Source organism: Paenibacillus sp. p3-SID1389 (assembly GCF_025151705.1).
GTDB classification, from domain to species: domain Bacteria; phylum Bacillota; class Bacilli; order Paenibacillales; family Paenibacillaceae; genus Fontibacillus; species Fontibacillus phoenicis.
On the sequence record NZ_JALXVO010000005.1, the window covers coordinates 1 to 115,343 of the forward strand.

77 protein-coding genes, 5 pseudogenes, 2 CRISPR repeat arrays and 1 riboswitch (1 of these 85 running past the window's edge) are annotated in these 115,343 nt (G+C 53.8%); of the genes and pseudogenes, 24 read left to right on the forward strand and 58 right to left on the reverse strand.

Annotated elements, in window-relative coordinates:
* Window positions 1-216: 216 nt before the first annotated feature.
* From M3G15_RS03415 to M3G15_RS03455, 9 genes are all read right to left on the reverse strand, one after another.
* On the reverse strand, window positions 217-1,071 hold the full coding sequence (locus tag M3G15_RS03415) for a DsbA family protein (RefSeq protein ID WP_260070073.1): 855 nt from the start codon (window positions 1,069-1,071) through the stop codon (window positions 217-219).
* A gap of 166 nt (window positions 1,072-1,237) precedes the next feature.
* Entirely contained in the window at window positions 1,238-3,430 is a 2,193-nt protein-coding gene (locus tag M3G15_RS03420) for an alpha-galactosidase (RefSeq protein WP_260070074.1), read from the reverse strand.
* 36 nt (window positions 3,431-3,466) lie between these two features.
* Window positions 3,467-4,285: a carbohydrate ABC transporter permease gene (locus M3G15_RS03425; RefSeq protein ID WP_260070075.1), complete on the reverse strand. Its 819-nt coding sequence runs from the start codon at window positions 4,283-4,285 to the stop codon at window positions 3,467-3,469.
* Window positions 4,285-5,163, reverse strand: a complete 879-nt coding sequence (locus M3G15_RS03430; protein ID WP_260070076.1) for a carbohydrate ABC transporter permease — start codon at window positions 5,161-5,163, stop codon at window positions 4,285-4,287. Before M3G15_RS03430 ends, M3G15_RS03425 begins: the two co-directional genes overlap by 1 nt.
* Window positions 5,164-5,229: 66 nt before the next feature.
* Complete coding sequence (locus M3G15_RS03435; protein ID WP_009223850.1) at window positions 5,230-6,564, reverse strand: ABC transporter substrate-binding protein; 1,335 nt, start codon at window positions 6,562-6,564, stop codon at window positions 5,230-5,232.
* 147 nt (window positions 6,565-6,711) lie between these two features.
* Window positions 6,712-8,352 (reverse strand): response regulator, encoded by a 1,641-nt coding sequence (locus tag M3G15_RS03440; protein WP_260070077.1) that lies wholly within the window; start codon window positions 8,350-8,352, stop codon window positions 6,712-6,714.
* A complete protein-coding gene (locus M3G15_RS03445; RefSeq protein WP_260070078.1) occupies window positions 8,349-10,157 on the reverse strand; it encodes a sensor histidine kinase in 1,809 nt (602 codons plus the stop codon). Before M3G15_RS03445 ends, M3G15_RS03440 begins: the two co-directional genes overlap by 4 nt.
* 45 nt (window positions 10,158-10,202) lie before the next feature.
* Window positions 10,203-11,144, reverse strand: a complete 942-nt coding sequence (locus M3G15_RS03450) for an aldose epimerase family protein (protein ID WP_260070079.1) — start codon at window positions 11,142-11,144, stop codon at window positions 10,203-10,205.
* 703 nt (window positions 11,145-11,847) lie between these two features.
* Window positions 11,848-15,216 (reverse strand): DUF5107 domain-containing protein, encoded by a 3,369-nt coding sequence (locus M3G15_RS03455; RefSeq protein WP_260070080.1) that lies wholly within the window; start codon window positions 15,214-15,216, stop codon window positions 11,848-11,850.
* A gap of 121 nt (window positions 15,217-15,337) precedes the next feature.
* Here M3G15_RS03455 and M3G15_RS03460 point away from each other — a divergent pair, with 121 nt between their 5' ends.
* On the forward strand, window positions 15,338-16,285 hold the full coding sequence (locus M3G15_RS03460; RefSeq protein WP_260070081.1) for an AraC family transcriptional regulator: 948 nt from the start codon (window positions 15,338-15,340) through the stop codon (window positions 16,283-16,285).
* 34 nt (window positions 16,286-16,319) lie between these two features.
* Here M3G15_RS03460 and M3G15_RS03465 read toward each other — a convergent pair whose 3' ends face one another.
* The 6 genes and pseudogenes from M3G15_RS03465 to M3G15_RS03490 all read right to left on the reverse strand — a co-directional run bounded on the left by M3G15_RS03465 (window position 16,320) and on the right by M3G15_RS03490 (window position 26,436).
* Window positions 16,320-16,688 carry an MmcQ/YjbR family DNA-binding protein gene (locus M3G15_RS03465; RefSeq protein ID WP_009223843.1) on the reverse strand — a complete coding sequence of 123 codons (369 nt, stop codon included), beginning with the start codon at window positions 16,686-16,688 and terminating at the stop codon, window positions 16,320-16,322.
* Window positions 16,689-16,799: 111 nt separating this feature from the next.
* Window positions 16,800-19,181: a glycoside hydrolase family 95 protein gene (locus M3G15_RS03470; RefSeq protein ID WP_260070082.1), complete on the reverse strand. Its 2,382-nt coding sequence runs from the start codon at window positions 19,179-19,181 to the stop codon at window positions 16,800-16,802.
* Entirely contained in the window at window positions 19,178-21,631 is a 2,454-nt protein-coding gene (locus tag M3G15_RS03475) for a glycoside hydrolase family 95 protein (RefSeq protein ID WP_260070083.1), read from the reverse strand. The genes M3G15_RS03470 and M3G15_RS03475 overlap by 4 nt, the downstream gene beginning before the upstream one ends.
* Before the next feature lie 14 nt (window positions 21,632-21,645).
* Window positions 21,646-23,361 carry a right-handed parallel beta-helix repeat-containing protein gene (locus M3G15_RS03480; protein WP_198136165.1) on the reverse strand — a complete coding sequence of 572 codons (1,716 nt, stop codon included), beginning with the start codon at window positions 23,359-23,361 and terminating at the stop codon, window positions 21,646-21,648.
* A 156-nt stretch (window positions 23,362-23,517) separates the two neighbouring features.
* Window positions 23,518-23,943 (reverse strand): annotated as a pseudogene (locus M3G15_RS21495) (hypothetical protein); the annotation flags it as partial.
* A 201-nt stretch (window positions 23,944-24,144) separates the two neighbouring features.
* Window positions 24,145-26,436: a helix-turn-helix domain-containing protein gene (locus tag M3G15_RS03490; RefSeq protein WP_260070084.1), complete on the reverse strand. Its 2,292-nt coding sequence runs from the start codon at window positions 26,434-26,436 to the stop codon at window positions 24,145-24,147.
* Between the two features lie 352 nt (window positions 26,437-26,788).
* On the opposite strand from M3G15_RS03490, the gene M3G15_RS03495 reads away from it, so the two are divergent.
* The 7 genes and pseudogenes from M3G15_RS03495 to M3G15_RS03525 all read left to right on the forward strand — a co-directional run bounded on the left by M3G15_RS03495 (window position 26,789) and on the right by M3G15_RS03525 (window position 36,796).
* Window positions 26,789-29,005, forward strand: coding sequence for a helix-turn-helix domain-containing protein (locus M3G15_RS03495; protein WP_260070085.1), 2,217 nt, complete (start codon window positions 26,789-26,791; stop codon window positions 29,003-29,005).
* A gap of 42 nt (window positions 29,006-29,047) precedes the next feature.
* The gene (locus M3G15_RS03500) at window positions 29,048-30,655 is read left to right on the forward strand and encodes an extracellular solute-binding protein (RefSeq protein WP_260070086.1); all 1,608 of its coding nucleotides are present in this window, start codon (window positions 29,048-29,050) and stop codon (window positions 30,653-30,655) included.
* Window positions 30,656-30,901: 246 nt separating this feature from the next.
* Window positions 30,902-31,849, forward strand: coding sequence for an ABC transporter permease (locus tag M3G15_RS03505; protein WP_009223835.1), 948 nt, complete (start codon window positions 30,902-30,904; stop codon window positions 31,847-31,849).
* 17 nt (window positions 31,850-31,866) lie between these two features.
* Window positions 31,867-32,739, forward strand: coding sequence for a carbohydrate ABC transporter permease (locus M3G15_RS03510; protein WP_009223834.1), 873 nt, complete (start codon window positions 31,867-31,869; stop codon window positions 32,737-32,739).
* A gap of 100 nt (window positions 32,740-32,839) precedes the next feature.
* Window positions 32,840-34,465: an extracellular solute-binding protein gene (locus M3G15_RS03515; RefSeq protein WP_260070087.1), complete on the forward strand. Its 1,626-nt coding sequence runs from the start codon at window positions 32,840-32,842 to the stop codon at window positions 34,463-34,465.
* A 76-nt stretch (window positions 34,466-34,541) separates the two neighbouring features.
* Window positions 34,542-35,693, forward strand: a complete 1,152-nt coding sequence (locus M3G15_RS03520; protein WP_009223832.1) for a Gfo/Idh/MocA family protein — start codon at window positions 34,542-34,544, stop codon at window positions 35,691-35,693.
* Window positions 35,694-35,714: 21 nt separating this feature from the next.
* Window positions 35,715-36,796 (forward strand): annotated as a pseudogene (locus M3G15_RS03525) (Gfo/Idh/MocA family protein).
* 91 nt (window positions 36,797-36,887) lie between these two features.
* Here the strand turns inward: M3G15_RS03525 and M3G15_RS03530 are convergent.
* The gene (locus M3G15_RS03530) at window positions 36,888-37,589 is read right to left on the reverse strand and encodes an SDR family NAD(P)-dependent oxidoreductase (RefSeq protein WP_260070088.1); all 702 of its coding nucleotides are present in this window, start codon (window positions 37,587-37,589) and stop codon (window positions 36,888-36,890) included.
* 203 nt (window positions 37,590-37,792) lie between these two features.
* On the opposite strand from M3G15_RS03530, the gene M3G15_RS03535 reads away from it, so the two are divergent.
* The gene (locus M3G15_RS03535; RefSeq protein ID WP_260070089.1) at window positions 37,793-38,173 is read left to right on the forward strand and encodes a hypothetical protein; all 381 of its coding nucleotides are present in this window, start codon (window positions 37,793-37,795) and stop codon (window positions 38,171-38,173) included.
* 56 nt (window positions 38,174-38,229) lie between these two features.
* Here M3G15_RS03535 and M3G15_RS03540 read toward each other — a convergent pair whose 3' ends face one another.
* Window positions 38,230-39,048, reverse strand: a complete 819-nt coding sequence (locus tag M3G15_RS03540; protein WP_009223828.1) for a protein-glutamine gamma-glutamyltransferase — start codon at window positions 39,046-39,048, stop codon at window positions 38,230-38,232.
* A gap of 142 nt (window positions 39,049-39,190) precedes the next feature.
* On the opposite strand from M3G15_RS03540, the gene M3G15_RS03545 reads away from it, so the two are divergent.
* Both M3G15_RS03545 and M3G15_RS03550 read left to right on the forward strand, forming a co-directional pair.
* Entirely contained in the window at window positions 39,191-41,143 is a 1,953-nt protein-coding gene (locus M3G15_RS03545) for a BglG family transcription antiterminator (RefSeq protein WP_260070090.1), read from the forward strand.
* Between the two features lie 118 nt (window positions 41,144-41,261).
* Window positions 41,262-43,229 (forward strand): fructose-specific PTS transporter subunit EIIC, encoded by a 1,968-nt coding sequence (locus M3G15_RS03550; protein ID WP_009223826.1) that lies wholly within the window; start codon window positions 41,262-41,264, stop codon window positions 43,227-43,229.
* Window positions 43,230-43,277: 48 nt separating this feature from the next.
* Here M3G15_RS03550 and M3G15_RS03555 read toward each other — a convergent pair whose 3' ends face one another.
* From M3G15_RS03555 to M3G15_RS03565, 3 genes are all read right to left on the reverse strand, one after another.
* The gene (locus tag M3G15_RS03555) at window positions 43,278-45,095 is read right to left on the reverse strand and encodes an APC family permease (protein WP_260070091.1); all 1,818 of its coding nucleotides are present in this window, start codon (window positions 45,093-45,095) and stop codon (window positions 43,278-43,280) included.
* Between the two features lie 157 nt (window positions 45,096-45,252).
* Window positions 45,253-45,433: riboswitch (cyclic di-AMP (ydaO/yuaA leader) on the reverse strand.
* A gap of 239 nt (window positions 45,434-45,672) precedes the next feature.
* Window positions 45,673-46,788, reverse strand: a complete 1,116-nt coding sequence (locus tag M3G15_RS03560) for a threonine aldolase family protein (protein WP_260070092.1) — start codon at window positions 46,786-46,788, stop codon at window positions 45,673-45,675.
* Between the two features lie 213 nt (window positions 46,789-47,001).
* The gene (locus M3G15_RS03565) at window positions 47,002-48,282 is read right to left on the reverse strand and encodes a methyl-accepting chemotaxis protein (RefSeq protein WP_260070093.1); all 1,281 of its coding nucleotides are present in this window, start codon (window positions 48,280-48,282) and stop codon (window positions 47,002-47,004) included.
* Between the two features lie 268 nt (window positions 48,283-48,550).
* Between M3G15_RS03565 and M3G15_RS03570 the strand changes: the two genes are divergently transcribed.
* Window positions 48,551-49,303 (forward strand): SDR family NAD(P)-dependent oxidoreductase, encoded by a 753-nt coding sequence (locus tag M3G15_RS03570; RefSeq protein ID WP_260070094.1) that lies wholly within the window; start codon window positions 48,551-48,553, stop codon window positions 49,301-49,303.
* 86 nt (window positions 49,304-49,389) lie between these two features.
* On the opposite strand, the gene M3G15_RS03575 is transcribed toward M3G15_RS03570, so the two are convergent.
* Both M3G15_RS03575 and M3G15_RS03580 read right to left on the reverse strand, forming a co-directional pair.
* Window positions 49,390-51,123 carry a methyl-accepting chemotaxis protein gene (locus M3G15_RS03575; RefSeq protein ID WP_260070095.1) on the reverse strand — a complete coding sequence of 578 codons (1,734 nt, stop codon included), beginning with the start codon at window positions 51,121-51,123 and terminating at the stop codon, window positions 49,390-49,392.
* A gap of 172 nt (window positions 51,124-51,295) precedes the next feature.
* Window positions 51,296-53,929 carry a calcium-translocating P-type ATPase, PMCA-type gene (locus M3G15_RS03580; RefSeq protein WP_009223818.1) on the reverse strand — a complete coding sequence of 878 codons (2,634 nt, stop codon included), beginning with the start codon at window positions 53,927-53,929 and terminating at the stop codon, window positions 51,296-51,298.
* 246 nt (window positions 53,930-54,175) lie between these two features.
* Here M3G15_RS03580 and udk point away from each other — a divergent pair, with 246 nt between their 5' ends.
* Window positions 54,176-54,799, forward strand: coding sequence for a uridine kinase (gene udk / locus M3G15_RS03585; RefSeq protein WP_009223817.1), 624 nt, complete (start codon window positions 54,176-54,178; stop codon window positions 54,797-54,799).
* A 237-nt stretch (window positions 54,800-55,036) separates the two neighbouring features.
* Here the strand turns inward: udk and M3G15_RS21590 are convergent, their stop codons facing one another.
* Window positions 55,037-55,423, reverse strand: coding sequence for a sensor histidine kinase (locus M3G15_RS21590; protein ID WP_397376582.1), 387 nt, complete (start codon window positions 55,421-55,423; stop codon window positions 55,037-55,039).
* The gene (locus M3G15_RS21595; RefSeq protein ID WP_397376583.1) at window positions 55,350-55,553 is read right to left on the reverse strand and encodes a HAMP domain-containing protein; all 204 of its coding nucleotides are present in this window, start codon (window positions 55,551-55,553) and stop codon (window positions 55,350-55,352) included. Before M3G15_RS21595 ends, M3G15_RS21590 begins: the two co-directional genes overlap by 74 nt.
* Before the next feature lie 1,260 nt (window positions 55,554-56,813).
* Between M3G15_RS21595 and M3G15_RS03595 the strand changes: the two genes are divergently transcribed.
* The 3 genes from M3G15_RS03595 (at window position 56,814) to M3G15_RS03605 (ending at window position 61,191) form a co-directional block, all read left to right on the forward strand.
* Window positions 56,814-58,568, forward strand: a complete 1,755-nt coding sequence (locus M3G15_RS03595) for an ABC transporter ATP-binding protein (RefSeq protein ID WP_260070097.1) — start codon at window positions 56,814-56,816, stop codon at window positions 58,566-58,568.
* A complete protein-coding gene (locus M3G15_RS03600) occupies window positions 58,558-60,393 on the forward strand; it encodes an ABC transporter ATP-binding protein (protein WP_260070098.1) in 1,836 nt (611 codons plus the stop codon). The genes M3G15_RS03595 and M3G15_RS03600 overlap by 11 nt, the downstream gene beginning before the upstream one ends.
* A 129-nt stretch (window positions 60,394-60,522) precedes the next feature.
* Complete coding sequence (locus M3G15_RS03605; RefSeq protein ID WP_260070099.1) at window positions 60,523-61,191, forward strand: SGNH/GDSL hydrolase family protein; 669 nt, start codon at window positions 60,523-60,525, stop codon at window positions 61,189-61,191.
* Window positions 61,192-61,244: 53 nt separating this feature from the next.
* On the opposite strand, the gene M3G15_RS03610 is transcribed toward M3G15_RS03605, so the two are convergent.
* Window positions 61,245-61,457: a DUF378 domain-containing protein gene (locus M3G15_RS03610; RefSeq protein ID WP_260070100.1), complete on the reverse strand. Its 213-nt coding sequence runs from the start codon at window positions 61,455-61,457 to the stop codon at window positions 61,245-61,247.
* A gap of 198 nt (window positions 61,458-61,655) precedes the next feature.
* On the opposite strand from M3G15_RS03610, the gene M3G15_RS03615 reads away from it, so the two are divergent.
* The gene (locus M3G15_RS03615; protein WP_260070101.1) at window positions 61,656-62,354 is read left to right on the forward strand and encodes a hypothetical protein; all 699 of its coding nucleotides are present in this window, start codon (window positions 61,656-61,658) and stop codon (window positions 62,352-62,354) included.
* Between the two features lie 57 nt (window positions 62,355-62,411).
* Here the strand turns inward: M3G15_RS03615 and M3G15_RS03620 are convergent, their stop codons facing one another.
* On the reverse strand, window positions 62,412-62,600 hold the full coding sequence (locus M3G15_RS03620) for a hypothetical protein (RefSeq protein WP_036644358.1): 189 nt from the start codon (window positions 62,598-62,600) through the stop codon (window positions 62,412-62,414).
* A 190-nt stretch (window positions 62,601-62,790) separates the two neighbouring features.
* Between M3G15_RS03620 and M3G15_RS03625 the strand changes: the two genes are divergently transcribed.
* Both M3G15_RS03625 and mscL read left to right on the forward strand, forming a co-directional pair.
* Window positions 62,791-63,699 (forward strand): DMT family transporter, encoded by a 909-nt coding sequence (locus tag M3G15_RS03625; RefSeq protein WP_260070102.1) that lies wholly within the window; start codon window positions 62,791-62,793, stop codon window positions 63,697-63,699.
* A gap of 383 nt (window positions 63,700-64,082) precedes the next feature.
* Entirely contained in the window at window positions 64,083-64,478 is a 396-nt protein-coding gene (gene mscL / locus M3G15_RS03630; protein WP_009223803.1) for a large conductance mechanosensitive channel protein MscL, read from the forward strand.
* A gap of 63 nt (window positions 64,479-64,541) precedes the next feature.
* Here the strand turns inward: mscL and M3G15_RS03635 are convergent, their stop codons facing one another.
* The 20 genes from M3G15_RS03635 to M3G15_RS03730 form a co-directional block, all read right to left on the reverse strand.
* On the reverse strand, window positions 64,542-65,576 hold the full coding sequence (locus M3G15_RS03635; protein WP_260070103.1) for an SPFH domain-containing protein: 1,035 nt from the start codon (window positions 65,574-65,576) through the stop codon (window positions 64,542-64,544).
* A gap of 21 nt (window positions 65,577-65,597) precedes the next feature.
* A complete protein-coding gene (locus M3G15_RS03640; protein ID WP_085169381.1) occupies window positions 65,598-66,401 on the reverse strand; it encodes a TPM domain-containing protein in 804 nt (267 codons plus the stop codon).
* Window positions 66,398-67,429, reverse strand: a complete 1,032-nt coding sequence (locus M3G15_RS03645; protein ID WP_260070133.1) for a TFIIB-type zinc ribbon-containing protein — start codon at window positions 67,427-67,429, stop codon at window positions 66,398-66,400. The genes M3G15_RS03640 and M3G15_RS03645 overlap by 4 nt, the downstream gene beginning before the upstream one ends.
* Window positions 67,430-67,469: 40 nt before the next feature.
* Entirely contained in the window at window positions 67,470-68,159 is a 690-nt protein-coding gene (locus M3G15_RS03650; protein ID WP_260070104.1) for a PspA/IM30 family protein, read from the reverse strand.
* Between the two features lie 183 nt (window positions 68,160-68,342).
* A complete protein-coding gene (locus tag M3G15_RS03655; protein ID WP_009223798.1) occupies window positions 68,343-68,492 on the reverse strand; it encodes a hypothetical protein in 150 nt (49 codons plus the stop codon).
* Window positions 68,493-68,569: 77 nt separating this feature from the next.
* Entirely contained in the window at window positions 68,570-69,589 is a 1,020-nt protein-coding gene (locus tag M3G15_RS03660) for a PHP domain-containing protein (RefSeq protein ID WP_260070105.1), read from the reverse strand.
* Between the two features lie 17 nt (window positions 69,590-69,606).
* On the reverse strand, window positions 69,607-70,443 hold the full coding sequence (locus tag M3G15_RS03665; RefSeq protein ID WP_009223796.1) for an alkaline phosphatase family protein: 837 nt from the start codon (window positions 70,441-70,443) through the stop codon (window positions 69,607-69,609).
* Window positions 70,444-70,459: 16 nt separating this feature from the next.
* Window positions 70,460-71,248: a DeoR/GlpR family DNA-binding transcription regulator gene (locus M3G15_RS03670; RefSeq protein WP_260070106.1), complete on the reverse strand. Its 789-nt coding sequence runs from the start codon at window positions 71,246-71,248 to the stop codon at window positions 70,460-70,462.
* A 5-nt stretch (window positions 71,249-71,253) separates the two neighbouring features.
* Window positions 71,254-72,297, reverse strand: a complete 1,044-nt coding sequence (locus M3G15_RS03675; protein WP_260070107.1) for an ABC transporter ATP-binding protein — start codon at window positions 72,295-72,297, stop codon at window positions 71,254-71,256.
* Window positions 72,294-73,103, reverse strand: coding sequence for an ABC transporter permease (locus tag M3G15_RS03680; protein WP_260070108.1), 810 nt, complete (start codon window positions 73,101-73,103; stop codon window positions 72,294-72,296). The genes M3G15_RS03675 and M3G15_RS03680 overlap by 4 nt, the downstream gene beginning before the upstream one ends.
* Window positions 73,103-74,023 (reverse strand): ABC transporter permease, encoded by a 921-nt coding sequence (locus M3G15_RS03685; protein WP_028538575.1) that lies wholly within the window; start codon window positions 74,021-74,023, stop codon window positions 73,103-73,105. Before M3G15_RS03685 ends, M3G15_RS03680 begins: the two co-directional genes overlap by 1 nt.
* A 95-nt stretch (window positions 74,024-74,118) precedes the next feature.
* The gene (locus M3G15_RS03690) at window positions 74,119-75,255 is read right to left on the reverse strand and encodes an ABC transporter substrate-binding protein (RefSeq protein WP_260070109.1); all 1,137 of its coding nucleotides are present in this window, start codon (window positions 75,253-75,255) and stop codon (window positions 74,119-74,121) included.
* 442 nt (window positions 75,256-75,697) lie between these two features.
* Window positions 75,698-76,639: a carbohydrate ABC transporter permease gene (locus M3G15_RS03695; protein ID WP_232228317.1), complete on the reverse strand. Its 942-nt coding sequence runs from the start codon at window positions 76,637-76,639 to the stop codon at window positions 75,698-75,700.
* Between the two features lie 29 nt (window positions 76,640-76,668).
* On the reverse strand, window positions 76,669-77,580 hold the full coding sequence (locus M3G15_RS03700; RefSeq protein ID WP_009223789.1) for an ABC transporter permease: 912 nt from the start codon (window positions 77,578-77,580) through the stop codon (window positions 76,669-76,671).
* A gap of 15 nt (window positions 77,581-77,595) precedes the next feature.
* On the reverse strand, window positions 77,596-79,233 hold the full coding sequence (locus tag M3G15_RS03705; RefSeq protein WP_260070110.1) for an ABC transporter substrate-binding protein: 1,638 nt from the start codon (window positions 79,231-79,233) through the stop codon (window positions 77,596-77,598).
* A gap of 309 nt (window positions 79,234-79,542) precedes the next feature.
* Window positions 79,543-81,849, reverse strand: coding sequence for an AraC family transcriptional regulator (locus M3G15_RS03710; protein ID WP_260070111.1), 2,307 nt, complete (start codon window positions 81,847-81,849; stop codon window positions 79,543-79,545).
* Window positions 81,850-82,139: 290 nt separating this feature from the next.
* Window positions 82,140-83,576: a TIGR02679 domain-containing protein gene (locus M3G15_RS03715; protein WP_164744097.1), complete on the reverse strand. Its 1,437-nt coding sequence runs from the start codon at window positions 83,574-83,576 to the stop codon at window positions 82,140-82,142.
* A gap of 11 nt (window positions 83,577-83,587) precedes the next feature.
* Window positions 83,588-87,793, reverse strand: a complete 4,206-nt coding sequence (locus M3G15_RS03720) for a TIGR02680 family protein (protein ID WP_260070112.1) — start codon at window positions 87,791-87,793, stop codon at window positions 83,588-83,590.
* Between the two features lie 38 nt (window positions 87,794-87,831).
* Window positions 87,832-89,040: a TIGR02678 family protein gene (locus M3G15_RS03725; RefSeq protein WP_260070113.1), complete on the reverse strand. Its 1,209-nt coding sequence runs from the start codon at window positions 89,038-89,040 to the stop codon at window positions 87,832-87,834.
* Window positions 89,041-90,717 (reverse strand): TIGR02677 family protein, encoded by a 1,677-nt coding sequence (locus tag M3G15_RS03730; protein ID WP_260070114.1) that lies wholly within the window; start codon window positions 90,715-90,717, stop codon window positions 89,041-89,043. It lies immediately after the preceding gene.
* 430 nt (window positions 90,718-91,147) lie between these two features.
* On the opposite strand from M3G15_RS03730, the pseudogene M3G15_RS03735 reads away from it, so the two are divergent.
* Window positions 91,148-92,445 (forward strand): annotated as a pseudogene (locus M3G15_RS03735) (arsenic transporter).
* A gap of 23 nt (window positions 92,446-92,468) precedes the next feature.
* Here the strand turns inward: M3G15_RS03735 and M3G15_RS21600 are convergent.
* Window positions 92,469-92,774, reverse strand: a pseudogene (locus tag M3G15_RS21600) (DUF6809 family protein).
* 94 nt (window positions 92,775-92,868) lie between these two features.
* Between M3G15_RS21600 and mntA the strand changes: the two are divergent.
* Both mntA and hepT read left to right on the forward strand, forming a co-directional pair.
* Window positions 92,869-93,282, forward strand: coding sequence for a type VII toxin-antitoxin system MntA family adenylyltransferase antitoxin (gene mntA / locus M3G15_RS03740; RefSeq protein WP_260070115.1), 414 nt, complete (start codon window positions 92,869-92,871; stop codon window positions 93,280-93,282).
* A pseudogene (gene hepT, locus M3G15_RS03745) lies at window positions 93,279-93,690 on the forward strand (type VII toxin-antitoxin system HepT family RNase toxin). Before mntA ends, hepT begins: the two are co-directional and overlap by 4 nt.
* 295 nt (window positions 93,691-93,985) lie before the next feature.
* A CRISPR array of direct repeats spans window positions 93,986-98,776; the repeat unit is 32 nt; unit sequence ATTTCAATCCACGCACTCACAAGGAGTGCGAC.
* A gap of 170 nt (window positions 98,777-98,946) precedes the next feature.
* On the opposite strand, the gene cas2 reads toward hepT, so the two are convergent.
* The 7 genes from cas2 to cas3 all read right to left on the reverse strand — a co-directional run bounded on the left by cas2 (window position 98,947) and on the right by cas3 (window position 107,269).
* The gene (gene cas2 / locus M3G15_RS03750; protein ID WP_009223774.1) at window positions 98,947-99,237 is read right to left on the reverse strand and encodes a CRISPR-associated endonuclease Cas2; all 291 of its coding nucleotides are present in this window, start codon (window positions 99,235-99,237) and stop codon (window positions 98,947-98,949) included.
* 10 nt (window positions 99,238-99,247) lie between these two features.
* Window positions 99,248-100,279 (reverse strand): type I-C CRISPR-associated endonuclease Cas1c, encoded by a 1,032-nt coding sequence (gene cas1c, locus M3G15_RS03755; protein ID WP_009223773.1) that lies wholly within the window; start codon window positions 100,277-100,279, stop codon window positions 99,248-99,250.
* Window positions 100,276-100,935 (reverse strand): CRISPR-associated protein Cas4, encoded by a 660-nt coding sequence (cas4, locus tag M3G15_RS03760; protein WP_260070134.1) that lies wholly within the window; start codon window positions 100,933-100,935, stop codon window positions 100,276-100,278. Before cas4 ends, cas1c begins: the two co-directional genes overlap by 4 nt.
* Complete coding sequence (cas7c, locus tag M3G15_RS03765; RefSeq protein ID WP_260070116.1) at window positions 100,925-101,776, reverse strand: type I-C CRISPR-associated protein Cas7/Csd2; 852 nt, start codon at window positions 101,774-101,776, stop codon at window positions 100,925-100,927. The genes cas4 and cas7c overlap by 11 nt, the downstream gene beginning before the upstream one ends.
* Window positions 101,773-103,653, reverse strand: coding sequence for a type I-C CRISPR-associated protein Cas8c/Csd1 (gene cas8c / locus M3G15_RS03770; RefSeq protein ID WP_260070117.1), 1,881 nt, complete (start codon window positions 103,651-103,653; stop codon window positions 101,773-101,775). The genes cas7c and cas8c overlap by 4 nt, the downstream gene beginning before the upstream one ends.
* A 1-nt stretch (window position 103,654) precedes the next feature.
* Window positions 103,655-104,368 (reverse strand): type I-C CRISPR-associated protein Cas5c, encoded by a 714-nt coding sequence (cas5c, locus tag M3G15_RS03775; RefSeq protein ID WP_260070118.1) that lies wholly within the window; start codon window positions 104,366-104,368, stop codon window positions 103,655-103,657.
* A 483-nt stretch (window positions 104,369-104,851) separates the two neighbouring features.
* Entirely contained in the window at window positions 104,852-107,269 is a 2,418-nt protein-coding gene (cas3, locus tag M3G15_RS03780; protein ID WP_260070119.1) for a CRISPR-associated helicase Cas3', read from the reverse strand.
* A 490-nt stretch (window positions 107,270-107,759) separates the two neighbouring features.
* A CRISPR array of direct repeats spans window positions 107,760-109,199; the repeat unit is 32 nt; unit sequence ATTTCAATCCACGCACTCATATAGAGTGCGAC.
* A gap of 558 nt (window positions 109,200-109,757) precedes the next feature.
* Here cas3 and M3G15_RS03785 point away from each other — a divergent pair.
* Both M3G15_RS03785 and M3G15_RS03790 read left to right on the forward strand, forming a co-directional pair.
* On the forward strand, window positions 109,758-109,907 hold the full coding sequence (locus M3G15_RS03785) for a hypothetical protein (protein WP_164744094.1): 150 nt from the start codon (window positions 109,758-109,760) through the stop codon (window positions 109,905-109,907).
* 151 nt (window positions 109,908-110,058) lie between these two features.
* Window positions 110,059-111,186 carry an ROK family transcriptional regulator gene (locus M3G15_RS03790; RefSeq protein ID WP_260070120.1) on the forward strand — a complete coding sequence of 376 codons (1,128 nt, stop codon included), beginning with the start codon at window positions 110,059-110,061 and terminating at the stop codon, window positions 111,184-111,186.
* An 85-nt stretch (window positions 111,187-111,271) separates the two neighbouring features.
* Here M3G15_RS03790 and M3G15_RS03795 read toward each other — a convergent pair whose 3' ends face one another.
* The 4 genes in view from M3G15_RS03795 to M3G15_RS03810 are tightly spaced (at most 43 nt apart) and all read right to left on the reverse strand, a layout consistent with a single transcriptional unit that may run on beyond the window.
* Entirely contained in the window at window positions 111,272-112,309 is a 1,038-nt protein-coding gene (locus tag M3G15_RS03795; RefSeq protein WP_260070121.1) for an NAD(P)-dependent alcohol dehydrogenase, read from the reverse strand.
* A 35-nt stretch (window positions 112,310-112,344) separates the two neighbouring features.
* Entirely contained in the window at window positions 112,345-113,349 is a 1,005-nt protein-coding gene (locus tag M3G15_RS03800) for a sugar ABC transporter substrate-binding protein (RefSeq protein WP_260070122.1), read from the reverse strand.
* Between the two features lie 43 nt (window positions 113,350-113,392).
* On the reverse strand, window positions 113,393-114,412 hold the full coding sequence (locus M3G15_RS03805) for an ABC transporter permease (protein WP_260070123.1): 1,020 nt from the start codon (window positions 114,410-114,412) through the stop codon (window positions 113,393-113,395).
* A protein-coding gene (locus M3G15_RS03810) for a sugar ABC transporter ATP-binding protein (RefSeq protein ID WP_260070124.1) crosses the window boundary here: on the reverse strand, window positions 114,413-115,343 show its 3' portion. 578 nt of this gene lie beyond the right edge of the window; 931 of the gene's 1,509 nt are visible here — the last part of the coding sequence; its start codon lies beyond the right edge, outside the window; the stop codon is at window positions 114,413-114,415. It lies immediately after the preceding gene.

Genomic DNA, 115,343 nt, shown 5'->3' on the forward strand with positions numbered 1-115,343 from the left:
ACTAATTAAGTTGTAATTTAAATCAGTCGTGTAATGAGAGAACACAACTCAGATTCGAAATAAAAACGCCTTCTGTTCCCGATAGTGGAATAGAAGGCGTTTTCAAGAAATACACCGGTATATTACTAGTTGGCTAGATTAATCGCTGGATTAGATCACAAGTACATCGTATCAAGTTGAGGCTATCATTCATGTCCTCACCTTTAAAATTCTATCCTATTGCCCGCCAACCTCCGCCAGTTGCGCTTCGATCGCCGCCGCCAACTCCTCGTACGAAGAGCTCGGCAACAGTTCCCCATTCACCATGAATTGGGGCGTCCCGTTGACTCCGTAATAGCCCGCGGTTTTGAAATCTTCTTTGACCGGCAGCATATAGGCATGGCTTTTCAAATCGCTAGCGAATCGGTCGTAATCGATGCCGTCGATATTTTTCTTCACGAGGTCGAGCAAAAATTCGGGCGTTGCCCAAATTTGCGTCTCATCGCCTTGGTGTGCGTATAACTTGCTTTTGAACTCCCAGAACTTCTCATTGCTCTGCGCCGCGATCGCTTCGCCCGCACTTGCCGCCATGATCGAATCCCGGTCAATAAACGCATAATTAATGAAAAATAACTCGATTTTACCGGTATCGATGAAGTCCTGCTGCAGCTGGTCCATATAAGTTTCTTCCCACTTCTTGCAGGCCGGGCATTTGAAATCAGCGAACTCGATGACTTTGACCTTGGCGTTCGGATCGCCCAAATGCGGCTGTTTCTCATACTTCAAGCCCTCGGCCGTGTAGTCGCCTTTGATTTCCGTGTAGTTCGGGAGATCCTTCAAACCGGAACCATCCGAATCTTTGAGGAAAACGATAGCCAACGTGATCACTAGGGCCCCGATCAAAATCAACGATATCACAAAAATCAGACCGGATTTCGCGGTCCCCCGGTCTGTTCCTTTTCCGCCCGCAGATTTGCCTGCCGTCCCCTTACCGGCGATCTTCTTGCCTTGGGTTGTCCTGTTGTACGCCGTCTTGTTGTTCGGAGCCGGTTTCCCGCCGCCGCTCCGATTGCTTCCCTTGTTATGGGCCATCCGCTATCCTACCTCCATATGGATTCGTTTCGTCCCCATTCTAGCGTATGGCCCACGGCAAGGGACGTAATTTAGGTCACAGAGTGCTGCTTCTTCAACTCCTCGATTTGTTGTTCGAGTCTTTGGAGGCGTTTATGCACTCTATAGAAATACGGTTATCATTCTGTTATAACCGCCGCAAGTATACAAACCAGCTGGCGTAATCGCCGGCCAAGGTCAGCGGCAGACCTAGACGCATCAAGGTGGAGCCGTGCCAAACAGCATTCGCGGCCGAGGCGGCGGCAGTGCCGGCAGATCGGTTGTCGCGTTGATCGGCGGTGTTGTCCGCCTCCGCGGGTAGTGCCTCCCCCGGCACTGCAACCCGATACCGTGCATCCGGCTCTAACCCCCGCAGGCGCAGCCGCAGCTCCGCGTCGCCAAAATATTGTGCCTGGCGAAAGGCAAACACGGCGATTTCATCCCGGTCTCGGGCCACATACTGCCATGCGGCGACATCACCTTCCGCAAAAGAGGCCAGCCGATACAAATCGCCCTCAGCCACCAGATGACGCACCTTTTTATACAGCGCCACATAACGGCTGGCTTCGGCTATTTCCGCCTCGGACCAGCGGGCGATGTTCGCGCCGATGCCCAGCCCGCCCAGCATGGCGCTGTGGAAGCGGAACGACAGCGGCAGCCGCCGGCCGTTCATACCGTGCGGGGACTCCGTGACCCAGCACATCATGACGGAGGGGCTGTAGGCGTAGGAGAAGCCCTCCTGGATCGTCAGCCGGTCCCGGGCATCCGTATTGTCGCTGATCCAAGCCTGGTCCGCAAACCGCAGCATGCCGAGATCGATCCGCGAACCGCCTCCGGCGCAGGTCTCGAACTCCACCCGCGGGAAACGGCGCAGGAGCTCGGCCCAAATCTCGTACAAGTGGTTGACGTGCTTGATCCATACCGACTCCTCGGCGTGCTCGTGCAGCGGGATTGCGCCCGGCTCCGTGATCGTGCGGTTCATATCCCATTTGACGAAGGCGATGTCGTAGGTACTGAGCAGATCCGTCATAAACTCAAGCACAAACGCCTTGACCTCCGGCTTGCCCAAGTTCAGCATCAATTGATTGCGCAGCAACGTTCCTTCACGCGTTGGGAATTGATAGACCCAATCGGGATGGTTCCGGTACAACTCGCTGTCCGGATTGACCGATTCGGGTTCAACCCACAGTCCGAAATCCATGCCAAGCCGTTTCACCTCGTCGATCAACTCCTGCAGTCCGTTCGGGAATTTCTGAGGGTTCACCTGCCAGTCGCCGAGACCGGCCCGGTCGCTGTGGCGCGCGCCAAACCAACCATCGTCGACGACAAACCGCTCCGCGCCGATCCGGGCCGCCTGTTTAGCCAACTCGATTTGCTCCCGGACGTTCACCGCGAATTCCGTCGCTTCCCAGGAGTTGTACAACACTTTTCGTTCCCGTGATCCGGGCAGCACGTAGTCCCGTTGATAGTTGTGCAAATTCCGGCTCATCTCTCCGAAGCCGCCGGAGACAAAGCCCCCCGTAAACACGGGGGAGGTGTAGCTCTCCCCGGGGCCCAAGGTAAACGCCCCATCGAAGTCATTGACCCCGCCGACAACGCGGACATGGCCAAAGGTGGTGGATTCCAGGACGATTTTCCAGTTGCCGCTCCAACTTAACGCGCCGAACCAAACGTTCCCGGATATCTCGTCCGCCTTGCCGCCATCCAGCGCAAACCAAGGATTGGCATGCGCACCGGTGAAGCCCTGCCGCGATTCCAGCACCTTTTTGCCTTCGGTGAGCGGGGCCCGCCGGAGTTGGTATTCACCGGCCCAGCGGCCGGTCACATGCGTCAGCCGGACGGACGGCTCGGCTGGGACAGACCAGGCCGCCGCCATGACTTGATCGATGCGAATCGGCCTCCCCTCCTCGTTCACTACCTTGACCGAGCGTTCAATTAAATCATATTCCTCAATGACCCGGTAATGCAGCTCCACCCGCAAGTGATAATACTCGTCGCTCAGGCGGACCATCAATTGGTCGCCCCGCTCGCTACTTCCAATCTCGTATCCTTCATAACGCAGCCGCAAATCGCGGACGCCGTTTTGGAACCTCACCTTCAGGCAGGGCTCTGCATATAAAGTACCGCCCCAACCTCCATACTCCTCTCGTTCCCGATTCACCTCGGCATCGAAGGAACTGTGGTGACGGAGGTGAAGCAAATCGGCGCATTCCGCAGCCTCCACGGGCTCCCCCCAATAAAGGTGCTGCACCGTCCCGTTTTCGTTAATGCCAAATACATAAGACGAGCTTTTCATGCGGATATCAAATATTTTCCCCGCTTCCAAAACCTGAATCGCCAAACGAATAACCTCCTCTTCCCGCTTTGTCCCGTAACCTCAGCCTTTGACCGCGCCAGCCGCGATCCCTTTAATGATAAACTTCTGCATCAGCAGGAAGAACGCGATGACCGGAATCATGCCCATGACGGCATAAGCAAACGCCAGGTTCAAGTCACTGCTGTATTGTCCGAAGAAGAAATACTGCTGCAACGGGATCGTACGGTACTGGTTATCCTGCAAATACAATAGCGGAAGCAGGAAGTCGTTCCAGATGTACAAGGCGTTTAAGACGACAACCGTCGCCGTCACCGGTTTGAGCAACGGGATAATAATTCGGGCAAAAATGCCCGGCGTACTGCAGCCGTCGATTTTGGCCGCCTCCTCGATCTCGCGGGAAATTTGGCGGATGAACGCAGCGTAGAACAGCACGCCCGTCTGAATTCCGAACCCGCCGTAGATGAGAATGATCCCCCAATGCGTGTTCAGCATCTCAAGGGTTTTGCCGAGTTTGTACAACGGCAGCATGGTGACCTGGAACGGAATCATCATGCCGGACAGAAACACCATGAACATGATGTTGTAAAACGGCTTATTCCTTCTCGCAATGGAATAGCCGGCTAACGCAGATACCAGCACGATCAGTACGACGGAAACCCCCGTGACGATCAGGCTGTTCATAATCGCTAAAGGAAATTTCGATGTCTCCCAGGCATGGACGTAATTGGCGAAATCGAGACTGGAAGGCAAGGCGTAGAAGTTATCGAACGTTTGCTTCGCCGTTTTAAACGACATCAACAGAGCCACATACAGAGGGAAAAGAAAGACGAGCGCCAGCACCAAAAACAGGAGGAATGTGATAACTTTGTTCGCTTTCATTACAGCTCGACCTCCCGTCTTCTGGAAATGGACATCTGCACGACCGTCACGAGGACGAGTATCAGGAAAAACATCATCGACAGCGCCATTCCATATCCCCCCTTAAATGAGGCGAACGACGTCCGGTAGATGTAAGTGGACATCACTTCCGTCGCAAAACCGGGACCTCCGTTTGTCGTGACGTAAACGAGGTCAAACACTTTCAGCGAGCCGGTGAGCACCAGCAGCAGGTTGATCGTCACGGAAGGCGCCAGCAAGGGCAGTGTGATGTGCCGGAACGTTTTCCAGGTTCCCGCTCCATCGATGCGGGCGCTTTCGAACAGTTCCCCCGGAATGCCCTGCAGGCCGGCGATGTAAATAATCATGGGAGAGCCGACGCCCTGCCACAAAGCGATCAGGATCAAACCAAACAGGGCGTAATCCGGATTGCCCAGCGGACTGGACACCTCCAGACCCAGATGACTGAGCAGGTTCGGAATTCCCGTGCTGTAGTTATAGCTCCAAACGAAGCCCGCCAGCACGATCGAGATGACGCTTGGCAGGAAAAAGACCGTCCGAAACAGGTTGCGCAATGGCAGGAAGGTATCCAGCACCAACGCTAACAGCAGGGATAGGATGTTTACTAGAATCGTTAGGATGATCGCATATTTAAACGTGTTCCACAGCGCATCCCAAAAGCTTGGATCGCCAAACGCTTGCACGTAATTCTCAAAGCCTACGGAAGCAAAGGAATCGGATACCCCGTCCCAATTCGTGAACGAATACCGGGCACCCATCACCAGCGGAATCACGACCGCCAGCACGAACAGCGCGATCCCCGGCAGCATAAACAAGACGTACCACATTTCATTTTTTGCCATGCGTTTTAAAGTTCCCATCGGTTCACCCTCTCCTAAACCAACGAAAGGCACAGGCCCCCGCCCATGCCTTCCGTGAAGTTCGCTCTATTTGTGGTTTTTGCTAACCCAATCGTCCATATCGGCTAAGATTTGATCCATCGTCGTTTTGTTAAAGAACAATTTCTGCAGATTTTGGTCGAACTGGGAGCGCCAGTCGATCGTCGTTTTTGCCAAATAGAGCTGGGAGTCGTAGGTTTGACCGTTATCGAAGTACGGTTGCAGGTCTTTTAATGCCGGCGCGATATCCGTCGACGTACCCTTCACGTAGCTAAGCGATTTGATGTTCTCCACCCAGGCGTCCCCGCCTTCCTTGCTGCTCATGAACTCCAGGAATTTTAAAGCGGCTTCCTTATGTTTCGTCTTACTGCCGATCGCCAGCGAAGCATCCGCGTTGAAATCCAGCTTGTTGGCATTCTCATCATTGCTGAACGGGTACGGGAAGTAGCCGAGGTCGTTGTTGTACAGCTCCGGATTCTTCTTCTCGATGTCCGGCAGCGGCCATGTGCCCATATACATCATGCCGACATCCCCTTTGGCAAAAAGATCCACGGCCCCGTTGTAGTCGACGCCAAGCTGGTCCTTGTTGCCCAGCTCATACAGCTTGAGCGCGTGCTCCATCGTCGTTTTTACAGCCGGATTATCGGCGAATTTCGCTTCGCCGGTTTCGATCTTCTCGAAGAAGTCCGGTTGGCCGATCAGCGCCGAATTGCTTGGCATGTCGCGGGTATCCCACATTGTTAGCGTCCAAGCATCCTTCCACCCCAAAGCGAACGGCGTTTTGCCCGCAGCTTTGATTTTCTCCGCAGCGGCGATCATCGCATCCCAAGTTCTGGGTACCTCAAGACCGAGGTCGCGAAAAATCTTTTTATTGTAGAACACGGCGATCGGGTTGGCGTTCAGCGGCATGATGTAATTTTTCCCGTCCGTCGCTTGGCCTTTCACCACATTCTCGTCGAAGTTGCTTAGGAACGGTTGACCGGTCAAATCCATCAAGTAACCGCCGTCGGCAAACAACTGGGTGTTGAATCCGGCGTTCAGGGTGAACACGTCGATGATGTCCCCGCCTGCCAGCTTCGTTTTCAGCAAAGTATAGTAGTCATCGTATTTTACCGGTTGCACTTCGACTTTGATATTCGGGTTTTGACTTTCAAACTGTTCCACGATTTGGTTAATCTGATCAGTGAAATCGCTCTTGAAGTGCATAAATTTGATCGTCACCGGCTCACCGGAATCTGTCGAGTTGCCGGAACCTTGAGCGGCGTTCGTAGTTCCGCTGCCGTTCTCCGCAGTTGATGAAGCCGAGTTATTCCCGCCGCCGCAAGCCGCGAGCAAAAAACTTAACATCAATATGCTTAGACTGATCGACATCCACTTTTTCAATTTTCTTCCCCCTCGTGTATAACATTAAAGTCGGAGCGAAAGGCCGCGCTGCCAGCATCCGCATTTTTGCCCCGATGCCCTTCGTCCTGCTTTTATCGTATCGGTCCACTGCTTGCGCCGGAATAAAATATATTGTGCGTCTGATGTTCAATTTTTTGGGTTTCCGGCTTTACCCGATTGTTGGGCTTCACGGTATTCGGAGGGGGTTTGCCCGGTGCTTTTTTTGAACACCTGACTAAAATAACGCTGGTTTTCGTATCCAATCAATTCGGAGATTTCACTGATTTTTCGTTCGGAGGAACGAAGCAGCTCACAGGCCTTCTCGATCCGTTTGCGCGTCACGTACTCAATGAAGTTCTCAGAAGTTACCGATTTGAACAGCTTGCTGAGATAGCTGGGATCCAAGTGGAACCGGGTTGCCACATCAATCAAGCTGATGTCCTCAAAGTAATGAGCGTCCAGGTAGTCGACGATGTGCCAGATCAGCTGTGAGGAGTCCGTTTCGCGACGGTCCGCCCCATACTCCTCGGCCGCATCCGCCCATCCGGCTAAAAGCCGGCGAAGCTCGGCGGGATCGGTAACTTCAGTAATGGCGGCGGCATCATATAAGGGCGGATGCGCCGCAGCGATGCCTCTCATCTCCGACACCGCCGCCTCCCGGATGATGGCAAGTTCTCGATGAACCTGGCTGATCGTGATGTCGACGGATCGGTCCACCCTCGCCTGGTATTCGTCCAGCAGCCTGCGAAGATCCTTGGCATTGCCGGAAGCAAAGGCCTGACGGATCTCCTGCGCGACAAACGACGGCAAGGCCTCGGTTTTTCGCGGCTGTTCCGGATTATCAGCCAGAGACACGGTCAACCCCGACCCATGCAACGTTAGACGTAAAAGCGTACGCTCGGCGGTACGATACGCTTCGGGCAGCTCCGCGAACCCTTCGCATAAGCCGCTGACCCCGGCCAGCACCTCCAGCCTAAGCGTGCGCTGAACGGCTTCGTGAAGGGCTTCCAGCCATTCGAACCTTACGGAGTCGCCTCCTGCCTCAGCTGCTGCGAAGGCTTGCCCTTCGATGGAGCTTGCCGGTACAATCAGGCAATACCCCATGCCATCCTCCGAGATAAACGCGGGGATTTGATCGTCGCCAAGAATTTCGCGCAAAATATTATCGATGCTGAACATGAGCAGCTCGGCATTCCCATGGAAGTTAGTTCGGGCCACCTCGGAAAATTGGCGAAACCGGATCAGGACCAGCCGATAGCGGATGCCAGCGTCCATCTGCAGCTCTCTTGCCTGCTGCAGGATATCTGCCCGATTGGTGATACGCTGCACCGTTACATTTATCAGGAAAGCCCCGCGCTTCATCCGTCGCATTTCCCGCGTTTCCCTCTGTTGCTGCTGCAGGCTCATGTATCGTCGGATCGCCTCGATGGCCTGTACCATCGATTCGCGCAGCTCCGGGACAGATACCGGCTTAAGCAAATACTCACACGCCTGATAGCGGATCGCCGCCTTCAAATACTCGAATTGCGAATACCCGCTGATGACGATGACCCGAATATCACCAAACCGGTCGTGCAGCGCCTCCAAAAAACGCTGACCGTCCATGACCGGCATATTCATATCCGTGACCACAATGTGCGGCTTGCTGATTTCGATCAGCTCCAGCGCCTCTTCCCCGTTTTGGGCCTCAGCAATCACTTCGACGTCCAGCGACAGCTCACTGATCATTTTACGTATGGATTTACGCCCCAGCGTCTCGTCATCTACGACCATGACTTTATACATCATTTGTCTCCCCCTGTTCTTAGAGGTTGTTCAACATCTGCAGGATAAGGAATCGTTAAGCTTACCGTCGTCCCCTTCCCCAGGCTGCTGTCAATTTCAAGACCGTAAGGGGGTCCGTAAAAGAGGCGGATCCGCTCATGGACATTCCGAAGACCGATGGATACCCCTGAGAACACCTTGGAAGCGGGGCGAGCTAAGACTGCCCGCAGGGCCTTCAGCTTGTCCGGTTCCATGCCGGGACCGTCGTCGGAAATGGAAATCCGGATATGGCCGTCTTCCCGTTGCGCGGATACCTCGATCTGAACCGCACTCCGTCTATCTTTGCCCAAAGCATGCACCATGATATTTTCGAGAATCGGCTGCAGCACGAAACGGATGATGGGGGCGTCCATCAACTCGGATTGCACGTCAAATCGGGTTTTTAGGGATTCCTCGAACCGGAACTGCTGAATGTACAAGTAATTGTTTAGATGGGCCAGCTCGGCCCCAATCGTCGATTCCATGTTCCCCTCATAAAAGCTGTAGCGGAAGATATCCCCCAAGGCCCGGCACATCTCATGGATTTCATAATCCCCGGCCAGCACCGCCTTGCCGCCGATCGTCTGCAGCGTGTTGTAGAGAAAATGCGGGTTGATTTGCATCTGCAAGGCCAAGAACTGCGCTTCCTTGTTGCGCAGCTGCAGCTTGTACTCCTTCTCGATCAATTCCTGAATCGTCCGGGTCATGAAGTTAAAGCTTGCGGTAAGCTCGGACAGGTCATCATGCCAGCGATTAGTAGGCAGGACAACGTCGAAATTCCCCTTGCGTACGGCCTTCATCGCCTTTCCGAGATATTGAATCGGCCTTGTGATGAACTGCTGAGCCAACAGGGAAAATGCCGCAATCACCAGCATTACCAGGGCAAGTGCGGCGATTGTAATGCTCAGCGTGGTTTTCCGGTTATGGGCAAGTTCGGTGCTGGGATATACGATACTCAGCCCAATGTTCCCATGGTCCAAGGGGGATGTACTGATTAATAGTTCCCGGCCCTCCGTGAACTGGAGTACCTGTTCGTTGCTGTCGCTGAGCTCGTCAGGAAGCCGATACGGCTGGATCTCGGCGTCGTAATTCGGGTTCGTTCGATAGAAGGCTTCTCCCTTGCCGTTTTGCAGCACGATCACGTTCGGGGCCCGGTTGTAGGTTTCGACTTTCTTGGCCAGGTCTTTGCCCAGCACATAGAACAACAACGTCCCGAATTTCTCGCGATAAAACGGGTCATAAATTGGCAACGCATAGACAAAAAGATCCTGCTTGATCGCGGGATCCTGATACGTAAACATGAGGGAATGTTGAAACGGCAGCTTTACAATGTCACCATAATGGGGCGTAGTCTGGTTCAGGGCGATCGCGTTGTAACTGTCGGCACGGGACCAGCTGTCCCGCAGCGTATTATCGCTGCCGTACACCATGATTTTGATGATGTCCGCATTGTTGCTCACCGCCAGCCGGTAATAGCTGGCCAGCGATTCCCGGACGTCGATGATGTCGGCGACGTTGTAATTGGTGCCGTATTCCATGAGGTCGATGACCCGCTTAAAACCGTAGACCTGAAGGGCGGATGTAGAGAAGCTGCGAAAATACTCGTTCAGGTAATCGGATAAGTACTCCGCATTCTGGTCTGAGCTGCGCACCATCGCTTGCTCCAAGGAGCGTGTGCTGTTCTGGTAAAAGAGATAGGACAGGACCAGCAAGGGGACAAGTGATATCAACACGGTGCTCCAGACGATTTTGGCGCGGATACTTTGGTTCATGAACAGACGTTTGATCATATAGGCTCCCCCTGCGGTCCTGAATATAGTCTAAAAATATCTTAATTACTTCATGCTAATGTCCAAATGCCAACGATACACGCCGCGAGCCGGAACAACGGCGGCTTCTCCTTCGCGGACAGCATGGGCGAGTTCGTCCATGCGGCCTGTGGCCGGTTCCAGGGCAACGTGATAGTTGCCGCCGAAGCCGCCGTAGTTGGCCCAAACGGCTAAATACGGCACTCGGTCGGCTGGGAAGTGGAACATCAGCGCCTCGCCGGTCGCCGGGTCGCTGATGCCGGCGTACCCGGTGCTGAGCCGGCCGGAGAAATAATATTTCTCCGCGAATCGGCCAGCGTTGGGTTCCACGGTGCTCAGGTCAACCGGCCCTCCGGCTGCGCTGCACGCCAGCGGCCAAGACTGCTTGTCGCCAAATGCACCTAGCCTTCCTTCCGCGGAATAGGAGACCTCGATGTTCGTTAAATCGGCCGGAACATGCAGCTTCATGCCTTCCCGTACCTGCAGCAAGGGATGGGCCGCCCACAGAAAGGAAAACGGGGCACCCGACAGGTTCGTCACGGCGTAATCGATACGAAGTGTGTCTACGGCCGGGAACGTATACGTTTTCTCCAGGACATAGGGAAATTGCACGCCGCCGATGCGACAGGTCAGGGCCGAGCTTGTGGCCTGATGCTCCCAAGCCCGGGACCACACCTCTCCGTGATCGGGGATCGCCCGGCCTTGCCAAGGCGCCTGCGGATAAGCACCGGCGTTGATGGCCGGGAACATTTCGTCCCAGCCGCTCTCGTCGCCGGAGGCAAAGAACGTGCCATAGCCTTCGTTCCCCAATGGTTTATCGCTCCGCCACAGCCATTCTCGCCCCGTCTTGCGATTCTGCAGCGAAACAGCCTTGCTGCCCAGCTCCAGAACAACGGTCACCGCTATCCTGTCGGTCTCCCCTATCCAAGCTTCCCAGCCTTCCACCGCCGTCTTTCGCCATTGGTTCATTCGCCTACTCCTCCTCCAACCGGATCGCTGCAAGGTAAAAACGTTGATTTGTTACTGGTGACTTGCTTCGCTTGAGAATTGTGATTCGGGATTTGTTACTTGCGATTAGTTTGACTGCTGACTGGTAATTGGTTACTTGTTACTTGTGATTTGTTACTTGTTAGTTGTGATTTGTTACTTGTGGCTTGTTATTTGTTACTTGCGATGTGCGTTGCGTGATTTGTTATTCGTGATTCGTAATTCGCGTCCACTTTCCACAGCTAGTTTGCCCTCTTGCAACTGGTTGCCCTCTTACCACGCGGGGGCAGGATCGTCTAACGCTTGTGACCGACACTATTCGCGCAAAAAAAAGGGGGGGTTGGATCTAACGCTTACCAGACACCTTATTTGCTCATTTTAGAGTAAAAAGGGGGCTCAATCGCCCCCATAAGCACGCTGATCAGCGTTAGAAAATAAAAACCGCCATTTTAAGTCAAATAAGCGTTGTGGCAAGCGTTAGCGCAGAGCCACTGAAGAGCGACTGAAGTGCCTCTGCAAATCCTACTTAATGCCCACATCAACGTCTACCTCTACGTCCACTTCAATATCTCCTTCTACATCACATTTACATTTACTTTTACTTCTACTCCTACGTTTACTGCAACATCTACTACTTCTATATCTACTACTTCTATATCTACTATATCTACTACATCTACTACTTCTACGTCTGCTTACCTCGGCACATCCGCCGATGGATCATCGCCCCCTGATGGCTTGGCTCTAGGGCCAGCACCTCATCGAACTGCTCGGCGGCTTCTTCCGGCCGGCCAAGGCCCAGTTTCCCCAGTCCCCGCATGAAGCGGCAGTGGATGACGTTGCGCCGGTTCAAGTCGTCCTCGAACACGAGAAAGTCCGGGAGGGATACGGCAAAATAGTCGAATTCCACCTCATCAAACAAATGCTTCTCGGCATAGTCCACCAGCTTATTGAACCGGCGTTTCGCTTCCTTCTCCACGCCTAACTTCCGCCAAGCCAGCCCTTGATAAAAAATCATCTCCGGCGGCTGATCATTATAGTACATCGCGCCGGCCGGCTCCTCCAGCCCTTGCGAGGCGGCCTGCCAATACGGTGTTGCTTCCTCAAGCCGGCCCAGCCCCTCGTACGCGCAGCCCAGGTAATACAGGATGTCGTTCTCCTGCGCTCCGGTGAGCTTGCCTTCCCCGAGATTCTCCGGGTAAACGAGCGCACGCTCCAGCAGCTCGATCGCCTGCTCGGCGTTCCCGGCCGCCAGCGCTTGCTTCCCAAGCTCGACGAGGGCGAACCGGTACTGCCCGGTCACTTTGCCTTCGCCGCCTTCCCAAGGGTGGAACTTCCGGGCCTCCAGCGCCCGCAAAGCTTCGTCGTGGCGGTTCAGCGTATTTAGTAGCGTGACGTACTCTAAATACAAATCGTCGCGCTTCTCCACGAGCGCAAGATGGCGTTCCAGCGCCGCAAACCGCTCCGCCGCCGGACGGCCCAGCTTCTTATAGAGCTGATCCAGCTCGTAAAACACGCGGGCATCTTCCGGGTTCAGTGCGAACGCTGTCTCCAGCGCTTCCCGCGCCGCGTCGGTATCCTGGCGCTTATTGTAATAAGCCAGCGCCAAATTGCGGTGCACGGTCGGGAACCCGGGGTCCACCTTCCGGGACGCCTCCCAGTGAGCGATCGCTTCGTCCGGGCGTTTTTTGTCATACATCCAGTTGCCGAGGTAATAATGCGCCTTCGCATCGCCCGGGTTCGCCTCGATCGCGCTTTGCAGCACGAGCAGATCCGTCAGGCTGTTCGGGAAGCAGTAGTCCGCCGGCGCGGCGGCGCCTGCCTGCCGATGACGCGCGGCCAGTTCGCTGCGGCCGGCCCGCTCATGCGCATAGGCCAAGGTGTAGTGCAGCATCGGGTAAGCCGGCGTGTCTGCGTCCGGCACAATCCGCTGCAGCACCTGCACGGCTTCGTCATACAGGCCGAAGCCGAGGTAATCCGCGGCCAGCTGCAGGGCGTTGTGCGCGTCACCGCGCATCAACCGCTGGAGCTCGGCCAAGACCGCGTCCGCCTCAGCCGCATCGCCCAAGGCGCGCAGCGCGGCCCAGCGCTCGTTGGCGGCGCCGAAGTCGGCCGGGTCAAGCGCCAGCGTTTCGCCCGTGTAGGCGAGCGCTTCCGCCGGCCGACCGAGCTTCCGCAGCAGCGCCGCCTTCAAATGCCGCGCCTTATAGTTGCGGCTGTTTCGGATCAGCGAGCGCGTGGCCAGCTCGAGCGCTTCCGCATATTCGCCGCGGCCGCAGGCAATCGCGGCCAGTGAATAGTAGCCGCTGTCCTGCCAGGCGGCGGACCAGACGGCTTTGTAGAAGGCGGCGAACGCCTCTTCGTCCCGCCCTTGCAGCTGCAGCGCCAACCCAAGCTGGTACAGCGCTTCGCTGTCGTACGGGTTCGGGTTGCGCCAGGTCAGCGACTTCACCGCTGTGCGGAAATGCGCCTCCGCCTCGGCAAACCGGCCCCGTCGCAGCAGCAACGTGCCATAAGCGACGTTGATGCGGATATCGCTGGCGTCCCGCTTCAGGCCTTCCAAATAATACGCCTCTGGCTCAAACGTAGCATGGCGATACTGCTCCAGATGCAGACCGGCCAGATACAGCTGCTCGTTTGTCTTCAGCTCCTGCGGCTTCGGCAGCGGCTTGGCGGCTTCCGGCACCTGTTCAATCGACGGCTTGGCCGGGCGATACGAAATCAGCAGCCGCCCTTCACTGTCGCGCACCGTCACAAGCAAGTCATGAGGCTGGTCGCCTTCATCCAACGGGACAACGGTTTTGTAGGTCGAAACCGGCGACAGCCGCACGGTGTCGGATACGTAGGTCCGGCGTGCGCCTTTGAGCTCCACAACCGCCCCTGCATAATCGGAGGTCGCATACGCCAGCACCGTTGCCGTCCGCGCCGTCTCGTCGACTTCGAGGTTAACGGCCGCTTCGATGGAAGCATTTTTTACAACACCGATGTCCTTGTAAGGCATAAAATACTGCTTAAACGACTTCTCCTCATACGGCTGGAGCCAGGTGAAGTCCGGCTGGTTGTCGGTATACACCCCGGTCATCAGCTCGATGTACGGGCCATCCTCGTCCGTCAGGTTGCGGTCCCAAGCCTGACCAAATTCGCCGTTCCCCCAAGTCCATTGCTTCTTCCCCGGGGAAATGTGGTGATTGGCGACATGCAGCAGGCCGGCTTGCACGCCGTGATCGTACCCGCCGACGAAGTTGAAGTCGGATTTGTAAGCCATGTAGGACGTGGGGACCGGGATGTTTTTGTAACGAGAAATATCTACGCCCTCCGAATAATCCATCTTGTAGTACGTGCCGGTGGCAATCGGAAACCGTGAGACGTCGCGCTTGCCATGATCGAATACGGCGGTAACGTCCGGCGGAAACACGGACTGCGTATGATCATTTACCGCCACGGCCGGGTTAGCCCACCACAGGAACGTTTGCGGCTCCGGCGTCCGGTTGTACAGCTGCGCGGATATCTCCAGATACGCCTTGCCTGGGTACAGTGTAAACCCGGCGGTCATCTTCGTGCCATACATGCGGTCAATTTCGCTGACCCAAACGGTGGCGCTGCCGTCCTCTCCCTGCTCCAGCCGGTACTCAACCGGGCCAAAAGTGTTCGGCCGGTGATGCTGCGGCCAGTTGAACTCGATGCCGCCGGAAATCCACGGCCCGGCCAGGCCAACTAGCGCTGGTTTGATCACGCGGTTGCAATAAACGAAATCGTAGTTGTTCGTCTTGTCGAGCGCACGGTAGATCCGTCCGCCGAGTTCCGGCATGATTTCGATCCGCACGTACTCATTTTCCAAAATCGCCAGCCGATAGCTGACCTCCCGCTTCTCATCGTAAATCTTATCGATGACCGGATAGGGATATACCCGTCCGGAGCTGCCTTGATATACGCGTTTTTCCAAAAACATCGGGTTCTTGTCCGGCTCTCCAACCCCATACGTCGGGATCAGCTTATCTTCTTCCCAGACTCGAACCGCAGCCTTTGGAGACGCCTCCCGCTGTTGAACGTTCATCTCAAATCCTCCCCTTCATTGGTTGAATCGGTTGTAACCCCAATGTACCCCGGAGCTGAAGGAATTCCAATTGACGAAATACGGGGAATGATGGACTATATTCTTATGAGGAGGCGTTTCTGTGGATCATCAAATTCGCAAGCCGGACGGTTTTGAGGCGCAAAAGCTGTTCGTTCAACCGGACTATATGCTGAAAGAACTGAACAACTCCACGTTGACTCGGCCGCTGTTCGTCAGCGACATCGGTTTTTTCCCGAATGCCCGGCATCATTATCGGGAGCGCCCGGAAGGGGCGGACGCTCATATCTTCATCTATTGTGTGGAAGGCGAAGGATGGGTGGAATGGAGCGAGGAACCCACGGACGGCAGACCAGACCGCTCAGGAACGACGACGAGCAAAATGCAACAAAGCTACCCGCTGACCGAGCGCCAGCTGGCAGTGATCCCGGCGCATAAGCCGCACCGATATGGGGCTTCGACCGATAAACCCTGGAGTATCTACTGGTTTCACCTGCAGGGCGAGGATACCAACGCGTTGATTCACACCTACGGCCTGGACCAGGGCGGCCCTGTCCGGCTGCCGCTGAGCGTACATGCCCAGCTGTTGGAGCATTTTGAGCAGTGTTACCGCCTGCTTCATGACAAGCACTACTCTCTGCCCGTGCAGATCCATGTCGCCCAGACCATGCGCCACTTGCTTAGCAGCATCGGGCTCAGCGCCGAACGGTCGGCGCAGGACCGCAAACGCGAACGCTATTTCGATGAAGCGGTCCGCTACATGACCGAGCGGCTGACAGAGAGCCTCACGCTGTCCGAACTGGCGAAGCAGGTTGGGCTGTCCAAGCAGCATCTCGTCTACTTGTTTAACCGGGAGGCGGGGCTTCCGCCAATCGAATATTTTCTGCGGCTGAAAATGCAACGGGCCGGACAGCTCCTTGACCTCACCGGCTTAAGCGTCAAAGAGATCGCCGGTGCGGTCGGCTTGTCCGACCCGTATTATTTTTCGCGATTATTTAAGAAAATCATGGGGTACTCCCCAACCGAATACCGCCGTATTCCGAAGGGATAAGCCCCGGAGCGGCCGAAGCCTTCCTGCGCCGACATTACTTGCCGATGCGCATCAGGACCGCCTCGCGGGCGGCTTTCGTCAAACCGCCAAGCACCAGATCGTACGAGTGGTCGATCATGGCCCGCAATTCGTCCATCGACAAGCTGCCGTCCACGGTGACCGTATTCCAGTGCTTTTTATTCAGATGATACCCCGGCTTCACGCATTCATGCTGCTCCCGGAGATTGGCGGCGATCACGGGATCGCATTTTAGCGAGATGCTCGCGGTCTCATCGTCGGCCGTGACAGGCAGCAAGGCGAACATTTTTCCCCCGACCTTGATGACCGTCGTCTCCGGGCCAAAAGGATACTCCTCGACGGCCCCTTTTTTGGACAAACAATACGCTACCAGTTTACGGTACACGACCCTTCCCCCTCATAGGCTTGCTTATGGTGTAACTATATCATGCAGGCCACGGGAGGAAAAGCCGCTTCCCGTTTCCGAATTGACCCCGATTGTGTTGCAGAGCCAGAGCTATCCGTTTTGAAGCGTCAACGCCCCATCAAACCGATACTCCCCGCCAGCTTTGGCCTCAAAGGTTACGCGGCGGTCGCCAAGACTTAAGGTAAACGTACCCGGGGAATACGTACGCACGACTGCGCTGCTCAACCGGCCCGCTTCCCAAGCGAGATCAACCTCGGCGTTGCCCTTCGCCCGCAGTCCCGTCACCCGGCCCGTCGGCCAAGCCGCCGGAAGCGCCGGAAGAAGGCGGATGTTGCCGCCCGGCCGGCTTTGCAGCAGCATTTCCGCAATCGCCGCCGTACCGCCAAAGTTACCGTCGATGACAAAAATGTTCGTCTCTGCCCCGGCGATCCCCGCCTTAGAATAGCTGAGCAAATTGTCGAAGCACAGCTCCCCAATCAGGTGGGAAATATGCTTCAAAGCGCGGTCCCCATTATACAACCGGGCAAAAAACAACCCAAACAACGCCGCCGTAAACTCGATATCCTCCAGTTCATCCTGCTGCATGCGGTTTTCCAGCGTCACCCGGGCTGCGGCTGCCAGCTCCGGCGTCTCCTCCGGCGTGATCTGATGCGCCGGGTACAGCGCAAACAGGTGTGACAAATGGCGATGCTCCGGCTGTGCTTCCTCGTAGTCCTCGAGCCATTCTTGCAGCTGTCCCTTTTTGCCGATCTGCAGCGGGGGCAGCAGCGGGATTGCAGAGCTCAGGCGTGAGCGCAGCTCCACATCCTCCTCCAGCAGCTCCGCCGCTTCCAAACAGAACGTAAACAGCTCCCGTACGAGTGCCTGATCCATCGTGGAGCCCATCGACAACTGCCAGCATCCTTCCTCCGGACGCCCCGGGTAGAAGTGGTTCTCCGGGGAATTCGACGGCCCCGTCACCAGCCAGCCGTATTTGGGATGCACCGTCATGTAATCGAGGAAAAACAACGCCGCCTCGCGCAGCACCGGATACGCCTGCTTCTCCAGGAATACACGGTCCAACCCGAACCGGTAATGCTCAATCATTTGCATAGCCAGCCATAGCCCGCCAGTTACGTTAAGTCCCCATGAAATATCCCAGCCCGGATCGGTAAACCCCCACACATTGGAAAAGACATGGGCCACCCATCCCGGCGAACCGTATACATCGCGAGCTGTCTTTTGGCCAGCGCGGGCCAAATCCTCCAGATAACGCATCAAAGGCTGCTGGCTCTCGCCAAGATGTACCACCTCGGTCGGATAATAGTTCATCTCCGTGTTCACGTCGAGGTGGTAATCACAGCTCCAGCCCATGCGGCATGCCTCGCCGTCATTCCAAATGCCTTGCAAATGCAAGGGCAGCGGCGAATCCTCCCGCGAACCGGCCAGCGTCAAATACCGGCCGTATTGCAAGAACAATGCGAACAGCTGGGGATCGCTATAGCCTTGCCGCAGCAGGCGAATCCGCTGGTCCGTTGGCAGTTTCGCCGCTTCTTCGGACGGACCCAGCTCGATGGACACCCGCCGGAACAACGGCTCGTAATCGGCCAAATGATCTGCTTTTAGCTGATCGTAACCCTTAGATAACGCCAAGGAAGCCTGTAATCGGGGCGCCAGCTCCCATGACCTCGACTCGCAGCGGTAATCCGTGGCGACGGTCAGATAAATGCATGCTTCGTCCGCGCCGCGGACCACCAGTCGGTCGTTCTGAACATAAAGGCTGCCGCCCCGGGTGTCGAGCTCGATGCGGCCGCGGCACCGGACGCCGCAAGCCCCGTCGCTATGCACCGTCTCCGTTGCCTTGCCGCGGAATTCCAGCGCGGCCATACCGGACGCCGAAACCTCAAACTCGGGCGTCAGTCCCGCAAGGCCAAGCGTAAACGAGACGCCGCCCGCCGCTTCGCTCCAGATCCGCGAGACGAGAACATCGTCAGCATGAGAAGCGAACAGCTCGCGCACCAGCGTTGATCCGGGCTGGCCGGAAGTTGTCGTCAGCAGGGCCGTCGACAAGTCCAACTCGCGTCGGAAAGGGGAGCACGCTCCGTTGACTGCCCCGGTCTCGGTCTCGCTGGGTTCGCCGGACGGAGCGAATTCGATCACCACATCGCACATCGCCAGATGGGTGCCAAAATTCCGCTTCGGCGGCTGCAGCGCTTGCTTCGCCAGCCGGTCGCCGCCCGCGTAATCGCCGGCGAACAGCCGCTCGCGGATCGCGGCCAGCGCCGCTTTGCCTCCGGACGCCGCGGATGCCGTCTCATCCGCTTGGCCGGACCAGTAGGTCGACTCGGTCAGGTTCCAGACCTCGCGCTCCGGCGCGGCCATGACGATGGCGCCGATCCGTCCGTTGCCCACGGGCAGGCCCTCCGACCAACCCGCAGCCGGCTTGTCATACCAGAGCTTGGTTGCGCCAAGCTCCGCTGCGTTCACCTTCATTGCCTTCCCTCCACCTTGCCGGAGGACGTCCGGTCATCCGGGACCAGCCGATACGTTTCCCCGGCTTCCGTCTCAAATCGGATATCGCCTTCCGCGATCCGTTCCACGGCTACCTCCACGCCACCGTGGTATACGGTCAGCGGCTCGCCCCCGCTGAGCCCCACGCGAACGCGGCAGGCATGGCCCAGCGTCGACACGATCTCCGCCTCGGTCAGCTTGCCGTTCGCCCAGCGCAGGCTTACCTCGAAGCCGCCGCGGGCACGAAGGCCGCGGACCTCGCCGTCCGGCCAGGCCTGCGGCAGAGCGGGCAGCAGCACCAGCGCAGGGAGGTGCGACTGCAGCAGCATCTCGGCGATGCCCGCCGAAGCGGCAAAGTTGCCGTCAATCTGGAACGGCGGATGTGCGCCCAACAGGCTGGCGTATACGCCGCCGTGGTTATAGCGCTCCGTTTCGCCGTCCTTCACCAGCCGCAGCATATTGCCGAGCAGCCGCAGCGCCCGATCGCCGTCGCCGAACCGGCTCCACAGGGCGACCCGCCAGCCCAGGCTCCAGCCGGTGCTTTCATCGCCCCGCCGCTCCAGCACTTGCCGCGCTGCGGCGAACAGCTCCGGCGTCTCCTCTGCCGAGAGCTGGCGGCCAGGATAGACGCCCACCAGATGGGACGTGTGCCGATGGTGGACATCCTCGTCCTCGAAATCCCGGCTCCACTCCTGCAGCTGTCCATACTTCCCAACCTGCAGCGGCAAGAGTCTCTCACGGGCCTGCCGCAGTTCCTCACGAAACGCCTCGTCAATGCCAAGCACACCTGCCGCTTCGATGCAGTTCGTAAACAGCTCCCAGATGAGCGACAGGTCCATCGTCGATCCTTCACTAATCGCTGCAACTCCATTCGCCGTACGGAATTTATGCTCCGGCGAAGTCGAAGGCGAAGTTACGAGATGGCCCGATTCGTCTTCAATGAGCCAATCCAGAGCAAACAAGGCAGCATCCTTCAAGATGGGGTATGCAAAATCATGTAAATATGCGACGTCCCCGCCAAAGACGTAATGCTCCCATAGATGTTGGGTCAACCAGACACCGCCCATCGGCCACAGCGCCCAGACCGGATCGCCGCCGCCGAAATCGCCCACGGGTGCGGTTTGACCCCAGATGTCCGAGTTGTGATGGGCGACCCACCCCCGGGTACCGTAGTTGACGGCGGCCGTTTTGGCCCCATTCTCGGCCAGGTTGCCGATCATCTCCAGCAGCGGCCAGTGGCATTCCGCCAGGTTACACACCTCGGCCGGCCAATAGTTCATTTCCGCGTTGATATTTAGCGTCCAGTTGCTGCTCCACGGCGGCCGAGTCATCGCATTCCAGATTCCCTGCAGGTTAGCCGCCTGCGTGCCAGGCCGGGAGCTGGCGATCAGCAAATACCGGCCGTAATGGAACAGCAGCTCAACCAGCCCCGGATCAGCGGCCCCGTATTCTACGATCCGCCGCTCCGTGTCCAACCCTTCCGGGGCCGCCGTCTCCCCTAACCGCAAGCTGACGCGGCTAAACAGGGCTTGGTAGTCCTCGATATGCCGGGCCCGAATCTCCAGGTACCGGTTGGCTAATGCACCAGTCAAGTCCGCTCTGGCCCGAGCCGCCGCCACGTCCGCCGGTACCGATTCCGGTCGCCCCGCCCCGGGGATTTGGTCGAACCGGTCAAAGCTCGTCGCGGCGCTGAAATACAATACGGCCTCCGTGGCGTCCAGAACGCGGATACCGTCCCCGTCGACGCTGACCCGGCCGTCGGTTTCCGTTACCGCCAGCCGCCCCTCAAAGGCCATCGCCGGGGAGACGGCCGGATCGCCGTAGCGGATCGGGCGATCCGCGTTCACGTAGTTCGGCTCCACCCGTTCCGGCGCTGTCCCCCGCATCACGAATATCCCGTCTTCCACGGCGGCAATATGGCGGAGCGGACTGTCGAGCCGTGCATGAAAAGCAAGTGCTCCCGGCTGGCTGCACGTCAGCCGCATGGCGATGATCCGATCGGGATGGGATACGAAGATTTCGCGCTTATAGCTCACTTTCCCGACGGTGTATTCCGTCACGTGGATGGCGTCCGCCAGATCCAGCGTGCGCCGGTAACTCCGGCAGGCGGCCCCGTGCTCGAACGTCAGCTGTAAATCGCCAAACGGCAAATAGGATTCCGTGTACGGCCCCAGCATTTGACGTCCCAGTTGATCCGCCTCCTCATAACGGCCTTCCCGGACCAGCTTCCGCACCTCAGGCAATACCTGCCGGGCGGAGGGATTGTTCCAATCACGCGGATACCCGGACCATAAAGTATCTTCGTTCAGACTGATCGTTTCCCGTTCCACCCCGCCGTAAATCATCGCGCCAAGGCGCCCGTTTCCGACCGGCAGCGCTTCGGTCCAGACCGTGGCCGGCCTGTCGTACTGCAGCTTTGTGTTTCGCTCCATCTTTTCTTCCTCCCCTACCAGATCTTAGTTTCTCTCGCCTGCTCGTCACCGCCGAGGAATACATTCTCCGCGATCACCGCATCCGGGCATGCCTCCAGCCGGATAGCACTTCCTTGGTCGATTCCCCCAGAGAACGCCAGCGATATCGTGTTCCCTTGAAACACCAAATCCTGTACGCAGCGCGCGGACAGCAGCAAGCCGCGCACCGATTCGAAACGATTGTTCACGATGGCAATCCGGCGATGAACCGATCTCTCCGGGTGCACCTCCCGATTCTCCGGCGCAATGGTGATCACCGCATGCGCTTCACCGCCGCAATCGATCAATCGATTGTCCTCGAGGACCATCTCCTCTACCGCGCCCGACTCGTACCAGGAATGCGCATCAGCAGCAACAAGAATGGCACTCATCCGGATTCTTTCAAATACGTTGCCGCGAATTACGGTTCGCCGCCGCGTGGAAGCCAGCACCCCGCGCGTCGGAATACGGGCGAAGTGGTTGCCCGTGATCTCCACCTCCGGGGACCAGGTGATGTTCTCGACCACATCTTGCGCCCTCATCTCCCTCGGGGCAGGCTGCTCCAGCGTAATCAGCAGCTCGCGGGGGTTTAACCGAAGAACGTCGCTCACCCTGCCGCTTCCATAGGTCACCAGCGTATCCGCATGAACGAAGCCGACCTCGTCTCCGGCGCGGAAGGCGGATATCCCATACGTTTGAGGATGCATAAACCTCACCAGCAGCTGATTGGGCGCCGGACGGCCGACGATTCGCAAGTATGTCCCGTGGACGTTGATCGCATCGTCATGCGCGCCGGCAAACCGGCAATTCCGGATTGCCACTCGCCCCCGGCAGCCCGACACATGGATGAAATCCGCAAAGCCGGCCACCGTCCGGCCGCTTTCGGCCCGTGGCGACAGGTCCAAACGCTCGAAAACGAGGTTTTCGCTGAATTGCCCCACCATCCCAAGCCCATGCATAAAATGAAACCCGCAGCCAGAGAACGTGATATCCGCACTTTCATGGACAAGGACCCCCACTTGATCGCGGATTCCATCCCGCATCTGAACCACGCGGCCGGGGGCCAGCCCCTCAGGGATGGTGCGGTCAAAATAAAACCTTACCCGTCCAGGGCCAACTTCCTCCGCAGAGGTCGTCGCCTGCTCCAGCCAGTTGTCCACCCGCCAGGTTGTATTTTCGGCCGGGTCACATAGCTGCATGGGTCCGGACTGAAAGCGCCAGCCCTCGCCAACCCATGCCAGCCGGCCTTCCTGAATGTCATACCTCGAATCCGGATGCACCACCGCCTCCATCCAACACGCTTCAGGCTCGCAATGCACCACGGTCATCTCCGTCACTGTCGGTACGGCGTAATCAAAGTGAAGGTCATGGATGACGATATTTGCGCTGCCGTCGATCAACAGCATCGTCTGCTTGCCGTGGAACAAGAACAGGGACCCGTTCCCCCTAATGGTCAACCGCTTTTGTTCTTTCAGCAGTATCCCGATCGTTTTCGTGATATCGAAATGCTCCTCTTCACTTGCTGTATTGGTGACATGATAAGGAGCTCGGATCGCCGATTGCGGGTAAAAATGATATCGGCCATAAGGCACCTCCAGCACAACCGGCCCTTCCGTTCGCGCGGCTTCCTCCAACGCCATCTGCATGGCTGGCTGCGTATCCTCTTGCGTATCCGGCCGGGCCCCATAATAACCTAAGGAGATCACAGTCACAGGTGGTTCATCCTCCACGGGTACCTCCGAACGGAGCGTACCCAACATGTGTTCAGAAGCTAGTCCTGGCGTTATCCTATCTTCGCCCAACATAACACATCTGCTCCTCTCCATCTATCGCTGTTTTGGAAGAAAAATGCCGGAAAACGCCCCTATCAGCGCCAGAATAATCGGAATCGGAAATCCGGCGAGGATGAGATACCCGCTGAGAAAAATCGTGTTCTTCACCAGCGTCCAAAACTGCGGATTTTCAAAAAACAGTCGGAAATGCTTGAACTCTACCCACGGACTTCCCCAGATCCCTTTGATCACGTTGTAGTCCTTGAACGCCAGCACCGCATTCAGCATCGGGTAGTATTTAAAAATCAGAAAAAACAAAATGGGAGGAATGACCAGCAAATGCAGCTGCCAGTGCTTCTTGATATTTCTGCGCGCGGTACGCCAGTAACTGGCCTTGCGCTTGGCGTCCGGGACGTAATCCGGTTGGAAAGCAAGTTGTTTTTCCAGAAAAATTCCCCCTATAAGTTTTGTAAGCGCCTTGATGGATGATAGCGTTTTCTTCTCGAGTCGATCATAGGGCATGTTTGGCGGCGTTGAACAGGTACACTTCCGTCTTTTGGCGTACAGTTCTCCCGTTTTTCAGGGAACATCCTTCGGTACGGGAGCCACGATTCCGCAAATAAAAAACAGCGGCCGCACCCTTCCTCATTCGGAAGGTACGGCCGCTGCTAGGCGGTTGTACGTTATGGACTTAACATGGATGAATCGTCTGGCCGATCCCGATCAATCCTGAAAGGACTGCCTGTAAGCGCTGGGCGAAACTCCCGTTAACCGTTTGAATGCCCGCCGGAACGAGTGGGAGCTGTTGTACCCCACCCGGGCGGCGATTTCGTCAACGGTATAGTTGCTCTCCTTCAGCAGCAATGCGGCCTGGTCCATCCGCACTTTAATCAGATGATCGGAATAATTCACCCCGGTCACTTCTTTAAACAGCTGGGAGATGTATTTCTCCGGCCGCTCCACGTACTCCGCGACCCGATATAGCGTCAGGTCCGGGTCGGCATAGGCTTCGGCTGTATACTGATAGATCTGTTTGATCAGCTGGGCGTGTGAATCCTTCTTCTTCTTGGCGATAAAACCGCACAATTCTTCCATAATCCCATGGATATCCTGCTGAATCGTCTCCAGCGGCACAGTAGGGCTGATGTCAATGATTCGCTGCTTGACGCTCTCGAACAACGGGGATTCCAGGAAGATTTTCTGATCCAGCAGCTTGAGGAACGTCCCCTTGATTTCCCCGACGAGCTGGTTTTTCATTTCCACCGACAGCTCGCGTTGCTCCAAATTCTGCGCGATGATCGAATCGATAATCTTCTGGGCTTCTTCCAGCTCCCCGGCCCGGATCGTGCTGATCAGGCGATGCTCCGTATCGAGGGGGTAATAGTAGGTCGTGTTTGTGCTTTGCGTTTCATGGCTCCACAGGATGCCTTTCTTGTTCAAGTAAACCGCATATTCCAGGGCCTGCTTCGCCTGATCGAAGGATTGGCCGACCTCCGTGACGCTGGCAAAGGCTTCGCCAAATCCGGCTTGCATCGAGATTTTGTATTCGGCGAACACATGCTGGGCAAGCTCCTCCATCAGTGTGGTAATCCGCTCTTCCTCCGCCGGCCCTGGCAGCTGATCCGCTTCGCAAAAGAACAGCAGTACGATTTTGTCCGACCCCACATCGGTCATCGGCATCGGCCCTGCAAGCTCGGTGATCGCCTGCTTCATCAGCAGCCTTGCGGCGTTTAGCTCATTCAGCACCTCTACGGTATCCATGCCGGCGTATCCGTTGATTTGCAAAATACCAACATAGCCTTCGCCTTGCCGGAGCGGAATGTCGGCCTGCGCCGCCGCAGAGACGATCTCCTCCCGCGATTCAAATTCCCCGGCAATCAGCCGCTTCAGGAAAGCGTCGCGCACCAGCGGAAGCTGGCGATGAAGCTCCGCCTCCAGCAGTTTGTTCTTCGTAATCATGCCGGCAATGTTCCCGCTTAGGAAGTCAAACTCGTTGTGCCCCGTATCGTCATCCTTACCGAACTGCTCCTTCATCACGCCGATTAATCGGTTGATGGGGAGACTGTTCCGGTAAGCCAGGAACAAGCCTACCAGCAATCCGATTAACATCGCGCCGCCTGTAATCATCCAGGAGATCCGTTTGATCTGGTTGGGTTTCTCCATGAGAGTGCTTCGTGGGATGCCGGCTTGGTAAACCCAGCCGTTCTTATCGGATCGCGTCGTGATCACGAGATCGCTGCCATAAAATTGGCTCGTCTTGCTCTCGTCAAACTTCGGATCAGAGTGCAGCTTGGCGATATCCGGTACCGTTTCCCCCTGAAGGAAGATCGTATTGCCCTCCGCATCGTAGATATGAACCCACCCGCCGCTTTGTTCCGTTAAACCGGATAACAGTCCGGCAATCGTCTTCTGATCTATTAATACAACGACGATCGCTGGTGAGGTATCGTTAAAACTATCCAGAGGCAGCGATTGCATGTAGGTGATCACGGAAGTTTTCATGTCCCGTTCGCTAAACGGAGTCAGCGGTTTGATTTCGCTGCGGTGGGTTGTGCCCAACACCTGCTGCTCCCATTCCTCAAACGACAGATTATCATAATGAAAATACTCATAATAATGCTCCGGCCGGTAAGACGATCCGGAGGTGATAATTAAGTTATAGTTCGCCAGATATATAAAATAGTTACGCAAAAAATCGTTGGTTTGCCCAAACGTCAGAACGTTGCGCATCGCCTTCCAGATGCCGTACACATCCCTCTCCGTACCTCGGTCGTTCATCAGGGCGTTAATCTCCTGGCTGATTGCCAACTGCCGAGTCATGCCCTCCACTTCCGCCATCCGGTGCTCGAGCAGCTCTTGGCTTCTCTCCAGCTGAATGACGCTGTTCTCGATGGAGATCGACTCCGTCACCGAGATGGAAGTCCGGTACGAGATATACCCGCCGATGCAGGGAATGAGCAGGATAGCGACATACGAAATCAGAAAGCTGCGGAAAACCCGGGAATGCCGAAGCATGGGATGCCCCCCATCTTTATTGGTAGCGCTCTCATTTACGGCCGAGCCGTCCGCTTTTTTCGTTTCATCATTATATCTATATAGCCATTTCATTCTGTCCAGCGGCATGGAGCGCCCCTTCAATCCAAGCATATCGAGGTTCGCCTCGCTTGGATAGGTACTCCTGGGTAGCTGAGCGTACAATTTTCCCGGCTTGTCCCTCGCAGAACCGCGCAGCGGCGCGGGTTTGCAGAAATGTTCGACGAAGTGTGCAACCTGCGCCAAATAAAAAATGAGAATTTCGAATAAATTGTGAATTAACAACATGAATGGGATCTCTTATAATAAATGAAACGGTTTAGGAGAGTTGGATATGCGAATGAACTGGTATTACCGTACGATTCTTTCCTATGCTCCGATCCTCTTCGTGATCATTTCTTCCATGATCTTCGTGATTTTCTTAGCCCTCAACAACGCTTCCGAGCGAAAATACTTGGAAACCAACAAGGCGATCCTCGATCGGATCGTCTTTAACGCGGATGCGAATCTCATGCTAATCGAGCGCAACGTCGTCAGCAAGGTGTTGATGGACGGCGAGATTCAGGACTACTTCGCGAACGCCTCACAAGATGCATTGGGTGACTTCTTGCTGCAGAAAAAACTGATTGACCTAAGCTTAACTTTGCCTTTTGCCAACACCATTTACATTTACAATGAAGCCGAACGACGGATCATTTCGGATTTGGGGTCCTATTCGCTGCGGGCGTTTGGGGATGCAGACTTCCTGACAGCCAACTACGGCAGGAAGGAATCCGCAGGCTGGTTTAATCCACGCTCTTTCGCTTATTCGCCGCAAGGAGAGGAAGCGCAGCAGGTGGTCTCCTTGGTGAAATTTGTTTATACCGGAGACGATATGCGCGGGGCACTTGTGGTCAACGTGTATCAACGCTCTTTTATGGAATATCTTAATTCTTTTGATGAAAGCGATTACAACCATGTTCGATTAATTGATACCGCTGCCGCTTCGGAATCCCCGGACAAGGCGCCGACGATGAACCCGATTCAAGTTCAATCTGATTATACCGGCTGGACCTATGTTTCGGAGGGGGTCCATGATCAAGGCTACAACTGGTTGGCCCTTTTCTCCAACGCGTGGATGGTCATTTGGGTCACCTTGATCCTGCTGGCGCTGATCGGGTTTACGATCATCACCCACATCCATTACAAGCCGATTCAATCGATTATGGAAAAGGTCAGCCAGTTTTCGAACCGAAAAAGCGAGGAATTGGGCATTAAAGGAGCGGACAATGAGTTCACCTTCATCGAAATGGCGCTGGACCATCTCTTGAAGCGGTCGCTGGACTACGAGAACCTGCACAAGGAAGACAGCTTGCTGCGGCAGCAGCGGCTGTTTCACGATCTGTTAGCCGGGCATCTCGTGCTTACGGATGAAGAATTCCAGCAACGGCTGGCCGAGTTTAATCTGTCCGCCCCCTATGACCGGTTAGGCGTGATGGTTGCCGAACTGGACCGATACGCCGAGTTTACGGATAAATATAAGGTCAAAGACCAGCATTTGCTGAAGTTTATTATTGAAAGCGCCTTCCGCGATCTGGGACAAAGCCATCATGCCTTTGTCTGGCATGCCTGGATGGAGCCGCATCGCATCGCCTTTGTCGTGCATCACACCGCCGATCCGCACAATACCCAGGCGACCATCACTTATGCAGAGGAATTTAAAAAATGGATTCATCAGCATCTGGAGCTGACACTAACGATCGGCATCGGGGCCGATTCGACTTCGATTGATACCCTCGCGGATTCCTATCGGAACGCGGTGGAGAATGTGGAGCTGAAGACGGTGCTTGGCATCCATTCCATCATCGATAATCGGAAAAGCGCCGGCATTATGAATCTGGACCGATATGCATACCTGCAAGCTTTGGATTATGCCGCCCAGTCCTTCCGCATGAATGAAAGCGAATGGCGGGAGAAACTAACCCAAGTCTTTGGTGAACTGAGTAAAATGCGGTTTCGCAAGCGGGATATGGCGGAGTTTGCACAGGCGTTCCTTAAACGGATGGAACAGGCTGTATTGGCCATGTCCTCCCCTATTCAAACGCGCTGGAAAAGCGATTATCAAGACCGGTTCGCCAGCCTGACCGAAACGGCGGAGACGCTGGCAGAATTTCAAGAACAGTTCATGAGCCTCATGAATCAGTTCGAAGCCTGCGTGGAGGAAGACCGGCAAGCCCGCAGGCATCATAGCTTGGCGATGCAGGCCAAACATTACATCGATGCGCATTTCACCGATCCGGGTCTCTCCTTGGTTCAGGTCAGCGACTATTTGAACCTTCAGCCCAGTGCGCTAAGCGTTATTTTCAAAGAGGAAATTGGGGAGAAATTTGTGGATTATGTCTTGAAGGTTCGGATGCAGCAAGCCAAGCAACTCCTGCTGGAAACGGAGGATTCGATCCAGTCGGTGGCGATCAACAGCGGTTATCAGAACGTGAATTCCTTCTACCGCGCATTCAAGAAATTTCAGGACATTCCACCGGGGGAATACCGCAATATGTACCGTGCAACGTAAAAGATCTATAATCTGTGTTCCCAACGAGGAAGGAGAGTTCGCATGCCCCTTTTGAGGTCGTGGTTATCGAAGCTGGCGGTCATCGCTATTCTGTGCGTCCTGACAGGCTGCAGCGGATTTGGGGATACGGATCGGTTGGGCTGGGCTGACGGCCCTCTCCCAAATTTTGATTCGGACGGATTCACTGCCAATCATGACGGCTGGACAACGCTTCGCATTGAGCTGTTTGAGCGAAGCAACAAACCGATCGGCGCCCCCACAATTACCGATAATACGATGACGCAGTACATTCAGGAGCATTTCGGAAATCCGGAGCGGATCAAGATCGAATTTGTCACCGTCCCCCGGGCGGAAGAAGTCCGGAGGCTGCAGGTGTTAATGGCCGCAAATCAAGCGCCGGATATCGTGTTCACCTATGACCTGCCTACCGTCTACAATTTCTACACCCAAGGGAAATTATCCGATTTGTCGCCTCTGTTGGACCAATACGGTTCAAGGTTGAAGGAGCTCCTCGGGGAAGAGGTGTTGAGTTATGGGCGGAGGCAAGGAACACAGTTTGCAATTCCCGCAAGGCGGGTGTTGACGGCCCGAACGACGACCTTGATCCGGGAGGATTGGCTCCGGGAGGCCGGACTCTCCCTGCCGGAGACGACGGAGGAGTTTTACCAGGCGCTCCAAATGTTTAAAAAGAATCGGTTGCAAAAGACCGGAGAGGTCATCTATCCTTACGGTCAAATCGATTATTACCATACCGCCCCGCTGCAATACTCGTTCTGGGATTGGGACCAGATCACCGAGGAGGACTTATACGCCGAGCCGGGTTGGACGATGCCCGGGAACAAGGAGGCGTTCCGGTTCCTGAACCGCCTGTATCACGAGGGGCTGATTGATCCCGATTTTCATTTGGACCGATTCGCCCAGCAATTTCAGAAGGATCTGGTGAACGGCCGGGTTGGAGCCGCATCCCCCAATACGAATGAGCCGGTTTATATGGGATATCTGGCTGAACTGTTAAAGAACGACCCCGATGCCATCCTAACGCCAATCGATCCCTTCACAAGCGCCAGCGGCAAGAAGTGGAAGCCGATCCTGGAAAACACGGGCATGTACATCATGGTTCCGAAAACGAGCAAAAACGCCGAAGCAGCGATTAAATATTTGAATTGGATGGCGCAGCCGGAGAACATTATCACGCTGCAGAACGGCGTGGAGGGCGTGACCTACCGGATGGAGGACGGTGTGCCGGTAACCCTGGAGAACGAGGATGTAAATCGATTGTTATTTAATTTTTTTGACTACTGCATCATTTTAAATGGAAAATATGTCAGCAGCCAGGACGAACGCTTGAATCTAAAAGCGAATGCGACCAACAAACGCTTTGAAGAGTTTACGCGCAAGAGCGTGGAGTACGGAATGAATGACGGGATCGAAACCCCGCGCATTCATGCGATTTTGCCTTCCGAAATTCGGTATGCCGCTGCTTTAAATGAGAAGAACGACGAAATTTTCGTAAAGGTCATTACGGCGTCTCCGCAAGCCTTTGATACCGTTTACGACGAGGAGGTCGCAGAGTATCTCGCCATGGGCGGACAGCAAGTTCGCGAGGAGAAGCATCGAGCGTATCAAATGCAAAACGGCGGAACACCATAAGCTGCTGCACTTTAGAAATCCAATCATCCCAGAGAGGGGTTATCCCTTTCTGGGATGATTTTTTTAGGCGCTTAACCCTCCTTCCGCCCCCCTGAATAAACAAAGGATAGTCATATAAAAAAGGTGAAAACCCCCGCAGGAAAAAGAGAAGAAGCCCCCAAAAAAGGAGAATTTCCTGCCATCCGCCCCTGTTGTATAGTAAGCAGCAACCAAGCCATGAACTTACCACCCGAAAGGAGGATGCCGATGCAAACGGAAGTCAGGCAGGCCCGTGCCCCGCTCCCCGTTAAACGACGGAACAGCATGGCGGCCTTCAAGCGGCAATGGCCATTGTATCTGCTGATGCTCTTGCCGATGACGTTCTTTATCGTATTTAAGTACATTCCAATGGCGGGCGTCGTAGTTGCTTTCAAGGACTACAACATTTTTCAGGGGATCTGGGCCAGCGAGTGGGTCGGATGGGACGTATTTCGCGAGATCTTTGGGATGCCGCAGTTCTATAAGGCGCTGCGCAACACCTTGATGTTAAACGTCTTCTCTCTGCTGACGTTCCCGGTTCCGATCATCCTGGCGATTATGCTGAACGAGCTGCGGGTCCATTGGTACAAACGCGTAAGCCAAACCTTGCTGTATCTACCCCACTTCATCTCTTGGGTCATTGTCGGCGGGATGGTGCTTCAATTACTCGCGACCAATACGGGCAGTGTCAACGAGTTGATCAAGAGCCTCGGCGGCCGGCCGATTCCGTTCCTCGAGGACACGGTGCTTTGGATTCTGACCTACACAGGAGCCGGGGTTTGGCACTATGCGGGCTGGGGAACGATCCTTTATTTAGCAGCGCTTACAAGCATCAATAAAGAGCTGTATGAAGCCGCCGAAGTAGATGGGGCCAGTCGGCTGCGACGAATCTGGCATATTACGCTTCCTGGGATTAAGCCCACGATCGTGGTGCTGTTTATTATCCAAATCGGCCATATGGCGGATATCAGCTTCGAGCAGCCGTATGCCCTGCAGAACGGCTACGTCATGGATGTCGCTCAGGTGATCAGCACCTATGTGTACACGGTGGGCATTCAATCAGCGCAATTCGCGCTGGCAACCGCCGTGGGATTGTTCCAATCGGTCATCGGGCTGATTCTGCTGCTCACGGCCGAACTCATATCCCGAAAAGTAAACCAGCAAGGCATCTTCTAGCCAAGGAGGGAGCTCACGTGATCCGGAATCCGGTTGATAAAGTGATCGATACAATCGTCATCGTGGTCATCGGTTTATTTGCCTTGTTTTGCGTCGTGCCGATGATCCATATCTTTGCCTTATCCTTCAGCGGCAACCGGGCCATTATGTCCGGGGAGGTGTTCCTGTGGCCGGTCGACTGGAACTTCCATTCCTATTCCGCCGTATTCGGGGACATCTCCATGATGCGGTCCCTGTTGCTGACGGTGATTCTGGTCGTCGTCTATACCGCGGTCGCCTTGGTGATGACCATTATGGCCGCGTATGCGTTAAGCCGCAGAAACTTCAGAGGCCGGAACGTGATGTTTGGGCTCATCATCGTCACGATGTTTTTTAACCCGGGGATTATCCCCAATTACTTGCTGATCAAAGAGCTGGGCCTGCTCAATTCGCCACTGTCGCTCATTTTGCCCCTGATGATTAATGCGTTCCTGCTGATCATTATGAGAACTTCCTTCTCCGGCGTTCCTCATGAGCTGGAGGATTCAGCCTGGATGGATGGCTGCGGCCATTTCCGCTTTCTGCTCCAGGTCGTGCTGCCGCTTCAGTTGCCGATCCTTGCGACCATCGGGCTTTATTCGGCCGTGGACCGTTGGAACATGTTTCAGGACGCTTTGTTTTACATCAACGATAAAAATTTGTACCCGCTCCAGCTCAAACTTTATCAGATGGTCATCAACAGCCAGGTGAACGATGCCACGGCGCAGGAAGGCTTTAACGCCGCGACGCCGATTCCCCAAGGCATTCAGTCAGCCAGCATTATGTTTGCTACCGTGCCGATTTTGCTGGTCTACCCCTGGCTGCAGAAATATTTCATTTCCGGCATGCTGCAGGGGGCCATTAAAGGATAGGCCCTAGCCTGGCGGGAAGCAGCCCGATGTTGATAGCTGCTCTTCGGTCTCGATACCGAAGGTCACTATATTTAAACCAAATCAAAAGGGAGGCAACACCATGCGCAAACCATTTCGCTCCTCGATGTTCGCCTTAGTGGCGCTGGTCATGGCCGCAAGCTTCGCTTTGGCGGGCTGCGGCGGCGGAGGAAGCAACAGCTCATCCAGCGGAAACGGAAAGGACAGCGGCGGGAACACCACAGCTACGAACAATGCCAAGGAATCCGCACCGAAGGGGGAACGCATTACCTTAAAGGTGGAGCTGTTTGACCGAAACAATACGCCGGCTGGGGAACCGCCAATTACGGATAACTTCATGACCCAGTATATCCAGAAAAGCTTTGGCGACCCGAACAACATCGACGTTGAATTCGTGACGGTGCCGCGCGCCGAAGAGGTCGATAAGCTGAACGTCCTGATGGCCTCAGGCTCTGCTCCGGACATTGTGTTCACGTACAGCAAGCCTACCGTGCAAAACTATGTAAAAAGCGGAGGCTTAACCGACCTGGGACCGCTCATCGATCAATACGGCCCCAATTTGAAGAAGGTGCTGGAGCCTTCCCTGCCCTACGGCGTATTTGACGGGAAGCAATACGTCATCCCGGCACTGCGCGTGATTCAAGCCCAAAGCACGACCTTCATTCGCAAGGACTGGCTCGATCAACTGAACCTTCCGCTTCCGCAAACGACGGAGGAATTTGTGAATGCCATGCGTGCTTTTAAAGAGAAGGATCCCGGCAAGACGGGTGGCAAGGTCATCCCCTACAGCTACATCGACGTGTTCCATATGATGCCGTTGGTCAATTCCTTCTGGAAATGGGATGAAATCACGGATAGAGATCTGTACTCGGTTCCGAGATGGCTGCAACCGGGGAGCAAGGACGGTTACCGGCTGCTCAACCAGATGTACAGTGAAGGACTGATCGATCCGGACTTCGCGCTCAGCGACGACTTCAGCCAAGCTTTTGCCCAACAGGTTGTGAACAGCATTGCCGGGGCAGGCACGCCGAACACGAATGAGCCGGTCTATAACGGGTACTATGCCAACCTGAAAGCGAACAATCCGGACGCGGTACTGGAGGCGATCGATCCGTTCTCTACCCCGGACGGGAAGCATCCAAAGCCGGTGTATGACCCGATTGGCGCATACATCATGGTTCCGGCAACAAGCAAAAACGCAGAGGCGGCTGTGAAATATTTGAACTGGATGGCTGACCCAAGCAACATTCTCGTGCTGCAAAACGGCGAGGAAGGCGTCTCGTACGAAATGAGCGAAGACGGGCTGCCGGTGCTGCTGAATACGCCGGAAGCTCAGAACCTGCTGTACAACTATTACGATTACTGCATCATCCTGAACGGCAAATACATTTCCACCGAGGATCCAAACAAGAACATTGCCGCCAATGCCTTCGATCCCGACTTCAAAGATTTCACCGTCAAGAGCATCCAAGTCGGAACGAATGACGGGTATACCCTGCCTCGCGTAGATATCGCGGTGGATGCCGAGATCAAATATGCCAAAATTCTGGAGGATTTCGAAAAAGAAATGCTCGCGAAGATCGTCACGGCCAAACCGGATCAATTCGACAAGGTCTATGACCAGAAGGTCGAGGAATACATGGCCATGGGCGGCAAAGCTGTCATGGAAGGGAAACAGGCGGCTTACGACGAGTTTTACAAGAAGTAACAGATAACGGATCGGGCCTTTCGGAGTTGTTCTTCGGAGAGGCCCGATTCACATCCAAGCTAAGGAGGGAACCCGAGTGATCCATGTAGCAGTGATCGGAGCCGGTGCGATATCCCCGGCCCATATTCAAGCGTATTTGCAATTCCCGGAGCGGTGCCGGATCGTGGCGATCTGCGATATTTATCCGGAGAAAGCTCGGCAAAGGGCGGAGGAGTTTCAGTTGGATGCGGACATCTATGCCAACTATTCCGAATTGCTCCAGCGCAGCGACATCGACCTGGTCTCCGTGTGCACCCCGCCGTATACTCACGCGGAGACGGCGATCGCTTTTTTGAACGCGGGCAAGCATGTGATTGTCGAGAAGCCGATGGCCTCCTCGCTGGAGGAATGCGATCGGATGAACGAAGCCGCGGAGCAGAGCGGAAAAATATTATCCGTCGTGGCCCAGAACCGGTTCACGACTCCTATGATGAAGCTGAAGAAGGTGTTGGACACGAAGCTGATGGGGCCGATCGTGCACGCGCAAGTCGACTCTTATTGGTGGAGAGGCCACTGTTACTATGATCTGTGGTGGCGAGGCACCTGGGAGAAGGAAGGCGGCGGCTGCACGCTGAACCATGCGGTGCACCATATCGATATTTTTCAATGGATGAACGGCATGCCGGCGGAGGTCACTGCAGTGATGAGCAACACCTCCCATGACAATGCCGAGGTGGAGGACATCTCCATCGCCATCGCCCGCTACGACAACGGGGCGCTGGCCCAGCTCACCAGCTCCGTTGTGCATCACGGCCAGGAGCAGCAGTTAATTTTCCAGGGGAAGCACGCGCGTGTGTCTGCACCGTGGAAAGTAGCGGCTTCTGTTTCCAAGCCAAACGGATTCCCTGAGCCGGACGTAGAGCTGGAAGCGAAGATTCAGCAGGCTTACGATGAGCAACCTGAGCTTCGGTATGAAGGTCATCGCGGCCAAATTCAAGACGTGCTGAATGCGATTGAGCATGGGACACCCGTGCTGGTGGATGGCATTCAAGGCCGCAGAACGCTGGAGCTGATTACGGCGATTTACCAATCCGCAAGTACCGGCCAGACGGTGAAACTGCCGTTGGGTCCGGATAGTCCCTTTTATACACGGCAAGGGATATTGCAGAACGCGACTTATTTTTACGAGAAGAAGACCAGCATCGAAAACTTCAGCGACAATACGATCACCTCGGGGGGCAACAGCTAATTCACGAAAGGGGCAGACGCCATGACGAAGGAGCAAGATGGCATGAATTATGCGCCGAAAGGAAAACTCAATCCGGTAGTTGGAACAGGCGAATTTCGCTTTGCGGCGATCGGATTGGATCATGGGCATATCTACGGAATGTGCAACGGGTTGATCGAGGCCGGGCGGAGCTCGCCGCGGTGTATGACCCGGATCCGGAAAAGGTGAAGCGGTTTGTCGATACGTTTCCGCAAGCGAAGGCAGCGGCGTCCGAGGAGGAGATTTGGGAGGATCCGCAGATCCGGTTGATCGCCGCAGCCTGTATTCCTTCGGAACGATGCGCACTCGGGCTTCGGGCGATGGAGCACGGCAAGCATTATTTTGCGGATAAACCGGCGTTTACGACGTTGGAGCAGGTCGAACAGGCGCGACGGAAAACGGAACAGTCCGGTCTTAAATGGGGGATCTATTACGGGGAACGCCTGCATGTTGAGAGCGCTGTGTTTGCCGGCCAGCTAATCGAGGAAGGCGCCATCGGGCGGGTCGTCCAGGTCATTGGCACAGGGCCGCATCGCGCTAATCCCAAGGCCCGGCCGGAATGGTTCTTTGACCCCGACTGTTACGGCGGGATATTATGCGATATCGGGTCCCATCAGATCGAGCAATTCCTGCATTACGCAGGCGCTAAGGATGCGAAAGTGCTGCATAGCAAGGTGGCCAACTACAAGTTCAAGGAATACCCGCGATTTGAGGACTTTGGCGATGCAACGCTGGTAGCGGATAACGGGGCGACCTTCTACTTCCGGGTGGATTGGCTGACTCCCGACGGTTTGGGGACGTGGGGCGACGGCCGCACCCTCATCTTGGGGACGGATGGCTACATCGAAATTCGCAAATACATCGACATCGCCCGGGAAGCTTCCGGCAATCATCTCTATTTAGTGAATCATGAAGGCGAATTCCACTATGACTGCTCCGGGAAAGTGGGATACCCTTATTTCGGCGCATTTATTTTGGATATCCTCAACGGAACGGAAACTGCCATGACACAGGAGCATGCCTTTAAAGCGGCGGCTTTATGCATTGAGGCGCAGGCGCAAGCGATTCGGATTGAAACGGATTAAGAAGAACCCGTGGAGCAAGGAAGGGGCTAACCCAACCGTCATCGTGGATGATGGAGGAGCAGCCCCTTTCTTGGCCTATAGCGCATTGAAATTACAGCGGCATCGCTTTCCCGTCGATACCAATCATCACGGCGTGGGTATCCGCGTCCAGCTTCCCTTCGGCCAAGTCGAGAATCGCCCGCGCCGAATCCCGCGGATCGCCGGGCGCCTGACTGCCGCCCATCGGGGTCCGTATCCAGCCTGGATGCATGGCGTACACGCTGAACCCCTGCGGCACCAGCTCCTTGCGCAGCTGAGCGGTAAAATAGTTGAGTGCGGCCTTGGACAACGCATACGGATAATCGCCGCCATATGCCCCGGCAAAACATCCGGCCTCCGAGGATACGTTCAGAATCAAGGGCCGATCACTCTCTTTCAGCAGCGGCAGGAAATGCTTCACCATCTTCATCGGGCCGTACAGATTGGTGCGGAACGTATTCTCCACCGCCGCGAATTCCAATCGCTCGATCGGCTGCTCCCGTGCCAGCAAGATCCCCGCGTTGTTGATCAGCGCGTCCACCGTTCCCCATCTGGCAGCCATGGCCTCCTTCGCTTGAGCAATCGAATCTTCCTCGTCGACATCCAGCTCAAGCAGCGTCAGCTTCCCTTGCGCCCCCTCCTGCCGTGCCTTCAACGCTTCCACGTTCGTATCCAGCGAGCGCATGCCGGCAGCCACCTCATGGCCGCGCCGCAATGCTTCCCCAACGATTTCCAATCCAAGTCCCTTCCCCGCTCCTGTTACGATCAGTTTCATCGTTCAACCTTGCCTCCTTTGGTTGCTATGAATCCGTTTACATTTCTAAGTGCTGATGAGTCCATGGTCCAATGCATCCCCATCTTAGCATATTCGCGCGCATTCCGGTACAAAGCAGATCACTAGCAAAATGAAGGACACGAACCTGCGGCACAAATGCCCATCTCCGCGAATATACTGCAGCAAGAACAAAGGAGGAATGGATGGAAATGCCTAATATGTATTCACCTTACGGCGGTACGCCAAGCCAAGTAAGCCCGATGAGCCAAGAGCCGATGGGATACAATCACAAGAAACAAATGATGGAAATGTGTAAAAAATATCATCACCACCTCATGCAAATGGAAGGCAACGACGGCAGAATGTATGAAGGGATCATCGACGGAATGGACGACGACCACGTGTACCTGCTCGTTCCGGTGGGAGATATGGATGATCGCGCGTTCGGTTCCCCTTATGGCGGTTACCCTCCCTACGGTGGCTTTGGTTACGGTTACGGCTATCCGCGCCGCTTCCGCCGCTTTATCCGCCAGCCGTATCCGTTTTTCTTCTTCAGAAGATTTTTCTTCCCGTTTTTCTTCTAAACTTAAACGCAAAAAACAACAAGGCCTCCTGCAATTTGCGGGAGGCCTTGTTGTTCTTAGGCTTGGCTGGAATTGGTGTGATACGCTTCGTTGTGGGAGCCGCGACGGCGATAGACGGTGCTGCCGATCCGGGCATACACGCCCCGCAGGGATCGGATATGATCGTAATTGGGATAAATGATCAAATCAAGCAAGTACGCCGATCGCCGGCTGCCGGGTATTCTTCTCCGATTAAGTGCGTCGATGATTCCGGCGGAAGAATGGATGCCGATGCCATGGCCATAATAGCGGTCTTCGCCCAGCATAATGACGTTCTCCCCTTGCCATTCCGGGGTTTCGGGATTATGGTCCGGATTTTTGAAATAGAGAATATCTCCGGGATAGGGCCCCAGACGCAAACTTCCTTGACGAAAACCCAGATCACTGTCATACTGCCAATCGTAAAGAAGCAGGTTGGTAAAATACGTATTAAACGCCCGACTGCCGATCTGATCCAGTACAGCCTTATACATCACGATCATCATCGCCATCGAGCATTCGAAGCCATAAAGCGGACCGTTCCGGTAAATGTCGAGAATGGCATCCGCCGGCGCTACTCCGTTTCTTAGCCGAAACCCTCCCTCCTCCGTGCGGTTCCAATACAGCTCATTGCATCGGGATTTACGGTAGACGGCAAATTGGGCCCCGCTTCCATTCAGCGCCAAGGCCGAATCGACGATCGAGTTGCGGAGAGCCAGTTCGAACAGCAATTCATCTAAAGAACCGTAACGATAGGGCACCGGGCTTCGTTCTTGAGCCTGCACGATTTCCCTTTGAAGCGGAGGCAGCGTCATTTGAGCAAGTTGACTCTTATCTTGTGGCGGCAGTAGGATCAAACCTATTCCCCTCCTTGTCAATATTCAGGTGAATCTAGGTTAGTGTACGTGCGGATGTCTGGATTGGTGCCCGGCCGTATCGAATCTACCTGTTCCAGAAATGCTAATCCCATAATTTATATGAAGGGGGTGACGCGAAACGATGAACGACCGTCAGAAGGATATTTTACATATGCTGCTTACCGATGCCCGGCCCCACTTGGTGATCCGGGATATTGCCTTGCACTTTGGCTGTTCGGAGAAAACTATACGCAACGATCTGGATGAAATCGATCAGTATTTAACCCAATCGTCAAATGCCCGTCTGGTCCGCAAGCCCGGATACGGGGTCGCCTTGGACATTTCCGAGCCGGACAAAGCCCAAATCACCGCAGAACTGCTCCGATCCCGGTCCATCAAGCCAAAGGAACAGGAAACGGAGGAGGAACGGCTGATCGCCGTGGCCTACCGGCTCTTGATGGAGACGAAGCCGGTAACGATCCAAGAGCTGGCCGACAAGCACTACACCAGTAAGACCGTGATCAAAAAAGACTTGGACGCTTTGCGGGATTGGCTCGCGAAATGGGACCTGATCGTCGTTTCCAAGCAAAAGGTCGGCGTCTTGATCGAAGGGAAAGAACGGGATAAGCGCGCGGCGTTGTCCAAGCTGTCCCAACTCACCGGCGAAGCAGGCCAAGCCTTCATCAAGGATCGATTTGCTCCCCATGAGCTCGATATCGTCACTCGGGAGCTCAAGCAGCTCGAGCTTGATGCGCAGCTTGCTTTTACGGATGAAGCGTTCGACAATCTGCTGATTCATACGCTGCTGATGATTCGACGAACGAAACTGAAACAGCCGATTACCTTCTCCGAGCAAGAGAAGGTCTTTGTCCGCGGGAAGCCGGAGTTCCGCTGGACGGGAGCCTTCATCCGGAAGCTGGAGCGCTTCTTCGCCGTGCGCTTCCCGGAGGATGAAGTAGCTTATCTGACCGCTCATATTCTGGGCGGGAAGATCCGATCCCGGGCGCGGATCGAAACGGCGGAGCCCGGAGCAGATCCATCCGCGGAAACGGCGGAGGCCCGCGGTTTAGCAGAGACGCTCGTCCGGAAGATGTCCGCTTTGACCTGGGTGGATTTTGGCCAAGACGAGGCTTTGATGGAAGGGCTGCGCATTCATTTATATTCAACGTTGAACCGGTTAAGCTACGGGCTCACCGTATCGAACCCGATGCTGCAGGATATCAAGAGAATGTATCCCTACATGTTTGATATGGTGATTTATGCGACGAGAGAGTTAAGTGAAGGGTACCCCTTCACCATTCCTGAAGAGGAGGTCGCTTATTTGACGCTGCATTTTCAGGCCGCTGTGGAACGGCTGAGCCAGCCGGCTGAGGGAAGGAAGCGAATCGTGACTGTCTGCCATATGGGGGTGGGCATGTCGCAGATCTTGCGCAGCAAGCTGGAGCGGAAGTTCCCCGAACTGCATGTATTGGATTCCGTTCGGAAAGCCGATCTCCCCGGGTATTTGGCTCACCATTCGGTTGACTTTATCATCTCCACAATTCCTTTGGAGAATGTGAACGTCCCCTATATCACGGTATCCCCGCTGCTGGAGACTGGCGAAACGCAGAAGATCGCCGACTTCATCGGCAAGTTGGACCAAGAATCCGGTCACGCCGAACACGCTGGCTCGATTCTGGGCATGTACACGCAGCCTTCGCTCATCTTCCCGCGCCTGACCATCGGCCATCGATTCGAGCTGATCGAGCTGTTAGGGAACGAGCTCGCCAAGCAGGGGTTCGTTGAGCCGGATTACGCGCATCAGGCTTTGCTGCGGGAACGGCTCTCGTCCACGACCATCGGCGGCGGCATCGCAATCCCCCATGGCGATCCGAAGCTGATTCGCACCTCGCGGATCGCTGTTGCCACCCTGGAAGAGCCGTTGGAATGGCAGGAAGAGAAGGTGTCCGTCGTATTTATGCTGGCGCTTGCCCCGCAGGAGCAAGAGATGACGAAAAAACTGTTCCAGCGCCTGTCCTTGCTAAGCGAACAGCCTTCAACCGTTGAGCGGCTCGTGCAGGCACGGACTCCCGAGGAGCTGCTCAATTGCTTATAGGGAAAAAAATCAGTTTTTCCGCAACTTCCGGTAATATAAAGTTCTTTTCCGTCGTTCCTTTTGCGATAAGATGAGTCATGTAAACGATTTCGATCTTTGATTACAGGAGGAAACATCCATGAAACTACTGGCGATTACCTCATGTCCCAACGGGATTGCCCATACGTACATGGCGGCGGAAAATCTGCAAAAAGCCGCCGACAAGCTAGGTATTGCCATGAAGGTCGAGACCCAAGGCTCGATCGGAGTGGAAAACGAATTCACGGAGGAAGATATCCGCCAAGCGGACGGCATCATCATCGCGGCCGACAAAACGGTAGACAAACGCCGGTTCGTCGGCAAGAAGCTGCTCGTTGTTGGTGTGCAGGAAGGCATACGGAACCCCGAGGCGCTGATCCAACAGATGATTCGCGGAGAAGTGCCGGTATACCAAGGACAGGATAACAATGAAGGTACGCCGGCCAAACAGACCGGCGCCAAGCAGCAAAACGCCTTTTATCGCCACCTGATGAGCGGTGTCTCGTATATGATTCCGTTTATCGTCGTGGGCGGTCTCTTGATCGCCATCGCTCTCTCGATCGGCGGCGTACCTACGCCGGGCGGCCTGCAAATTCCAGAAGACTCGTTCTGGAAAACCATCGAGAAGCTGGGATCTGCGTCCTTTACGTTTATGGTACCGGTGCTAGCCGGGTTCATCGCGTTTAGTATCGCCGACCGGCCGGGTCTCGCTCCCGGGATCATCGGCGGTTACATCGCCGCCAATGGCAGCTTCTACGGAAGTGAAGCCGGTGCCGGCTTCATCGGCGGGATCATCGCCGGTTTCCTGGCGGGTTACGTTGCACTTTGGATCAAGAAGTGGAAGGTGCCGAAAGCGATCAATCCAATCATGCCAATCATCATCATCCCGGTTCTCTCTTCGCTGATCGTAGGTCTCGCCTTCATTTACCTGCTTGGCGGCCCGATCGCCCAAGTGTTTGAATGGCTGACCAACTGGCTTGCCAGCATGCAAGGAGCCAGCTCGATTCTGCTGGCCTTGATTCTGGGCGCCATGATCTCCTTCGACATGGGCGGTCCGGTTAACAAGGTAGCGTTCATGTTCGGCTCCGCGATGATCGCGGAGGGGAACTATCAAATCATGGGTCCGATCGCCGTTGCGATCTGTATTCCGCCGATCGGTCTGGGCCTGGCAACGTTCTTGTTCAAACGCAAGTTCCATAATGCCGAACGGGAATCCGGCAAAGCCGCCTTTACGATGGGCTTGTTCGGGATCACCGAAGGTGCGATTCCGTTCGCATCGCAAGACCCACTGCGCGTTATTCCCAGCATCATGGTCGGCTCGATGACAGGTTCCGTCATCGCCATGCTGGGCGGCGTCGGCGACCGCGTAGCTCACGGCGGTCCAATCGTTGCCGTACTTGGCGCCGTTGACAATGTCCTCATGTTCTTCGTGGCCGTCATCGCGGGTTCCATCGTTACGGCCTTAATGATCAAATTGCTGAAGAAAGAACAGGTCGAGCCTCAGCTCGCCGAAGCGAGCGCTGCGGACGAGGCGGCTCCAGCCATGGAAACGCCACGTGCGGAGAACGTCCGCCCGGTAAGCGTGCCGGCTGCCGAAGCTCAAAGCACAGTTCGCAAGCTGACGGATATCATCAGTTTGGATCTGATTGAGCCTTCCCTGTCCGCGTCAACACGGGACGGGATCATCGACGAAATGATTGCAAAGCTGAACGCTGAAGGTGTGCTGACCTCCTCTGCTGAGTTCAAGCAGGCGATTCTGAAGCGCGAGCAAGAAAGCTCTACCGGCATCGGCATGAACGTCGCCGTACCGCACGGGAAGTCGGTGGCGGTGCTGAAGCCAAGAGTCGTATTCGGGATCAAGCCGGAAGGCGTGGATTGGAGCAGCGCGGACGGAACGCCCGCTAAGTTGATCTTTATGATCGCTGTCCCTGCCGAAAACAAAGGCAATGAGCATTTAAAAATTCTGCAAATGCTGTCCCGCAAGCTGATGGATGACGCATTCCGCGAACAGCTGCTGCAGGTGAAAACCAAACAGGAAGCTTATCAGCTGCTGGATCAAATTCAATAATTAAACTAAGGTCCCCCGAGCCGTTGCGACGGCTTCGGGGGAATTTGCTTATTTTTGCAAATGATAAGGTACAGTCGCAATGACGATATCTTTCTTGTTAAACAAATAAGCTCTAAGCAACAAGCTCGACTGATTATGCAAAATATTCTGCCACCAGTGCCGAGGAATAAACTGAGGAATCAGGACGGTAATGTGATCGGTCTCCGCCGTTTTCCATTCCACGGTATCAATGAACTTCATCAGCGGCCGGATAATGCTGCGGAAGCTGGAGCGCAGCGTAATGAGCCGAACCCCCGGATTCCATTCCTCCCACTTCTTCTCCATCCGTTCGATGTCCTCATCATCAAATCCGACATACACCGCAACAACGTTATCCGTCAGCGATTTGGCGTAGCTTAACGAGTTCATCACGACACGGGTAACGCCCGCCACCGGCACGACGATCGTGCTGCCCTTTATGCAAGGTTTGTCTTTATCGATGTCAATCCGAAGCTGGTCGGCGATATTGATATAATGTCGATGGATCTGGTAGAAAATAAACATCACGAGCGGCAAGAAGATAAATACGAACCAGACATGTGAAAACTTCGTGATAATGAAGATGAGCGTAATGCCCAGCGTCGTCAGCATGCCAATCGTGTTAATCGTAAGCCGGAACACCCAACCTTGCGGCTTGCGCTTGATCCAGCGCACCATCATCCCCAGTTGGGACAAGGTGAACGGAATAAATACCCCAACGGCATAGAGCGGAATCAGGCTTTCCGTGTCGCCGTGGAATCCAAGAACCAGCAGCGCCGAGGCTACGCCCAGGAAGATAATTCCGTTTGAAAAGCCAAGCCGGTCACCGCGCACCATAAACGCATGCGGCATGTATTTATCTTTGGCGAGCATAAACGCCAGCAGCGGGAAGGCCGAATAAGCCGTATTGGCTGCCAGAAACAGGATTAACGCTGTAATGCCCTGGATCAAGTAGTACAAGATCCCGCGCCCAAAGGTCGATTCAGCGATTTGAGATATTACGGTGGCCTTCGGATCCGGAGCAATTCCGTACCAATAGGCCAGCGCACTAATACCGATAAACATGGTGCAGAGAATGACACCCATCATCACCAGCGTGGTTGCGGCATTCCGCTCCGCCGGCGGCTTGAAGTTCGGAATGGCGTTGGACACCGCCTCAACCCCGGTTAAGGCCGAGCACCCCGAACTGAACGCCTTGAGCAGCAGGAACAAGCTGACGTTGGATACGGCCGTCCCGAACTCCGGTGCGCTGGTATGAATCCCGCCAGTCCAATACTTGTAGAGTCCCGACACAATCAGGACGAAGATGGAGGCCACAAATAGATATACCGGCACCGCCAGCATTGAAGCCGATTCCGTGACCCCACGCAGGTTCATGATGGTCAGTATAGTAATCATCAGGAGGGCGATCAGCACCCGCTGATCATGCAGCATAGGGAATGCGGATGTTATGGCATCTGTACCGGCTGACGAACTTACAGCTACCGTCAGTATATAATCAATAAGCAGCGAGCCGCCGGCCAGCAGTCCGGTTGACCGCCCCAGGTTATCCATCGCCACGATATAGGCCCCGCCCCCGGTCGGATAGGAGAAAATCGTCTGGCGGTACGACAGAATCAGAATCAACAGAAGCCCAAGTACCGCAAACGAGATCGGGATCGAATACCAGAGCGCGGAAAATCCCGCCGCCATCAGGACGATCAAAATCTGCTCCGTACCGTATGCCACGGAGGACAACGCGTCCGACGACAATACGGCCAATGCCTTAAGTTTGCTTAGCTTTTCTCCTTCAATTTCGGTACTTTTCATCGGTCTGCCGATCAGTACCCGCTTCAGTTTGCTTACCATGATGAAATCCTCTTTTCATTCTCAAAATAGCCTTCAATCCTGATCCGCTCGTAGTCCTTTAGGCTTCCCATTCCTGCAGCGAACAACACAAAAAGGCCGCAGGAAAGTTGGACCTTCCCGCAGCCGCTTTAAAAAGTTCAAGCAGATCACTGCGACAATTCCCTCTTTCGGACGCTTACGGAGTTAGCTGACGGATTCGGGCACGAAAGCAGCCCTACGCAGTTTGGCCAAGTTGGCCAAATCAAGCGATTCACCCCGGAAACCCGCCCTTTTGGACGCGTTTCATTGGTTCCCCCGTTTCTTTCTGAAATAAAGAAAGAACTCAGCGATCAGGTATTTTCGCCATATCAAATTGCTACGGATGAATCATACTCCCCGCCTCAAGAAGTGTAAAGATGAGGAAAAGGCGAATGGGTCGGAAAATGGGATCGACCTTGTTCGAGGAAGCGCATACATCATCCTCTTGCATTCATTTTTGAGGGCAGGCTTGAATTATCGAAGCATACATGCAAAAAACACCGTAAGGAGCGACATCCAGTCGCTTCCTACGGTGTTCTGATCTCAAACCGATACAGGTTTAAAACGAGAGTCCTCTCAACTTCTTATCCAGCAGCTCGAACGCCAGCTGCAGCCGATCTTCCGGCACCTCGCTATAGCGATCTCCGATACTGATTTCAAAGGTACTTCCCCCATCTGCCTTCTCTTTGACGAAAGAGGTTAAGCCAACCCCGGTTTCCCGATATACCTCAATCAGCACGGGCTCCAATCGATCCTTGGGAACGTCCGAATGAACATGGAACATGTTCGACACCGGGATCGCCGGGACGGTCTTCATCCGATGACATTGATTAAACAGACTGGAGATCTCCTGCGCTTGCCGATAATACATCCCCATCTTTCCTATGCGCTGCTCATAGTAGTAATCCGCACTCAGAAAATAAGGATACAAGCTGATGAGATCCCCGCCATGGCGTCTTTTCCACACCTTAGATTCCTTCGTCAGCTCCGGATCCCCTGCCAATATGGCTCCGGCGATTCCGCCGATGCCTTTGTAGAACGAGATATAGACGCTGTCGAACAGGGCGCAAACCTCTGCGGCGGTTTTTTCGTAGTAAGGCAACACTTCGAACAGTCGGGCTCCGTCCAGATGCAGCTTAATGCCCCGCTCCTGGCAGTAGGCGGAAATGGCTTCAAGCTCCGCGAACGGCGGCAGCTGACCGCCGATTTCGCGCTGCGGCAGCTCCAGCAGCAGGCACGAGACATCCTCCGGCAGTTGCCGAACGTCCTCCATCTCAATCAGCCGATCCTTATCCGCCAGGAGAATCGGCTCCAGCCCGTGCAGTTCCTTTAATCCGTCTTCCTCATGAATTTCCAAATGGCATAAAGGATGATAGGCCACACGTTTCGATCCTTTGCGGTCGCACCAAATCCGTAAAGCAATTTGCTGCGCCATCGTGCCGCTCGGAAAAAATACAGCCGACTCCTTGCCGAGCACCGCAGCCATTTTCCTTTCGAAGGCTTCCAGCGCTTGTCCTGTACCGTACATGTCGCTGTCTACCCCGCCGCTGATCTCGGCAAAAGCCTGCTTCAGCACCTCTACATTCCGTTTTCCGTGGCCCACCACTTGATAAACCGTCCGGTCAAAGGCCGCCTTCAGTGTCCGCCTATCCAGTACCCCATCATTTCCATACATGCTCCTCACCGCTCCTCTCCCACGCTGTCTGTCTAATTTCAGTATGATCATGCTTATTATAGCGCCATTTGAAGCAGGAATCGATGATTTGGATGGATTGGGCGGTATAGGTCTTGAAAGCCTCCTTACAGAATTATCCCTTTCGTTCAGAAGGAAGGAAGAAAAAGGACGTCTGTAAAAATCAGACGCCCTTTCTAATGCCGTATTGATGGATTATAGCTTAAACACGTTCGTCAATCCGTTCATATTCTCGGACAGTTCGACCAACTTACAGGAGGTCTTCTCGATATCACCGAAGATCCGTTCCTGCGTACCAAGCTGATCTTGGATATCGCCGGACACTTGCAAGCCAGACTCGATCGTGGTGTTCACATCCTCCAGCGTTGCAGTCATTTCCTCCAGCGCTGCGGCTTGGGTGGTAACCCCATCGGAAATATCGTTCAACATGGCGAAGGTGTTCTCCATATTGTCCATGATTTGCTCGATATTGATCTTCACGTTCTCCGATTGCGTTACGCCCTGCTGAACCTTCTCTTCCGTCTGGGCAACCGCAGATACCACACTGCCGGTACGAACGGTCATATCTTCAACCAAGCTGCTGATTTCCTGCAGGGAGCGGTTCGTATCCTCGGCTAATTTCCGGATTTGTCCGGCTACCACCGCGAACCCTCTGCCCTCTTCCCCGGCCCGGGCCGCTTCAATCGCGGCGTTAAGGGATAACAGGTGAGTCTGTTCGGAAATTTGTTGAATAATGCTGACAACCTCGGTAATTTTCTGACTCTGTTCCTCAAGCCCAAGTACCTCACTGTTGACGTGCTTCGTATTCACCGCCAGCTCACTAATCGCCTCAACGATCGATTCCACCGAACGCTTCCCGCCTTCTGCGGAATTCATCACCAATTGGGCCCGCTCGGCAATTTGGTTAGCAAGTTCTGCTGTCGTCTGCGAATGGTTCGTAATCTCCGAAATGGCAATGGCCGTTTGCTTCATGCTTTCCGCGTTTTGAGTAAATACGTTCAGCAAATCCTTGATACCCTTGTTGATTCCGTGCATCTGCCCATTCGCCTGCTCAATGATGCGGTTTAACTCTTCCGAAGACAGCGTCACTCGTTCGGAGGAGGATTGGATGGATGCGATCAAATGCTTCAGGTTATCTCTGGCCTTCTGAATCGAGCGGATCATTTGCCCGGCTTCCCCTTGCTGAAACGTATGTATTTTGGTGGATAAATCATTTTCGGCCATGGAATTAGCGAGCTTCGCGCCTTCTTTGAGCGGACGAACTAGAAAAGCTTCGGAGATAAACGCAGACACCACTTGGAAAATAAGAAAAATGATCAATGCCTTTAATACCAAAGAGGGGGTAATCAGTTTAAAGAAATCATTACTCTGGCTATAGGATAAGGTTACAATAAGAGCGGTGTTGGAGACGAACATGGCCAAGAAGACAAGCACCATGATTCGGGTCCGGATAGAAATATTGCGAATTCGATTCATCTTAGTATCACCTGGTTTATTTGTAGTATGGTAAAAATAAAAATCCTCTGGCACATTTTTTTATCCGCTCCAGGTATCTCCTCCCATTCTCGAGATAGGCATTGAGTTCCAAATCTTGCATGTGATTTTCGTTATATAGTCCAATATATAGTCCAAATTAACCATAGTCAAATTCATGTTAAATGGTAGTAAACCGCTTACAAGTCTAGTAAAATAAATAGGTTAGGAAATCAGCCGAGCATCTTTTAGCACACAGGAGGGGATCCGAATGGTTGATGTGAAAGGCAAATGGGCGCTCATTACCGGAGCAAGCCGCGGGATAGGGTATCAAATCGCGAAGTTTATGGCCGAGCAAGGCTGCAACTTGATTCTGCATAGCCGCGAGCTGGAGCATACCCGGCAATTGGAGCAGGAAGTCCGGGCATCGGGCGTCCAGGTCTACTCTGTACAAGCTGAGCTGTCAAACCAACAGGAAGTTGTCGCCATGCTGGATGAAATCGAAGCCAAAGGCACGCCGGTTGACATCGTATTTAATAACGCCGCCGTTCAAATCGCTTACCGGACCGATTATTGGCAGACTCCAGTCTCCGATTTCGAGCAGAGCTTCCAAATTAATTTCATCTCCATCGTCACGATCTGCAACCGATTGATTCCCAAGATGATCGAACGCGGTTTCGGCCGGGTCATCAACACAACCAGCGGGATCAAAAACGAACCGGAGCAAGCCGGCTACGCCGCAAGCAAAGCCGCGCTCGACAAGTTCACCAAAGATCTCGCCTCCCGTCTCGAAGGCACGGACGTGATGATTAATTTAAGCGATCCGGGCTGGTGCCGGACCGATCTGGGCGGCCCGCATGCCCCGAATTCGGTGGAAAGCGTACTTCCGGGCATCGTGGTGGGCGCTTTTGTTGACGACCAGAAGAGCGGGCGTTATTTCCCCGCGCAAAGCTTCACCGGCCTGACGCTGGAGGAAGCCGTCGCCAAGGCAGAGACGATCGAAGCGGTGAGCTATACGATCTAACCATTAACATCCCGCGGTAGGCCGCGGGATGTCTTTCATTTCCCCTAGATACGGCGGTGTCCCACTCTCCGTACGTATATCGCTGCTTACACTTTAAACTTGCCGATCATCGCCTGCAATTCCTCAGACAACTGACTGAGCCCCTCCATCGAAGCCATCATTTCTTCAACGGCGGCGTATTGCTCCTCGGTGTGCGCGTAGACCTCGCGGGAGCCGCTGGCGGTCTGCTGCGCAACCCGATCGATCGTGGCGATCGCCTGAACCACAGCATCCGATTGGGAGTACAATTGCTCGGCCTGCCCGGTCACCCGGCTGATTCGGCCGGCCACCTGCTCGACCGCCTGACGGATGCTCGTGAACACCTCGCCGGCCTGCTGAACTGTGGCAATACCGGCCGCGACCTCCTGCGAACCAGCTTGCCCCGCCTCAATCACAAGCTCCATCTCGCTGCGCACGCCTTCGAGCATCTCGGCTACACCTGCAGCCGCCGCCCCGGTCTCCGCCGACAGCTTGCGCACCTCGCCGGCGACCACGGCGAACCCTTTACCGGCTTCCCCGGCCCGCGCCGCCTCGATGGAGGCGTTCAGCGACAGCATCTGCGTCTGCTTGGCGATCCCGGCAATCAGCTCAGCAGCCTCCGCAATTTGGCCGGAGCGAACGCCCAGCCGCTCGATGAAGGCGCGCAGCTCGTCCATCTGCCGCTGGATCGACGCCATCTGCGCCGCTGCTGACGCGACGATGTCCTCGCCGGCCCGCGTTTCTTGCACCGCCGCCTCCGATTCCTGGCGGGCGTCATCCGCGAGGCCTGCCATCTCCCGGGCTCCGGCAGCCATCATCGTCACTTGGGCCACGCCCAGCTCGACACTTTGCACCTGCTCCTCGCTTCCGGACGAAATTTGGCCCATGATGTCCGAAATTTCCCCGGAGGAGGCACGGAACTGCTCCGACTGGTGCCGCAGCTGATCCGCCGATGTTGCAACGCGTCCGGCATGCCGCCCCAGATTGCGGATCATCTCCTGCCAGCTTCGTCTCATATGGTTAAACGCAGCCGCCAATTCCCCAATCTCATCGCGGTTTCTCACAGCGATCTCTGCAAGGGTTAAATCGCCGTCTGCCAGCTCGCGGGCCCCCTTCACCATCACTCGCATCGGTTTGACGATTTGCCGGGACAACAGGACACCGGTCAAGACGGCGAAGAGGATCGCGATGGCCCCGCATATCACTAAAATCCACAAAGTGATCGCCGATTCTTTCTTGAACTCGGCCAATTTCGCCTGAAGCGCGCTCTCCTGCAGCGTCCGCAATTCACTCGCCCCTTGAATCATCGTATCCGATGTCGGAATCGCCCACATCAACGCTTCCGCTTTCGCCAAATCCGGCTTTCCCGATTGTACGTAATCGCGAACCTTCGTCAGCAAGCGAGCAAACGTCGCATTGGATTCCGATAACGAGGAAGCAACCGCCCCCTGCTCTTCACCTTCGGAAGCGCTTACGATTTGGCCGATGATCCTATTCAATTCATCATTGGCTCCCGTCAACAGCTGTTCCTTCTCGGACGAAGGCTCCACGATATAACTAAACAAGAGACTGTTCTGACGCTGCGTCTCCATCTCCAGCTTGGCCGCTTGATCCCGTGCCGCCGTATTTTGCTCAAGCAACTCGGAATAGTTCTGATCCATCCGGTTCAAGAACACGTAGGCCACTCCAGCAATGACCCCCACCAGCAGCGATACCGTGATAAAAGCCGCCGTCAGCTTCCGGCCGAGCGAAAACGCGTGCCCTCTAGCTCCTTTTCCATAGGATTTCCCCTGATTCTCCATCTTTGTCCCCCCTTGGTTGGATCTAACGAACAAGGGCCGCCAGACAAATCATCTGCGGCCTATGTTCTTCTTGTCTATTCACTTGTATCATCTATCAAACCGTGGCAGGAGGGGAATTCAAAATTCTCCTCTGTTCTATCAAAATTCTCATATCTAAGACTTAGCCGAAGATTTATGCGGTCTCTCTCGCCTTACCTGCCCGCATAAAGATCTTAATGATCTCATTCAAGAGCAGCGGGATTAACGCCAATAGGATCACGAGCCCCCAATCGGATAAGCTGAGATATTGCACCTTAAACGCTGCGGCCAGGAACGGAATCGAGATCGACAGGAACTGCAGCAGCAATCCGGCGATAACCGCTCCGACGAGCAACAGGTTGGAGAACAGACCAATCGTAAAGATCGACTTGGTCGCACTACGCTTCGAGAAAGCGTAGAACAACTGTGACGCTGCCAGCACGACGAAGGCCATCGTTCGCGCGTAAGTTATCACATCCTCAGGAATGCCGAAGGAGCGCAAACCATACCCATGCTCGCGAAGTCCTATGTAAAATGCAAGCAAGGTCAGCGACCCGATCAAGAGCCCGCCAAGCACCGCCTGCCACGCCGCGCCCCCGGCAAAGAAGCTCTCCTTCGGATCGCGCGGCTTGCGCTTCATCACGTCCTTCTCGCCAGGATCAACGCCCAGCGCAATCGCCGGTAACGTATCGGTGACCAGATTGATCCAGAGGATCTGGGTCGCTAGGAGCGGCAACGGCCAGAAGAACAGAATCGAAGCGAGTATTGCCACGATCTCCCCGAAATTGCAGGCCAGTAGAAACGTCACCGTCTTGCGAATATTCGCGTAGATGTTCCGCCCTTCCCGAATCGCCTGGACGATCGTGGTAAAATTATCGTCGGTCAGAATCATGTCGCTGGCGCCCTTCGACACATCGGTGCCGGTAATCCCCATGGCCACGCCGATGTCCGCCGTCTTCAGCGAAGGGGCGTCGTTGACGCCATCCCCAGTCATCGAGACGATGTTGCCCTTCGCCTTAAAGGCCTTGACGATCTTCACCTTATGCTCGGGCGAGACGCGGGCAAATACGCGGATGCCGTTGATTTTCTCAGCAAACGCCTCTTCCGACAGCTCGTCGATTTCCGCCCCGGTCATGCTCTGCTCGAGGGAGCTGGCAATCTCCAGCTCTTTGGCGATGGCCACAGCGGTGTTGCGATGGTCGCCCGTGATCATCACCGGAGTGATGCCCGCCGCTTTCGCCTCGCGGATCGAATCCTTCACTTCGGACCGCGGCGGATCGATCATGCCAACGAAACCAAGGATCGTCAGATCCTGCTCCATTTCCTCCGGCGGCAGAATGCGGTCCGTATCCTTATAGGCAGCGCCCAGCACCCGGAGCGCGTCGTCCGACATCGCTTCGGCGGCTGCAATGAAGCGTTGCTTCAGCTCCTCCGTCAGCGGCACGACCTCCCCGTTCACCACGGCGCTGTTCGAAATCCGCAGCAGCTGGTCAATTGCCCCTTTCGTATGGACGCGATAGCCCTCCCGCGTCTGGTTAAGCGTGGACATCAGCTTGCGGTCCGAATCAAACGGCTTCTCGGAGATCCGTTTGTATTCGGCCTCCAGCGATTTCTTCGAAAGTCCGTGCTGTTCGCCGAAAGCGACTAAGGCAATCTCCGTCGGGTCGCCGGTCCCTTGGCCGTTCTCGTAAGTGGCATCGGAACACAACACGAACGTCTTGATCATTTCGATCGGCGCCTCGTCGCCCAAGGGCTCCGCGGTAAAATGCTTGACGACCGTCATTTTATTCTGGGTTAGGGTTCCGGTTTTGTCCGAGCAGATGATGTTCACCGAACCCAGCGTTTCAACGGCCGGCAGCTTCTTGACGATAGCGTTGACGCGGGACATGCGGGTAACGCCAAGCGCGAGTACAATCGCTACGATCGCTGGCAGCCCTTCTGGAATCGCTGCGACCGCCAGGCTGATCGCCGTCAGGAACAGCTCGAACAGATCCCGTCCCTGGATGAGGCCGATCACGAAGATCACGACGCAGATGCCAATGGCGATGTAGCCAAGCATTTTGCCGAGCTCTTCGAGCTTTTTCTGCAGCGGAGTCAAGTCCTGCGTATCTTCGTCCAAAATTTTGGCGATTTTGCCCATCTCCGTATTCATCGCCGTCCCGACGACAACCCCTTCGCCGCGGCCATACGTTACGAGCGTAGACATAAACGCCATGTTGCTCTGGTCCCCGATGGGCGTTTGCGCTTCTTGATGCACATCCTCCGCATTTTTATCCGACGGTACAGACTCGCCGGTCAGCGCGGATTCCTCAATTTGCAGGTTGGCGCTGTCAAGCAGCCTCAGGTCGGCTGGGACGAATCGTCCGGCATCCAGGATCACGATATCGCCCGGAACGATTTCCCCGGAATCGATCTCCTTCACATTGCCGTCACGCCTTACCAGCGTTTTGGGGGTGGTCATTTGCTGCAGCGCCTCAATCGCTTTCTCCGCTTTCTGTTCCTGAATGACTCCGATGATCGCGTTCAACAGGACAACAGCCAAGATGATGATGGCATCCATGTATTCTCCGACAATCAGCGTAACGATGGCGGCAGCCAGCAGCACATAAATCAGCATATCCCTCAACTGAGCGAAGAAGAGCGACCATAAGCCCGGCTTCGGCTTGCCTTTAATCTGATTTGGCCCGTACTTAGACAGGCGCTTCCCGGCTTCTTCCGAAGACAGTCCGGCAGCGGGATCCACCTGCAGCTCTTGCAGGACGGCCTCCCGGGTTTTTGTATGCCACATGCAGCAGCACCTCTTTACTTGAATTTGATAGACATGAACTTACCATTATTGTAAACCGAATCCACAGGAAATTATGAGAAAAAATAAGCAACAGTACACATCGATATCCCGCCACAAAATTGCCATAATATGAAGGACCCTGAGCAAGCTGCATGAAGATGAAAAAATGCCCGGGCTATGCTACAATACTGAGATGTTAAACGGGAACGTTTAGAGGGATGTCATTCTAGGAGGGTATTTCATTTCATGTTAATTATAGGTATCGCCGGCGGCACCGGGTCCGGGAAAACGACGGTGGCCCGCTCGGTTATCGGCCAGCTGGACACCGATAAAGTTACGTTTATTTCGCAAGACAACTACTATAAAGACCAATCGCACCTCAGCATGGCCGAACGGGAAAAGACGAACTACGACCATCCCTTCGCCTTCGATAACGAGCTGTTGGTGGAGCATCTGAACCAGCTCAAGAACGGTCAAGCCGCCTATGCTCCGGTGTACGATTTTACGAAGCATACCCGTTCTGATAAGACGATCAAGCTGTTGCCCAATAACATCATTATCGTCGAGGGACTCTTCGTCCTGTATGACGAGAAGCTGCGGGAGATGCTCGACATCAAGGTGTTCGTGGACACCGACTCCGACGTGCGCATCCTTCGGCGCGTACTGCGCGACATGGAAGAACGCGGCCGCTCGATCCATTCCATCCACCAGCAGTACCTGGCAACGGTGAAGCCGATGCATGAAGCATTTATTGAGCCGTCAAAAAAATATGCCGACCTCATTATCCCCGAAGGCGGGCATAACGAAGTTGGCATCCAAATGCTGGCCATTCTGACGGAGAAACACCTGTCCGGCGGGTTCAAATCCTAGAGGGGACGGCGCGGATCACCGCTTGTCTAAAGCACAAATCCAAGCTTCGGCCCCATGATGCTAAACTCATTCTCTGTATTGTTGCTCTGCCGTTGCCCCGTTTGAAGCTAGATCCAGGGTCGCCTGTCCCCGGTCCAGCTTTTTTTCGGAATGCTTCACAAACATCCCCTCGATTTCAATCATTTTCCTTTAAGATTCCGCAGCATGGCGGGGTTTAATCGGGTAGGAGGCTACCCATTAATTGGGCAGCCGACCTCCCACACCACCGTAATAATCAGAAAAGAAAAGGAATCCGAGGTTCTTCAGCCTATTGTTACCGAGGGACTTCGAGAGGATTGGGCTATTGGAGATTCTCCAATAGCCCTTTCTTGTGTTTGCGTATTCCCACGCCTTCTGTTCATGAATTCCGAGCGATATAAGCCTTTCGAGGGACAAAGCGGCCATCCACTTAATGGAGTTGAGCGTGTTGAACAGGAAATGCGGGTTGATTTGCGCTTGTAGCGCCTGAAACCGAGCTTCCTCCTTGCGTTGCTGCTCCTTGGGCAGCCGATCAATTAACTGCTGTAATCGCGTTAGCATTCGATATATAGTGCTTGCCAACGATCGCAATTTCGTCGTCTCCATTCACTTCCACATAGGCCTGCAGGTCGCCATCGCCTAGCTTGTTCATCGAGCGGACTAACTGTTGCAAAGGCTTCGTGAAGCGAATCATAAAGTAAATGAACACGATGGAAAACAGAATCGAGGCGCCCATCAGCCAGAGGATCGATTGGTTGCGCAGGCCGCCCAGCCTCTGCTGGTACAGACGTCTGCGGAATGAGCTGGATCACCTGCCAACCCAGCCGAGGGATTTCCTCGCGGTTTACAGAGTAATCGCCAAACGAAGCCGCTCCCTCTTGAGCCTGACGCGTGTCGGCACTTCGAATCTTTTCCAGCAGCTTTGTCGTTTGTTCATCGTTTAGCGGCGAGGCTCCGCCAAGCAGGCGGCCTTCCCCATCCGTCAGCAAGAAGCTCCCGCCGCCCTTCGTCTGCGCCGGAAGATTCCCAAAAAAGGCCGAGCCGGGAATCCCAATCATGAGCAGGTCCTCCCCTTCTTGCTGCCTCCCAATGATCCGGCGGCTCATCGTGAAATAAGGCTCGTTTAAGTCGGTCAGCTTGCTGATTTCCCCGGTATACGGATATTGCCAAACTGGCCAGCCTTTGCGCGCCCTCGTTAATTCCGCCCACGACTCTTCGCTTAGCTTATGGAGCAGCTCCTTCTCTCTACTGCGGTTATTGGGCCCGTAAGCCGTCGAATGCACGTAGCCCCGGTCGTCGATCACCGCGATGATCGCATTGCTGTCCAGCAGGATGTCGCGAATATTAACCAATTTTTGCTGAATGTTGTTATAACGTCGCAGGGACATGTAATTCGTCTCCCAGTCCCCCTCCGATTCCAGAAATTCGTTAAATTCCGGGTCGTTCATAATTAAGTTGGAAGCCTTCAGCACCCGTTCACTCAGATCGTCCATATTGCCGACCACCTGACGCAGCGCTTCTTCATTGCCGCGCCGGGCTTCGTCCATGACGACACGACTCGACGACGTATAGACGTATAGTAGTAATAAAAAATCGTTACGATTGGAATCACGATGCAAACAAAAAAAGAGACCAAGATCTTCCCCCGAATCGAGCGGGAAGGAACATTTAGTCTTTTCATAGGAAACGACCTTCTTTATTCATGGGAATATGAACCTAACATAGCATATCGAATGTCTTTGAAAAGGGGGGATTGTTGACAACTTCCTGCTATTTCTTTGTTATTTGCCTTCGTATTGTAGCATAGCCTCCTACTTTTATCCTAACCTTCTTCCTCCCCGCTCTACACCTGCATCTTCAATGCATAAATATACAAAATAACGTGTCCAACGGTTTGATGGATCTGGAAATTCGCAGTATGATTAAAAAGCTGAGACTAGATACAAGGAGGTTGAAGAATAACAATAACCTTTTCTGGGAAAGGACGGGATGCCCGATGCGGGGAAAAACCTTGTTGCTTAGCCACATGAAGTCGCATTTTCCGCTGTATTTGACGGCTGCGCTATGTCTGACGGCCGCCAATGTGACGTATTCGTATTTCCCGAAGGTCCTGGGGGATTTTACGGATCACCTCCAGCAAGGCGGGCTGACGAGAAGCGGAGTGGGCCGATACGCGCTGACTCTGGCTGCCATCGCCGTCGTTTATGGCCTGTGCTTCGGATTCGGGCAGTACATGAATCATCGCCTGGGGCGAATGTTCGAATTTCGTGCCCGGAACCAGTTGTTTCGGCATTTTACTCAATTAAGCGAAGCGTTCTTCTCGAAACACGGGATCGGCAAGCTGCTCAGCTACGTGATGAATGACGTCACCGGCGTGCGGGAGTCGATCGCCAACGGGTTGAACCAATTAACCAATGCGTCGGTGTTGTTGATCTCCGTCATTACGATGATGACAGTCAGCGATATTCCGGCGCTTTTGATCGTGGTATGTGTTTTGCCGCTGCTTGCGATCCCGTTTATCGTAAGCGGATTCGGCCCCAAAATCCGCGATAACTCGCGGAAGGTGCAGGAGTCGCTTGCAGCGATGACGGAAGCCGCGGAAGAACAATTTGAAGGCATCAAAGTGACGAAGAGCTTCGCGACCGAAGAGATTGCCCGCGCCCGGTTTGGGCAAACCGTGGACCGCATCCTAAGCAGCCAGCTGTCGCTGGTCCGGATGAGCTCGCTATTTCAGGTGCTGCTGCCGTTTACCGGCGCGGTTTCCATGGCCGTGGCCATCGCTTACGGCGGCCTGCTCGTCTCGCGTGGCGAGCTGTCGCTCGGCAATTTTGTTGCCTTAACCTTATACCTGCGGATGATAATGAACCCGCTTCGGCTCATCGGCAACGTGATTAACTTCATGCAGCGTGCGCGTGCTTCACTTGACCGGCTGAACCACCTGCTGTCTATGAAGCCGGACATCTACGATGAAACCGGGGCCCTGCCGCTGCCGGAGGATCCGCGCAGCCTCAGCATCGAGATCCGCGGATTGACCTTCACCTATCCGGACGCTGCCCGCGCCTCACTGCAGGACATTCATCTCCGGCTCAACCCCGGAGAAACGCTGGGTATCGTGGGCCGGACCGGCAGCGGTAAAACGACGCTCGTCAAGCTGCTGCTGCGGGTATACGATCCTCCCCGCGGCACGATCTTCATCGGCGGCCGCGATATCCGAAGCTTGAGGCTGGAGAGCCTGCGTACCCGGATTGCCTACGTGCCGCAGGACGGTTTCCTGTTCAGCACGACGCTCCGCGACAACATCGCCTTCTTCGACCGAACCTCCGAGCTGCGCAAAGTGGAGGATGCCTCAAGGCTGGCGGATCTCTATGACAACGTTATAAAATTCCCGAAGCGGTTTGATACCGAGCTGGGCGAACGCGGCTTGACGTTGTCCGGCGGGCAGCGCCAGCGGACCAGCTTGGCCCGAGGGCTGATCAAGGACGCTCCGATCCTGCTGCTCGACGACAGCGTCAGTGCGGTAGATTCCGTAACGGAGACGCGTATCCTCTCCAATCTGCAGGAAGTCCGTAAGGGAAAAACAACGCTGATCATCGCCCACCGCATCAGTGCGGTGAAACATGCCGACCGCATTCTCGTGCTGGACGACGGGCGGATTGCCGAGCAAGGAACGCATGAGCAGCTGCTGCAAGCCGGGGGCTTGTACGCTGACCTGCATCACCTGCAGGAAGGAGACGATCGCGATGTCAACTAATTCCGAAACGGCCGATACCCGCAGGAAATACGAGGTGACTCCGGAGCAGCGGCGGAAGGCGTTTGCGGCGCTGCTCGCCTATGCCAAACCGCACCGGAAAGCGTTCCTCGCCGTGTTTGGCTTTGCATTTCTGGCCATTTCCGCTGACTTGCTGCAGCCGTTCCTGATCAAATATGCCATCGATGAGAAGGTGCTGTTTGGCGTACACGGACCAAGCATCCTGCTTGGCCTCGCTTTGGCCTACCTCGCGCTTGAGGCGGTGAGCGGCGTGTTCTCTTATTGGCAGGCAAACCTGCTGCAACGGGCCGGGCAAAGCATCGTCGCCTTGCTGCGCAAAGACCTGTTTAAACAGATCACAAGGCAGTCGATGTCCTTCTTCGATCGCAACTCGGCTGGCGGCCTCGTCACGAATGAGTCAAGTGATACAGAGACGATCAACCAGTTTTTTACCCAGGTGCTGTTGAGTCTGGTCCGCGACGGATTATCGCTCATCTTGGTTGTCGTCTTTATGTTTGCGCTAGATGTCGAGCTGGCCTTATATTGTTTAATTCTCTTTCCAATCATCACGGTCATTGCGATCGCCTTCCGCAAGTATTTGCGCACCAGCTATCAGCGGGCCCGCTCGCTGCTGTCCCGGCTCATCGCGTTTACGGCCGAAAATCTGAGCGGGATGAGCTTGATTCAGTCGTTCCATCAAGAAGGGGAGCAAACATCCCGCTTCGGGGAGCGGAACACCGCTTATTTGAAGGCGAATCTGCGGGAAGTGCAGGCCACGGTCCTGTTTAACCGTTCCTTTGATGTGCTTGGCAATTTGTCGGTGGCCTTCGTCGTTTGGATCGGCGGCTTCGCGGTGCTGGGCCATCGCATCGAATTTGGTGTGCTGTACGCCTTCATCAGCTATATCCGCCAATTCTTTCAGCCGATCAACCAGATTACCCAGCAGTGGAATACGCTGCAGTCCACCATCGTATCGGTAGATCGCCTGTGGCGAATCTTCTCCGCTGAGCCGGAGGTGAAAGACCCTGCGCCGGAGGAAGCCAAGACGTTGCAGGCCCAGGCGGTTCGCGGGCGGATCGATTTCAATCACATCCGCTTCTCATACACGGAAGGCCAGGAGGTGCTGCATGGCCTCGACCTTCATGTGCGAGAAGGAGAGTTCATCGGCATCGTAGGCACGACCGGCGCAGGCAAGAGCTCCCTGGTAAACCTGCTGACGCGGTTCTATGACGTAGACGATGGCAGCGTCGAAATCGACGGCACGGACATCCGCCGCCTGCCGCAAGCCTCGCTGCATCGCATCGTCGGACTGGTGCAGCAGGACCCGTTCTTGTTCGCCGGGTCCATTATTGACAACGTCCGCCTCTTCCGCGAAGACATCAGCCGCGAAGAAGTGATCGAAGCCTGCCGGCGCATCGGCGCAGAGCCCATGATCATACGGCTGAAGGACGGCTACGACACCCGGTTGTCCAATCGAGGCAGCGGACTGTCCGCCGGAGAGCGCCAGTTGATCTCCTTCGCACGGATCCTGGTCTTCCGTCCGAAAATCCTCATTCTCGATGAAGCGACGGCGAACCTGGATTCCCAAACCGAGCTGTTGATCCAGAATGCCTTAAGCGTGGTGTCGGCTGGCCGGACAACGCTAGTCATCGCGCACCGGCTGTCCACCGTCCAGCACGCTGACCGCATCCTCGTGATCCAAAGCGGTCGGATCGCCGAGCAGGGCACGCACGAAACGTTGCTGGCCCGCGGCGGCTACTATGCGGAGCTGGTACGCCACTCACGGCAAGGTCGTGTGGAGTTGCAGCAGCTAGCGCCGCGCAGGTAAATCTATCAGGTATCATGCCTAAGGGCTGGTCCGAATGGAATCGGGCCAGCCCTTTTTTATAACCTGCACCTCCCCACCTGGCTCGCAATACTATAGTTGTAAAGTCTATCTTAGGTGGGTGACCTGGAGATGATTTACACCGCACTTGGGGATTCCATTACGTATGGCGATAACGCTTCCTCGCCGCGGCTGGCCTATCCTCAGTTGATCGTATCGGATTATAATCGCTCTAACCCCCGGCCTATCCGGGGTTATGTATTAGCCCGGTCCGGCTGGACCAGCAGCAATCTGCTGGACGCCGTGCTGTGGCAAGGCTCGGACATGATTAGAAGCTCCTCTGTCGTATCGGTCTGGATTGGCGGCGTCGATTTGGCAAATTCGGCGATTACGCCGCTTGTGAATGGCGGTCCGTTTCCGAATATGGAGCTGCTCTTCCAATTCCGCCGGAATCTGAGCGCCATCCTGGAGCGTATCCGCAAAACCAGCTCCGCCCGGATCGTATGCTGCACGCAGTACAACCCGTTCCCGAGCAGTTCACTTGCCGTCGAGTGGATCGGCCGCCTGAACCAGACGACTCATGGCATCGCCGCCGCTTACGGCGCCAAAGTCGCACCGGCGCACAAATGGTTCGAAGGGAAGCAAGCTGAACTGATCGACGGGTACCGAGGAGGCCAATTGGAGGACATCCTCGGCGGAACGCTGCCGATTCATCCGAACAATCGGGGGCATCGGGTGATTGCGAGCGGCCTTGCGCCCTATCTTTCTCCTAAAACCAATGTGTCTTCGAAAAAAAAATAGCCGGGATGCTCCCGCATCCCGGACTTCCCGCATACTTCCACGGATTCCCCGGCTTATCTGGCGACTTCATCGTCCGTGACATCGTTGAAGAACTTAAACGCATAGATGGCGCAAATGCCGACGAGCGTGTAGATGATCCGCGACATGGTCGAATCTTGCCCGCTGAAAATGCCTGCCACTAAGTCATATTGAAAGAGCCCCACCAACAGCCAGTTTAATCCGCCCACAATCAGTAGTGCGAGCGCTATTGCGTTTAACGTTTTCATTCCGGGCCAACTCCTCGGTCGAATTTTTTATTCATTAGTTAAATTTCCAAGTTGCCCAAAATTTATTCAGGTGCCGGCAAATATCACGAAACGGGCCAAAAATTGAGGAACAAGCACAGGCAGCGCACCAAATTCGGAAGTAAGATATATCGAGCAAAACGTCTACCGTAAAAATTTTAGCACCGAGGTGATCCTTGCATGGCAAGTTCGGCAAACATTCGCAAACGTGCGAAACAGCTGAAGGGCCAGCCGGTTCGCGTGGAATTGCACGACGGGCGTTCTTATATCGGATGGATCGCCGGGCTGGATGCGAACGGCCTGCTTCTCTCCTTACCCCCGCGCGGCAAGAAGAAAATGAAGAAAAAGAAGGCAGCTCGCAACAAAAAAGCACGCTCATCGGCTATCCAGCAGCCATTGGACAGCGGCTTCCCAAGAGATCCCCGTTTCGCCCAGGGCATCCGTCCCGACGTCGGCTGGGGGCTAGGCGGTGTGCCTATGGGATATGGTCCTGGCCCAGGCGGCAATTTGGGAAGACCCCGGGAACTGGGCTATTACGGAAACTTGAACGGAGGATGGGGAAGACCTCAAGGTTATTATGGCTTTAGCGGAATGCCGGGAAGACCCGGTCCCAGACCTTATGGCTATGGCTTCGCTGGAGGGCCAGGGCGTCCGCGGAGACCCGGGCTGTTTGGCTTTGGCGGATCAAGCGGAAGCGAGGGCTCCGGCGGAACGCAGGAGCAGAACACGGAGAGCTCTTCATCCGAAGGACCTCGCCGCCCAGGCATTTTGGGGATGGTCCAGAAGGTGCAGAAATACATGCCCCTGATGAAGATGGGCTATAACGCCATCAAATCGATTATCCCATTATTTAACGGCATCAAAGCCTTGATGGTATGACCTATTAGGAATGGCTCCAAACAACAAAGAGACGCAGAATCTGCGTCTCTTTGTATATTACTTGCGGCGGTTCTTCGAAAATCGGGTATACACGATCAAAGCGGCGAGCATCATCGCCACGAATCCGATATTCCCGGCAGCTTCAGTCGACATTCCAAACAAGATGCAAAGGTTCGTCACCAAACCGTTGGTCAGCAGCGCGATCAAGATCAAAAATACCGGCCGCCACAAGTTATATCCTCTCATACCGCGACACTCCTGCCCCTTTATTTTCAACGAATCTATGATTTCATGTTAGTAGCATTTTACCATAAGTAGAGAGCGTTTGCATTTTTACGGGGTGCGGCCGGCTCACGGTAAGTTTTTTCATAGACACTCCCCGCAGGCTGGTTTGTATAATCAGTAAGATTGTTATTTTCATGGAAGGAGCAAAGACATGTGGTTTCTATTTGCACTACTGACGTCTCTAGCTTGGGGGAGTGCCGATCTGTTCTATAAAAAAGGCAGCGACAGCCGGGACCCGTTCAGTCATCTGAAAATCGTCGTCATGGTGGGTCTGGTGATGGGGATTCACGGCACAGCTTATCTGTTGATCCAAGGGCTGTCCTTTGATCCGATCGATATGATTCGTTATTTGCCGGTATCGGCGCTGTACATCTTATCGATGGCGATCGGCTACTTCGGGCTCCGGTACATCGAGCTTTCCATCGCATCGCCGGTACAGAACTCGTCCGGGGCGGTGACAGCGATCCTGCTGTATCTGTTCTTCCCCCATGATCTCGGATGGATGGACATTACAGGGGTAGCGATCATTACCTTCGGCGTTGTAGGGCTGGCCATTCTGGAGAAGCAGGAAGAGCGAATGGCTCTGAAATCCGGGACTGAGAACCTTAACGCCAAATATCAAATCGGCGTGATGGCGATCACCTTTCCGCTGCTGTACTGTCTGCTTGACGGCTTAGGCACGTTTGCCGACGGCATTTATCTGGACGAGCTGAAGCTGATTGGGGAAGATGCTGCACTTCTGGCTTACGAGTTCACGTTTTTCCTGTGTGCTGCGGTGGTCTATATCTACTTGGTTGCGGTCAAAAAACAGCGGTTCAACCTCTGGAGAGAACGCGTCAAAGGCGTTGCCGCGATCTTCGAGACGGCCGGCCAGTTCTTCTACGTATTCGCTATGGCCAGCAACGCCATCGTGGCGGCTCCGCTGATCGCTTCGTACAGCGTCTTCTCGGTGATTTTATCCCGCCTGTTCCTTAAAGAACGGCTCAGCCGGCTGCAATATGCAGTCATCGTACTCGTGCTGGCGGGGATCGCCTTGCTTGGCTTGGCGGACGAGCTGTAGGGTGAGGCGCGGGACTCGGCAAGGCGAGCATCGGGCCGAGTGAGGGGCCGAGTGAGGGGCCGCGTAACGAGTTGGCCGCAGTAGCTATTGCTGTAACTGCTTGCCTTAACACGTAACGGACCGTAATGACCTTATTCGCACATTTCCCGGGTATTTCCCAGTGTAACGGACTTCACGGGCCTTATTCGGCTTGGAGAGCTGCAATTCACGGTGACTACCCTGAAATAACGTCATCTCTGTCCGTTACGTTCCAGAAGTCCCCGATGGCTCCCTATTAACGTCTCTAGTGTCCGTTAGAACACCCTGCCTTCCCTCCTATGGACTAGCACCGGTTCGCTTATGGTATACTGCTAATAATATGCCAAAAAGAGAGGTACTCCGTCATGTGGAAAGAATTCAAAGCCTTTGCGCTCAAAGGGAACGTGCTGGATCTAGCCATCGGGGTCATTATCGGTGCCGCCTTCGGGAATATCGTGACTTCCCTGGTCAACGACATGCTGATGCCGGTTATCGGGTTACTGGTAGGCGGTATTAACTTGAAAGAGTTACAGTTTCAATACGGAGACACGGTGTTGAAATACGGAGCTTTCCTGCAAACCGTCATCGATTTCTTTATTGTCTCCTTCTCCATCTTCCTCTTCGTCAAGGGTATCAACAAACTGAGACGCAAAGAGAAAGAGGAGCCCAAGTCCGAAGCGCCGCCCGCCCCTTCCAAAGAAGAGGTGCTGCTGGCCGAAATCCGTGATTTGTTAAAGCAAAGAGCGTTGGAGGAGAAGTGACTCCTTTGAAGCCAAAAACCCGCCCGAGCCGTTTATGCTTAGGCGGGTTTTCTCGTATGACGCCTACACCAGCTTATGTCCGCAATTTGGACAGAAATTTGCGCCTTCGTTCTTCGTCCCGCAGTTAGGACAGAAGTTCGGCCGCTTCGCGCCGCCTTCCGCTGAGGAAGGCGCTGCAGGTTGCGACGGTTGGCTCGCCCCCGAGTTTTGCGACTGGGACTGCGGCTGCGGATGATCTTTCCCCTGACCCGGTTCCGGATTCAGGTTTTTCATCATTTCCTTGGCCAGGTTCATCCCCATCATCATCCCCGCCATATCCGAAGCGGCCCCGCCGCCTTGCACCTTGCCTGAGGCGATGCCGTCCGTCATGCTGACCTGCTGGTATTTCGCTAAATTGCCGATCATTTCATGCGACGCCGTCTTCGTGATCATCTCCTGAATTTCCTTCGGATAACTGAAGCTCATCACCTGGAAGCCTGTGATGGCCAATCCGTCGTCCATGACCTGCATATCGAGGTCTTCCCGAATGCCTCGTGCGATCTCCGCGGCGTTGGCCTGCAGATTAAACATATCTTTGCCTTCCCGGCTAATCCACTTCATCAGCAGTTGATCGAGCACGGAGGTGATCCGAAGCTTGACGTCCTCCACCAAATAGCTTTGCTTGACCCCTGCAATCTTATCGATTAAGGTCACATAGTCGTTGACCTTGAAGTTAAACGTGCCGTTCGCACGAATCGGCATTCCGCCGGGGAGCTGCGGCGTAGGGATTAACACCGGATTTTGCGTGCCCCACCGGACGGTAAACTCCTTCGTATTGACGAACAACACCTCAACCCGCATCCCGCTGTTGAAGCCGAACTTAAACCCCTTCAGCGTGGACAGGAACGGCACGATCTCCGAGGCAATGTTATATTCGCCTTCCTCCTTAAAAATCCCCTCGATTTTCCCGTTATTCATAAAAATCGCGTCCTGCCCCGAGCGGATGATCAGCTTACTCCCTTTTTTAATTTCACGGTTGCTCCATTTCCAGAAAATCATGTCGTCCCGGAATTCTTCCCATTCCACGACATTGGCAAATTGGCTCTTAAAAAAACTCATCAGCTCTTCCTGCCCCTTCCTTTAAAATGATCCTCGGCTTCCGCTATGGGAGTGTCCGCCGCTGGTTGTACCGCCGCCGCCACCTCCACTGCTGCCACCGCCGCCGCTGTTGCTGCTCTCAATCTTCGTCTTCGTTACCGTCGTATGCAGATAATTGTCTTGTCGCCAAATGACGCCGGAATTGGCCGAATCCTCATAGGTACGACCGCTCACCGTGATCCGACCGCCGCTTCGGAACGCCATCATGAAGACGACCCCCGCCCCGATCACCAGTGCAATCACAAGCTGAATGCCGGTGTTGAACAGCGGGTTATCCGGATTCACCCCCGGCCGAAACTCCGCGTACCGGTAGGCCGTGCGTATGTATTCTGCAAACGCACCGTGATAATCGCCTGCGGACAGCATCGGGGTAATCTTGTTGCGGATTTTGTCCAAACGGCTGTCGTCCAGGTATTTCTCCCCTTTATAGAACCCTGCCAGATATAGATCCCGGTTCAGCATATCCAGCGTCAAAATCACGGCGTTGCCATGCGGTTTGTCGTAACCCGGAGCCCGTTCATCGTAGAAATCCTCCGTCAGCTTCACAACATCCTCGCCTTCAGGATTGTCCGTGGTATAGATGATGATGTCGAGCTCTCTTTTGGGCCCATATTCATTCGCCAACGCGTTTAGGTCTTCAATTTCTCCCGGAGAGAGAAGTTCGGCCTCGTCATAAATCAGCTGCTTATTCGCAAGCGGCGATTCAGCCTGAGCCGTTAACGGGGTCAGCATATTTAGCATGATCAAGAGCAGCAACGAGTACACCACGACCCATCGCTTGTTCATAAGAATACGCCTCCCCACAGCCAGGCCAATATTTTAAGTCCAACAAAAGAGAGGGCCGAAACGCCGGCAAACCATGCCGCCATTTTCCCTTTGCTTAGCGGCGGCTTTCCGACCACTTTGCCTGTTTGGCCGTTCATCGCGAACGTGTACTGCTTCCCCTTGTAGTTGTAATAGACCATCCAGACCGGAAGCAGCACATAATTCGCTCGTTTGACCGTCGTGTCGATCTGTTTGTCCACGTAGCTTACCGTCGTGTATTCGGAAACGGTTGAAGAAATATAGGATTCGATATAAGGCATCGTTTTTTCCCGAGCTCTCGGGGTAAGCTGCTCGCTGGTATAGTTGTATTTTTCAGCAATGTATCCCGCAAGATATGGCGTCTTAAACGTCTTTAATTGGTCGTAGGGAAAAGGCTCCAGCTTATCCATCAGCTCATCGTCCATCTTCGCCGAGGCATCGATCGGCAGCCGGACATAATTCAGCCGAATTCTCCGGTAAAACTCGTAATGATCGGTTTCGGTATATTGATAATCGCCTCGGCGATAGCTTCTTACCTTCGTTCCTCGGCCGCGAACATCGATATTGTTCAGCAAATCGTACAGCCAGAACGGCACGTACATTCCGGTAATCCCCTGGATGCGGTTCGCGGTCATGAAGCCGCGGGGCGTAAGCAGCCCTTTTCGGCACCATTTCTTGAAAGCCGCCATCGCTTCTTCCTTGCTGATCGCAAAAGGGATCACCTGCTGCGGCGCCAGCTTCCCGGTCAGGCGATCGCTAAGCACCACAGCGGAACCGCAAAAGCTGCACGTCGTTGCGCTGGTTTCCGGCTCCGTTACGATGACCGCCCCGCAGCTTTCGCAGTGGTATTCCCGAACCTCGTCCTCCATGAACACCTGTTGCTTCAATGGGTCGGGAAGTTGCTCGATGTTGTCCTTGCGACCGCAGCTTGGACAGGACAGCATACCTGTTGTGCTGTCAAACGTCATGCCGCTGCCGCAGCTCGGACATTTATATTCAATGACCGGCAAATCGTTCACCTCAATCCATCCAAAATCAAGTTCAGGTAGCTCATTTATTTAATTTCGCCTTGAGCGCCGCTAGTTCATCTTCAGGAGTCGATGCTGTTGCTTCCTCCGGCTTCGCTCCCGCAGCATTGCTCTTCTCCAGCTCCGCGAAGATAGCGTCCAGATCGTCTTCCTGCGATCCCGCCCGAAGCTCCGCCAAAGCCATCGCTTCATTCAACGCTTGATCGGCCTTCGCCTCCAGCTCGCGAAGCGCCGCTTCTGTTCCCCCAGCAGCCTGGGCCTTGTTCAACGCAGCGGCCTCTGCCAGCTTGCTCTTAAGCGTCGCTCGCCGCGCTTCCAGCTTCTGCAGATCGGAGACCAGCTTCTCCTCCATCTGCTTCATCTGGGCGGCCTGATTCGCTGCTTGCTCATAGGCCGTCTGCAGCTCCTGCAGCCGTTCCGCCTGCTTCGCCTTCCGCTCCAGGAATTTTAGCGCGGCAGATTCATCGCCCGATTCCACCGCTTTCTCCGCATACCGCTGCAGCTTCCGGACTTCCTCGGCGCATTCGTCCAGCGCGCGCTTCGCCCGGTCTTCCGCCGCCTGAACCGCAGCTGACTCCGCCTTGACCTGCCCTAAATCCAGCCGTAATTGACGCAGGTATTCATCCACCGTCGCCGCCGGATCCTGCGAACCCTCCAGCATGGCGGAAAGATTCGACCGCATCACATCTTTAAATCTCGACAACATCCCCACTTCCCGTCCCTCCTTCAGTTGGTCACTTACTTAATAATACATCAGATCCAACCGATTGGTTTCATTGCGGTACCAAAGGCAGGGCAAAATAAAAACGCCCCTAAGGGCGTTATCCCGTACAAGTGTTATCGCAGACCGCATGAACCATGGGATCAACCGATCCTCAAATTCGCAAATGGCGTTCTAGTGATTTGGCTGCTCTTTTTTCTCGGAATATGCGATCAAATTGACCTTCTCTCCGATGGACTGCTCGATTTTTTCTTCCAGCTTCCGAATCTCCTGAACTAACGACTCCCGGCCTTCAAGATCCGTGAATACGTAATCTTGCTGCATGATGCACGCTCCTCCCTGTTTTTTAGGTAACTTGCGCGGAAAAGCGTGGTTCTATGCAGGCGAGGTTGGCAAGCCCCCTACTTGGCCGCTGTGTGATTTGCGAAGATCGGCACCATCCGCCGCTTCCCGTCTCGAAACACTGCCAGCTCCTTGTATCCCTGATCGATCGCATCGGCCAAGGCCGTATCAAGCAGCGTACCGATATCGTCCGGAAAATGAGCGTCCGAGGATAACGTCAGCGGGACCCCGTAATGGGCTAATACGGACAGGAACAATGGGCTTGGGCAACTCTCCGCGATAGGATAGCGGTATGCGAGACCGGTATTGATCTCCGTAGCTACGCCGCTTCGCGCCATTTCCTTGGCGATGCTCCGGTAATACGGCAGCAGCTTCTTCTCATCGGCCGGCCGGAACCCAAACACCTTCAAGTTATCCGGGTGCGCGATGATGTGAAACAACCCTGAGACGCAGGCCTGCCGCAGCAATTCATAATAATCTGCGTACGTTTGCACGGGGTCCCGGCCGTCGAAGCCTGTCTTGGCCTCCGGATTGTCGAACCCCCAGCCTTCCAGGAAATGCACCGAGCCAATCACGTAATCCCAATCATAACCCGCCAAAATTTCGCCCAACTCCGCTTCGCCGCCGGGGAAGAAATCCGCCTCGATGCCAAGCGCGAGATCGGGCCGCGTCTTCTTCGCTTCCGTCACAAAGTCAACGAAATCCTGGATGGAAGCTACGCACACCTGATCCAACCAGGCCCGTTGCAGCTTGCCAACCCGGCTGTCGTCCAGCAGCATGTGTTTTTCGTAATATGGCCGACACTCCCGGAACCGGTATAAATGATCAACGACGCCAAACTCCTGAATTCCGCGTTCGCGTCCCCGGATCAAGTAGCGATCCAACCACTCTTCGCTATAACATCCCTTCTCCATCCGCCGGGACAACAGCTTTGTCATTTCCTCGGCATATTCGATCGTATGATGCCCCAAGGCCGGATCCGGCCCCGGCTCGGTCGCCGCCAACCCTTGCAGTGTACGCGAAAGCCAGCGCAAGGAATACGGACCTTCCTCCAGATGAAAATGCATATCAACCTTCACCCGCAAACTCCTCCTGTCTACTCCCATTTCACCATGGCCTCGGAAGGCTCGATTCCTAGATAATGGCACATCAGCGGAGCCAAGTAGAGCTGTGACAGCCCCTGATCGCCCTGGAGCTTCGGCGAAGGAATCGGCAGCTCACCAAACACATACAGCGGAACGTTGCGCTCCTCCGGCTGAGTGCCGCCGTGTTGCCCCATCGCGTTCATCCCGTGATCGGATGTGACGATAATCTCATACCCTTGCGATCTCCACAGCGGTACCAGCGTAGCCAGAATCCCATCCACCGTCCGGACGGCGCCCTCATACTGCTTGCTTTCCCCGCCGTGCTTATGCCCCATATCGTCGATGTTCATCGAATGGATATACAGGAAGTTGGGGTCGTACGTTGTGCGCAAATGCTCCGCATCAAGGAACAGATGGCTGTCCGGATAGTGATCCTCGAAATAAAAAATCCCATGCTGTATCGGCTGCTTCTCGTCATGCTGATGCCGGTCGGTCACCGGGTTAAACGGCGCACGGTTGTACAGCTCGCTAACCCAGTGGTACGCAGCGGCAGCCGTTCGTAATCCCGCGGTGATGGCAAGGTGAAACACGCTTTGCTCCCGGCTTAGCCTGCTGATATGGTTCGCCGTAATGCCGTTTCGGGCCACCGGCGTACCGGTCAGCAGCACTTCATAGAGCGGGCGTGATAGGCTCGGAAGCTGCGACTGCACTTGATAGCAGGCCGCCTCCCCTTGCTCTACAAGATGCTCCATATACCCGAGATACTTGCGGGCCGCATCATATCTTAATCCATCCAGCACAACCACAACGAGCTTCTTGGCTTCTGCTTCTGCCTTTGCGAATGACATCCATCTCTCTCTCCCTTCAGTTAGTGGCCTCGATCCATTGAATGCGATGGCCGCGCAGCTTCTGCAGCCATTCCTTCGGGGCGGCAACGTCGCTGACAATGGCGTGTACTTGGCTCAGCGGCGCGATCTCCACGAATGCTTCCTTGCCCAGCTTTGACGCATCAGCCAGCACAATCGTACGGGATGCCGCCTCGATCATCCGGCGCGACATGCCCGTTTCATCGACGTCATAATCGCTGATCCCCCGCTCCAAGGATATCCCGCCAATGGAGATAAACGCCTTGTCGACCCGGAATTGCGACAGAATGTGCTCGCCAATTGTCCCCGATAACGACTGCTGCTCCGGATTTAATTCCCCGCCGACCACAAAAATCTTCCCGGAAAACCTCCCGCCATTCAGCGACTCCATCAGGTGATACGCCACCGCCAGCGAGTTCGTCAGGATCGTCAGCCGCTCCCGGCCGGCGATCGCCTTGGCCATCTCCAGCGTTGTCGTCCCGATGTCGATGGCGATGGTGTCCCCAGATTCGATCAGCTCGGCAGCAGCGCGGCCGATCCGCTCCTTCTCCTCCGCCTTGTCCTTCTGGCGCTGCAAATACGGCGGCTCGTAGCTGGTCAATTTGGGGAGGACCGCACCGCCGTAGACTCTTTTAGCCAAACCTTCCTTCTCCAGCAGGATCAAATCGCGGCGCACGGTCTCCTCCGATACGGTAAAACGATGCGACAGCTCCGGGACCTTCACCTGTCCCTCCTGCTTCAACTGCTCCATAATGACGCGCTTGCGCTCCTCAGATGAAATTGACAACTTGCCTAAGCCCCTTCCTTCTCTAGCTGCAGCAATTGCGCGTGATCCATAACGAGGGTGACAGGGCGGTTCTCCTCGAACCGCCGAGAGCGTCCATCGTTCAGCACATCCACCGTCAGGCAGATGCCGGCGGCATCGATGGCGTAACGAATAACGTTGCCGAGGATCGATGCCGAGTGAACGTTGCCCTCCACGATGGGCTTGCCCGCATGGGCCGGGTCAGCCGCTGGCTCCGGTCCAATAAGCGAGAGCGCCTCCGGCCGGATGGCGTAACTCTCCGCATCGCCGGGCACCGTGCCGAATAGCCGTAACGCTTCGGCCCGCGTCAGCACGTTATAGCTGCCCATGAACCGCGCAACGAACTCCGTTGCGGGCTTGGCATACAACTCCTCCGGGGTCCCTTGCTGTATGATATTCCCCTGGTTCATCAGGCAGACCCGGTCGGACAAGGTTAACGCTTCTTCCTGATCGTGCGTGACGAAGATCGTGGTCATGTTGAATTGCTTCTGAATCTCGCGGATTTCTGTGCGCAGATTTTTGCGAATTTTCGCATCAAGCGCGCTGAGCGGCTCATCCAACAGCAGCACCTTCGGACGGACGGCCAGGGAACGGGCGAGCGCTACGCGCTGCTGCTGTCCCCCCGACAGCTGTGCGGGATAAGCGTCCCGCTTATCGGTCAAATCGATGAGCTCGAGCAGTTCGCTGGATCTCTGGCGGCGTGCTTCCTTGGCCATGCCGCGCATCCGCATGCCGTATTCGATATTTTCGCGGACCGTCAAATTCGGGAACAAGGCGTACGATTGGAACACCATGCCGATCTCCCGACTGCGGGGAGGCAGGTTGACGATGTCCTTATCGTCCAGCCAGATCTGCCCTTCGTCGATCTCCGTCAGGCCGGCGATGCAGCGCAAGAGCGTGCTTTTTCCGCAACCCGAAGGCCCGAGCAGCGTAACCAGCTCCCCTTCGCGGATATCTAAATTCACACGATTCAGCACCGCCGCCGATCCGAACTGCTTACGGATCCCTTCCAGCTTCAGATATGGCTTCATTCCGAAATCCCCCTGTTTACTTTTTTGCCGAGCTTCATCAAGACCATGGACAACGCCAGAATAAACAAAAAATACGAAATCGCAATCGCGCTGGCCAAATGCCCGCTTTCATTCATCCGCCGCGACAAATACACCTGGATCGTCTGAATATGACCGCCCACCAGCATGTTCGTCATGACAAACTCCCCAAAGAGGACGGAAAAAGACAGCAGCGTCGACGTCACCACCCCCGGCCAGATGTTTGGCAAAATCACGGTCACAAACGCCTTTATGCGGCCGGCGCCCAGCATCTCCGCGGCATTCAGCAGCTCTGGTGCCGATACGGTGAGCAGGCTGTTGCGGATACCCTGATACATATAAGGCAGGACGATGACGAAATACGCGCCGATCAAAATATAAGCGGTCCCCGAAATATTCATCGGGCCGGAGGAATACGCTCGGATCAGCCCCACTGCGGCAACGACGCCGGGCACAGCATAAGGAAGCACGACAATTCCCTTCATGAAGCTCTCCATCCGGGGCAAATAGACGGTGATAATGAACACTGCCGGCAGCATGATGGCTAGGCTAAGCACGATGCTGATCGCGCAGAGGTACAGCGACTTCCATAACGCATCCAGAAAACGCGCATCCTGAAACATCTCACCAAACCATTCCAGCGTCCAGCTTTCCGGCAGAAGGGTTGCTTGCCACTCTTTCGCAAACGCGTAGATCATCGTTGCCAGCAAGGGAAGCAGCAAGTAAATCATGAGCAGCAGCATCAGGGTTCTCGGTGCCCACCCTGCTTTTTTGCTTGGGGTCTGCATCACAATTCCTCCTTCAGCGCAGGCGACTTCAGCTTTGGCCATTTCCGATGGTTGCGTGCCTTCTGTTCCGCCGAGCCGGGTTGGAACCGGTGCAGCCGCTGAGTCATCTTGTGGTTCAGGTACACCGCCAATAGCGTCGACAGGCCTAGGATTACTGCCAGCGCATTCCCCAGCTGCGGCTCGGTTACAACGTCACCGGAAACCAGGTTGCCAATCCGTACGGCGAGCAGGTTGAAGTTACTTCCGACGAGGGCATAAGCAGTCGCGTAAGCACCCATGGCATTCGCGAATAAAATCCCCAGCGTACCGAACACGGCTGGCAGCAGTACCGGAATCCCGATCGTTCTCCAAAACTGCCAAGGACTTGCGCCCAGCAGCGATGCCGCCTCTTTCCATTGCTCACGAATGCCGTAAAACGAAGGGTACAGCAGCAATAAAGCCAGGGGAACCTGGAAATAGACATACACCAGCACCAGCCCCGACCAGCTGTATAAGTTAAAACCGGCAAGCACGTCCCAGCCCCACTGCTTAAAGAGCAAAGTAAATACCCCGTTACTCCCCAGCAGAATAATGTACGCGAAGGCGAGCGGTACGCCGGCGAAATTCGATGTCATATTGGACACCATGATCAGACGGTCCCGCATCCTCGGTGCAAATCGCGTCACCGCGTAAGCGCAGGCCAATCCAACGGCAATCCCGATCACGCTTGAAAAGACCGAAATCAGCAAGCTGTTCTGAATCGCTTTGAGATAATACTCGCTTTGAAAAATTCGGGTGTAATACCCCAACGTCATTCCGGCGCCGTCCTCCAGGCTGACGCTTCCCGTAATCATCGACACGATTGGCACCAGCTGGAACAGGGCCACCATGACGACGAAAGGAACGAGCCCAAGCAAATACCGGCGATTTTTCCGCTTCACGCCACTCCCTCCTTGTTAAAAAAAGGGGCGCCTCCCGTCCAAGACGTTTGACGCACCCTTTCAAATGGTTGAACACGGGCCCGTGATTTGCCCGATTAGTTCATATGAACGAGCACGCGCTCCTGCCACAGCTGCGGCAGCTTCTTCGCCGTTTCTTCCCAGGCCTTGTAGTCGCTGACCGGTTTCACATTGGCATAGGCCTCAGCCGGCAGCAGCTTGGCAGCAACGTCTTCCGGAAGCTGCACGCTATCGCGGATCGGACGGGCATAGCCCCTCGCCAGGTTGATTTGGCCGGCATCGCTCAAGATGTATTCCCGCGTCAGCTTGGCGGCATTCGGATGCGGCGCGTATTTGTTGATGATCGTGGCGTATCCGCTGACCACGCTGCCTTCCTTCGGAATCGCCACGTTAAACTTGTCCGCACCGCCCAGTTGATCGCGGTAGTTCAGGGCATTGAAGTCCCAGAACAGGGTCACTTGTACTTCGCCCTTTTCGATGTTGGCCAGCGAAGCTTCCGCACTGGACAAGCGGCCTTTTTTCGCCAAGTCTTCGAAGTAAGCAATCCCCGGCTCGATGTTTGTCTCGTCCCCGCCGTAGGCGATGGCGGCCGCCAGCACGGCCATTTGCGCTTGCGCAGCTTTGGTCACATCGCCAACGATGATTTTGTAGTCGTCGTTCTTCAGGTCTTCCCAGCTTTGCGGCGGATTTTTGACCAGGTCCGTGTTCGTGAAGAATGCGATGGAACCTTGGTAACCTACGACCCAGTGGCCGTCCTTGTCCTTGGCCCAATCCGGGATTTCGTCCCAGTACGAGGTTTTGTACGGTTGAGTTACGCCCTTATCCACCGCAACCGGACCAAATGCGATACCGACGTCACCGATGTCCGCGGTCGGCTTATCCTTCTCCGCTTCGAATTTGGCGATCTCTTCGGCGCTCGACATATCCGTATCCGTGTGATCCAACGAATACTTCGTTTTCAGATCCGACCACGTATCTTTCCAGTTCGCCCATGTGTCCGGCATGCCAACGCTCACGACGGAACCTTCTTCTTTGGCCCTCGCTTCCAGATCGGCCAGCGAGAGCTCTTCCGCCTGCGCCGCCCCGCTTGTATCCGTTGCAGTTGCGTTACTCCCGTTGCCTCCGTTGCCCCCTGCACCACAAGCGGCCAGCATCAATACAAACAAGGATAAAACCAGACCCAGCGCTAACTGCCTCTTTAATCCGAATTTCATGGTTTCTATGCACTCCCTGTGGATTATTGTGGGTTCGCTATGTATTTCTGTTGATTTCGACCCAAGAAGAGTATAGGTTTTGACTGTTTACGCTGGATTAATGGAGATGGCGAAGTTTATTAAAATCATCATAATCATGCACATTGTCACCCCAGGCGGAAATAAGAGACTTTTATGGCCTTATTTCACCTTTTGGTCCCTTTTTGCGTTGAATAAGGGAATTTTGTGGCCTTATTTTCCTGAACTCCCGTCAAACTCACCTCTTCACCGCCCATTTTTCAAAGATAAGGGTAAAAATGTCCGCTATTTCAAGCCAAACTCTATCTTTGGAGCGAATAAGGCCCTTTTTTACCTTTATTACTTACGGCACGCTCATGCAAAAAAAGCCCGGAAGGCCTCCGCCCCCGGGCTTGCAAATCGTAATCTCACGGCAACCCGCCGCTCACCCCTTGATCGAACCGATCATCACGCCTTTCTCGAAGTATTTTTGAATGAACGGATAAATCACGAGGATCGGCAGCGTGGACACGATGATAACGCCATATTTGATCTGGTCGGCATACCTTTGCGCGTAACCGCCGGCGTCGCCGCCCGTGCCGGCCCCGTTCGCGAACACCTGGTTGGACAGCAGGATGTCCCGCAGGACCATTTGCAGCGGCTGAAGGTCGTTGTCCCGGATGTAGATCAGCGCGGTGAAGAAGTCGTTCCAATGCCCGACGAGGTAATACAAGCCGATCACGGACACCAGCGCCTTCGACAGCGGCAGCGCCACTTTCACGAAAAAGGTGAAATGCGAGCACCCGTCCATCACTGCCGCCTCGTGCAGTTCCTGCGGCAACGAGGTTTCGAAGAACGTGCGCGCGATGATCAGGTAGAACACGTTCACACAAAACGGCACGATGAATACCCAGACCGTATTGGTCAGATGCAGGTCTTTCATCAGCAGGTACGTCGGGATCAGTCCCCCATTGAAGAACATCGTGACCACGAACAGGAACATGATCACCCGTCTCGCCTTGAATTCCTTGCGGGACAGCACGTAAGCTGCCGGCAGCGTGAACAGAAGGTTGACCAGCGTGCCGAAAAAGGTGTAAAACAGCGTGTTCCGGTACCCCGTCCAAATTCGCCCGTCCTGAAAAATCTCGCGGTAGCCGAATAAGCTGACGTTTTTCGGTAAGAACAGTACCTTGCCCGTCGAGACGAGCGTCGAGTCGCTGAACGAAGCGATGACGATGAAATACAGCGGATAAGCAATCAACAGAAAAATGACGGTACAGACCAGTCCGAGCACGATTTTAAACACCAACTCCCCGCCGCCCGACCGCGCTCCGGCAGTTCTCACCGCAGGCCCCTTGCCCCCGATTTGCGTTCCGATTTGGCCCATGCCTGTCGTCTCCTCCTTTCCTTCCGATTTTAGAACAGGCTGTTATGGGAGGCCCGTTTCGAAATCGCGTTCATGGCAAACAGGAACACGAAGTTAATCAGCGTATTGAACAAGCCGATGGCCGAAGCTAGGCTGAACTGGTTGGACACGATCCCGATTTTGTACACGTAGGTGGCAATGACTTCTGAAACTGGGAGGTTGAGCGCGTTTTGCATCAGGAAAATCTTCTCAAATCCGGTGCTGAGAATGTTCCCCATGCTGAGAATGAATAAAATGATGATCGTTGGCACGAGCGCCGGCAAGTCAACAAAGCGAACTGTCTGCCACCGGGTGGCGCCATCGATTTTGGCCGCGTCGTAGAGCTGGGGATCGACCGTAGACAAGGCAGCCAGGTAAATGATGCTGTTCCAGCCGCAGTGCTGCCAAATGTCCGAAAGCACATAAACCGGGATGAAAGTCTCGGTGGATGCCAGCAGATTAATATGTCCGAGCCCCAGATATTTGAACATATAGCCGACCACCCCGGTTTCGGGGGACAGCAGCACATTCAGCATGCCGACCAGCACGATCACCGAGATAAAATGCGGCAGATACACCGTCGTTTGCATGAGCTGCTTCATTTTTTTGCGCCGGATCTGGTTCAAAATGAGCGCCAGTACGATCGGAGCCGGGAAGCCGAGCACGATGCTCGCCAGGCTAATCAGAAACGTGTTCCGCATCAGGTCGGTGAACAGATAGCTGTCGATAAACTGCTGAAAGTAGGCCAGTCCCCGCCACTCGCCCCCGGTCAGCCCTTTGCTGAAATCGTAGTCGCGGAAAGCGAGCTGGATTCCGTACATCGGGATATAGTTAAAGATGAGGATAACGGCGATCGCGGGCAGGATCATGATCCATAATTGATAATCGCGTACGAGGGCCTGCAGCCCTTTGCGAACCTGCATGCAACATCGGCCCCCTTACTTTTTGCTCTTGTATTCCTCGTAGTATTTCTGCATGATCTCCAGATTCTGCGTGATCCCGGCCTTCTGGGCTTCCTTCACGTACGCGTCCCATTCCGCCTCGACGCCGCCTTTGGTGACCCACTTGGCAAAATTAGCGTTGGCGAGGTTCATGATGTTAGTATTATTGAGGCTTAACGTGTTGTTGTCCATCGTAGAGTATTTGATAAACATCGCCGGGAAAATATCGTTCTCCTGGTCCACCTGCAGCGCTTCCTTGAGCGGTTCCGATTGGCCAAGCACCTCTTGCATATCTTTGCCAAGGGTCAGCTTCATATCGTCCGAGATATAAAAAGCGCCGTTGTCCGCCATGGTCGACGTCCATTTCCACGTACCCGGGTCCATCTTGGCATCGGCCGGCGGCAGTACGCTATACGAACCATCCCCGTTGTCCTGGATATTCGGGCCGATCGAGCCGAACAACACCTGGATGCCGACCTTGGGGTCGTACAGCTCGTTGATGAAGCGCATGGCGGCTTCCTTGTTTTTCGCTTTGGCCGACATGACGATGTGGTTCACGCCGTAGTTCAGGTTGTAGTAATCGTACATCCAGGAGGGCTTTACGGTGTCCGCGGCCGATACTTTCAGCGGGGCCATGGACGTGTATTGCGGAGCGAGTTGCTCACCGAACCGGTCCGACGCCACCCAGCCCCAGGTAAAGCCGACCTTGGCCGTATCTCCTTCCCCGCGGGCGACGGATTGGTATTTCGTGTAATCGTGAGTGAACACTTCCCGGTTGATTAACCCGGCCTTGTACAGCTTGCTCAGGAAGGCAACCATCTGTTTATACCGGTCATCGATCAGGTAATTCTTCACCTGACCGTCCTCGACGAAGTAGCCTTCCGCGTTCCCGTCGGACAAGGTCATCCCCGTGCTGCCAAGCAGTACGGCCGGGTTGAAGTAGCCGCCGATCCCACCCGGCCAATCCATCGGGATTTCGTCGTTCGGGTCGCCGTTTCCGTTCGCGTCCTTCTCCTTGAACGCCACAAGCACGTCATACAGCTCATCCCAGTTCGTCGGCATCTGAAGCCCCAGATGATCCAGCCACTTCTGGTTGATGTATTGTCTGGTGGACGCGGCCGGCCAAAACCGCTGATACTTCGGCAAACCGTAGATTTTGCCGTCGGGTTGAGTAGCGATCAGCCGGGTCTCCGGCTTGGCCTCGAACATGGCCTGCACGTTCGGGGCCTGATCCAGCATCGTGGACAGGTCTTGGAACAACCCCTGGAACTGAGCGAAATCCGCGTCGGTGATTACGTTCGGCCCGATGAACAGATCTGGGATATCCCCGCTCGCCAGCATCGTTCCTTTCTTCTGCCCCCAATCAGCCGTGATCTCCTGCCATTCAATGTCCACGCCGGCCTTGTCCTCCACCTGTTGCAGCCACTCCATTTCGGCGAGCGGCTTGGTTAATGGGTGCTTTGTCATGATCGCCGTCAGCTTCACCTTCTCCCCGGTGGTGTTCCCGGGCGTACCGGCTGCGCCATCCGGCGAACTCGAGGTATTGCCGGCATTGCCTCCTCCCGAGCCGCATCCGGCCAGCAGCATCACCACGACCAACACGGATGACATGAAAACGATTACTTTTTTTCGCATTCCCTTTCCCCCCAAATTAGATTTGAGCGGCGGCCGTGTACGAAAGCGTTCACATTTCTTCGCGGATTCCGTCTACGATGGCTGCCGCCGTCTTTGCCTTGCCTGGCCAATCCAGGCACCATAGACTTTAACGGGCAATGCCAAGCTGCGTAAACGGGCGGTTTTGGACCAATTTTCATTTTTTGAAAGCGATTACTTTAGGGTCATCAGCCAGACTGCGGGACCGGGCTTTTCAACCCGATTCAAATTTTGTAAATATTCAAAAAACGCCGATCTGGCTCCAGTTCAAAAAGAAATAGATACGAATGCTTAGCCTTTGTGGGTTTGCCGATATTGGCCAGGGGTGGTGCCCAGAATCTTCTTGAAGGAGCGGATAAAGCTGGAGAGGTTGGTATATCCGCACTGGGCAGCAATTGCCTCCAGGGTCTCTTCGCTTTCCCGTAATAAACGTGCAGCTTGCCGGATGCGCAGCCGGTCGAGCGTCTCCTTGAAGTTCTGGCCTACCGTTTTCTTGAAATAATGGCTGAAGTTAGACGCCGACATGCTGAAATAGTCAGCCATTAGCTGCAGGGAACAATTCGGGTCCGTGCCCATCTCTTCAAGTGCTGCGAGCAATTCCTCCCGGGAAGCCATACGGCTTTGGGGCACCGTCTCACGGATCATCTCGCACAGCTTGTCCCCGCTCTCCCGCAAGATTCCGGCCATTTGCTCCAGCGTGTAGCGGGGCCCAAACGCGGCGTCGGTCAGGCGCAGCAGACTCTGGTCGTCCTGACGGAACCGCTGAAGCCCGTTGAAGATCACGCTTGCCGTGTTCAAGTACACGCTGCGCAGCATGTGCGGCGACATCCCGTTGCCGCTAAGGTAACCGGCGAGCCGTTCAATCAGGGATTCCACCTGGGCAGCTTCGTTTTTCAGAATAGCCAGCTCCAGGGATTGCAGCAGCTCGGCGAAATAGGATACCGTCCCGGCTGACGGCGTTTCGAACTCGTCGTAGCATAGCAAGGCGCTGTCGCCGCGAAGCCTCAGTTGCTCCGCTGTGCGCTGCGCTTGCAAATAGGAAACATGCGCGGCCTGGGGATTCCGCCCTTCGCCAGGACGACCGATGCCGATAATGGCCCGGCCTCCTCCGGCGCCATCATCTTCAACTTCGTCCGCCTGCCGCTGAAGTTCCTCTTGCAGCCGCGCCAAATGCGCTTTGAGTGCAAAATTCGCGCCATGGGCGCAGACCAGCACGATTTCGTGGTGATAGATGCTTTTGAAAAAATACCCCTTCACGCCTGCGGGAAACCGCTCTTCTTCGCTTCGGCAAGCGCCCCAAATCCGCTCCGCCGCTTCCGTCCCGGCTTCGCAGGAAATAACGGCCACCGTAAGGAGCGGCCCGTCCAGGCCGATCCCAACCTTTGCCGCCTCCTTCGCGAACGGCTCCCAAGCGAGGAAGTGTCCGTTCACCAGCTCGAGCAGCAGGTTGTCCCGCATCAAGGGAAGCGTCCCCTTCACTTCCTCGTCCAGCCGGCTGTTGGCGGCGGATAAGCCGCTAAGCGTATAGCGGAGCGTCTCGAGCTCGTTCATCGGCTTTTGCTCCTGCGGCTCGAACAAGCCGGTGGCAAACTCCACCAGCCGTTTGATCGGGTGGTAATTGTTGCGGATCGAGACGTAAATCACGATAACCTCCAGCAGGAGGATGAAGCCGACCAGCAGCGCGGTTTTCAACTGGATCGCGCGCAAATCCTGCAGCGATTCCGTTAGCGGAAGCAGGCTGACGTATTTCCAGCCGTTTTTGTCCGAAACCGCATAGGAGACGATATACGTTGTGCCGTTGATTTGGTGGATGCCGGAGACGGGATCGCCGCCGTTCTCCCGCTCCATTCGCTCCACCAGACTCGGCAGATCGTCCGAGCTCCGGTACAGCGAACCGTTTGAAGCGACCAACGGCTGGCCCTGCCCGTCGAGGATAAAAAAGTCTCCGAGATAGTGCTCGGACACCGATCGCATCATGCGTAGAATCGTATCCTCCCGAACCAGGATCATCACCACGCCGGGGGAATGGGACCCGCCGACCGGCAACGGCTGCAGAAAGGTCAGCATCCGCACCCGGTTGTTGCCGGGAATGACGATCTCCTCCACCGGCCGGACGAGAGGCGCGTCCAACGTGTTCAACGTCTCCTTCATATAGGCGGGTTGCCAATCCTCATAGGTGAAGCCGATCCCGGGAGTGGCCATATCCTCCAAACTGTATGCGCTTCCAGTTTTGGAGAATAACATGCCGATGTTTCGCACATAGAGCAGGGTGTTGTAAATGAAGGCATCGGTGGCGTTGTATTTTTTCATTTCATTCGCAATTAGCACTCGCTGGTAATCGCTCTCCTCCGCCTGGTACAGCCGGAACTCCCGATTCTGCGCCAGCTCGAACGGCAGATTGTACACATATCGCGTGAACGTGTCCATCGACGTCATGAACTGCTCCGTGATATGAGCGTTCCAATCCATTTCCTTCGCTCTCACCGCCGTCGCCGACTGCGGATAATAATAGAACAAAATGATCAGCACCGGAAACAGCAGCACAAGCCAATAGGAAATCAACAGCTTGGTCAGCAGATTGATCTTGTTCTTCCCCAAGCAGATCACCTTCCTTTCCGTCCTTGTCCACACCAAAGTTACTTTAAGCATACGGGATCGGTGCCGAAATGAGAACGTCCTTTGTGCTCGATATGGACAGGAATGCAGGGTTGGCGCGAGAAATGGGAATAAAGAACAGAAAACAAAAATAAGACCAGCACGAGGCAGCTCCTAGACAGAACCACAGCACCGGTCTTAAGAAGAATACATTTACAGCTTTCACTTTAACGTCATATCGCTCATAAATGTCCAGCTTAATTCTGTACATCCGTTGCATGATATTGCGCACTTCATTTGGAATGCAAACGGCCGCCGATCTCCCCTCCTATGACCGCTTTTCGCCAATCATTGATCAAATTTACGATTATTTGCTCTTGAAATAGCTTACGTCCTACATCGCGCATCGTGTTGCACAGCGAGTTATCCCAAATGGCCTGCATCTTAGCCAAACGAAGCCGCTCTTCTGTTGATAAGGTTACGCCATTGGGAAGCGCCAAGGCACACCCCTCCATGTAACTTTCCCGGTTAAAACGCCAGGCGGTAAATCGGTCCCCATAACGGGAAGCCAGAACATTTCCGATCGAAATCCCTTTAACATCAAAATCACCAGAGTAATATAGGTGGCCGGAAACCAGGTTTTCCTCCAAATAACGATCGATCAGGCGCAATGCCGCTGCGCTTGCCGGTCCACTGGTGCAAACTAGCATCGGTCCCGCAGTATAGGCGGATTCATTGGCTTCATTCAAATCAACCAAAGTGGAAAATACCGCTGGATTCTCTACCACATAAAAATCGGTGATCGGAGAAAGCACGCTGGTTATCTCAACTTGCCTTAACGATAAAACATATGGCCCGTTACCGCCGTCCCAAGGGCAATAAATATGAACGAGAGAAGATATGTCGTCATCAAAAATTCCCGCGCTGCGGTAAATCTCCCGCGCCTCCAAGGTATCCACTCCGGATGACAAGCCGGGTATCGCCTCGGGATCTGATGGGTCAGTTTGATCCGTTTCGGCAAACTGCTTCCCAAGCTCCTTGGAGCGTAAGGCCTGGAACAGCAGCCGCCCTGCCGGGACGTTCCGGTCCAGCGCATGCGGATCGCCGGTAGTTTGCGCGGCCAGCACCGGTAGGCGGACAGCTGATGGTGGGCTACCGTTCTCGCCCAAACCTGCTGTTGCATCCCCCGCAAGCAGCAGGTTCCACGCGCATGTGGCACTCGCCAGCTCTCTTTGCGCCGTCTCGGGAGCAGCGCGCCACAGCTCACGCAAGGTGCGGTAACCGGCTGCACGGCCGTGGCGCAAACCACTTAACCATTCCGCCACAGCCGGCTGGAGTGGCGTTCCTTGCTCCGCAAACTGGGCTTCCAGGGTCTCAAACAACCTCCCCCACTCCTGCATCGCCAGCAATTCCCGATCCGATTTGGTTCGCAGCGGCTCGCCGGTCAGGACTTCATGAAGTTCGGTAATCGTGAAGGTAAATGCCGATTCCAGCAATTCCTGTTCAAAATCCGCAAGTGGTACTCGGATATCGTCCCCCGGTTTTTTGTACCAGCCAAAAAAGGTATTGATCGCCTCGCATTCCGCTGCAGTAGATCTACTGATGACGGCGTGCCCGCCCGCCTTCTCCAGACTGGCGTATCGCTTCCAGACGGCTTCGAGCATTCTCTTGAACCCGGGACGAGAAAAATAGTCCCGGGCTTTGGCCGCCTGATCTGAACGATCGTTCATCCGCCCGCCGCTCATTCTTCTGCACCGCTTTCTATATATTCCTTGATTTTGCCATTCCAACGGTAGCGGAACAAGGTAACGAAATCGACGTCCTTCGGCCGGTAAATCTCATAAATCGCCAGCTTTGGAACCGTATCGTAGCAACCCCACAGCACCTGGGAGGTCATCATATAGTCAAAGCCCATATCCGTCAGCAGCTTGAACATATCCCGCATGTTCTCCTCATCCACGCCCGCGAACGCTTCGTCAAGAGAAATAAGCCGCGGCGCGTCGGTTCTCGCGTCGGAATACCGCGACCATGTGGCGGCGAACAGCGGAATATACATGGCCATTGCCTTTTCGCCCCCGCTCAGCACGTTGAAGCGCGCATCGGTGAGCGGACGGTAACCAATCTGCTCACCTTTTTTGTATTTCAGTTCAAACTGGAACCAGTTGCGATAATCTAGCACTTGGTAGAGATGTTGACGCAGCGATTCCTGCTCCTCCTGGGCTGCCTGTTTTGCGCTGACGATTTGCCCACGAAAATGCTCGATCATCGCGTCGATTTCGTCCTCGCGCAGCCTATGAGAATCCCGCTTCAACAGTTCGACCAGGTCGGAGACATCGAGTTGCTGTTCCCCCGCCGCGACTTTAGGTTGCCACTCAAGCTTCAAGCGAAGACCGCTTGATGTGTCTCGCTCCTCCATTAGCTTGTTCATTTCCCGCACCCATTGCTCCGCACGGTGAATTCGCTGCCGGATCGCTTTGCCAACACTGCGGAGAATGATTTCCTCATACAGTTCGCGGTCTTTCTCACTTAACAAAGCGCTTTGCTCCGCTTCCTGCTGTTCGAGTTCTTCCAGCAACGCCTGCGGCGGCAGCGGCTGGCGGGGGTTACGCATGGAAAGCAGCAACAAACGTCCGGTTGTTTCATCCGCAACCGTCTCCAGCACATACTCCGTCAGCAGCATGCGCGCGGCATTAAACTGCTCCAACAAACGGTTAACGATGTTTTCGGCATTACGCCCGGTAAACAAGGGTTCGTATTGCCGCAGAATTTCTTTGGCAGAGGCCTGCAGGAAAACTGCCCGAGTTGTGGCTGCGGCCGAGTTCGCCGCGTTCGCTGTATCCGCCTCAGTCGCTACGCTCCGCCACTCGTCAACCAGACCTTGGCGCAGCTCTGCTAGCAGTTGCTCCAGCGTTCGTTCCAACTCGACGTGCAGCACTTCTGCCTGCTCCCGCAGCAGCACCAGCTGTGCTTCCGCCCGGGATGCCTTGTCTTTGGCCGCATCGAGCAGCCGCTCCTGTTCTTTGACGCGGACAAGTAACGCAGATTGCTCGCGCTTCAGTTCCTCCAGCCTCCGCGCAACATCGGCCAACCCTAACTCCTCGATCAGCCTCCGCAACGTATCCACCTGAGCGCGCTGATCCCGCTGCCGCTCGCCGAGCTCTTCCGCCAGTGCTTCTTCATCCTCCAGTTCCAGGATCAAAGCGTCCAACTCATCCTTGAACCGCTCCCAAGACGCGTGAGCGTCCCTGTACTGCCGCCAGGCGGAATGCAGGTCCGAAAGCGACGCTTCATAATCGCGCAAGGCGTTAACCGCCGCCGCAAGATCCGGCTCGCGTTTCAACCGGGTCCAGTTCGCGGTCAGCTCTACCAACTCTCGCTGCAGTTCGCGCCACTGCGCCGACTTCGCCTTGAACCGCTCATTGGCCTGCGCTTCCTGCCGGGCCGCAGCCTGCAGCCGATAATCCGCTGCCTGTAGTTCGCGCAGGGCTCCAGCCAGGTCCGCCCCGCCGGGAAAAAGCTCACGCTCTACCGCCAACTGCCTTTCCGCTGCCTCCTGACCGGCAAGCCGTTCGTCCAGCTCTCGCAGCACGGCGTCCAATCTGGCGATCGCCTCGCCCAGCCGGGCAATTTCCATCATGCGGGTACGGCGGCGCGTCTCCTTGCCGATATACTCCGCCCGCTCCTTCACCGCCGCCTTCCCGGCGAGCGGGCCAAGCCGGTAAGAGCCGTCGGCTGCGATCATGCCGCTCCAGTCGCCGTCATCCAGTAGGCCGCCTTCCTCGTCCCACAAAAAGCTGCGCAGTACCGCATCGATCGCCGCGGCCGTGAGCCCGCTTCCCTCTGGTGGATCGGCAACCAACATGTCCGCCAGCGTATAGCCGAATTCCTGCGGACGAGGTACGATCCAGGCTTCTTCATCGTCATTGCCACACTCCTGCACCCGGCCGTCCGGGGACAGCCAGGCATCAAGCAACCCCGAACGCTCCAGCGCTTCCTCGATCCGCGCCTTGGTGTCATCGCCTACGTGCGGCCGGAAATCGCACGCAGCGAAGAGCGGCGCCCCGCCTCGCTCTGCATTAGCTTCGCGGAATTTCGCACGTGCTGTGCTGCGCCCGGGTTCCGGCTCCCGACTTTGCTCCCAGCCGCGCTTCTCTTCCTGCAAGCTCGAGCGCTCCGCCAACAAATCCCTCCGCTGCTTCTCCATATCGAGCCGGCGGGCCACCAAACGATCCCGGGCCGCTTCGTACCGGTCCAGCAGCGGCCCCCGCACCGGCTCCAGCGAGGTCTGCTCCAGTCCGTACTCGCGTAGCGCCCCAAACGTCTCGCGCAGCGCCTCCTCATTAAAAGGCAGTTGCCGTAGCCCGCTTTGCCAGGCGACAATCTCGTCCTTAAACGCCTCCTTGCTGTCAGCAAACCGCTTATCCCGCTCGCCGCGCTCGCGCTCCGCCTCATCCCGCGCTCGGCTCGCTTCACCCAACTCGATTTCGCTTTCCTTGACCAGCGCAGCCGCCATTTTTTCCTCCGCCGCCTTGGCCAGGCCCCGTTCCACAGCAGCGCGATGCGTGCGCAGATCTTTTCGCCACGCCTCTTTCCACAGATCATCCACCGGCACGTTCGCTGTCCAATACCGGTGATATACGACATGCCCGGCAAACTCCATGTCGCCCGCAATCGCCTCCAACTCGTTCAGGAGTTCCCGTTGCTCCCGTTCGGCGGTGTCCCGCTTGGCTTCGGCCTCCTGCAGCCCGCGCTCAAGTTGCTCTTGCTTTATGCGGGCCTTGCCCGCTTTTTCCTTTGCGCGTTCCAACTGCTTTTCCGTGTCCGCCAAAGCCGCCGCGGCCGCCTCATACTCCCGTTGCTTGCCGATAGCTTCATGCTTCTCCAACAATTCGCGCTCGACGGCAATCTCCTGCAACCGGTTCTGGATGCCGCTGCGCTCTGTCACAGCCCCCGCCTTTTCCGCCTCCGCTTGCGCCAGCGTCTCTTCGGACCTTCTTACTCTGGCAGCGACTTCATCATAAGCAGCTTTGGCCTCCAACATGTCCTCAGATTTCGTATACAACACATGCTTGTTGTAAAAATCGTACCGCTCCTGCAGCTTCACCATCTCGGCGCGATGCCGCTTCAGTTCGTCCAGCCGGTCGGTCATTTGGTCCATGTCCTCCAGCACCTCTGACAACGGCCGCAGCTCCTCCTCCATCAACGGCGGCAGCGCCTGATGGAGAATCTCATAGATCGCCGACGGCTTGAAGTCCTTGGACAGCTTTGGACTCCGCAACTGAATCATGAGTTGGAGCAAGTCCTGATAAGCATCCGTATCCGCGAACCCGAAAATATGCTTGTTCACCATATCCTGATACGATTTCTGATCCAAAACGACCTGGCCGCCCGTTCCCACCTTCGCTTCCAGTTCCTTGCGGTCGAGAGGAATGCGTACGCCGTCCTCCAGCCATCCATTACGGTCGTAAAGCCAGAAGTCACGCCCGATGCGCCGCCCATCCTCCAGCAAAAACCCCCAGAACTGCACCTGGGCCGCGTTTCTTCTCGCCCGCAGCCCGATGCCTACCGTTCTGTACGCTCCGGTCGCACCATGCTTGAATTCCATCCATAAGTAGCCCGTCGTATCCGTCTTACCGCCGTCCTCCTCGCCAAGCAAATAATACTCGATGCGGCGGTCCCGCGAACCGAACGGGTCAAGCCGGTGCGCCCGCTTGTCGCCGTCCAGCACGAGCGGCAGGAAGCTTTGCATTGTAACCGACTTGCCCGACCCGTTGGCGCCGCGCAAGATCAGCCGGCCTTCCTCGAGTTGAAATTCCTCTTCATCGTAATACCAGAAATTCAAAATCCCGACGCGATGCATCTGCCACCTTGCGGCCGCTCGGTCGCCTTGACCGGAAGCCCCGTCCGCTCTCAGACCGCTTTCCTGCTCCACCATTTGCTGTTCCACCAGTTAAATCCTCCCGTTTGGATGTTGATCCACCACACCTAAGTATCAAAATCGTTATTTGCATATTCCGAACTCCATCTAGCCAGTACGGGCGAGATCAGGAACGAAGTCTCGCCCTCCCAATCTCCCAGCCCCCATTCGGCTAAATGGTTCATACACAGTTCCGCCAGTTCCTGGGAGGCAGCTTCCCGAAGATCCTTGCTCCAAAACTCTTTATGTTTAAGCTGTAGCCTGTACAGAAGCGTCTCGATATCCGCCTTGGTCAACCGGACCGTGCCGTTGTCCTCCACGTACAATACGCCTCCCTCCGCCAGTTCCTTGCGGATTTCGCTCGCAAGGAGCAGCGCCAAATCCGAAGCGGCCGACATCGTCGGAAACAGCTCGCTCTCGCCGGTCAGCTCGGGATGGAAAAACCACAGCCCTTCCCGGTAACGCCGCCCGGTCCAGCCGAGCATATTTTCCAGTTGATCGATGATCGCCCGCCGCTGCCACAGCACATAATTCAAATCTTCCTCATCCCAGTGCCTGTCCACCACCGCCGGCTCCAATAGCAGCCGGCGGTATATCCGGTGCCGCCGCCGCATCGACTGCCCGTCCTGTGTGTCGGCGTACGGAATGGGGTCTTCCAACTCCTCCAGCCGCGAGCAGCCCGTCAAATCGCGCGGAAAGCGCCGAAGCACATATCGGGCCAAAGGCGAACACTCGTACAATGCATTGCGCTCCGCGTCCTGCGCCCACTGGCCCTCATCGCCGTCGACGCTGTGCAGCACGCCAAGCGCCCGCAGCTTCTTCAGCGCTCTGGCCATCGACAAGCGGTCATAGTAATTCCGCCAGTCGGCCTCCAGCCCCGCGCTCAGCATCTGCTCGCGGATTTCCTCCACGATGTCGGTGAGCAGGAACTGGTCCAACTCCGTTTTTCCTTCCAAATACCACAGTCCATAGGTAAAAAAAACGTAGTCCCGCTTTTCGCGAAACTCAGGAAAACCCATCCACGGGTGCGCCTTCACAGGCGTCTTGTCCAGCTTGGCGATTGTCCGGGTCATAATCAGCGGAAAACCTGCCTTATCCATAAACCAGTCGCGCAGCTCCTCGTAATGGTCCCGGATGGCAAAATACAAGTCCGGGTCTTCCTCCTTTGCAACCCACGGACGGTTCAAGAGCGCGTGCATGCACGCGCGCTTTCGTTCGGCCGCCTGCTCGGCGTTTATTCCCCGTTTGCTTAGTCTTTTGAGCGCACCTCCAGCCATCTACCGCCCCTGCCTTTCCGCCTCGTTTTCGGATCGGACCTCCGATTCAAATCTTGATCCGGCTTCTCCCTCGACTTCTGCCGTATCGGCCGCCGCAGCCGCTTCCGCAGCGGCAATATCGGCCCCGTTTGCCCCCTGCTTTGCGGCTGTTCCCACGGCCAAGCCATTCGCCGCTTCCGTCAGCCTAAAATGCAGCTCGTAGTTTGCCATTTCCAACTCGCCGTCTTCCGCGTGCAAGATTGTCCGCTCCGCCGTACGCGGATTGCTCATCCGAATCAACACGCCTTCCGGCGTAACAAACGAGTGGCCATTTCCTGTCGTCATGCACCGGCCGATCCACTGCAGCAACCGTAGCCGCTCCCTGGCCGTCACCGGCCCTAGCTCCGACACTTTGACGGAGCTCCGCTCTAGTAACGCCGCGATCATCCGCCATTCCTCTGCCTGCCGCAGTTTGAACGCTTCCCGCTCCCGCTGCTTCCGCCGCTCGTTGTCACGCACCGCGTCCGCCGGCTGACGCTCTCCGCGCTTGCGGCTGCGCGAACGCAGCATGCGCACCATCGGCCGCTCCTCCCAGGACGACATGTCCGCCCGGTCCGAGTCGCGCAGATCCTCGCCCTGCAAGTGCCTTGTCGGGAACAATCCGAAAGCGTATGCGGACAACCTGTGCGCCTCCTCGACCGTTTCGATCGAAGCAAACCAGCGGGCCAAGTGCTCTAGCTCCTTTTTGCGGCTTAGTCCCGAACGCTTCCGTTCCTGAATACGAATCGCGCTGCGTACAATACGGGCAATCGCATCCTTCGTCGCCCGCTCCAGCAAGGTGAGCTCGCTGGGCGCAGCCCCCTCGCCCACAAACCAGCGCCGGATATTCGTCCAGCCTTGACGAAGTTCTTCCAGCAGTTCCTCCCGATCCGGTTCGTCCTCCAGCCGCGGCTTTCGGAGCTCACCTTCCACGACCTGCTCTAAAAACAGATCCCGTACCGAATCGTTAATTCGCTGCAAATTACCTTCGATTTTATAAGCGCTCCGCTGTAGCGCCTGTACGAAATTTTGCAGGTAATCGGTCAACTTTTCCTTAAAGATCAAGAAAGCTTCCGTCACCATCATCTCTTCCGCCCGAGCCGTATGCAGGCTAGCGATATAGTCCGCCGCATTTTCATGGAGGTTAACAAACGAACGGTACAAGACGTTCCACAGCTCCAGCGCCGCGTCCGGCTCCAGTTCTCCGACCTGGCTACGAATGTCAAACAGTTTATCCGCAATCGTGTCGAATAAGGAAGCTTCCAGCGAACCGCCATACCCCGTTACCTTCTCCAGCGTCTCCAGCAGCCGTTCGATTTCGATGGAATACGGGCGGAGCAAATACTGCATCTTCTTTTTGAGATACTCTTCCAGCGTGGAGGAGCGTCCACCGTCGTGACGGGCAGTCAGGTTTTGCCACTCCACCAATTGATCCAGGTCGCCTTGGCACAGTTCAAGTGTATAATCCGGCCACACGTTCCAAGCCTTGACCGCTTCAAAGACGTCTTCCGGCTTCAGCCAATACCGCAGTCTTTTATACTCCTGATAGAAAAAACGCATGATCGCCCGGTAGCGAACCACGTTGTCAGCATTGACATACTTCAACTCGGGTATCCCCCGCAACGATTGCACCGGCAACCCCGGCAAATGAGACTCCATTCTCGCCCCCCCGTTCCTTTCAGAAAACTACTTTCATCTTAAAATACCCGCCACCTTGTGACAAGCCGAGAGGGGGGAAGTCATACGATGTTATTACTTGTCGTTGATGGATCGGGGACAAACTGAAACCACAAAAAAACGGTACCTTGGAAATGCGATGTATAACAAGTAAAACAGAGCCAGCAACCATCGGCTAGTCCTGGCTTGGCTGGGAATGATGCTCCGTCTTCGATCGAATGGGGCTTCTATAGCAAAAGAAAACAGCCGCCGGCTCTTCAAGCCGATCCCAAATTTCATTTGATTTGACATCAGAAATCCTCCGAATTGGGACGCTAGTCCCCTCCACCCTATGTACAAAAAAGGAAAGCAGTGAGACAATGATAAACGGCTTGTTTACAGAGAGAGATTTTTGGGGGAAGAAGAGAAACCGATGGGATTTGACATCATTGCGGCAGCACTTATTTTTGGAATGACTTTAACCTTTGTGATTTGGCAGCCGAAGGGGCTGAATATCGGGTGGTCCGCGTGCGGCGGTGCGGTGTTGGCGCTGCTTGCCGGCGTCGTCGGCTTTGACGATGTGGGGGAAGTCGTGCAGATCACGTGGAACGCCACTCTAACGTTTATCGCAATCATCATCATTTCGCTGATCTTGGATGAGATCGGCTTGTTCGAGTGGGCAGCGCTGCACATGGCCCGGGCTGCAAAAAACAGCGGCATCCGCATGTTCATTTACGTCAGCTTGCTGGAGGCGGTGGTCTCGGCGTTTTTTGCCAATGATGGGGCAGCCTTAATCCTCACGCCGATTGTGCTGGCGATGGTTCGCCATTTGAGTTTTGAGGAGAAAATGATCTTCCCGTTCATTATGGCGAGCGGGTTTATCGCGGACACTACCTCTTTACCGCTGGTTGTCAGCAACCTGGTGAACCTCGTGTAGCGGATTATTTCGGAATTGGCTTCGCGCAATATGCCGCTCGGATGATTGTTCCAAACCTGTTCTCGCTCGGGGCAACGGTGGCGGTGCTGCTGCTTTATTTTCGCAAAGGTATTCCTCGCACCTATGACCCGTCCAAGCTGAAAGCACCATCTGAGGCCATCAAAGACCAGCGCCTGTTCCGCATATCTTGGGTGGTGATGGGAGTCCTGTTGATCGGCTACCTCGTGAGCGAGTTCCTTCATCTTCCGGTATCCTTGCTCGCCGACACCGTGGCTTTGATCTTCTGGGCCATCGCCCGCCGAAGCCAAGCGGTCGATACGAAGGCCGTCATGAAAGGCGCGCCATGGAACATCGTCGTCTTCTCGATCGGGATGTACGTTGTCGTGTACGGCCTCGGCAATGCCGGGCTGACCGAAGTCTTGGCCAAGCTCCTCCAAACGGTGGCAGATCAAGGCCTATTCGTATCCACGATGGCCATAGGCTACATCTCGGCGTTCCTATCGTCGATCATGAACAACCTGCCGGCCGTCATGACCGGCGTACTCGGCATCGCCGACACGGCCACCTCCGGCACGATCCGCGAGTCACTGATCTACGCCAACGTCATCGGCACCGACCTCGGCCCGAAGATCACACCCATCGGCTCACTCGCCACTCTCGTCTGGCTCCATGTCCTCGCCAAGAAGGGCGTCCGCATCTCCTGGGGCACGTATTTCAAAGTTGACATCGTGCTGACGATCCCGATTTTGTTTGCGACGTTGTTGGGGTTGTGGGTGGTGTTGTGGGTGTTTTAGGAGGGGCAAATTGCCCCCTCTTTTCATTCCACGAATAACAGCACCTCAATCATCAACCCCACACCCAACCTAAAACCCTGCGCGAACGCGGCTGCCATCTCCATCTCTTGAATTTGCTGCTGTAAGTCGATTAGCGCCTCAATTTGGTAAAATCCTCACCAGATCGTTTCTCTCTCCAAGCCATTGTTGGCTTCGGATAATGCGTTGCTGAGTTGGCGGTATTGCGGGTCTTTGGGGGCCATCTGCTCGGGGATGAGATGACCGTAGTAGAGAGATTCCAGAAAGGATGGCATCGAAAAAAAAAAGAATAGCAAAATCGGTGGCCGCATGTGGTACGTATCTGCGAAACACTTGTATTTTCAAGCACATTTGGATACGCTCAAGATAAGGTTCCAATTTGACAGAATGAATGGATGGTGTCTTATGCCTAATCCAAGACTTGAACCACAACAAATATCCGCCATAATCGATTATTTAAACGAGCGTTTCAATGCGCTTACCGTGATATTATTCGGGTCAGCAGCAAGGGGGGAGATGCGCCAAGACAGCGATGTAGATATTGCCTATATTTCTGAAGATCCACCTCACTCCGCGTATGAACTATTTATGGCTGCTTCTGAACTAGCCAATCGGGTAGGGCGTGAGGTAGACCTGATTTATTTTCCCCAGGCGAATCCCGTCTTCAAAGCACAGATCATTGGAACAGGTGAGGTATTGCAAGATGTCGAGCCTTATGTCCGGCAGACCGCATTTATGCAAGCCCTCAAGGAATATGCCCTGCTTAACGACGAGCGCAAAGAAATCATGGAGAATTACCAGAGAGGGGGAGCCAATTGAACCGCGATATACTAGCGAACAAAACAGAAACGATCAACCGTTGCCTGAAACGGATCCATGAAGAGTATGAAGGAAAGCGAGAGAACCTCGAAAATTACACCAAACAGGATTCCATTATCTTGAACCTACAGCGGGCCTGTGAAGCTTGTATCGATTTAGCCATGCATCTGGTCTCAGAAAATAAATGGGGAATCCCTCAGAGCAGTCGGGTGGCTTTTTGATCTTCTATTAGATAATGGAGTGATTGACAAAGAACTTAACCGTAATCTGAAAGCCATGGTTGGTTTTAGTAACATAGCCGTACACGATTATCGAAGTATACAAATCGAAATCGTCCAGGCCATTCTTGATCACCACCTCGGAGATTTCGTTCTTTTTGCATCAAAAGTCAGAGATTTTGGTGCTTAAAGCCTCCGGAAAGAAACTATGTTTTCCAGGGGCTAGTATCTACACCCCCCCACTCCATTCTGCCGCCCTTTTGCAACAAATCCACGCAATACCCGCAATGCGTTTGCGGAGTTTTTTTCCTATTTGGAAAAAGACACTTGCGACCATTCATTGCATCGAGACTATGATCCTGTAAATTATCAACCAACAGCCGCTCCCAACCGGAGCACAAGCAAACAAATGCCATGACCAGTCTGTACTTTGACTCCCGAGTAATCAGTAACAAGTGAATCCGGTCATCCGGAGTACGGCTCCTGTTTCGATCTACGCACTCACAAGGAGTGCGACGAAAGAGATCAAGCGGGAGCTGCCTAAGTTTATCATTTCAATCCACGCACTCACAAGGAGTGCGACGCGTTACTTTCGTATACCTGGCGATAAACTCCGCTCGATTTCAATCCACGCACTCACAAGGAGTGCGACCGGAGAGCCGGGGTTTGAGTTTCTGGACGATACATTTCAATCCACGCACTCACAAGGAGTGCGACCCCTTGCGCATTTCTAACGAGTTTTACGCCTTCTTGATTTCAATCCACGCACTCACAAGGAGTGCGACTCGCGTGCAGGATGTTAAATCCGCGATATCCTGAGTAATTTCAATCCACGCACTCACAAGGAGTGCGACGTAAGCCGGATTTTGTGCCTCGATCATAACGCGATTTCAATCCACGCACTCACAAGGAGTGCGACGGTCCGCGAGGTTCAATGAGCGTAAGCGAATTTAACCATTTCAATCCACGCACTCACAAGGAGTGCGACACTCACGAATGTCCGCGACCATCGTTTTAAACGACGGATTTCAATCCACGCACTCACAAGGAGTGCGACCTTCGTCAGGTCGATTCCCGTCCCACTACTTCCTTTATTTCAATCCACGCACTCACAAGGAGTGCGACCCGGATTTTTCGCACGAATCACGATTTGGAATCCCGATTTCAATCCACGCACTCACAAGGAGTGCGACCGCTTACCGTCACGGAATGCGCCTGGTGCGGGCGTATTTCAATCCACGCACTCACAAGGAGTGCGACATTCGCAATTTCCGCCTGTTCACGCTCGTCTGTCGATTTCAATCCACGCACTCACAAGGAGTGCGACTCCAAAAAATCGTCAATTGATAATTTACTATCAAATTTCAATCCACGCACTCACAAGGAGTGCGACGAGCCTTTTAATGGCTAGGGTGCGCCTAGCGTTGGATTTCAATCCACGCACTCACAAGGAGTGCGACTCAGACATTAGCGGCAATAAGTGCGATACAGTAATTTCAATCCACGCACTCACAAGGAGTGCGACGTAATCGCGCCGGCCGTCTGTTTTACCGTAATAAACTCATTTCAATCCACGCACTCACAAGGAGTGCGACTATTGATTTGGGACACTCATAATACATACGGACAATTTCAATCCACGCACTCACAAGGAGTGCGACACAAAAACCGGGATTTTGTACATATGTCCGGCGTAATTTCAATCCACGCACTCACAAGGAGTGCGACGACTTCTGTTTCTTCAAATCTTTAATCGCGTCCGTATTTCAATCCACGCACTCACAAGGAGTGCGACGTTGAACACTTTACCCAATGATGCCAGCGATTGTTATTTCAATCCACGCACTCACAAGGAGTGCGACCCGATACGCCCGCATAGGCCGTGCCGTCTTTCCCATTTCAATCCACGCACTCACAAGGAGTGCGACAAGCTGCAGGGGCGGGTCGCCAATTTCCGAGCCACTACATTTCAATCCACGCACTCACAAGGAGTGCGACGCCTATGCAAGAATGCTGCTTTGGTCGTTTATCATTTCAATCCACGCACTCACAAGGAGTGCGACGGCAACTCTACATTAGTTGGTTATGCGTCCATAGATGATTTCAATCCACGCACTCACAAGGAGTGCGACCGCGCAAAGCCGCTGCCAGTTCTTCCGGTACTCCGGATTTCAATCCACGCACTCACAAGGAGTGCGACAGCCCAGCGTCATTCACAACGGTAAAGTCCGCAGTATTTCAATCCACGCACTCACAAGGAGTGCGACGCCGCCAGCCAAGCGGCAGTGCGCGGTTAATATACATTTCAATCCACGCACTCACAAGGAGTGCGACGTGCAGGGTTCCACGCAAGCAATCACGGGAGCAGGGATTTCAATCCACGCACTCACAAGGAGTGCGACCTTGTGTCATCAAAGGAAATATTGAATGTTTTCATTTCAATCCACGCACTCACAAGGAGTGCGACGCTCTCATACATATAATCCGAGTAGTACGATCCGATTTCAATCCACGCACTCACAAGGAGTGCGACCGCTACGACAGTGCGTTTATCGCGGTTGACAACATTTCAATCCACGCACTCACAAGGAGTGCGACGCGAACTCTATCAGTGGTTCGGACAGACAATGCGCATTTCAATCCACGCACTCACAAGGAGTGCGACAATGAATCGGAACCACAGCGCCGCGATATCACCGCTATTTCAATCCACGCACTCACAAGGAGTGCGACGATCGGCGTGCTGGTTGCTGGCATATGGGCCCTGTGATTTCAATCCACGCACTCACAAGGAGTGCGACAGATTGAAGTGCCGCGTCGTGTAGCTAACGCCATTATTTCAATCCACGCACTCACAAGGAGTGCGACTTCCTGAGCATCGCGCGGCAACTCAGTCTCGATGCTATTTCAATCCACGCACTCACAAGGAGTGCGACCACGATCTGTGGTCATCCTGAGCATCGAAGGAGTAATTTCAATCCACGCACTCACAAGGAGTGCGACGCCGCCGGGCGCTATTCGAAGCCTTCGGGCTAGATTTCAATCCACGCACTCACAAGGAGTGCGACTTTATATCAATCCCTTCTATTTCGCTAAATTTTCGATTTCAATCCACGCACTCACAAGGAGTGCGACCGAGCTTGAACGGCACGCCCTTGAACTTGTCGAGATTTCAATCCACGCACTCACAAGGAGTGCGACTTATGCGCGACATGATTAAGCCTCAAATCTTCAAATTTCAATCCACGCACTCACAAGGAGTGCGACGGGAAGGACCCGACCCGGATCACTGAATTTATGATATTTCAATCCACGCACTCACAAGGAGTGCGACCTTGATCCACGCGGAGTATGTATCTTGTTTATACATCATTTCAATCCACGCACTCACAAGGAGTGCGACGGGTCAAAAAGAGATTTATTGATATCGGGGCGTGGATTTCAATCCACGCACTCACAAGGAGTGCGACTCTTCGTTTGAATCCTCTCTGAAATTCGTAAGGCCCATTTCAATCCACGCACTCACAAGGAGTGCGACTTGATACAGGAGAGCAGCTCATCGATCCGGAGACCGGTATTTCAATCCACGCACTCACAAGGAGTGCGACGGTAATTTCCTCCGCGACATCCGTTTCGTACAGGCCATTTCAATCCACGCACTCACAAGGAGTGCGACTAGCGTCTTCACCCCTTGCGTTTGGGCGCGCTGGACATTTCAATCCACGCACTCACAAGGAGTGCGACCGCGTAATTATCATTGTGTTTCGCTAGGTTTGCATTTCAATCCACGCACTCACAAGGAGTGCGACCCTCAAAGGGAGTCGGAAGCCGACGGAGCCGGTGATATTTCAATCCACGCACTCACAAGGAGTGCGACGCTTTTGTGATTTGGAATTGAACCATAACGCGCGATTTCAATCCACGCACTCACAAGGAGTGCGACCCCCCCCTCTCCCACTTTGGGACTTTGGGCCTAGATTTCAATCCACGCACTCACAAGGAGTGCGACGGATATTTGCTTTATCTGATGATTTTATTTCGAGCGATTTCAATCCACGCACTCACAAGGAGTGCGACTTAAAATAATGAATTAAATCATCTTTGCTATCTTCGCGATTTCAATCCACGCACTCACAAGGAGTGCGACGAAAAATGCGGTTCCGCTGCCGCCGGATGATTCCGATTTCAATCCACGCACTCACAAGGAGTGCGACCAAACGTGCGTTATAAAAGAAGTCGATAAAGCCGATTTCAATCCACGCACTCACAAGGAGTGCGACTGGAGTGATGTTTAAATGTCAAAAATGACGCCTATTTCAATCCACGCACTCACAAGGAGTGCGACATTGGACAGGTATGTTAAGAGTTTATCTGGATATTTCAATCCACGCACTCACAAGGAGTGCGACGTTGACATCGACCTGCTGCTTGTCGATCCACATGCCATTTCAATCCACGCACTCACAAGGAGTGCGACAACATAAAAACGGCGTATTATATCGTAACATAGATTTCAATCCACGCACTCACAAGGAGTGCGACTCGAGCTGCGTGCGCTGCATCGCTTTGTCGAAGTCAGCGATTTCAATCCACGCACTCACAAGGAGTGCGACATCGTAACACTCGCCGACGGCCTAAATCAATCCGTAATTTCAATCCACGCACTCACAAGGAGTGCGACATTGATTTTGCACGAACTCACAAACTGTCATAACTATTTCAATCCACGCACTCACAAGGAGTGCGACTCCACAGACAACGCTTCGGTACGCGCGGATCACCATTTCAATCCACGCACTCACAAGGAGTGCGACCCCGCTGCGGAAACGCTGTGCCGCCGCCATTCGCCATTTCAATCCACGCACTCACAAGGAGTGCGACGTCATACCACATATTCGATGGTAGTGGTGCCGGAAATTTCAATCCACGCACTCACAAGGAGTGCGACGTGGCAAGAGTTTCTAGGGGACGTTGAAAAGCTATTTCAATCCACGCACTCACAAGGAGTGCGACCTTCGCCAATTTTTCACGTTGCATAACCAGTTTAATTTCAATCCACGCACTCACAAGGAGTGCGACTTAGTAAACCTTATGATATAATTAAAGCATAAAATTTCAATCCACGCACTCACAAGGAGTGCGACTTAATCTGGTGCCATCGATTGATGTTGAGTTGCTATTTCAATCCACGCACTCACAAGGAGTGCGACTCCGTCGACCAATCGTACATTTCCGCCTGGAACTATTTCAATCCACGCACTCACAAGGAGTGCGACTGCGGGCCTTGTGAAGCCTTGAGCCACAAGGCCTCACATGCCCAGAAGTGCGAACCTGTTTTGTGAGTGCGAAATGTTATTGTTTATTCCAACAAAAAACTCAACAACTCCAGTAATAGCGCGGGGTGCGAACCTCATAGGGATTTTATGTGCGCTTGGGGTTCGCACCGTTAGAAGATGAGCGGGTCCTCTAAATCGATCGACGGCTTTGCACCAATATGCTCGACTTTGGTTTTGTAGTTATTGCCCAGCCGATAAAATCGCAGGCTGTCTTTTTCATGATCAATGAGTTGGGATAACTCCAGTTTCAGAGCGGTGAACTGGGATGCATCGACGTTACATTCAAACACGGAATTCTGTACCCGTTGTCCGTAGTTCTGACATGCCTTAGCCACTCTACGGAGCCTCGCAGCTCCTCCCACGCCTGAGGTTTGAACATCATAAGTAATGAGTACAAGCATCCCGAGTCACCTACTTCCATAAAAATGGCGGATACTCATCTAAATCACCGCGCAAGAAACGTGCCAATAATAAGGCCTGAGCGTAAGGAACCAGCCCCCAGGAGATTTTTTCATCCAGGAAAGGGTGGGTAATCCTCTCTTGCTTCTTGGTTTGCCATGCTTTCAAAAACTTTTTGCGAGCCTCGTCCGTCATCAGCACAGCCCCGTTTTCTTTTGTAACAAAATCAGTTGTTGTCACTTCTTTCCGATTAATCAGCGAAAGGACAAACCGATCGGCATAAATTCCTCGCAGCTCTTCCATCAGATCCAAAGCCAGAGAGGCTCGGCCAGGACGGTCCTGGTGCAAAAAGCCGACATAAGCGTCGAGCCCCACGGTCTCCAAAGCCGCAGCCGTATCTCTAGCCAAGAGAGTGTAAGCGAACGACAGCATGGCATTTACGTTGTCCTTTGGGGGCCTTCTGGATCTCCCGTGAAAAAAGAAGCTCTCCTTCTGCTGCAAAATCATCTGATCAAACACCTGGTTATAGAGAACCGCGGCTTGGCCTTCCCAACCCCGCAAGCTTTCCAGGTTATTACTGTCACGGACTTCACGCAAAATATCCGAAAGCTGGCCTGATATGGACTTGAATTGTTCAACATCAATGCGAAGCGGATAATCTCTCGTCATCCGTTCGAGGATCCACTTGTGGTTATAAATCTTCCCTGTAATGAAGTTTCGTGCGATTTTTGCAGATCCCTCTTCATGATCCGAAATCCGGTACTGCGTTTTTCTCAAAATGACATTTCCCCGGCTTTCCCCAATGACTCTTGCCAGAAATCTTCCGTTTTGTGTCAAAAAGGTGATCGAAATATTCCGATCCGCACAATACCCCATTAATGCAGGACTCGCCCCCGTGTAGCCAAAGCTCACGATCGCTTCCAGATTATGAAGCGGCAAACGGCCAATCTTTTCATCGCCTTTAAGTAATAACACATTATCACCATCAAGCGCCAAGTACGTATCCGGCTGAGTAACATATAACGTATTTAACAGCTTCTTCAATCACTCAGCCTCCCTTCGATGTAGCTTTGGACCGAGCGTTTGTGCATTAAATGGGGCACACAGATATGCTGCAGCGAACAATTTTTGCAAAAAGGTCCCGTCTTTACCTTCGGCGTATGGCGTTTATCGTAATAATGATGCATTTCTGCAGCCATTTGTCTTACTTGATCCCGCAGCCTGTCATGAATCAGCACTTCAACACGATGCTTGATTTCGTTGTAGAATATGTACCCTGTGTCCACACGGCATAGCATCATCTCTTCCAGGCACATCGCTTGGGCTGCGAGCTGGATGATGTCTTCATCACCTTTCTTCGGCTTCCCCCGCTTATACTCGACAGGATAGACTTTATAAGTGCCTTCCGCTCCCGCCACTTCAACCCCTTCAGGGTCTTGAACAAATTCGACAACATCACAGATTCCGCTTAATTGCAGTTCCGTTGACTGAATCGGCATCGCGCGAACGATTAACTTGTCTCCACGCTTTTCCCGGATAAACGGCTGATCCGCCTTTTGATGTAAATGCTGCCCTTCGATGGTTCTGACATTTTCATCCCACTGTTGTTCGATATGAATCAGGGCCCACTGACGTTTACAAAATTGGAAATGCTGGAGCCCTGACAACATCAAATAGCGATCCTCATCATTAACGACCATTAATAACCTCGACATTCAAGCCATCGAGTTCCTCAAGTTCAATCGTATAATCCTCAAATCGTTTGGGTTCAGGAGTTGTAGAGTATACTTTTAAAGACCGGTGCACTTTGGCCGAAGAATATTGCCCCAGCTTGGAGGAATGATTCCACCAATATACCTTATGGACTTCCATACTGCCGTCCGGACGAGCAGAAGAGCTGTCATTTTCAAAAAGGGTAATCAGCGCCTGCTTAATCTTCTCTGCATCTTCTTCGGTAAAACCTGTCTTCTCCGCAAGTTGCGTATTAATGCTGCCTTTGAACAGGTACAGACCAAAATCAACGCGGTGTTTCATCCCCATCGTATCAGAGCTGCGTTTGTCCCCCGTTACAGAGTTCACGCTCTTGGTAATCTGGGTGCTGACAATGTCAATCGGATCAATACTTGTAGCGGTATGAATGGAAACAGGACCGCGAACGCCTACAGACAGCTCGGAACCTTTAAAAGCGAAAACTTGTCCAAAACTGCGTACATCGATCCACTCCTGGCAAGCCAGCTTGGCAAACTCGTCGGCCGATGCATTTTTACTTTTCAGCATCTTTGCCAGCTCCGGATGGGCATCCGCACGTTCACGCAAACTTTTGAAATCATCCACTTTTCTGTCATCCGACTGAACAAAAATCTTTTCTCCCATATCCAGCAAGCGATTGCGGATTTTACGCTTAATAGCCACATCGGAGATTTCTCCATGGCCGTCGTAATTTTGGCGTGGTCGGTTACCATTCAGAGGGTCCCCGTTTGGATTGGCTTTTGTCACAGACAGAATAACAGCAAAATCGATTTTATGACCAAGCGTGCTCATTCGTTTGTATCCTCCTCTTTTTTCTTATAAAGTTCACGGCGTTGACTGTAGAATCCAAGCAAATATTGCTCTGTTAAAGGAGCATTATTGAAATCTCCGTCCTTAAACTGATCGGCGATTTCATCAATCATCCTGGATAAATAGGTCGCTTTCGTTCCCAGCTTGGCTTGATAAGGCTGGAGGCTGGCCTGAATTGTCTTCCAGGTTCGACCCGGATTCTGGGCATACGAGTTCATATAACGAATCGCATTGGTAGACCTTGTCTCGTCTTTGCCGAGTGCTCCTCGTTCAAGCACATCCGCCACAGCCAACAAGCGGCCAAACAGATAACTCCGATCCCTGGATTCGGTGTTGAGCGGCACGTTCCATTCCTCCCCTTTTTCTAACAGCATTTTTCGAATCAATGCACATGCGATGCTTAACGTCTTCTCCCAATCCCACCGTTCCATCGATACAGGGTTGGAAGCCCGGTGGAAGGCGCTTCTGACAATATCTCTAGGGACTGCACGTCTATCGACAATACAAGGAATCATCCGTTCCATCGTCCCTTTGATGATCTTCTCACTTGCTCTGGGACCATAAGCAGCAAATGCAATATCCTTCGTTGCCGGCGCTCCATAAAAAGTGATAAGCTGCTCTTCTTCCTTGCGGTAGCGGTGCTCCCAGGCACAAGAGTTATGCCACTCTTCCAGACGATTCAAATACAGCTCCTTATTCAGATGACGATAGTAAAGCACCGCCATCCGGCCGGTCGTTGCCGAGTCCAGAACGAGAATATTTACCTCTGCTTGATACGTCAGATCATTCCGAAACCCGTCAATCGCCCGTCTAACCTGATCAGCATAAGGCTTGTCCGTATCCGGTTCTCTTTCGATTTCCCGGCCTGAATGACGCATCATGTCCACAATATCCTCATCGGTATTCGGAACGGGATCGTTATCGTTGCCCCACACTAGAAAGACGCGTTCATCCATCGTTTTCCCCTGACGGTGAATCAACCACTTCAAGGCATTGTGCGCTTTCTGCGATACCTCATAACTGATGGATACCGCTTCCTTGCTTGTTTTGAAGCGTCCTCTAAAGGTGAAGCCCGAATTGTCATTCGCAGAAATCAACTTGGCTTTATCAGCCGCATGACGAATTTTGTTCGCATGCCGTTCCGTACTCGGACGCATTTCTCCTGTAACGAAACAAACGTCCGTTTCTCCCAGCTTCTGATTATAAAAGGCAATAAATGAATCAAACATCGCCTGATCTTTCCATACTTCTTCGGGTGAATCAGGGGAGAGCACATTAAATCTGATAAAAGCACTGGATGTCTCCGCAGCCCCGCTTGAGAAAATGGGCGGCTTTTCCCCGAACTTAGCCGTATATTTCTCATCCCATTTCTCGATCAGATGCTGGTTCTCATCAAGCTTGATGATTTTGGCGGCGACCAGGTCCTCGATTAACCGCCCCTTGCGCAAATACGTATAAATACATTTCAATTTCTCTGTGGTATAGGGCGAATTGGCCCATTCCTCCAAGTTGCGGATGTACTTGTCAAAAGGTACTTCATCCGGATTTTTGATCTGCCCGCCATACTTCACGAAGTCGCCAGCGACATAACTAAGCTTATCGTGTAACGGGTAAGGTGCGACCTTAGAGCCTGACCGACTGGCTGATTCCTCTGTACAGGGAATTAAGGTGCTCTCCTTCTCCAACACTCTGGCTTCAAGAAAGTCCCCGTCTTCATCGATCGTAACTTCAATGTGAGCATTCTGGGTTGTATGTGAAACCGGCAGCAGGGTGTATTCTCGGTCGCGTTTTTTTACCGTTTTCCCGACTTGATCCAGATTAGCCTCATACGTTTCATACAGGTGGAGCAGCCAACTCATCTCATTCACCTCCTAAATTACGGAGCAGTTGTTCCGCAGACTCTATGCTATCCGAATGGAACGATTTAGGCTCCATTTCTCTGACTGAACGGACAATGGAGCACTCCTCTGGCTTTGGAAAACGGATATACCCTTTATTCATCTCAACAGACCATAGCCTTACCGAAAGCTCATTCCTCCCCGTTTCATCGGGATAATTGAACCCGTGAACCATCGTTCCTAAATAATGCGTTCTTTCATCCGTATCGTAATAACCTGCTCCACTGCCAAATTCACAAGGCTGCACATACCCCTGACACTCTCGAGCACCCAGGAAAATATCCCTGCGCCCACCCGCTTTCAACGAACGTTGAAGGATGCTGTAATGCTTCCCTTCATTACGGTCGAAGGCGAGATCCGGCCGATGTTCGTTAAAGACAAAGTGGGCCTTTACTTGGTAATGAACATCCTTCAGATACGTATAATTAGCCAGCGTGTTCCCGCCCCCATAGTCAATCGGGCGCACTCCCTTCGATTCCATTTGGATCGGCTTCATGACACGCAACTCGTCGATGATGTACATGATCGTCGGCTTCCAGTAAACGGATTCGAGGATTCCCTTGATCGCTTGATAGGTAGGGACACTATAGGACAGCTTCTCACCGCCTATTTTGGTTAACGGATCGGTGAATAAAGCGTAGTCGCCGAAAACTTCGAACTGTACTTCGTTTCTCATGGTTTAAATCACCTCCTTTACAGGAGCAGCCTGATAAAGATTTTTATTCCTCTCAGGCTGCAATTTTCATTATCTAGCTAGTTCTTTTTTAATTACTTCAACAATTTGCTTTAAAATTTCAGCATAGACCAACTCGACTTTCTCACTCATCGACTTAGTTTGGTAAGAATACATTTACATTCACCTCCTTGGATCTTTATAACAACCACGAATTGACATACTTCTTTATTGAAATTAAGTCTTAATCCTTAATCACTATATGAATCATTCCAGAAAAAAGTGCAAAATTACATGAAGCTTATAAAATTGTTCTTATAAAAGGTTCTTAGTTATATACATTAATCAAGTCCTTATGAAATTAATCCTACTGAGGAAATTAATCCTACTGAGGTTCAACATTTGATTAGACTAGAGTCGCATCCTAGACGAATGCGTGGATTGAAATAATAATGAAGTATGTCAGAAGCCTGTTTAGGGATGGACTTACCAACCTATAAAGTCCATTCCCCCCTCCCCCTTCAAATCCACACCGTACTCATCGCTGTACCAATTCTCTTTCAATTCATAAATCATGCCGTCCAAGTGCATTACAATGGCATTATCCCGTTTTAATTGCTCCATCTCTTGCGAGTACAGGTTCACCGTAAACTGCTGCGCTTGTTTCAAAAATTTGGTTACATCTTCAAGCCAAGCTCCGCTGTTCAATTGAGCAATCAGTTCTTTGCCCCCTCCATAAGGCACGAGGACGGAAGTCGTTTTTTGATCAATGACCCGAAAATGCTCTGCTGCTGTTTTGTAGCTGCCATTTAAAATTAATGGAAAGCTTGTCCCATGTTTCTTTCGGTAGTGAGTCACATAATCATTTTCCTGGGAGAGCGACATCAGGAGCTTGGTCATCTCTTTATCTAATTTCTTAACGTAATAGTTTAAATTGGCCTCCATTCGATTGTAGTAATAGCGGAAATACTCACTCATCGCCTTTGGCAAAAGCAAGTTTCCTTCATATTGATCCGCTTTCTTCTTAAACCGCGCTAGTACGTGGCTGGACATCTCCTTTCCGACTTTAATCTCCTTCAGCTTCGAGACGGCTTCCTCCGCATGGTTAATAATGTATACATTCTGCGATTCATCTTCTCCATGCCGGTTGCATCGTCCAGCTGCCTGGGCAATCGAGTCCAGCCCGGCCAGAGAACGAATCACACATTTAAAGCTGACGTCGACCCCAGCTTCTATCAATTGTGTAGTCACACAGATGAAAGGGACTTGCTGATCCAGCATATCTCGGATTTCTTTGAGCTGATCTTTTCGGTGTGCCGCACACATGGACGTGCTGAGATGATAGACAGGCATAGCGGCATCCTTTAGCTTTTCATATAGATCCTTGACCACCTTTTTGGTATTCAGAATGATAAGTGTGCTGCCCCATCCGTTGATTTCCGACTTCACCCAATCGGCTAACGTCTCATTCGTCATAGGTTCTTCCGTTCGGTCAATAAGTTCAACTCGCTTAAACGCCTTCGCAACTTCAGTAAGATTCGACACAATCTCCCCATCCCGCTCCTTCAAGAGGCTATGCTTCACATTCTCCAGAGTAGGTTGAGTCGCCGTGCAAAGGAGGATGCTGCAATGGGCATCTTGTTTCAAGAAATTCAACGCCTCATTAAACAGGGATATGCAATGAATGGGAACCTTCTGTACTTCATCAAACACAATCACCGAATGACTCAAATTATGCAAACGACGAGTATTGCGGTTGCCTTTGGCATAAAAGACATTGAGAAATTGGACAAGGGTCGTAAAAATGATCGGGCTATCCCAGTTGTCGCGAGCAAGCCGGAGTTTCTCTTTGTCTGTAATGAGCCCGTCATCTGCTTCATCACCATCCTCCATATCTTTCTGTTCTTCCTCGATAACATTGGAGTGGTGTTCTAAAATATGTTCGCTATCTTGTAAGATCTTCCTGACCTCATCCGCGTTTTGTTCGATGATTGTCGTAAATGGCACGACATAAATGATCCTCTGTTTCTCGTACTTGCAGGCATGTCGAAGAGCATATCGCAGACTAGCCAGTGTCTTGCCTCCACCCGTGGGGATAGATAACGTATAAATGCCGGACGGACGTTCAGCAGCGAATACATCGCACTGTTCCGACATTTGGGCTCTTAGCACGTTGATCGGTTCGCTTGCATTACTTTTATCTTTTAATTTAGTCAGATGATTCATTAAACGACGATAGTAGGTTTCAAATAATTGAAGATGCTGGTTGGACTCCGCTACCTCAACCTGTTCTTCAAAACAACGTGTGTCGGTCCGATCCGCATCAATTAAACAGCTGAAAATATACTTTGTAACAAAGAAACTTTGTGCAGGCGTGCGATCCCAAAATTGTTCCAGTTCATTTACGGCAGCTTGAATATAACGAATAAGCTCTTCCTCGGACATCGTGTCCTGAAAAAAACGTTCAACAGCCAAATCGTATTCAGGAAGGTCCGTATCATGTACTCTTCTTAAGTAGTCAGATTTGATTTCAGGTGAGAGATAGTCTTGGAGGTTAGAGTGATGAGATATGATAGCATTGCCGACGATTTCAGCTAATAGCTTCTCTAGGAAGGTACTTTCTTTATGATGGAGCAGCGAAAACAGTAATCTGCCTCCAGCTGTAGAGTGATCAACCTCACCGCGCTTCGGTTGAGGCCATTCAGGGTGAAAGGCAACGACGTCTATATATTCTTGGAACTTATCGCTATATTTCCCCAGATCGTGAAGCAAACCGGCTAACCCTGCGACATGTTTCAGACCCAACTTTGCCCCGAATTGTTCCGCCAGTCGTTGCACTCCAAGTAAGTGTGCTTTTAACGGTTGGATTTCTTTATCACGTTCTCGTACATGAGCAATAAACACAAGCACATCTCCTCGTACATGATCATATACAATCTAGTTCTATTTTACCGCATTGATTGTCATATTTCACCAATATTCGGGCAAAAAGTACTATGATTACAAATAAAGGAGAAGTTGAATTGATAGAATGTGGAGAATAAGAAAGAAGCTGTTTGTCTCGGGGAGGAATGTTCGTATTCCATGAAGGACAAGCTGGGATTAGGGAAAGCTTGGTGACCGCTCTCCGGTGGATACCGGGAATCGATTTTGCTTAATATACCTCTTTTCTTACTGTCTGTTTGACGAAAAAGGTGACCTCCACACCATATAGAGTGCCGACAAGGAGTGCAAGACCGTCGATCTAACGCTCACCCCATTTCAATTCCACGCACTCATATAGAGTGCGACGCTGCCCGTTGTCGGCAGATCCGTAATACTTGAGCAAATTTCAATTTATGCACTCACAAGGAATACGGCGGCGTGCTGGGCATTGATTCAGGATCCTGATGCACTTTCAATCCACGCACTCTTATAGAGTGCGACAGAGGCCTATTTTATTTTTCATCACATTTTTGCAGATTTCAATCCACGCACTCATATAGAGTGCGACGAGCAGTTGCAACGAGAGGTGCAACGCGAGGAAAGAATTTCAATCCACGCACTCATATAGAGTGCGACTAAAGAGCCTCTCCTATATCGCATATACCGCCGGAATTTCAATCCACGCACTCATATAGAGTGCGACATAGCGAGCCAGGCGCGGCATGTCGCGTTCGGGCGATTTCAATCCACGCACTCATATAGAGTGCGACGACAAGTCTTGCTGCGACCACCCGATGCTTCGCAATTTCAATCCACGCACTCATATAGAGTGCGACTGCAAACTGAAGTTTTACAACGGCTAACAAGAGTGATTTCAATCCACGTACTCATATAGAGTGCGACGAAAGGAGGGGGAGCGATGATTCAGCGGTATCGAGAATTTCAATCCACGCACTCATATAGAGTGCGACCGCGTGCGTTGATAATCGCGTGCAAGTCCGCCCGATTTCAATCCACGCACTCATATAGAGTGCGACGCTCCGGCCACCCAGGCGACCGCTTGTGCCGCTGTGAATTTCAATCCACGCACTCATATAGAGTGCGACTGGTAATGCTTTTCAAGGGCCCCGTCATGGCATCATTTCAATCCACGCACTCATATAGAGTGCGACTTCCTTCTCGAGCTCAGGCTTTGGAGCCACTCGCTTATTTCAATCCACGCACTCATATAGAGTGCGACGGTAAGCCGACACAGTCCGTTATGGACGCGATCAAAATTTCAATCCACGCACTCATATAGAGTGCGACAAGAGTATCGTGCGTGAGTACATGGTCTGGCTATCAATTTCAATCCACGCACTCATATAGAGTGCGACGCATGTCGTAGCCACGAGCCTCGATCACTTTTTATTTCAATCCACGCACTCATATAGAGTGCGACGGGGTTTGGTTATTTTGACGGGAAATATATCATCATTTCAATCCACGCACTCATATAGAGTGCGACCTATATCGATTACCTGCAGCTGATCGAAACAGAGAAATTTCAATCCACGCACTCATATAGAGTGCGACCCGGTTTTCTCCAGTTTACATCAGTTTACAAGGAGATTTCAATCCACGCACTCATATAGAGTGCGACTTAGATGTCGAGCTGCACGAGGTCATTCGGAGACATTTCAATCCACGCACTCATATAGAGTGCGACCCGGTCGGGAAGATCAGGCGTTTCTCCTTTTTGTATTTCAATCCACGCACTCATATAGAGTGCGACTATGGATGGAAAGCTGCTAGGGCTTGGTCTAGGATTTCAATCCACGCACTCATATAGAGTGCGACCGTACCTGATCTACAATCCAGATCATGACGAGCTGGAGATTTCAATCCACGCACTCATATAGAGTGCGACTGCGATTTCACGCATATTTTTTAACTATGAATTAACAATTTATGAAAATAATGCACGAAAATAGGCCGGTTTATTTAAATTTAATGGTAAAAATGGAAAAATAAAAAGAAATTTGTGGTGCGAACCTCCTAGGAAAATCATGTTCACTTCAGATTCGCACCAAGTTAATCACATTCATGACGAAATGCATAAAAAAATTTTTCACCACGAATCTCCTACTATTTCATTTTGAACTGCACATTACCAGTGAAATGCCCCTCTTCTGTAACATCCCATACGGCAGCTTCCATCAGGTAGATTCACATTACTTTTGGGTGGCCCTATTCATAAGTGAATTATAGCATGAAACCCTGTCTGTTAATCTGTCGTTTATCATGTTTGAGTCAAGGCGGCGACTAGACTAAACAAAGACCTGCAATATCAATAGAACAAATCTACACCCCCCTTCCCCAACACCGCCCTTTTGCAACAAATCCACGCAATTTGGGGCAACGCCTCTGTGGATTTTTTTCCTATGCAATAATTTGGGGAAAAGACACCTGCGATCTCACAGGAGGCATGCCGCATGGCTGGATTGACAAACCGCCGGCGCAAGCGAGTACACCGTCTGTGGATACCGCCGTCCCGGTCAAAGCCCTCCAGCTGGTCGTTGAGGAGACGAACGGGTCGCAGTTTTCTGAAGTAATTGAGATTCGAGTGTATGGGTAACCCCAGCATAAAAGAAACAACCAGTCCTTCACTGATAGGGCTGGTTGTTTTGTTACTACTATGACTTTATTGGTTTGCAAGATTGGGCGGTTCCGTATAATATAAAGTAATTAATAAAAGACATTTATTAAAGTTGGTGAACCTGCTCGTTATGAAGACTCCCCGCGCTAACAGCATTGAGGTCAAGAAGATCAATCGCAAAATTATCTACCAGTTCTTATACCGACATGATCCGATATCTATCCAGGAAATTGCGCATACCTTGAAGCTCTCGCTGCCAACCGTGACGCAGAACCTGAAGGAACTTCAGGAGCGGGACCTCGTCATCGAAACCGGGCTTTTCGAATCGACGGGCGGCCGAAAGGCCAAGGCGATCTCCTATAATCCCCTGGCCAAGTATGCTCTAGGACTAGACGTGACGCGCAATCACATCGGCATCGTTTTGATCGACCTTGGCGGGAACGTGATTCACCACGTGCGCCACACGTATCCGTTTGTGAACCAGCGGGTCTATTTCGAAGGAATTGGCCAACACGTGGAGCGATTCCTGGACGAATCCGGAGCCGACCGAGAGAAGCTGCTTGGCGTTGGCATTGCGCTGCCAGCTATTTTATCTCATGGCAATGAGACGGTTCAATACGCCTCTGTGATCGACTTTCAAGGAGGCAGCGTCCGCAGCTTTGAAGAGTTTATTCCTTATCCATGCGTTTTGATCAACGACGCCAATGCCGCAGGGATGGCCGAATTCTGGAACGAGGATGGCGTCGAAGACGTTGTCTATTTGTCCCTTAATAACAGTGTCGGCGGTTCAGTCATTATCGGTCAAAGCACCTATGCCGGGCAGAATCAACGAAGCAGCGAATTCGGGCATATGACGATCGTGCCGGACGGTCGAACCTGCTACTGCGGGCAGCGCGGCTGTGTAGATGCCTATTGCTCCGCAAAGATTCTGTCGGATAGCACAAACGGAAATATGGCAGAGTTTTTCCGTTTACTCCGGGAGAAAGCCCCCGTGCAACAAGCCCTTTGGGAGGAATATCTCTCTTATTTGGCTATCACGATAAATAATTTAAGAATGTTGTATGACTGCAACGTTATTGTCGGGGGCTATGTGGGGGCCTATATGGACGAGCACCTCGGCCAGCTTCAGGAGCTCCTGGCCCGCAGGAATACGTTTGAGCCGGATGGCACCTATTTGCAATGCTGCAAATATAAACTGGAGGCAACGGCCGTAGGCGCTGCCCTGCAGCTGGTGAAGAAATTTATCGAGGAGATTTGATAGGCCCCTCGTGGGCCGCAGCACAACGAAAAGGCGTACTCTTTCCCAATACTAGGGAAGCGTCCGCCTCTTTTACCATAAAAAGCTATAATTTTATCAATGCCTTCACGACCTCATTCTTGTTCTCGATGACGAAGTCAAACGCCTGCTTGCTGTCTTCAAATGCAAATTCGTGGGTAATCATCGGCTTCACATCAATCCGCCCGTCCGCCAGCGCTCCAATGGCTGGAGGGAACAAGTTGCGGTAACGGAACACCGATTCAATCCGGGCTTCCTTCAACAGGATCTGCATGAAGTCATATTCGATAATATCCTTCGGCGGGAACCCTACAAGCACAATTGATCCTCCCCGTTTGACGAGGTACGGTGTCTTCTTCATCGTTATCTCGCTTCCCGCCGTTTCGATCACAACATCCACGCCCTGTCCGTCCGTGCATGCCGCGACGACGGTAGCGACATCCTCCTGTCTTGCCTGGACGACCCGTGTAGCGCCCAACTTCTTGGCAAATTCCAGCCGATTCTCGATCACATCAACCACAATCGTCTCCAAGGCTCCGTAGGCACGACAGGCCAGCAGCGTCATGAGACCGATAGCGCCGGCACCCAAGATCACGACGCGGTCCCCTAGCTTTACATGTCCTTGGCTGGCTGCGTGTAATCCTACAGCTAACGGTTCTACAAGCGCACCTTCGCGTGTGCTGACCTGCTCCGGAAGCTTGAAAGCCATATCAGCTGGATAAGCGATATAGTCGGTCAGGCACCCGTGAATCGGCGGGGTGGCCAGGAAGCGTACATCCGGACACAGGTTGTAACGGCCGGATTTGCAGAACTCACATTGTCCGCAGGTGAGCCCCGGCTCCAGGGCAACCCGGTCGCCTACCTTCAAATGCCGGACCGCCGATCCGACCTCTGTGATCGTCCCCGCACATTCATGGCCGAGGATGAAATCCCCCTCAACCACGAAGCTGCCGATCCGTCCGCTTTCATAATAGTGGACATCGGAGCCGCAAATCCCCACGTATTCCAGTTTAACAAGCACCTCATGATCTTGCGGTACAGGGATATCTCTCGTTCGAAGCTCCATATCTCGAAGTCCTGTCATGTAGGCTACTCTGTTCAGCATGGTTTTCTCCTCCTAATAAGTTATAGAGTATTCCATCATTGAATTGCGCCGGCCTTCTTCAGCAGCTCAATGTACTCGTCGACATTCTCTTTGTTAATCAGCGGATTGCCGATATCCGTATCGATTTGCTTCTCTTCACCGGTTAGTAACTTATGGCTCGTATCGAGCAGCTTCTCCGCAAGCTCAAATGCGTTTTGCAGCGTTGTGGAAGTCATTTTCCCCTCTTTGATCAAAAGCACTGCCTCAGCCGTCCCGTCCACACCGTAAACCAACATATCTTTGTATTTCGGGTTATCCTTCACCACTTCGATGGCTCCGGCAGCCATATTGTCATTCATCGAGATGACGGCATCGATCTTGTCGTTAGCCTGCACCCAGTCCTCCATGTACCGCATGGCCTCGTCCTTGTTCCAGTTCGCGATCTGCTCACCGACAATCTGCACATCGGGGCGTTTATCGAAGAACTCTGCCTGCCAGCTTTTGCGACGCTCATCGGCATGGAAATTGCCAGATGGACCTTGAAGGACAACGACTTTGGCGTTCTGCGGCACCTGTTCAACGGCAACCCGGGCATTAACGGCCGCTTGCTCATAAGGCTGGGCATCTACCGATGAAGCCCCTTCGATCCCCGAAATCCGGGCATTTGTCGTAATCGCAAAGATCCCGGCCTGCACCACCTTCTCGACATAAGGCTGCTGGGCCTCACCATTGTTGGGCTGAACGATCACCAGGTCGTATTTGTTCGTAATCGCATTTTCGATTAACGAATTCTCTTTCTCGTCATTCGCCTCGCCGTCGAAGACATCCAGCTTGATATCTTCATATTTCTCAGTCTCCTCCTTGACCGCATTCGCCAGCCACGCTGCGAACGAATCGGATTGTGCCCGGGCAATATAGGCAACCTTGTAAGTTTTACCGGATGCCTCGCCGCTGGAGGAAGCGTTGGATGGAGATGGAGCTGCCCCATTGTTCGAGCTGCAGGCAGCTAAGATCAGAGCAAATAAACAGATCATTCCCGTGGAAAATCTAATTTTTCTCACATTGCATCCATCCTTTATCCTTAAATTTGAATTCCTTGGTTTCTTAAACTGAAGTGTTCTTCGATTGCTTCTGCCGGATCGCCTGGCGATTGTCCTCTACGCGGCCAAGCAGACTTCTTGTTTTCCGTTTCTTCGTTTGGATATCATAAATAACAGCTAAGGCAATGATCGCTCCACGAATAATTTGCTGCATGTAGGAATTTACACCGCTGAGGTTCATGATGTTGTCCAGGAAACCTACAATAAAAGCCCCTACCAGGGTTCCCCCAGCTGTACCAACGCCTCCCGAGAAGCTGGTGCCCCCGATAATAGCGGCGGTCAGAGCCGTAAATTCATAGTTGACTGCGCCATTGGGCAATCCTGCGTTCACCCTTGCCATGAACAGCACCCCAGCTATTCCGACAAAAATGCCATTGATGATAAAGGCGGTGTATTTGATCTTGTGTACGTTAATCCCGGAGGCAACCGCCGCCTCCTCATTGCCTCCCACAGCGTATACGGATCGACCAAATCGAGTATGGCTGAGCAAATACCAGGTCAGCACGCCAATTGCGGCTAGAAATATCACCGGAATCGGGATTCCCAGCAGCTTCCCTTGCCCAAGGACGACGAAGTCTCCCAGCTGGAGAATATTTTGACCTTTCGTATAGTGAAGGGCGACACCGCGAGCCATGGCCATCATCGCCAAAGTTGCGATAAACGGCGGCGCCTTGAACGTGCTGATCATCACTGCGTTGATTACGTTACATACGACGCCGGTCAATATGCCGACAAACACGGCCAAGAGCATCGAACCGGTCGATTTATATGCAGATACAGCGAAAACTCCGGATAATGCCAGTACAGAACCCGCGGACAGGTCCAACATACCGCAGATGATCAGGATCGTGGCACCAAATGCAAGAATTGTCGTCACCGCCAACTGAGTTGATACGTTCGTTAAGTTCGTAACGGAGAGAAAGTTTGGATTCGCGAACGTACAGATCAGAAACAGCACGAGCAGCACCAGGTAGATACTGTATTTCCGCTTGATTAATTGCCAGATATGAAGAGTGGCACCCATCTATTTCACCTCGCTGGTCATCATTCCAGTTGCATATCTCATAATGGTCTCCTGGGAAAAATCCTCGCGGCCGAGCTCCCCCGTCACCTGACCTTGTGCCATCACATAAATTCGGTCGCACATCCCGATCAACTCCGGCAACTCGGAGGAGACCATGAGAATCGCTTTGCCCTGTTCGGCCAGTTCACCGATCAGCTTGTAAATTTCGTATTTCGCCCCGACATCGATCCCCCGGGTTGGTTCGTCCAGGATCAGGATATCCGGTTGGAGCAGCATCCACCTGCTAAGCAGTACCTTCTGTTGATTCCCGCCGCTGAGTGACGCAATAGGCGTTTCCAAAGAGGGGGTTTTCACTCTCATCTTGTCGAACATCCCCTTGACCAGCTCCTGCTCTCTCTTCGGACGGTGCCGTAACCCGTAAAACACCTGCCCCAATACGGACAGCGTTGTATTCTCCCGTACGGAACGAACAGGAATAATCCCGTACCTCCGCCGATCCTCCGAAAGCATGATCATCCCTTTCTCTAAACTGCCTTGCACAGTGGGCTTGATCACACCCTCATCCTTAATCCGGATCGTGCCGGAGGTTAACGGATCAAGACCAAACAGGGATCGCATCACCTCTGTCCGTCCCGCTCCCATCAGCCCCGCGAAACCAATGATTTCGCCTCTCCGTGCGGAGAAGCTTACATCGCGAAATACCCCCTTACGAGATAGTCCATCGACTCGGAGAATTTCCTCCCCGATCTCCGCCTTCACCTTCGGGTACGTATCCTTCAGCTGACGTCCGACCATCAAGCTGATCACGGTCTCAATATCCAGCTCCTCCTTGGGTCTGCTATCCACTACAGTCCCGTCTCGGAACACGGTGATTTCATCAGCAATCTGAAAAATCTCGTCCAGCTTATGCGAGATGTAAATGATGCTAACG

Bases quoted from the DNA above. Each gene is read 5' to 3' on its own strand.
- M3G15_RS03415 (WP_260070073.1), bottom strand. From the start codon at position 1,071: ATGGCCCATAACAAGGGAAGCAATCGGAGCGGCGGCGGGAAACCGGCT.
- M3G15_RS03425 (WP_260070075.1), bottom strand. From the start codon at position 4,285: ATGAAAGCGAACAAAGTTATCACATTCCTCCTGTTTTTGGTGCTGGCG.
- M3G15_RS03430 (WP_260070076.1), bottom strand. From the start codon at position 5,163: ATGGGAACTTTAAAACGCATGGCAAAAAATGAAATGTGGTACGTCTTG.
- M3G15_RS03440 (WP_260070077.1), bottom strand. From the start codon at position 8,352: ATGATGTATAAAGTCATGGTCGTAGATGACGAGACGCTGGGGCGTAAA.
- M3G15_RS03445 (WP_260070078.1), bottom strand. From the start codon at position 10,157: ATGATCAAACGTCTGTTCATGAACCAAAGTATCCGCGCCAAAATCGTC.
- M3G15_RS03450 (WP_260070079.1), bottom strand. From the start codon at position 11,144: ATGAACCAATGGCGAAAGACGGCGGTGGAAGGCTGGGAAGCTTGGATA.
- M3G15_RS03455 (WP_260070080.1), bottom strand. From the start codon at position 15,216: ATGAACGTTCAACAGCGGGAGGCGTCTCCAAAGGCTGCGGTTCGAGTC.
- M3G15_RS03470 (WP_260070082.1), bottom strand. From the start codon at position 19,181: ATGAAGGTGAACGCAGCGGAGCTTGGCGCAACCAAGCTCTGGTATGAC.
- M3G15_RS03475 (WP_260070083.1), bottom strand. From the start codon at position 21,631: ATGGAGCGAAACACAAAGCTGCAGTACGACAGGCCGGCCACGGTCTGG.
- M3G15_RS03490 (WP_260070084.1), bottom strand. From the start codon at position 26,436: ATGCTTCGGCATTCCCGGGTTTTCCGCAGCTTTCTGATTTCGTATGTC.
- M3G15_RS03495 (WP_260070085.1), top strand. From the start codon at position 26,789: ATGCGAATGAACTGGTATTACCGTACGATTCTTTCCTATGCTCCGATC.
- M3G15_RS03500 (WP_260070086.1), top strand. From the start codon at position 29,048: ATGCCCCTTTTGAGGTCGTGGTTATCGAAGCTGGCGGTCATCGCTATT.
- M3G15_RS03505 (WP_009223835.1), top strand. From the start codon at position 30,902: ATGCAAACGGAAGTCAGGCAGGCCCGTGCCCCGCTCCCCGTTAAACGA.
- M3G15_RS03515 (WP_260070087.1), top strand. From the start codon at position 32,840: ATGCGCAAACCATTTCGCTCCTCGATGTTCGCCTTAGTGGCGCTGGTC.
- M3G15_RS03530 (WP_260070088.1), bottom strand. From the start codon at position 37,589: ATGAAACTGATCGTAACAGGAGCGGGGAAGGGACTTGGATTGGAAATC.
- M3G15_RS03535 (WP_260070089.1), top strand. From the start codon at position 37,793: ATGGAAATGCCTAATATGTATTCACCTTACGGCGGTACGCCAAGCCAA.
- M3G15_RS03545 (WP_260070090.1), top strand. From the start codon at position 39,191: ATGAACGACCGTCAGAAGGATATTTTACATATGCTGCTTACCGATGCC.
- M3G15_RS03550 (WP_009223826.1), top strand. From the start codon at position 41,262: ATGAAACTACTGGCGATTACCTCATGTCCCAACGGGATTGCCCATACG.
- M3G15_RS03555 (WP_260070091.1), bottom strand. From the start codon at position 45,095: ATGGTAAGCAAACTGAAGCGGGTACTGATCGGCAGACCGATGAAAAGT.
- M3G15_RS03560 (WP_260070092.1), bottom strand. From the start codon at position 46,788: ATGTATGGAAATGATGGGGTACTGGATAGGCGGACACTGAAGGCGGCC.
- M3G15_RS03565 (WP_260070093.1), bottom strand. From the start codon at position 48,282: ATGAATCGAATTCGCAATATTTCTATCCGGACCCGAATCATGGTGCTT.
- M3G15_RS03570 (WP_260070094.1), top strand. From the start codon at position 48,551: ATGGTTGATGTGAAAGGCAAATGGGCGCTCATTACCGGAGCAAGCCGC.
- M3G15_RS03575 (WP_260070095.1), bottom strand. From the start codon at position 51,123: ATGGAGAATCAGGGGAAATCCTATGGAAAAGGAGCTAGAGGGCACGCG.
- M3G15_RS03580 (WP_009223818.1), bottom strand. From the start codon at position 53,929: ATGTGGCATACAAAAACCCGGGAGGCCGTCCTGCAAGAGCTGCAGGTG.
- udk (WP_009223817.1), top strand. From the start codon at position 54,176: ATGTTAATTATAGGTATCGCCGGCGGCACCGGGTCCGGGAAAACGACG.
- M3G15_RS21590 (WP_397376582.1), bottom strand. From the start codon at position 55,423: ATGGAGACGACGAAATTGCGATCGTTGGCAAGCACTATATATCGAATG.
- M3G15_RS21595 (WP_397376583.1), bottom strand. From the start codon at position 55,553: ATGGGCGCCTCGATTCTGTTTTCCATCGTGTTCATTTACTTTATGATT.
- M3G15_RS03595 (WP_260070097.1), top strand. From the start codon at position 56,814: ATGCGGGGAAAAACCTTGTTGCTTAGCCACATGAAGTCGCATTTTCCG.
- M3G15_RS03600 (WP_260070098.1), top strand. From the start codon at position 58,558: ATGTCAACTAATTCCGAAACGGCCGATACCCGCAGGAAATACGAGGTG.
- M3G15_RS03605 (WP_260070099.1), top strand. From the start codon at position 60,523: ATGATTTACACCGCACTTGGGGATTCCATTACGTATGGCGATAACGCT.
- M3G15_RS03610 (WP_260070100.1), bottom strand. From the start codon at position 61,457: ATGAAAACGTTAAACGCAATAGCGCTCGCACTACTGATTGTGGGCGGA.
- M3G15_RS03615 (WP_260070101.1), top strand. From the start codon at position 61,656: ATGGCAAGTTCGGCAAACATTCGCAAACGTGCGAAACAGCTGAAGGGC.
- M3G15_RS03620 (WP_036644358.1), bottom strand. From the start codon at position 62,600: ATGAGAGGATATAACTTGTGGCGGCCGGTATTTTTGATCTTGATCGCG.
- M3G15_RS03625 (WP_260070102.1), top strand. From the start codon at position 62,791: ATGTGGTTTCTATTTGCACTACTGACGTCTCTAGCTTGGGGGAGTGCC.
- mscL (WP_009223803.1), top strand. From the start codon at position 64,083: ATGTGGAAAGAATTCAAAGCCTTTGCGCTCAAAGGGAACGTGCTGGAT.
- M3G15_RS03635 (WP_260070103.1), bottom strand. From the start codon at position 65,576: ATGAGTTTTTTTAAGAGCCAATTTGCCAATGTCGTGGAATGGGAAGAA.
- M3G15_RS03640 (WP_085169381.1), bottom strand. From the start codon at position 66,401: ATGAACAAGCGATGGGTCGTGGTGTACTCGTTGCTGCTCTTGATCATG.
- M3G15_RS03655 (WP_009223798.1), bottom strand. From the start codon at position 68,492: ATGCAGCAAGATTACGTATTCACGGATCTTGAAGGCCGGGAGTCGTTA.
- M3G15_RS03665 (WP_009223796.1), bottom strand. From the start codon at position 70,443: ATGTCATTCGCAAAGGCAGAAGCAGAAGCCAAGAAGCTCGTTGTGGTT.
- M3G15_RS03675 (WP_260070107.1), bottom strand. From the start codon at position 72,297: ATGAAGCCATATCTGAAGCTGGAAGGGATCCGTAAGCAGTTCGGATCG.
- M3G15_RS03680 (WP_260070108.1), bottom strand. From the start codon at position 73,103: ATGCAGACCCCAAGCAAAAAAGCAGGGTGGGCACCGAGAACCCTGATG.
- M3G15_RS03690 (WP_260070109.1), bottom strand. From the start codon at position 75,255: ATGAAATTCGGATTAAAGAGGCAGTTAGCGCTGGGTCTGGTTTTATCC.
- M3G15_RS03695 (WP_232228317.1), bottom strand. From the start codon at position 76,639: ATGGGCCAAATCGGAACGCAAATCGGGGGCAAGGGGCCTGCGGTGAGA.
- M3G15_RS03700 (WP_009223789.1), bottom strand. From the start codon at position 77,580: ATGCAGGTTCGCAAAGGGCTGCAGGCCCTCGTACGCGATTATCAATTA.
- M3G15_RS03705 (WP_260070110.1), bottom strand. From the start codon at position 79,233: ATGCGAAAAAAAGTAATCGTTTTCATGTCATCCGTGTTGGTCGTGGTG.
- M3G15_RS03715 (WP_164744097.1), bottom strand. From the start codon at position 83,576: ATGAACGATCGTTCAGATCAGGCGGCCAAAGCCCGGGACTATTTTTCT.
- M3G15_RS03725 (WP_260070113.1), bottom strand. From the start codon at position 89,040: ATGGCTGGAGGTGCGCTCAAAAGACTAAGCAAACGGGGAATAAACGCC.
- M3G15_RS03730 (WP_260070114.1), bottom strand. From the start codon at position 90,717: ATGGAGTCTCATTTGCCGGGGTTGCCGGTGCAATCGTTGCGGGGGATA.
- mntA (WP_260070115.1), top strand. From the start codon at position 92,869: ATGCCTAATCCAAGACTTGAACCACAACAAATATCCGCCATAATCGAT.
- cas2 (WP_009223774.1), bottom strand. From the start codon at position 99,237: ATGCTTGTACTCATTACTTATGATGTTCAAACCTCAGGCGTGGGAGGA.
- cas4 (WP_260070134.1), bottom strand. From the start codon at position 100,935: ATGGTCGTTAATGATGAGGATCGCTATTTGATGTTGTCAGGGCTCCAG.
- cas7c (WP_260070116.1), bottom strand. From the start codon at position 101,776: ATGAGCACGCTTGGTCATAAAATCGATTTTGCTGTTATTCTGTCTGTG.
- cas8c (WP_260070117.1), bottom strand. From the start codon at position 103,653: ATGAGTTGGCTGCTCCACCTGTATGAAACGTATGAGGCTAATCTGGAT.
- cas5c (WP_260070118.1), bottom strand. From the start codon at position 104,368: ATGAGAAACGAAGTACAGTTCGAAGTTTTCGGCGACTACGCTTTATTC.
- M3G15_RS03785 (WP_164744094.1), top strand. From the start codon at position 109,758: ATGCCGCATGGCTGGATTGACAAACCGCCGGCGCAAGCGAGTACACCG.
- M3G15_RS03790 (WP_260070120.1), top strand. From the start codon at position 110,059: ATGAAGACTCCCCGCGCTAACAGCATTGAGGTCAAGAAGATCAATCGC.
- M3G15_RS03795 (WP_260070121.1), bottom strand. From the start codon at position 112,309: ATGCTGAACAGAGTAGCCTACATGACAGGACTTCGAGATATGGAGCTT.
- M3G15_RS03805 (WP_260070123.1), bottom strand. From the start codon at position 114,412: ATGGGTGCCACTCTTCATATCTGGCAATTAATCAAGCGGAAATACAGT.